The organism is Streptomyces sp. NPDC110618 (assembly GCF_055657065.1).
Genome location: NZ_JBVKBN010000011.1, coordinates 113,322 through 228,664 on the forward strand (window position 1 = coordinate 113,322; position 115,343 = coordinate 228,664).

The window sequence follows — 115,343 nt, forward strand, 5'->3', positions numbered from 1 at the left end:
CGACGCGGACCTGCGCCACACCGCCGCCGCGGCCGCCGAGCAGGCCCGCGCGGAGGGCATCCGCGTGGCCTTGATCCCGACCCGCTCCGCCGTCCAGGGCATCGCCGCGCTCGCCGTGCACGAACCGGACCGCCGCTTCGACGAGGACGTGGTCTCCATGACCTCGGCGGCCGGCGCCACCCGCTACGCCGAGGTCGCCGTCGCCGAACGCCAGTCCTGGACCATGGCCGGTATCTGCCAGGCCGGCGACGTCCTCGGCCTCATCGACGGCGACGTGGCCGTCATCGGCACGGACGTCACGACGGCGGCGGAAGCCGTCCTCGACCGCATGCTCGCCGCAGGCGGCGAACTCGTCACCCTCGTCCTCGGCGACGACGCCCCCGAAGGCATCGCCGACCGCCTCCAGGCCCGGGTGAGGGAGTCGTACCTGGCGGTGGACACGGTGGTGTACCGGGGCGGCCGCCAGGGGGCGTTGCTGCTCATCGGGGTGGAGTAGGGGCGCGGTCCCCGCACGCGCGGGGCGCGTCTGTGCCTCCGGCGGTGGCAGGAGGCAGGGTGCCGCTCCTTGTACGCCCCCCGCCCGAAGCCGGTCCTGCCGGGGCTCGGACCCCGGGGGGTGTCCTGCGCCGCACGCGTGTGGATCGGGGGCTCCTTCGCCAGGTGCGGCGCCTGTTGGCGTCGCGCGCGTGGGTGCCGCGTTTTCGGCCGGGTCGAGGGGTTCGCTGCCGGGTGGTGCGGGTCGGCGTGTGGGGTATGCCCTCGTTTGTCTCCCGGGGGCCGCGCGCTGTGCGTGGGTGTGTCGTGCGGTCCGGGGGCTTCGTGGTGGGGTGTGGCGCTCGTTGGCGTCGCATGCGTGGGTGCCGCCGACGCCGACGCCGACGCCGGGGCCGAGGGGCCGGCCCCCGCTCAGGTCTCCTCGTCCTCCCGCACCACGTCCAGGAGCTGTTCCGCCTCCGCCCGGCGGTCCTGGGCCGCGCCCTCGGTGTCGGGGAGGTCCGCGTAGGCCGCCAGGACCGCGCGGGCGCGGGCCGCCGCCTCTGTGGGGCGGCCCAGGTCGGCGGCGAGCCAGCCCGCCGCCAGTTCCGCGGAGGTGCGGGCGTCGCGGCCCTCCTCGCCGAGTTCGGCGAAGACGGTGACCGCCTCCGACATACGGGCCAGGGCCGCGTCCAGGGCGGAGCGGATCGATTCGTCGCCGTCGTCCTCGGCGGCGGAGCGGGCGAGGAGGTCACCGAACTGGCGGTGGGTGTGGCCCAGCTCGGCGGTGAGCCGGGCGCGCGCCTCCTCGTCGGGCGCCGCCTCCAGGGCCGCCGTGCACTCCCGTACCGCCGTCGACATCAGCTCCCGCGCCGGGTCCGCGCCGTCCTCGGCGCGCAGCGCGAGCCACGCGCGGGCGCGCAGGGAACGTACGAGCCCGTGGACGTTGCCCAGCCGGCGCCACAGATCGCCCGCCCGCGCGTAGGCCTTGTCCGCCTCGTCGTGCAGGCCCGCCTGTCCGAGCGACTCCGCGGCGAGGTGCGCGAGCGTGGCGTGGTCGTGCTGCTCGGGCCAGTGCCGGGCGATCTCCGCCGCCTGCAGCCGCCGCTCCGCCGCCTCCCGGTGTTCGCCCAGCTCGCTGAGGCAGTCCCCGAGCCACCACTGGGTCTGGACGACCGCCCCGTCCCCGTGCGTCTCCGCGCTCAGGTCGGGCAGCGCCGACTCCAGCACCTCCGCGGCCTCCGCCCAGCGCCCCTGCCGCAGCAGGAACCCGCCGAGCTGGTGCCGAGCCCAGGCGCCCAGCGTCGGCCCCTCGCCCGCCTCGTCGGCCCAGTGCGCCGCCTCCAGGGCGTGCTCGGCGGCCTCGTCGGACAGGCCCCGGCCGCCCAGCACCTCGGCGAGCTGGAGGTGCAGCTGTGCCCGGCCCGGCGCCTCCAGGTACGGCCCGCCGTGCTCCAGGGCCGCCCGCAGCGCCCGCTCCGCCTCCGCCGTGTCACCCAGATGGTGGGCGAGCCCCGCCAGCCGTGCCTCGTACTCCACCGCGAACCACGGCAGCCCGGCTTCGACGAACGCCGCCGACGCCCGCGCGAACAGCCGCGCCGCGCCCGCCACGTCCCCCGACAGCGCCGCCAGCTCGGCGAGCATCGCCTGCGCCTCCGCGGACCGCGCGGCGAGCCGTACGTCGTCCCCGGTCCGCCCGTCCACCAGCGCCAGCACCTCGCGGGCCGCCGCCTCCGCCGCCGACACGACCCCCGGGTCCACCGGCTCGTCCGCCTCGTGGACGTGCCGCATCAGCACCCGGGCCCGCCCCGTCAGCACCGCCGCCGTCTGCCGCAGCCCCGTGCCGTCCTCGGCGTACAGCGCGAGCACCTCGTCGTAGGGGCCGTTGACCCCGGCGAGCGCCTCCTCCAGGTGCCCGGTGAGCGCCCGTACGTACGCCGCACGCGTGCGTGCCGCCAGCGCCTCGCCCGGGTCGCCCGCCTCGGCGTACAGCTCCGCCGCCCGCTCGAACAGCTCCACGCCCTCGGGGCCCAGCTCCATCGCCCGGTGGTCGGCGATCTCCGCACGGTCCCGGGCGTCCAGCTCCATGCCCTCGGCCGCCCGCGCCACCGCCGCCCACGCCGCGACGGCGTCCGGCTGCAACGTGTCCGACAGCCGCCGGGCCTCGGCCAGCAAGGTCCGCAAGTCCGCCTCCACGGGCTCATCCTGCGCCGGAACCTCCGGCACCGGAACCGCCACGGGGGCCACGGCGGCCCGTGCCGACCGCACCCCGAGCGGCAACCGCTCCACCAGCGGCTCCTGCGCCATACGCGCGCGTGCCGACTCACTGACGTACGCGGTGCCGTTGCGCGCGTCGAACCGCGCGGCCAGCTCCAGCACCTCCGCACGCGCGTGTGCCGCCAGTTCGCGCGCCGTCCAGGTCCGCCCCGCGGGACCCGGCACCCGCTGCTCCCCGAACCCGAGCAGCGTCAGCCGCTCCATGAGCAGTGTCACCACCGACAGGAAGTCCAGCCGGCTGCGCGGATGCCCGCTGTCGGTGAAGTACGCGGGACGCTCCGCCAACAACTCAAGTCCACGCGCCTCGTTTCCGGTCAGGGCACAGAACTCGACATGATCCGCGTACGCCCCGCGCATGCTCTCCATCGGCCGCACCAGCCGGAACCCGCGCAAGTGGTGGGCGCGCGCCTCGTCCACCCGGCCCAGCCGCAGCAGCGGCAGCAGCGAGGAGGCGAGCACGGTGTGCGGCTCGTGCGCGCAGGCGAACTCGCCCTCCAGGACCGGCTCCCACAGTTCGAGCGCCGCCTCGTCCCGGCCCCGCTCCGCCTGCCACCAGCCCTGCCTGCGCAGCTCGCAGGCGTGGCAGTCGGCCATGGAGTCCCGGTCGGCGGCCAGCCACGCCGCGTACGCCCGCTCCGCCCGCTCCAGGTCCCCGATGTGCGCGGCCACGCTGAACTCACTGGAACGCACGGCGCGTTCGGAGTGACCGGCCAGCCGGTAGCGGTGCTCCATCTCGCCGAGCCACTTCTCTATGGACGCCAGCGGGATGTGCGGCTGGTCGAGCATGCCGGACGTCATCCACTTGAACACCCAGTGCAGGGAATGCGTCTCCTGCGCGTCGAAGTCCTCGGGCCGCTCGTCCCACATGCGCAGCAGCCGCGCGAACGGGACGAACATCTTGTCCTTCTCGGAGCTGTAGTTGTAGACCGACAGCTGATGCCCGAGCGCCTCGATCACGGCCAGCGGGATCCCCAGCTTCTCGGCCTCGGCGAGCAGTTGCTCCGCCCGCGCGTTGCGCGCCGGTCCCTCCGGCTGCTCGGCGTTCTCCGCCAGGGCCCGGCGCAGCGCGTCGAAGTCCGTGATCCCGCTCATCAGCGACCCTCCTCGCCGTTCGTGGCCCACTCCAGCAGACCCATGAAGGCCCGGTTCAGCAGCGCCGAGTCTGCGGGCCTGAGCGGCCGCTGCGCCATCAGCAGGGCCTGTCCGTACAGGGACTCCGTGGCGGTGCCGATCAGTTCCGGGTCGCCCAGCGAACTGATCCGCCGGATCAGCGGGTTGAGGTGGTTGAGCACCAGACGCGCGCGGGGCGCGCTGCCGCGCAGCGAGCCGAGAATGCCCGCCCACAGGTCGTCGGCCTGCTCCTCGGCCTCCGCGCGGGCCTGCTCGTGCCGGGCCGCCCGGTCGTCCAGGTGCAGCGCGGGCACGGACAGCGGGTGGAAGGCGCGCAGGACGACATCGCAGCCCAGCGGGTCCAGCTTCGCCCGTGCCGCCGCCAGGAACCCGGCCAGCGCCAGCTCCTCGGCCGGATCGACCGCGTCCAGGTGCGCGGTCACGGTGTCCGCGTCCAGCTCGGCGACCACGGTTCCGGGCCGCACCGAGGGCAGCGCCTCGATCAGTTCGCTGTCGTAGGTGTAACCGCCGTTGATCACCCCGACGCCCTGCGCGGACGCGATCGGCGCCACCTGCCGGTACTCCTCCACGGTCCGCGTGAAGTGCACCACCGGGTGCCGCTGCGCGAACTCCTCCAGCGACAGCCGCCCGTCGCTGGTCTCGAACGGCAGCCACGGCAGCATCGTGCGCAGCATCTCCCGATCGTGCCGCGCCAGCGACTTCACGCCCAGGTGGTGCACCGACAGGAACGCCGCCAGCCGTTCCGGATCACCGGCCGCGAGCCCGGTCAGCCAGGAGCGAATCCTTTCCCCGAGCGCCTCCCGTACGGCCGCCAGCGTCTCGTCCTCGTACAGCGATTCGCGCGAGGCGGTGGGCCGCAGGCTGTCCGTGTCCAGTACGCAGCGCACGAAGAACGCCCAGTCCGGCAGCAGCTGTTCGGCCCGCTCGGTCAGCAGCATGCCCTTCAGGTGCACCCGGTGCCCGGCGCGCTGGGCCGGACTGACCGCCGACGGCAGCACGTACGCCACGCCGCGGATCCCCGCCAGCGGAACGTTCAGCTCGATCGAGTCCAGCGGGGTGAACCCGAACAGCTCGTGACAGTGCCGGGCCAGCGCCACCCGCCGCCCGGCGGGGGAGGAGTGGGCGCGGTCCCAGGGCGCCGGCAGATCGGTGACCGCCTCCTCGCCCACGCGTACGTCGTACGGCAGCAGCGAACCGAAGTGCCGCGCCAGCGCCAGCACCCGCTCCGGCTCCAGCCACTCCCCGGCACCGGCCCGCGCCACCAGATGCACGGTCGTGCCGGGCTCCGGACGCTCGGCGTCCGGCAGCGTCCGCACGGTGTACGAGCCGTCGTCCGTCGCCGTCCACTCCACTGGCGGCGCCTCGGGCGTACGCGCGCTGCGGCTGACCACCCGGATCCGCTCGGCGACCACGAAACAGGCCAACAGGCCGATCCCGAACTGGCCGAGAAACTCCGAGCGCGCCGCCTGAATGCCCTCCGCCCGCTTGGAACTGCGCCCGATGGTCGCCAGCAGACTGTGCACATCGGACTCGGTCAGCCCGATGCCCGAGTCCTCCACCCGCAGCCCGCCGTCCCGCGCATACAGCCGTACCCGCGCCGGGGCGTCGGGCTGTTCGGCCCGCCGGGCGGTGATGGCGTCCACCGCGTTCTGCAGCAGCTCGCGCAGGTAGACCTTCGGACTGGAGTAGAGGTGGTGGGAGAGCAGGTCCACCAGGCCGCGCAGGTCGACCTGGAACGTATGAGGGGACTGGGGTGCCTGGGATGCCTGTGAGGTCTGGGAGTCCATCGTCGCTGCGCCGGTGGGGGTGTGTGGCGGCGCGGGGTCGGGCGGTCCGGTGAGGCGGTGACCGCGAAGGATGGCCGTAGGACGCGTCATCCTAGAGCCCAACCTGGCGTCTGACCAGGGCTTTCCTAGGACTTTACGGTGCTGCGGGGCAGGCACTCGGTGCCGTTGTCAGTGGTGTGGTGTGCAATGGATCTCGTGCCCGCACCGCAAGAACCGCTCCAGCAGCCACTGAAGTCGCAGCTCGGCCCCGCCACCGCGAAGGTCATGGCCGAGCACCTCGGGCTGCACACCGTCGGCGACCTCCTGCACCACTACCCGCGCAGATACGAGGAGCGCGGCCAGCTCACCCACCTCGCCGACCTCCCCATGGACGAGCACGTCACGGTGGTCGCCCAGGTCGCCGACGCCCGGCTGCACACCTTCGCCTCCGCCAAGGCCCCGCGCGGCAAGGGCCAGCGGCTGGAGGTCACCATCACCGACGGCAGCGGCCGGCTCCAACTGGTCTTCTTCGGCCACGGCGTTCACAAGCCCCACAAGGAACTCCTGCCGGGCACACGCGCGATGTTCGCGGGCAAGGTCTCCGTCTTCAACCGCCGCCTCCAGCTCGCCCACCCCGCCTACGAACTCCTGCGCGGCGACGGCGAGGAGACCGTGGAGACCTGGGCGGGCGCGCTGATTCCCCTCTACCCCGCCACCGCGAAACTGGAGTCCTGGAAGATCGGCAAGGCACTCCAGACGGTCCTCCCCGCCGCCAAGGACGCGGTCGACCCCCTCCCGGAGAGCCTGCGCGCCGGCCGCGGCCTGCTCCCGCTGTCCGAGGCGCTGGAGAAGATCCACCGCCCGCACACCAAGGCCGACATCGCCGACGCCCGCGCCCGCCTGAAGTGGGACGAGGCGTTCGTCCTCCAGGTCGCCCTCGCCCGCCGCCGCCACGCCGACGGCCAACTCCCCGCGGTGGCCCGCAAACCCAAGCCGGACGGCCTCCTCGCCGCCTTCGACGCCCGCCTGCCCTTCACCCTCACCGACGGCCAGCGCCGCGTCTCCGAGGAGATCTTCGGCGACCTGGCCACCGAGCACCCCATGCACCGGCTGCTGCAAGGCGAGGTCGGCTCGGGCAAGACCATGGTCGCCCTGCGCGCCATGCTCGCCGTCGTCGACGCGGGCGGCCAGGCCGCCATGCTCGCGCCCACCGAGGTGCTGGCCCAGCAGCACCACCGCTCGATCGTGGAGATGATGGGCGAACTGGCCGAGGGCGGCATGCTGGGCGGCGCCGAGCACGCCACCAAGGTCGTCCTGCTGACCGGCTCCATGGGGGCCGCCGCCCGCCGCCAGGCACTGCTCGACCTCGTCACCGGCGAGGCCGGCCTCGTCATCGGCACGCACGCGCTCATCGAGGACAAGGTCCAGTTCCACGACCTCGGCCTGGTCGTCGTCGACGAACAGCACCGCTTCGGCGTGGAGCAGCGCGACGCCCTGCGCGGCAAGGGCAAACAGCCCCCGCACCTGCTGGTCATGACGGCCACCCCCATCCCGCGCACGGTCGCGATGACCGTCTTCGGCGACCTGGAGACCTCCGTACTCGACCAGCTCCCGGCCGGCCGTTCCCCGATCGCCAGCCATGTCGTCCCGGCCGCCGACAAGCCCCACTTCCTCGCCCGCGCGTGGGAGCGCGTGCGCGAGGAGGTGGAGAACGGCCACCAGGCGTACGTCGTCTGCCCGCGCATCGGTGACGAGGAACCGGACCCGAAGAAGAAGTCCGCCGAGGACGAGGCGGAGAAGCGCCCGCCGCTGGCCGTCCTCGACGTCGCCGACCAGCTCACCAAGGGCCCGCTCAGCGGCCTGCGCGTGGAGGTGCTGCACGGCCGTATGCACCCCGACGACAAGGACGCCGTCATGCGCCGGTTCGCCGCCGGGGAGACCGATGTCCTGGTCGCCACCACCGTCATCGAGGTCGGCGTCAACGTCCCCAACGCCACCGTGATGGTGATCATGGACGCCGACCGCTTCGGCGTCTCCCAGCTGCACCAGCTGCGCGGCCGGGTCGGCCGCGGCTCCGCGCCCGGACTGTGCCTGCTGGTCACCGAGATGCCCGAGGCGAGCGCCGCCCGCCAGCGCCTGAACGCCGTCGCCGCCACCCTCGACGGCTTCGAACTCTCCCGTATCGACCTCGAACAGCGCCGCGAGGGCGACGTCCTCGGCCAGGCCCAGTCCGGCGCCCGCACCAGCCTGCGGATGCTGGCGGTCATCGAGGACGAGGAGATCATCGCCGAGGCCCGCGAGGAGGCCACGGCCGTGGTCGCGGCCGACCCGGAGCTGACCGGGCTCCCGGGCCTGCGCACGGCCCTGGACGCGCTCCTGGACGAGGAGAGGGAGCAGTACCTGGAGAAGGGGTGAAGGCGCCCCCCGAGGGGCGCGGAGAGCCGCCCGACCGGCCACACTGATACCAACCAGCCGCCCACCACCAAGGACCCAAGATGACCCGCGTGATCGCCGGCACCGCCGGCGGCCGTCGCCTCGCAGTGCCACCGGGCAACGGCACCCGCCCGACCTCCGACCGCGCACGCGAGGGTCTGATGTCCACCTGGCAGTCCCTGCTCGGCGGCCCCCTCGACGGCGAACGGGTCCTCGACCTGTACGCGGGATCGGGCGCCGTCGGCCTGGAGGCCCTCTCCCGGGGCGCGAGCCACGCCCTCCTGGTCGAGGCGGACGCCCGCGCGGCCCGCGTCGTGCGGGAGAACGTCAGGAGCCTCGGCCTCCCCGGCGCCGAGGTGCGCGCGGGCAAGGCCGAGCAGATCATCAAGGCGCCCGCGCCGGAGCCGTACGACATCGTCTTCCTCGACCCGCCGTACGCCGTCACGGACGACGATCTTCGGGAGATTCTCCTCACACTCCGCACGCAGGGGTGGCTCGCCAAGCAAGCGCTCGTCACCGTGGAGCGCAGCACCAGAGGCGGGGAATTCCACTGGCCGGACGGCTTCGAGGCCATCCGGGCCCGTCGCTACGGCGAGGGAACGTTTTGGTACGGTCGCGCCGCCTCTACGTGCGAAGACGCACGATGACCGGACCGGAGAGCGAGGGAACTCAAGTGCGCCGCTGCGTTTGTCCCGGGTCGTTCGACCCGATCACCAACGGACACCTCGACATCATCTCCCGCGCCTCCAGGCTGTACGACGAGGTCTATGTCGCGGTGATGATCAACAAGGCCAAGAAGGGCCTGTTCGAGGTCGAGGAGCGCCTCGACCTGATCCGCGCGGTCACCGCCGAGTACGCCAACGTGCGCGTGGAGGCCTTCCACGGACTCCTCGTCGACTTCTGCAAGCAGCGCGACATCCCCGCCATCGTCAAGGGCCTGCGCGCGGTCAGCGACTTCGACTACGAGCTGCAGATGGCCCAGATGAACAACGGCCTCTCGGGCGTCGAGACCCTCTTCGTGCCGACCAACCCGACCTACAGCTTCCTGTCCTCCTCGCTCGTCAAGGAGGTCGCGACCTGGGGCGGCGACGTCTCCCACCTCGTCCCGCCGATCGTGCTGGACGCCCTCAACGAGCGGCTGCGCAAGGACTGACGGGGCTACAGCGGGGGCCGAGGGGGCTACAGTCGTCCCGTCCGTCCCCGGAACAGCTGTAGAGAGTGGCGAGCACACGATGGACGTGCAGAAGAAGCTCGACGAGATCGTCGCGGCGGTCTCCAGTGCCCGGTCGATGCCGATGTCGGCCTCGTGCGTGGTCAACCGCGCCGAGCTGCTCTCGATGCTCGAAGAGGTCCGCCAGGCCCTGCCCGGCTCCCTCGCGCAGGCGCAGGAGCTGATCGGCGACCGTGAGCAGATGGTCGAGCAGGCCCGCCAGGAGGCCGAGCGGATCATCCAGGGCGCGCACGCCGAGCGCGGCTCGCTGATCTCCGACACCGAGGTCGCCCGCCGCTCCCAGGCCGAGGCCGACCGGATCCTCGCCGAGGCCCGCAAGGAGGCCGAGGAGATCCGCGCGGAGGCCGACGACTACGTCGACTCCAAACTCGCCAACTTCGAGGTCGTCCTCACCAAGACCCTCGGCTCCGTCGGCCGCGGCCGCGAGAAGCTGCTGGGCACCGGCCCCGGCCTCGACGAGCAGGGCTACGAGGACGAGGACGCCCCCGAGCGCAGCCACGACCCGGAGACCCTGCGCCGCAGTGCGGACGAATACGTCGATGTCAAACTCGGCGCCTTCGAGGCGGTGCTCGCCAAGACCCTGGAGGCGGTCGGCCGCGGCCGGCAGAAGCTGCACGGCCGGATCGCCACCGACGACCTCGGCGCCCTCGCCGACGACGGCACCACCGTCCAGCACTCCAGCGACGCCGACTACCTCGCCGACCTGGCCGCCCTCGCCGAACAGGACGCCGCCGCCCAGCCGGTCCAGCCGCAGCAGCCCGAGCAGCCCGCGTACGCCCCGCAACAGCCCTCGTACGACACCTACGGCGGCTACCAGCAGCCGGCCTACGCCCAGCAGGACCCCTACGGCTACCAGCAGGCCGACCCCTACGCCTACCAGGGCTACGACGCCCAGCAGCCGGCGTACGAGCCGCAGCAGCAGGCCCCGCAGCAGCAGCCCGGGTACGCCCTGGACGAGACCAGCCTCTTCGACACCAGCATGATCAGCGCGGAGCAGCTGCGCGCCTACGAACAGGGGCGCGGTCAGTAGCCCGCTCCGGCGGTCGCGGTCCGTAGGGGATCCACCGGATTGGGCTGTGAGCGAATGGTCCAGTATCCTGGCTCTTCGGTCGCGCGTACGTCCGCGATCAGCGCTGCCCGGGGACACCGGGGGCAGCGTCCCCTGAGCTGAGAAGATCGAAAGCAGGAATGGCCCTGAACGCCCGCCTCGACCACCGCAACCCCCTCGTGTTCGACACGCACGAGCTGGGTCGGCGTCCTGGCGCGCTCCAGCGCCTGAACCGCACGATCGACGCGCCCAAGGACCTCGGTCTGAAGGACGTCATCGGGGTGCCGGAAGGCGCTCCGGTGGAGCTCGAACTCCGCCTTGAGTCGGTCATGGAAGGGGTGCTTGTCACAGGCACCGCCCGTGCACAGGCCGAGGGGGAGTGCGTAAGGTGTCTGGAGCCGCTTCAGCTGGATCTCGAAGCGGACTTCCAGGAGATGTTCTCGTACCCCGAAGCCGACGAGCGGGGCCGCGCCAAGTCGCGGTCCGACGAAGACGCCGCCGACGACGAGGACGACGAGGACAGGCTCTTTGTCGAGGACGGCCTGTTCGACCTCGAATCCGTGCTGCGGGACGCGGTGGTGCTCGCACTGCCGATGCAGCCGGTGTGCCAGGAAGACTGCCCGGGGTTGTGCGCCGAGTGCGGCGTGCGCCTCGCGGACGACCCGGACCACCACCATGACGCCGTCGACATCCGTTGGGCGGCACTGCAGGGACTCGCCGGTTCACTCGAAGACGGCGAGAAGGACGAGATGAGCGGCGCCGAACCGGGCGTCGACGAGAAGCAGGAGAAGTAGCCGTGGCTGTTCCGAAGCGGAAGATGTCGCGCAGCAACACGCGCCACCGCCGGTCGCAGTGGAAGGCTGCGGTCCCCACCCTGGTTGCGTGCGAGCGCTGCCACGAGCCCAAGCAGCAGCACATCGCGTGCCCGTCTTGCGGCACCTACAACAAGCGCCAGGTCCTCGAGGTCTGAGCGGCTGGTGAGAGGCACTGTGTCCACGCCGAAGAAGAACTCTGCGGAGAACACGGCCTCGTCCCACACGCTGTTGGAAGGGCGGCTCGGCTACAAGGTCGAGTCCGCCCTTCTGGTGCGTGCGCTGACGCACCGCTCGTACGCGTACGAGAACGGCGGTCTGCCGACCAATGAGCGTCTGGAGTTCCTCGGGGACTCCGTGCTCGGCCTCGTGGTCACGGACACGCTGTACCGCACCCACCCGGACCTGCCCGAGGGCCAACTGGCCAAGCTGCGGGCCGCGGTGGTCAACTCTCGTGCGCTTGCGGAGGTCGGCCGCGGGCTGGACCTGGGTTCCTTCATCCGGCTCGGCCGCGGTGAAGAGGGCACGGGCGGCCGGGACAAGGCGTCCATCCTCGCCGACACCCTGGAAGCGGTGATCGGCGCGGTCTATCTCGACCAGGGCCTGGACTCGGCGGCGGAGCTGGTGCACCGCCTGTTCGATCCCCTGATCGAAAAGTCCTCGAATCTCGGAGCCGGCCTGGACTGGAAGACCAGTCTCCAGGAGCTCACCGCGACCGAAGGACTCGGCGTTCCCGAGTACCTGGTCACGGAGACCGGCCCCGACCATGAGAAGACCTTCACTGCTGCCGCCCGCGTCGGAGGCGTCTCGTACGGCACCGGCACCGGCCGCAGCAAGAAGGAGGCGGAGCAGCAGGCCGCCGAGTCCGCCTGGCGGTCCATCCGGGCCGCAGCGGACGAGCGCGCCAAGCAGGCGGCCGAAGCGGCGGAGAACGCCGCCGCGGACGCCGACGAGGCATCCGCCTCCGCCTGAGCGAAACAGGCCACGCCGAGCGCCCGCTCCCGCCACGGGACGGGCGCTCGGTCCTTGAACCGGTGTGTACGGGGGATGCGATGCCCGAGTTGCCCGAGGTCGAGGTCGTCCGGCGCGGACTGGAGCGCTGGGTCGCCCATCGCACGGTCGCCGACGCCGAGGTGCTGCACCCGCGCGCCGTGCGCCGCCACCTCGCCGGACCCGACGACTTCACGCACCGCCTCAAGGGTCACCGGTTCGGCGTGCCGAGCCGCCGCGGCAAGTACCTGTGGCTGCCGCTGGAGGACACGCACCAATCGGTCCTGGCCCACCTCGGCATGAGCGGCCAACTGCTGGTGCAGCCGCACGAGGCACCGGCCGAGAAGCACCTGCGCATCCGGGTCCGCTTCGCCGACGCCCTCGGCACCGAACTCCGCTTCGTCGACCAACGCACCTTCGGCGGACTGTCGTTGCACGACAACACCCCCGACGGACTGCCCGACGTCATCGCGCACATCGCCCGCGACCCGCTGGACCCGCTCTTCGACGACGAGGCCTTCCACCAGGCTCTGCGTCGCAAGCGGACCACGGTCAAACGGGCCCTGCTGGACCAGTCGTTGATCAGCGGCGTCGGCAACATCTACGCGGATGAGGCCCTTTGGCGCTCCCGCCTGCACTACGAGCGCCCGACGGCGACTTTCACCCGCCCACGCACCCTCGAACTCCTCGGCCATGTACGGGACGTGATGAACGCGGCCCTCGCGGTCGGCGGCACCAGCTTCGACAGCCTGTACGTCAACGTCAACGGCGAGTCGGGCTACTTCGACCGGTCCCTGGACGCGTACGGCCGTGAAGGGCTGCCCTGCAAGAGGTGCGGCACGCCGATGCGGCGGCGGCCGTGGATGAACCGGTCGAGCTACTTCTGCCCGAAGTGTCAGAGGCCGCCGCGGGCCGCGTCGTAGCGCTCGCGGGCTTCCAGCACATCGTCCATACGGCCCTCCACGAAGTGGATGAGGCCGAGCAGCCGGCCGGCCACCTCACGGCCCAGCGGCGTCAGTTCGTAGTCCACCCGCGGCGGATTGGTCGGCTGCGCCTCGCGCAGCACCAGCCCGTCGCGTTCCAGCGCGTGCAGCGTCTGGGACAGCATCTTCTCGCTCACGCCGTCGACGCGTCGGCGCAGCTCGTTGAAGCGCAGCGATCCGTCGTGCAGCGCGCCGAGGGTGAGCGCGCCCCAGCGTCCGGTGACGTGCTCCAGCGTGCCGCGCGAGGGGCAGGCCTTCGCGAACACGTTGTACGGCAGGTCCTGCTCCGCCGTGCGCTCCTGTGCGGTGTCCATATCACAAGCGTACTCGACCACAGCGCTAACCCGCAGATTGCACTAACTCATGGTTAGTGCTTTCATTTCCACACCGTAATTGACGTCGCTTGACCTGCCGACTCCAGGAGTACGCCCCGTGACCACCCCCGTCGTCTCCATCGCCTACCACTCCGGCTACGGCCACACCGCCGTGCTCGCCGAGGCCGTCCGCACCGGTGCTGCCCAGGCCGGTGCCGAGGTACATCTGATCAACGTCGCCGAGATCACCGATGAGGAGTGGGCCGTGCTCGACGGCTCCGACGCCATCGTCTTCGGCTCGCCCACCTACATGGGCACCGCCTCCGGCCCCTTCCACGTCTTCGCCGAGGCCAGCTCCAAGCGCTGGTTCGGCCAGGACTGGAAGGACAAGCTGGCGGCCGGCTTCACCAACTCCGGCTCCAAGAGCGGCGACAAGCTGCACACGCTGCAGTTCTTCCAGATCCTCGCCGCGCAGCACGGCATGCACTGGATCAACCTCGGCCTGCACCCCGGCTGGAACAACAGCGAGGGCTCCGAGCACGACCTCAACCGCCTCGGCGTCTTCGCCGGCGCCGCCGCCCAGACCAACGTCGACCAGGGCCCGGAAGCCGTCCACAAGGCGGACATCGCCACGGCGGAACACCTCGGCCGCCGCGTCGCGGAGGCGGCCCGCACCTTCGTGACGGGCCGCACGGCCGCGGCCGCCTAAGGCGTCCGCCGGGCACACGCACAAGGGCTCCCCGTCCGACAGCCGGACGGGGAGCCCTTGTGGATGCGTGCGTGCTACTAGTACCCGAAGTTCTGCGTCCACCAAGGCCCGCCCGGGGCCATGTGGACGCCCACGCCCAGGGTCTTGAAGTCGCAGTTCAGGATGTTGGCCTTGTGGCCGGGGCTGTTCATCCAGGCTTCCATGACCGCAGCGGCGTCGGCCTGGCCGCGGGCTATGTTCTCGCCGCCCAGGGTGGTGATGCCGGCCTCGGCCGCGCGGTCCCAGGGGCTCTCGCCGTCGGGGTTGGTGTGGTCGAAGAAGCCGCGGGCCGCCATGTCCTCGCTGAAGGCGGAGGCCAGGTCGGACAGGGCGCTGTTGGCGGCCACGGGGCTGCAGCCGACCTTCGCGCGCTCCTCGTTGACCAGCTTGAGCACCTCGGCCGCGGCGGCGGCCTCCTCCGAGAGGGTCACCGGTGCGCTGGGCTTCTTCTCCGGTGCCTTGGTCTCGGGCTTGGAGGGGGTCGTCTTCGGCTTCTTGCTCGGCGTGGTCTTCGGCTTCTTCTTCTCCGGGGCCTTCGTCGGCGCGGCCTCGGAGGTCGACGGCGACGGGGACGCCGCCGGCGAGGCCTCCCGCTCCTGGTCCCGGCTGGCCGGGGTGCTGTCGTCGCGGTTCTCCGCGCTGCCGGAGGTGCCGCCCTGCTCGCTCGGCGAGCTGGTCGGTGAGTCGGCGGTGCGCACCTTGTCGCTGCTGCCGCCGCCACCGAGCGTGTAGGTGTCCCCGCCGGGCAGCACGCCCGTGGCGACCGCGACGGTGCCGATGGCCACCGCCGCCGAGACCCCGAGCAGCCCGGTACGCACCGGAGTCGCGGCCTTCTTCTTCTTGCGGTGCCCCCGCGCGCGCCCGTCACCGTCGGCGGGGAAGAGGCCCTCACTCGCGAAGACGGTGGTCTCCGGCTCCCATGTGTAGTCCTCGCCGCGGCCGAAACCCTGACGGCCCTCGGAGGCGAACAGATAGGCCTCCGTCTGCGCGTAGGCACCGGCGTACGCGTCCTGGTGCAGATAGGGGGCTATGCCCACCGTCTCGTCCGAGTGCGGGTCCAGCGGGTCATGGCTCCACTGTGCGGAACCGTCGGTATGACTGACCCCCGTGGCGCGGCCTGTGGCGGCGCGGCCGGCGGCGGAGCGTCGGTGGCGTCCCATGTCCTGGCCTTCCCTCGTCCGTGCGGTCGACTCGTCCTCTGGCGATCAACCACTCACTCGATCGAGTGAGTTTCATATGAGATTCATTGGGTGGGGACGGTACCGCATGGCGCCGGATGCGGAAGTGCCCCGTGGGACTTTGGGCGGTTAGGTTGCAGTCATGAGCGAGGATGTTCGGCTGGTTGCCTGGGTGCGCGGACGTGTCCAAGGTGTGGGTTTCCGCTGGTTCACGCGTGCCAAGGCGCTGGAGATCGGCGGCCTGAGTGGTTTTGCTCTCAATCTGGACGACGGACGCGTCCAAGTGGTCGCCGAGGGTCCCCGCTCCGGTTGCGAAAGTCTGCTGGAGTGGCTCCAGGGTGACGACACGCCCGGGCGCGTGGACGGTGTCACAGAGATATGGGACACACCCCGCGGCGGCTACGACGGCTTCGCCATCCGGTGATCCGGGGGCACCGCCCGCCCCCGCCACGCCCGCGGACCATGCCGGTGGAACCTGCCCGAAACAGAAAGGTCCAGGTGGTTGCCGAGAAACGCTTGCGCTGGCATGCTCCGCACGCAAGGATGATCGCCACGCCCTCAGGGCCCCGCAGGAGTCGCAGCGCCGCCGAACAGGCCGCGCGCCCCCGGTGCGCCCGTCAATACGGGGCGTGATCGTGTTGACCGTCAAACTTTTTGGTGAGACGCTGAAAGCCCCGCGCACCTTAGCTGTTTGGCATGTAAGAACGGCAGCAAGAACTCAAGAGTGCCAAGCACCGTGGGTGCGAATCCCTCACGACCCACACCGCTTCGGTCGGTCACTCATTGTGGAGGACCATCCATCATGGCAAAGGCGCTTCTCGGTTACGTCGGCGGCTCCGACCCGCGACTCCTCGCCGAGATGCGACGGCTCCAGCAGCGCGTACAGGACCTGGAATCCGAGCTCGTACGGATCCAGGCGGAGAACGACGCGCTGACGGCTGCCGCTTCTCACGACAGGATCATGGAGAGCATCGACGCACACCAGGCGGAGCCTGCGCTCACCTGATCGCTGCACTGCTCCACGACAGCACACACGGCGGTCGGGCTGCCCGTATCAACCGCTGAGTTGTCAGAAACTGCAAGGGACGCCTCGGCGTCCCTTCTTTCTTTCCCCCACGCATCCTTTCAGCCTCTTCAACGTTTGGTGTGCCCTGCATGTTCAAGGGTGAAACCGCGCGTTCATGGAGTGAGACATCCGCGCCAGGTAGAGTCCAGCGGCGTGCACCTCAAGGCCCTGACCCTCCGCGGGTTCAAGTCGTTCGCCTCGGCGACCACACTCCGGTTCGAACCGGGCATCACGTGTGTCGTCGGACCGAACGGTTCGGGCAAGTCCAATGTCGTGGACGCGCTCAGCTGGGTCATGGGCGAGCAGGGCGCGAAGTCGCTGCGCGGCGGCAAGATGGAGGACGTCATCTTCGCGGGCACCACCGGGCGTCCGCCGCTCGGCCGCGCCGAGGTGTCGTTGACCATCGACAACTCCGACGGGGCGCTGCCCATCGAGTACTCCGAGGTCACCATCACGCGGATCATGTTCCGCAACGGCGGCAGCGAGTACCAGATCAATGGTGACACGTGCCGCCTGCTCGACATCCAGGAGTTGCTCTCCGACTCCGGCATCGGCCGCGAGATGCACGTCATCGTCGGCCAGGGCCAGCTCGACTCCGTGCTGCACGCCGACCCCATGGGCCGCCGCGCCTTCATCGAGGAGGCCGCCGGCGTCCTCAAGCACAGGAAGCGCAAGGAAAAGGCGCTGCGCAAGCTCGACGCGATGCAGGCCAACCTCGCGCGCGTGCAGGACCTCACCGACGAACTGCGCCGCCAGCTCAAGCCGCTCGGCCGCCAGGCCGCCGTCGCCCGCCGGGCCGCCGTCATCCAGGCCGACCTGCGCGACGCCCGCCTGCGCCTGCTCGCCGACGACCTCGTCCGGCTGCGCGAGGCCCTTCAGGCGGAGGTCGCCGACGAGGCCGCCCTGAAGGAGCGCAAGGAAGCCGCCGAACAGGAGCTGAAGAAGGCCCTCCAGCGCGAGGCCCTCCTGGAGGACGAGGTACGGCAGCTCACCCCGCGCCTCCAGCGGGCCCAGCAGACCTGGTACGAGCTCTCCCAGCTCGCCGAGCGGGTCCGCGGCACGATCTCCCTCGCCGACGCCCGTGTGAAGAGCGCCACTTCCGCACCGCCCGAGGAGCGGCGCGGCCGTGACCCCGAGGACATGGAGCGCGAGGCCGCCCGCATCCGCGAGCAGGAGGCCGAGCTGGAAGCGGCCCTGGAGGCGGCCCAGCGCGCGCTGGAGGACACCGTCGCCCACCGCGCCGAACTGGAGCGCGAACTCGCCCTGGAGGAGCGGCGTCTGAAGGACGCGGCCCGCGCCATCGCCGACCGCCGTGAGGGATTGGCCCGGCTGAACGGCCAGGTCAACGCGGCCCGTTCGCGCGCCGCCGCCGCCCAGGCCGAGATCGACCGGCTCGCCGCCGCCCGCGACGAGGCCCAGGAGCGGGCGGTCGCCGCCCAGGAGGAGTACGAGGCGCTCAAGGCCGAGGTCGACGGCCTCGACGCGGACGACTCGGAACTCGCCGAACAGCACGAGGCCGCGAAAACAGCCCTCGCCGAGGCGGAGACGGCCCTCTCGGCGGCTCGGGAGGCGGCCACCGCGGCGGAGCGCGCCCGCGCCGCCACCCAGGCCCGCCACGAGGCCCTGGCCCTGGGGCTGCGCCGCAAGGACGGCACCGGGGCACTGCTGGGCGCCCGGGACCGCCTGACCGGACTTCTCGGCCCGGCCGCGGAACTGCTCACCATCACCCCGGGCTACGAGGTCCCGCTGGCCTCCGCCCTCGGCGCTGCGGCCGACGCCCTCGCGGCCACGACACCGTCCGCTGCGGCCGAGGCGATCCGGCTGCTGCGCAAGCAGGACGCGGGCCGCGCCTCCCTGCTGCTCACCGGGGCGCCGGAGGCCCCGGCCGCGGAGGGCGCCGACACGCCCGCACCCCGCGCCGCCGACTTCGTGCGCGGCCCCGCCGAGCTGATGCCGGCCGTACGGCGCCTGCTCGCCGGGATCGTCGTCGTCGGCACCCTGGAGGACGCCGAGGACCTGGTCTACGCCCACCCCCACCTCACCGCGGTCACCGGCGAAGGGGACCTGTTGGGCGCCCACTTCGCGCAGGGCGGCTCCGCCGGGGCGCCGAGCCTGCTGGAGGTGCAGGCGTCGGTCGACGAGGCCGCCGCCGAGCTTGAGGAGCTGGCGGTCCGCTGCGAGGAGCTGGCCGAGGCCCAGCGCGCCGCCCAGGAGCGCCGCAAGGAGTGCGCGGCGCGCGTGGAGGAGCTGGCCGAGCGGCGGCGCGCCGCCGACCGCGAGAAGTCGGCCGTGGCCCAGCAGCTCGGCCGTCTCGCCGGGCAGGCCCGGGGCGCGGCCGGAGAGGCGGAACGTGCCGTGGCTGCCGCCGCGCGGGCCCAGGAGGCTCTGGACAAGGCGCTCGAAGAGGTCGAGATCCTCGCCGAACGGCTGGCGGTGGCCGAGGAGATGCCCGTCGAGGAGGAGCCCGACACCTCCGTGCGGGACCGGCTGAACGCCGACGGCGCCAACGCCCGCCAGACCGAGATGGAGGCCCGCCTCCAGGTCCGTACGCACGAGGAGCGCGTCAAGGGGCTGGCCGGACGCGCCGACTCGCTCGACCGGGCCGCCCGCGCGGAACGCGAGGCGCGCGCGCGTGCCGAGCAGCGGCGGGCGCGGCTGCGGCACGAGGCCGCGGTCGCCGAGGCCGTCGCCTCGGGAACACGGCAGCTGCTGGCGCACGTCGAGGTGTCCCTCGCGCGGGCCGCCGAGGAGCGCACCGCCGCCGAGGCGGCCAAGGCCAGGCGGGAGCAGGAGCTGGCCGCCGCCCGCGCCACCGGCCGCGACCTGAAGGCCGAGCTGGACAAGCTCACCGACTCGGTGCACCGCGGCGAGGTGCTCGGCGCCGAGAAGCGGCTGCGGATCGAGCAGCTGGAGACGAAGGCACTGGAGGAGCTGGGCGTCGAGCCGGCGGGGCTGGTCGAGGAGTACGGCCCTCACCAGCTCGTACCGCCCTCCCCGCCCGCCGAGGGCGAGGAGCTGCCCGAGGACCCCGAGCACCCGCGCAACAGGCCCCGGCCCTTCGTGCGCGCCGAGCAGGAGAAGCGGCTGAAGGCGGCCGAGCGGGCCTACCAGCAGCTCGGCAAGGTCAATCCGCTGGCGCTGGAGGAGTTCGCGGCGCTGGAGGAGCGGCACCAGTTCCTCAGCGAGCAGCTTGAGGACCTGAAGAAGACCCGCGCCGATCTGCTCCAGGTCGTCAAGGAGGTCGACGAGCGCGTCGAGCAGGTCTTCACCGAGGCCTACCGGGACACCGCCCGGGAGTTCGAGGGCGTCTTCAGCAGGCTGTTCCCCGGCGGTGAGGGCCGCCTGGTGCTGACCGACCCCGACAACATGCTGACCACCGGCGTGGACGTGGAGGCGCGTCCGCCGGGCAAGAAGGTCAAGCGGCTGAGCCTGCTCTCCGGCGGCGAGCGGTCACTGACCGCCGTCGCCATGCTGGTGTCGATCTTCAAGGCCCGGCCCAGCCCGTTCTACGTCATGGACGAGGTCGAGGCGGCCCTCGACGACACCAACCTCCAGCGGCTGATCCGCATCATGCAGGAGCTCCAGGAGGCCTCCCAGCTGATCGTGATCACCCATCAGAAGCGCACCATGGAGGTCGCCGACGCACTGTACGGCGTCTCCATGCAGGGCGACGGTGTGTCCAAGGTCATCTCACAGCGGCTGCGCTGAATCCCCACTGGCTTCCCCCTACATTCAAGTCGTGAACACAAGTGGACTCCACCTGCCCTCAATCTCACACCTGATTGCCTATTGACTTCGAAACTTGAAGACATAGGGTCTGCAACGTTGCTTTTACCTTCAGGTGGTGGCGCGCAGTCGTCGGGCCACAGGAAGGGCTACCCCCATCCGGCGATGCTGCCGGTGGCCCGAGGAGTACTACGTGACCAGCACTGCGCAGGCACCCCAGTCAGGAGCCAAGGCGACGCACCCCGAACATCTCGGGCACGTCGTCTTCATCACGGCCGCGGCCGCCCTCGGCGGTTTCCTGTTCGGCTACGACAGCTCCGTCATCAACGGCGCCAACGGCGGCATCCAGGACCGGTTCGACCTGAGCTCGGGCGCCACCGGAACCGTCGCCGCCTGCGCCCTGCTCGGCAGCGCCGTCGGTGCGGCCGTCGCCGGCCGGATCGCGGACCGCATCGGCCGTATCCGGGTCATGCAGATCGCGGCGGTGCTGTTCGCCGTGTCGGCCGTCGGCTCCGGTCTGCCCTTCGCCGCCTGGGACCTGGCCGCCTGGCGCGTGCTCGGCGGCATAGCCATCGGTATGGCCTCCGTCATCGGCCCCGCCTACATCGCCGAGGTCGCCCCGCCCGCCTACCGCGGCCGGCTCGCCTCCTTCCAGCAGGCCGCCATCGTCATCGGCATCGCCGTCTCCCAGCTGGTCAACTGGGCCATCCTCAACATGGCCGACGGCGACGAGCGCGGAACGGTCGCGGGGCTTGAGTCCTGGCAGTGGATGCTCGGCGTGATGGTCGTCCCGGCCCTGGTCTACGGCCTGCTGTCGTTCGCCATCCCCGAGTCCCCGCGCTTCCTGATCAGCGTCGGCCGGGTCGACGAGGCCAAGAAGGTGCTCGCCGACGTCGAGGGCGACATCGACCTCGACGCCCGGGTCGCCGAGATCGACGACGCAGTGCGCGGCGACCACAAGTCGACCTTCCGGGACCTGCTGGGCGGCCGCTTCGGGCTGCTGCCGATCGTCTGGATCGGTATCGGACTCTCCGTCTTCCAGCAGCTGGTCGGCATCAACGTCATCTTCTACTACTCGAACCTGCTCTGGCAGTCCGTCGGCGTGGACCCGTCGAGCTCGTTCTTCTACTCGTTCGAGACCTCGATCATCAACATCATCGGCACCGTGATCGCGATGATCTTCGTCGACCGGATCGGCCGCAAGCCGCTGGCCCTGATCGGCTCCGTCGGCATGGGCGTCTCGCTGGCGGCCGCCGCCTGGGCCTTCTCCTACCAGAACGGCAACGACCCGCTGCCCACCCTCCAGGGCGCCACGGCGCTGATCGCCGCCAACGCCTTCGTCCTCTTCTTCGCCCTGTCCTGGGGCGTGGTGGTCTGGGTCATGCTCGGCGAGGTCTTCCCGAACAAGATCCGCGCCGCCGCCCTCGGTGTCGCTGCCTCGGCCCAGTGGATCGCCAACTGGGTCATCACGATCACGTTCCCGGACCTGGCGGAGTGGAACCTGTCGCTCACCTACGTCATGTACGCGGTGTTCGCCTTCCTCTCCATCCCCTTCATCCTCAAGTTCGTGCCCGAGACCAAGGGCAAGAAGCTGGAGGACATGGGCTGAGTCCCGCACGGCTCCCCACGAGCCCGAGGGGACTCCCCACAAGCCCGAGGAGAAGGGCCAAGTCCCCGCTGCCCCTCTCCTCGTCCCTTTGAGGACGCGTACTGCCCCGGTTCAGGTCAGGTGAGCCGGGGCAGTACGTCTTCGCAGAACAGCCTGAGGCTGCGCCACCCCTCATTCTCGGGCATGCCGCCGGCGAGCGGATGCAGGACCAGGTTGTCCAGGCCCAGCGCCACGCACTCGTCCGGCGTCACGATCCGGTACACGCCCTCCGCGCGCAGCTCCTCCACCGTGCCCGCCGCCGACCGGACGGCCGAGCGGATGTCCCCGGACTGCCAGGAGGCGTACGTGCGCGCCTCGTGCAGGAAGTGCCCGCCGTACTCGGCCCACGCCCGGTCCGGGTCCTCGGTGACGTGCAGCAGCGGCGTCTCGGCGGCCGGCATCATCGTCCAGCCCTCGGTGCCGTACTCGGTCAGCCGTTCCTTGTAGTACGCCTCCAGCTGAGGCAGGTGCGCGCTCGGGAAGAACGGCAGGCCGAGCCGGGCGGCCCGGCGTGCGGCGGCCTTGGAGGAGCCGCCGACCAGCAGCAGCGGGTGCGGCTCGGTGAACGGGCGCGGAGTGATACGTACCGTACGGCCCCGGTACTCGAACGGCTCACCCGTCCACGCCCGCAGCAGGGTCTCCAGCAGCTCGTCCTGGAGCCTGCCGCGCCGCTTCCAGTCCACGTCGAACAGGGCGTACTCCTCGGGGCGGTACCCGATCCCGGCCACCGTCACCAGACGGCCGCCGCTGATCAGGTCCAGTACGGCGATCTCCTCGGCCAGCCGCAGCGGGTCGTGCAGCGGGCCGATCACCGCCGACACCGTGACCGCGATCCGCTCGGTGGCGCCGAAGACGGCCGCCGCGAAGGCGAACGGGGACGGCAGCCAGTTGTTGTCGACGCCGTGGTGCTCCTCCGTCTGGACCGTGGTCACGCCGTGCTCGTCGGCGTACGCGGCCATCGTGAGGGCGGCCCTGTAGCGCGCGGAGAGCTCGGCGGGGGTCGCGCCGGGCGCGACGAGGTTGAAGCGGACGACCGTGACGGGCATGGGGGTCCCCCTTCACCTGGCGGGTGTGGGGGAGGACGTTAGCTGACGGTGTGTCAGACATCCAGAGCGGTGTCGTCGTACTCCATGGCTGATACTGGACCCGTTATGGACATCGTCATCCTTGCTGTAGTCATCGCCGTGGTCGTGCTCGGCGTGCTCGGCGGGCTCGTCGTCGGCAGCCGGCGCAAGAAGCAGCTGCCCCCGCCGCCCCCCGCAGCCCCCGACATCACCGCCCCTCCGGCCGAGCCGCACGTCGGCGACGAGGCCGAGACGCCGCGCGACGAGCCGCGCCGGACGATAGAGGAGGTGGACCTACCGGACGGCTCGACCGGGGTCGCCGTCGAGGAACCACCGGTCGTCGAGGAGCTCCCGCCGACCGAGATCGAGGTCCCCGAGCCCACCGAGGGCCGTCTGGTGCGGCTCCGCGCCAGGCTCTCCCGCTCCCAGAACGCACTCGGCAAGGGCCTGCTCACGCTGCTCTCGCGCGAGCACCTGGACGAGGACACCTGGGAGGAGATCGAGGACACCCTGCTCACCGCCGACGTCGGTGTGCAGCCCACCCAGGAGCTGGTCGACGGCCTGCGCGAGCGGGTGAAGGTGCTCGGCACCCGCACCCCCGAGGAGCTGCGCGGCCTGTTGCGCGAGGAGCTGCTCAAGCTGGTCGGCACCGACATGGACCGCACCGTGCGGACCGAGCCGGAGGACCGCAAGCCCGGGATCGTGATGGTTGTCGGGGTCAACGGCACCGGCAAGACCACCACCACCGGCAAGCTCGCCCGGGTGCTGGTCGCCGACGGCAACAGCGTCGTCCTGGGCGCCGCCGACACCTTCCGGGCCGCCGCCGCCGACCAGCTCCAGACCTGGGGCGAGCGGGTCGGCGCCCACACCGTGCGCGGTCCGGAGGGCGGCGACCCGGCCTCCGTCGCGTTCGACGCGGTCAAGGAGGGCAAGGAGCTGGGCTCCGACGTCGTCCTCATCGACACCGCCGGCCGGCTGCACACCAAGACCGGCCTCATGGACGAGCTGGGCAAGGTCAAGCGGGTCGTGGAGAAGCACGCGCCGCTGGACGAGGTGCTCCTCGTGCTGGACGCCACGACCGGACAGAACGGCCTGGTGCAGGCGCGGGTCTTCGCCGAGGTCGTGGACATCACCGGCATCGTGCTGACCAAGCTGGACGGCACGGCCAAGGGCGGCATCGTGATCGCCGTGCAGCGCGAGCTGGGCGTGCCGGTCAAGCTGGTCGGCCTCGGCGAGGGCGCGGACGACCTGGCCCCGTTCGTGCCGGAGGCGTTCGTTGACGCCCTTATCGGGGAGTGACGCCCGGATACCCGCCCACGCGAAGCGCCCGCCTCCCAGTCCGGCTGGGGGCGGGCGCTTCGTCGTACGGACGGAACGCTACGCGCGCGACCGGTGCGCGACGTACGCCAGCGTGCCGAGCAGCAGGCGGGCAGCCGGGGGTTTCGTCGCCGCGTCCAGGGCGGGGGAGCGCAGCCAGCGGACCGGGCCGAGGCCGCCGCGGTCGGACGGCGGGGCCGTGATGTGCTCGCCGGGGCCGAGGCCCCGCAGGTCCAGGGCGGCCGGGTCGTCCCAGCCCATGCGGTAGAGCAGCTCGGGGAGTTCCGCGGCGGCGCCGGGGGCGACGAAGAAGTGGGCGCGGCCGTCGGGGGTGGCGGTGACCGGGCCGACCGGCAGGCCCATCCGCTCCAGCCGGGCCAGCGCGCGGCGCCCGGCCGGTTCGGCGACCTCGATCACGTCGAACGCGCGGCCGAGCGGCAGCATCACCGCGGCGCCGGGGAACTCCGCCCAGGCGCGGGTCACTTCGTCGAGGGTGGCGCCGGCCGGGATCACGGGGGCGAAGTCCAGGGGGTGGGCGCCCGGGGCCCGGCAGTCCGCGCGGCCGCAGGAGCAGGAGCCCGCCGCCGCCCGTGCGCCCGGCACCACGTCCCAGCCCCACAGTCCGGTGAACTCGGCGACGGCGGTGCACTCCGACGAACGGCCGCGTCGGCGCGTGCCGGAGCGGATGTCGCGGATGCCGGCGATCGTGAAGCCCATGCCCCCTCCAACGGGCCCGGCGCGTCAGTGGTTACGACGCGAATGCGGAACGTGACCCTCTGTGTTCACCCTGCGCTCTCCCGTGCCCGCCTCCACGCATTCCAGGCGGCGCTCGGAAGCATCCCGGGTCGTGCGCCGACGGTGCGCGCCCCTGAGTGCATCGCTCCGCCCACTCCCGGTCTGTCTATGTCAAGTGAATCGTGCGGAGCCGCCCGTGAGTTCATTCGAAGGGGTGGCGAATGGTGGCGTTTCCGCGAACGCCATGGCTGGACGGGTGATCGTAGGACTACTTTGAGTGCACGACTCCCGGGGGCACATGCACTCGTGGGTATGCCGGAGGCAACTCGGCTTTCCGTTCGAAGGGTGAGAACTCCCGGACGGGCGGCCGTATTTACCGGCATTCTGATAGGGCTTGGCGCACTCGGTGACAAGTGGTCCAAGGGATGGGGGCTTCCAGTGAGCGGCACCAGCGGAAGCGGCACGAACGCTATGAACGCTGACAAGCGCCCGAACGAACTGCTCACGTCCTGGTTCGTGCGCAGCGGCTGGTCGAAGGGCGAACTCGCCCGCCAAGTCAACCGCCGGGCCCGCCAGTTGGGTGCCAACCACATCTCCACCGACACCTCGCGGGTCCGCCGCTGGCTGGACGGCGAGAACCCGCGCGAGCCGATCCCGCGGATCCTGTCCGAGCTGTTCTCCGAGCGGTTCGGCTGTGTCGTCTCCGTCGAGGACCTCGGCCTGCGCGCCGCCCGCCAGTCACCCTCGGTGTCCGGCGTGGACCTGCCCTGGACGGGCCCGCAGACCGTGGCCCTGCTCAGCGAGTTCTCGCGCAGCGACCTGATGCTGGCGCGGCGCGGCTTCCTCGGGACCTCGCTGGGCCTGTCGGCGGGCCCGTCCCTCATCGAGCCCATGCAGCGCTGGCTGGTCCCGGCCCCGTCCGCCCCGCGCAGCGAACCCGAACCGGTCCTCCAGCCCCGCCGCGGCCGCCTCTCCAAGCCCGAGCTGGAGCTGCTGGAGTCCACCACGGTGATGTTCCGCCAGTGGGACGCCCAGTGCGGCGGCGGACTGCGCCGCAAGGCGGTCGTCGGCCAGCTGCACGAGGTCACCGACCTGCTCCAGGAACCCCACCCCGAGGCCACCGGCCGCAAGCTCTTCAAGGTCGCCGCCGAACTCGCCGAGCTGGCCGGCTGGATGTCCTACGACGTCGGCCTGCAGCCCACCGCCCAGAAGTACTTCGTCCTGGCGCTGCACGCCGCCAAGGAGGCCGGCGACCGCCCCCTCGGCTCGTATGTGCTGTCCAGCATGAGCCGCCAGATGATCCACCTCGGCCGCCCCGACGACGCCCTGGAACTGATCCACCTCGCCCAGTACGGCAGCCGCGACTGCGCGAGCCCGCGCACCCAGGCCATGCTGTATGCGATGGAGGCCCGCGCCTACGCCAACATGGGCCAGCCCGGCAAGTGCAAGCGCGCGGTACGGATGGCCGAGGACACCTTCACCGAGGCCGAGGAGTGGGACGAGCCCGACCCCGACTGGATCCGCTTCTTCTCCGAGGCCGAGCTGTACGCCGAGAACTCCCACTCCTACCGCGACCTCGCCTATGTCGCGGGCCGCAGCCCCAGCTACGCCTCCCTGGCCGAACCCCTGATGACCAAGGCCGTCGACCTCTTCGCCCAGGACGCCGAACACCAGCGCTCCTACGCGCTCAACCTCATCGGCATGGCCACCGTCCACCTCCTCCAGCGCGAGCCGGAGCACAGCGCGCGGTACGCCACCGACGCCATGCGCATCGCCAAGAAGGTCCGCTCCGAGCGCGTCAACACCCGTATCCGCAAGACGGTCGACACGGCCGTACGCGATTTCGGTGACGTGCACGAGATCGTCGACCTCACCGACCGGCTCGCCGTGGAACTCCCGGAGACCGCGGAAGCCGTCTGATCACCCCGTGAACCCCGGCCGCGGCCGGCCCTCCCGAACTGCCCGACTCGGCTCCCCCATGCCAGGTCATCGGAAGGCCGCCCGCGGCCGGCCCATACCTTCCTGCGAAGGTTGCGCCACGATAACGATCGAGACCGCCTCAATCCGGCAGTTCATCGACGCGTAACACACACGGTGCCTTCGTCACGGCGGCGAAACAACGAGGGGCTTCTACCGAAACCGCGCTGCGCCAATCTCATGGCGCATAACCGGCCCACCCCTCAATCCGCTCAGGCTTCGCCCGCACGGGGCCGTATCCAAGACGAGGAGATACCGGCATTGAACGGCACAGATACCGGATTCGTATTGATCAGTGCAGCGCTCGTCATGTTGATGACGCCTGGCCTGGCCCTGTTCTACGGCGGCATGGTGCGCTCCAAGAGCGTCCTCAACATGCTGATGATGTCCTTCATCTCGCTGGGCATCGTCAGCATCCTGTGGGTGCTGTACGGATACTCCCTCGCCTTCAGTGGTGACGTCGGTGGCTTCATCGGCAACTTCGACCTGATCGGGCTGAAGGGCATCAACGCCGACAGCACGATGGAGAGCTTCACCGGCAACGAGATCTCCGTCTTCGCCTTCATCCTCTTCCAGATGCTGTTCGCCGTGATCACCGCGGCTCTGATGAGCGGCGCCCTCGCCGACCGCGTCAAGTTCAGCTCCTGGATGGTCTTCATCGCCCTCTGGGTCACCGTGGTCTACTTCCCGGTCGCCCACTGGGTCTGGGGCGGTGGCTGGCTGGCCCAGCTCGACCCGGCCATCATCGACTTCGCCGGTGGTACGGCCGTCCACATCAACGCCGGCGTCGGCGCCCTCGCCGCGGTCCTCGTGGTCGGTAAGCGGGTCGGCTTCAAGAAGGACCCGATGCGGCCGCACAACCTGCCGCTCGTCCTGCTCGGCACCGCCCTGCTGTGGTTCGGCTGGTTCGGCTTCAACGCGGGCTCCGAGCTGGGTGTCGACGGCACCACCGCGATGATGGCGATCAACACCCAGATCGCGACCGCCGCCGCCGTCATCGGCTGGCTGATCTACGAGCGCATCCGGCACGGCGCCTTCACCACCCTCGGTGCCTGCTCCGGCGCCATCGCCGGTCTGGTCGCGATCACGCCCTCCGGCGGCAACGTCAACGCCTTCGGCGCCATGCTCATCGGTGTCGTCGCCGGCGCGGTCTGCTCCTGGGCCGTCAGCCTCAAGTACAAGCTGGGCTACGACGACTCCCTGGACGTCGTCGGCGTCCACATGGTCGGCGGCCTCATCGGCACCCTGATGGTCGGCTTCCTCGCCATCGGCGGGGTCGGCGGCGGGGACCAGTTCCTCTCGCAGGCCATCGGCGCCTTCGCGGTCATGGGCTACACCTTCGTGGTCACCTGGATCCTGGCCTTCCTGATCAAGAAGACCATAGGGTTCCGTGCCGCCGAGGACGACGAGATCGCGGGCATCGACCAGGCCGCCCACGCGGAGACTGCATACGACTTCAGCAGCGCGGCCGGATCCCACATCTCCTCCTCCGCCACGCCCGCGCCGAGTGCCCCGGCCGGTGACAACAAGAAGGTTGACGCATGAAGCTCATCACCGCCGTCGTCAAGCCCCACCGGCTCGACGAGATCAAGGAAGCCCTCCAGGCCTTCGGAGTGCACGGCCTGACGGTCACCGAGGCCAGCGGCTACGGCCGGCAGCGCGGCCACACCGAGGTCTACCGCGGTGCCGAGTACACCGTGGACCTGGTCCCGAAGATCCGCATCGAGGTCCTGGCCGAGGACGACGACGCCGAGCAGCTGATCGACGTCATCGTCAAGGCCGCCCGAACCGGCAAGATCGGTGACGGCAAGGTCTGGTCCCTGCCGGTCGAGACGGCCGTACGGGTCCGCACCGGCGAGCGCGGCCCCGACGCGCTCTGACGGAAGCAAGCAGAGAAGTAAAGACGGGAGTCGCTGGGTGACGAGTACGGACATGCGGAAAGAAGCAGATGACTCGGGACCCAGCGGCTACGCGGCGGCCCGGCTGCGCCTCCTCACCGAGGGGGCGCGGTCCGGGCCGCCGCGCCGTACAGCCCTCGCGGACCTGACCGACGAATGGCTCACCGGCCTCTTCGCCGCCGGGGCGGAGGGCATGCGCGGGGTCTCCCTGGTGGCCGTCGGCGGCTACGGCCGCGGCGAGCTGTCCCCGCGCAGCGACCTGGACCTGCTCCTGCTGCACGACGGCGGCGACGCGGACGCCGTCGCCGCCCTGGCCGACCGGATCTGGTACCCGGTCTGGGACCTGGGCCTCGCCCTCGACCACTCGGTACGCACCCCGGCCGAGGCCCGCAAGACGGCGGGGGAGGACCTCAAGGTCCAGCTCGGACTGCTGGACGCCCGCCACATCGCCGGCGACCTCGGACTGACCGCCTCACTGCGCACCGCCGTCCTCGCCGACTGGCGCAACCAGGCGCCCAAGCGCCTGCCCGAACTGCTGGAACTGTCCACCGAGCGCGCCCAGCGCCAGGGCGAACTGCAGTACCTCCTCGAACCCGACCTCAAGGAGGCCCGCGGCGGTCTGCGCGACGCCACCATCCTGCGCGCCGTCGCCGCCTCCTGGCTCGCCGACGCCCCCCGCGAGGGCCTCGACGACGCCCGGCGCCGACTGCTCGACGTACGCGACGCCCTGCACCTGGCGACCGGGCGCGCCACCGACCGGCTCGCGCTCCAGGAGCAGGACCAGGTCGCCGCCGAGATGGGCCTGCTCGACGCCGACACCCTGCTCCGCCAGGTGTACGAGGCGGCGCGGGTCATCTCCTACGCCAGCGATGTCACCTGGCGCGAAGTGGGGCGCGTACTGCGCTCGCGCGCCGTGCGGCCCCGGCTGCGCGCCATGCTGGGCGGGGGCAAGCAGACCGCGGAGCGCTCGCCGCTCGCCGAGGGCGTCGTGGAACAGGACGGCGAGGTCGTGCTCGCCCGTGCCGCGCGCCCCGAACGCGACCCCGTGCTCCCCCTGCGCGCCGCTGCCGCCGCCGCCCAGGCCGGACTGCCCCTGTCCCTGCACGCCGTACGGCGCCTCGCGGCCACCACCCGCCCGCTGCCCACGCCCTGGCCCGCCGAGGCCCGCGAACAGCTCGTCACCCTGCTCGGCTCCGGCCGCCCCACCATCGAGGTCTGGGAGGCGCTGGAGGCCGAGGGCCTGATCACCCGCCTGCTGCCGGACTGGGAGCGGGTGCGCTGCCGCCCCCAGCGCAACGCCGTGCACATCTGGACCGTCGACCGGCACCTGATCGAGACGGCCGTACGCGCCTCCGAGTTCACCCGCCGCGTCCACCGCCCCGACCTGCTCCTGGTCGCCGCGCTGCTGCACGACATCGGCAAGGGCTGGCCCGGCGACCACTCGGTGGCCGGCGAGATCATCGCCCGCGATGTCGCCGCCCGCATCGGCTTCGACCGCGAGGACGCCGCCGTACTGGCCACCCTCGTACGCCACCACCTGCTGCTCGTCGACACCGCCACCCGGCGCGACCTGGAGGACCCGGCCACCGTCCGCTCGGTCGCCGACGCCGTCCGCACCCAGGGCACCCTGGAGCTGCTGCACGCGCTGACCGAGGCCGACGCGCTGGCCACCGGGCCCGCCGCCTGGTCCTCCTGGCGCGGCTCCCTCGTCGCCGACCTCGTCAAACGCGTCTCCGCACTGCTCGCCGGGGACATCCCCGAGGAGGAGCCGGAGGCCGCCGCGCCCACCGCCGAGCAGGAACGGCTCGCCATCGAATCGGTCGCCACCGGCAGCCCCGTCCTGGCCCTGCGTGCCCAGACCGAGCCCCCGGCCGACGACCAGCCCTCCGGCGACCCCGAGCCGCTCGGCGTCGAACTGCTCATCGCCGTGCCCGACCAGCCCGGCGTGCTGCCCGCGGTGGCCGGCGTCCTCGCCATGCACCGCCTGACCGTCCGCACCGCCGAGCTGCGCGCCATGGACCTCCCCGACGGCGTCGAGGGCTCCGTCCTGCTGCTGAACTGGCGGGTCGCCGCCGAGTACGGCTCCCTGCCGCAGGCCGCCCGGCTGCGCGCCGACCTGGTCCGCGCCCTGGACGGCTCCCTGGACATCGCGGGGCGGCTGGCGGAGCGGGACGCGGCGTATCCGCGCCGCCGGGGCGTGGTGGCCCCGCCCGCTCGCGTCACCGTCCACCCGGCCGCCTCCCGCCTGGCCACGGTGATCGAGGTCCGCGCCCAGGACGCGCCCGGGATGCTGTTCCGCATCGGCCGCGCCCTGGAGGACGCCAAGGTCCGGGTCCGCAGCGCCCACGTCAGCACACTGGGCGCCAACGCCGTGGACGCGTTCTATGTCACAGGCGCCAAAGGCGAGCCCCTGCCCCGCGAGGAGGCGGCGGCCGTGGCCCGGAAGCTGGAGGAGACACTGCGTGGCTGAACGGGGATCCCGGCGAGTCCTGTCGCCGGGATACCCTTGAGGGCGATTCCCAGCTGCCACCGACCCCGAGGACCGCGAGCGCCGTGTTCGATACTCTCTCCGATCGCCTCTCAGCGACTTTCAAGAACCTGCGCGGCAAGGGACGGCTCTCCGAGGCGGACATCGACGCCACCGCGCGCGAAATCCGTATCGCGCTCCTCGAAGCCGACGTGGCCCTCCCCGTCGTGCGGACGTTCATCAAGAACGTCAAGGAGCGTGCGCTCGGTGCCGAGGTCTCCAAGGCGCTGAATCCCGCGCAACAGGTGCTCAAGATCGTCAATGACGAGCTGGTCACCATCCTCGGCGGCGAGACCCGCCGGCTGCGCTTCGCCAAGCAGCCGCCCACCGTGATCATGCTGGCCGGTCTGCAGGGTGCCGGTAAGACCACCCTCGCGGGCAAGCTCGGCCGGTGGCTGAAGGAGCAGGGCCACTCCCCGCTGCTGGTCGCCTGCGACCTCCAGCGGCCCAACGCCGTGAACCAGCTCAGCGTCGTCGCCGAGCGCGCCGGTGTCGCGGTGTACGCGCCGGAGCCGGGCAACGGCGTCGGTGACCCGGTGAAGGTCGCCAAGGACTCCATCGACTTCGCGAAGTCCCGCGTCCACGACATCGTGATCGTCGACACCGCCGGCCGCCTGGGCATCGACCAGGAGATGATGCAGCAGGCCGCGGACATCCGGGACGCGGTCAGCCCCGACGAGATCCTCTTCGTCGTCGACGCCATGATCGGTCAGGACGCCGTCAACACCGCCGAGGCGTTCCGCGACGGCGTCGGCTTCGACGGCGTGGTGCTCTCCAAGCTCGACGGTGACGCCCGCGGTGGTGCCGCCCTGTCGATCCGGCAGATCACCGGCAAGCCGATCATGTTCGCCTCCAACGGCGAGAAGCTGGACGACTTCGACGCCTTCCACCCGGACCGGATGGCCTCCCGCATCCTCGACATGGGTGACCTGCTCACCCTGATCGAGCAGGCGGAGAAGACGTTCAGCCAGGAAGAGGCCCAGAAGATGGCCTCCAAGCTGGCGTCCAAGAAGGGCCAGGACTTCACCCTGGACGACTTCCTGGCCCAGATGGAGCAGGTCCGGAAGATGGGCAGCATCAGCAAGCTGCTCGGCATGCTGCCCGGCATGGGGCAGATCAAGGACCAGATCAACAACCTCGACGAGCGGGACGTCGACCGCACCGCCGCGATCATCAAGTCGATGACCCCGGCCGAGCGCCAGGACCCGACGATCATCAACGGCTCGCGCCGCGCCCGTATCGCCAAGGGCTCCGGCGTCGAGGTCAGCGCCGTGAAGAACCTGGTCGAGCGGTTCTTCGAGGCCCGCAAGATGATGTCCCGCATGGCCCAGGGCGGCGGTATGCCGGGCATGCCGGGGATGCCGGGCATGGGCGGCGGCCCCGGCCGTTCGAAGAAGCAGCCGAAGAAGGCCAAGGGCAAGCAGCGCTCGGGCAACCCGATGAAGCGCAAGCAGCAGGAGGCCGAGGAGGCCGCCCGGCGCGCGGCCGCGGCCCAGGGCGGCAACGCCTTCGGGCTGCCGGGCCAGCAGGCCGGTCAGGACTTCGAGCTCCCGGACGAGTTCAAGAAGTTCATGGGCTGACATCCGGCCGTACGCGAGGGCGTCCCTGTTCCGGCAGGGGCGCCCTCGGTGCGTACCGGGGGCGTCGGGTCAGGGGACGCGGGCGATCAGGTACCGGAACACATTCGGCATCCACACGGTGCCGTCGGGGCGCTGGTGGGGGTGGAGTGCCTCGGTGAGTTCCTTCTCCACCTGCGCCGGGTCGCTCGCGGCGAGGGCCGGGTCGAACAGCCCGGTGGACAGCAGTCCGCGGACCGCGCTGTCGAGGTCGGCGTAGCCGAAGGGGCAGGCCACCCGTCCGGAGCCGTCGGGGCGCAGCCCGGCCTCCCGGACGACCTCCTCCAGGTCGTCGCGGCAGGAGGCGCGTACCGGCTCGGCCGGTCCCGTGGTGGCGTGCAGCACGGACGCCGTGGTGCAGCGTTCCGGCGGACCCCAGCCGGCCAGCACCACGGCCGCTCCGCGCTCGGCGAGCGGCTTCGCCCCTTGAAGCAGTTCGCCGAGTCCTTCCGCGTCGCCCGCGAGGCATCCGATCGGTTCGAAGGCGGTCACCAGGGTGTACGCGGGCGTCTCCGCGTCGGCCGCGTCCAGGGGGGTGCCGCGTACCAACCGGGCCTCACGCGCGCGTGCGTCCCAGGTGTCGGGGAGCAGGCGCTGCCGGGCTAGCGCGAACCGCTCGGGGGAGGAGGGTTCGACGCCGGTGATCGCGGCGCCTCTCGCGGCGGCCATCACCAGGGCCAGCCCGGAGCCGCAGCCCAGGCCCAACAGCCGGGTGCCGGGGCCCACTTCGAGCCGTTCGTAGACGGCCTCGTAGAGCGGGACGAGCATCCGCTCCTGGATCTCGGACCAGTCACGCGCGCGTGCCCACAGGTCCACACGGGCCGCGGGCCCCGCGTGGGACAGGTGGTGTCGCACGAGCGTAGGTGTCATCGAAAGCGCCCCAATCCGCCGAGAGTTGCTGATGTGCCCGTTTCCTTGGCCCCCGTGACGTGCGCTCGCTCTCCCCCCGTATGTCAGGTAACTCCGCGCTCGACCCGGCGTCCAGGGGTTGTCGGGCCCTGCTTGTGGCCGGGGAGCGTCTGTGGCGAGAATTCACATTCCGGCAACCTGGGCCCGTACGATCGCGCCATGGCAAAAGCACCCGTTCTCACCCCGCGGGCCGACGACTTCCCGCGCTGGTACCAGGATCTGATCAACAAGGCCGAGCTGGCCGACAACGGGCCGGTGCGCGGCACCATGGTGATCCGACCGTACGGGTACGGACTGTGGGAGCGGATGCAGGCGGAGATGGACGCCCGCATCAAGGAGACGGGCACCCAGAACGCGTACTTCCCACTGCTGATCCCGCAGTCGTACTTCGTCAGGGAGGCCGACCACGTCGAGGGTTTCGCGCCCGAGCTGGCGGTGGTGACGCACGGCGGCGGCAAGGAGCTGGAGGAGCCGGCGGTGGTCCGCCCCACCTCCGAGATGATCATCAATGACTACTTCGCGAAGTGGGTGCAGAGCTACCGCGATCTGCCGCTGCTGATCAACCAGTGGGCGAACGTGGTGCGTTGGGAGCTGCGGCCCCGGTTGTTCCTGCGCACCACGGAGTTCCTGTGGCAGGAGGGCCATACGGCTCACGCCACCTATGAGGACGCCCGGGACTTCGCGGCGCACATTCATCGCAAGGTGTACGAGGACTTCATGGTGAACGTCCTCGCCATGGACGTCGTCCCGGGCCGCAAGACGGTCAAGGAGCGGTTCGCGGGCGCCATCAACACCCTCACCCTGGAAGGGATGATGGGCGACGGCAAGGCGCTGCAGATGGCGACCAGCCATGAGCTGGGGCAGAACTTCGCCAAGGCGTTCAACACCTCGTACCTGTCGAAGGAGGGCCGCCAGGAACTGGTCTGGCAGACCTCCTGGGGTTCGACCACCCGGATGATCGGCGCCCTGGTGATGACTCACGGGGATGACAACGGTCTGCGGGTCCCGCCGCGGTTGGCGCAGATCCAGGTCGTCGTGCTGGCGATCAAGGGCGACGAGGCGGTTCTGGCCAAGGTCCGCGAGATCGGCGACCGGCTGAAGGCGGCGGGCATCCGCGTCCAGGTCGACGACCGCACGGACACGCCGTTCGGGCGGCGCGCGGTGGACTGGGAGCTCAAGGGCGTGCCGCTGCGCGTCGAGGTCGGTCCGCGGGACCTGGAGAACGGCACCGCGATGGTGGCGCGCCGCATCCCGGGCGGCAAGGAGCCGGTGGCGGTGGACGCCCTCGTGGAACTGGTTCCGGGGTTCCTGGACGAGGACCAGGCGCTGCTGCTGCGGCAGTCCCGGGAGCGCCGCGAGTCGCGCACCGCCGAGGTCTCCACGATCGAGGAGGCGGTGGAGGCGGCCGCCACCGGCTGGGCCCGCATTCCCTGGGCCGACCTCGGCGAAGAGGGCGAGGCGCGGCTCGCCGAGCACGCGGTGACCGTACGGTGTCTGGTCGCCGAGGACGGGTCGGTGCCGGACGACGACAAGGCGCCCGGTAACGTCGCGATCGTCGCGCGCGCTTACTGATACGGGACGGTAGACGCGAGAGCGACCGAAAGGGCTCTTGCGTTCCGGCGTGACACTCGCACCCCGGCGCACGGAGACGGCCTACGCGCCGGTGCGTACGTCAGACTACGCACCGGCTTGGCCTGAGCTGCGAGGGTTATCCGCAGATCAGCGCACCCGCCCTCGTCGGGACGCATCAGTGCCAACTGACGGGTACGTGCAAATTATTTGGGATGGCCCGGAATCGGAACACACGGGCACCCCGGCTCGTTGTCATTACGTGAGCACGACACAGACACCACCTGTTCTCGCCGCAGAGCTGGCACAGGCGTGGGCCGACATTCAGCGGCACCACCCCGAGCTGCCCGATCTTGCCGCGCCAGAGTCCCTGATCGGGGAGTCGTCGTCCGCGTGCGGGCACGAGCTCTCCTTCGAGCGCCTCCTCCACGAGGCGGTGCACGGCATCGCCGCCGCCCGCGGAGTGCGCGACACCTCCCGGGCCGGCCGCTACCACAACCGCAGATTCCTCGCGATCGCCGAGGAGCTGGGCCTGGACCACCCCGACGAGCCGCATCCCAGCAGCGGGTTCTCGCTGGTGACGCTCAACGCCGAGGCCAAGCGCCGCTACCGGCCGACGATCGAGCGCCTCCAGCGGGCCCTGAAGGCGCACACGGCGGCCACCTCGGCGGACACCGCCCGCACCTTCCGCGGTCCCGCGGCCCGGCACGGCTCGTCCGGCGGCGGCGTACGCGTCAAGGCGGTCTGCGACTGCGGCCGCAATGTCCGCGTCGTCCCCTCGGTCCTGGCCCAGGCCCCGATCGTGTGCGGCGGCTGCGGCAAGCCGTTCCGGATCCCGGAGGTCGCGGGCGCCGCGTAACCCGTCGTACCGGCAACTCGTGGCTGCCGGTGCGGTGGGCGACGCCGGGGTGTCGTGAGCGCGGCACCCCGACGCGCTGTGCCGCGCACCCGTCGTCGGTCACCTCCACGCCGGGTGCCGCTCAGCCATGCCCGCCGCACCCCTCGGTCCGAGGCCGTGCCCGGGGTGTGGCACAATGGCTAGCTGTACTCGACAGCCGCACAGGACCCCTCTCTCCTCCGGCTGACGCGTCCATCGGGCACTCGGGTACCGCAACCCCACGCGGCTCTCTCGCCGTGCCCAACCACGTCAAATCCAGGAGATTCCACTCCCGTGGCAGTCAAGATCAAGCTGAAGCGTCTGGGCAAGATCCGTTCGCCTCACTACCGCATCGTCGTCGCCGACTCCCGTACCCGTCGTGACGGTCGTGCGATCGAGGAGATCGGCAAGTACCACCCGACCTACAACCCGTCGGTCATCGAGGTGGACGCCGAGCGCGTGGCGTACTGGCTGGGTGTCGGCGCGCAGCCGACCGAGCCCGTCCTCGCCATTCTGAAGAAGACCGGTGACTGGCAGAAGTTCAAGGGCGAGCCCGCCCCGGCTCCGCTGCTCGTCGCCGAGCCGAAGAAGGCGCGCCCGTCGTTCGAGTCCCTCGGGGGCGACGACGAGGGCAAGGGTGAGGCCATCACCCAGAAGAAGAAGGCTGAGAAGAAGGACGAGGCGGCCGCCGAGTCCGAGTCGACCGAGGCCTGAGCAGCATGCTCGAAGAGGCGCTTGAGCACCTCGTGAAGGGCATCGTCGACAACCCTGACGATGTGCAGGTGGCCTCGCGCAACCTGCGCCGCGGACGCGTGCTGGAGGTCCGGGTCCACCCCGACGACCTCGGCAAGGTGATCGGCCGCAACGGCCGTACCGCCCGCGCTCTGCGCACCGTCGTGGGCGCCATCGGCGGCCGCGGTGTCCGTGTCGACCTCGTCGACGTGGACCACGTCCGCTGACGCCGAACGCAACACCGGCTCGGGCCGGGGAGGGCCACTGTGCCGTCCCCGGCCCGCAGTCGTACGTCCGACAGGAGATCTTCGAAAAGTGCAGCTCGTAGTCGCCCGGATCGGCCGCGCCCACGGCATCAAGGGCGAGGTCACCGTCGAGGTACGCACCGACGAGCCGGAACTCAGGCTCGGCCCCGGCGCCGTACTGGCCACCGACCCCGCGTCGGTGGGTCCCCTTACCATCGAGAGCGGCCGGGTGCACAGCGGCAGGCTGCTGCTGCGCTTCGAGGGCGTGCGCGACCGCACCGCCGCCGAGGCACTGCGCAACACTCTCCTCATCGCCGACGTCGACCCCGACGAACTGCCCGAGGAGGAGGACGAGTACTACGACCACCAGCTGATGGACCTCGACGTGGTCACCAAGGACGGCACGGAGGTCGGCCGGATCACCGAGATCTCGCACCTGCCCTCGCAGGACCTGTTCATCGTGGAGCGGCCCGACGGCAGCGAGGTGATGATCCCGTTCGTGCAGGAGATCGTCACCGAGATCGACCTCGCCGAGCAGAAGGCCGTCATCGACCCGCCGCCCGGACTGATCGACGACCGGGCCGAGGTCGCCTCCACGCGGGATGCCGAGGCCTCGTCCGCGCCGGAGACCGCGTCCGTGCCGGAGGCCGAGTCCGCGCCTGAGTCCGGGGACGAGTCCTGATGCGCCTCGACGTCGTCACGATCTTCCCCGAGTACCTCGAACCGCTGAATGTCTCCCTGGTGGGCAAGGCACGCGCGCGTGGCCGGATCGACGTCCAGGTGCACGACCTGCGGGACTGGACCTACGACCGGCACAACACCGTCGACGACACGCCCTACGGCGGCGGGCCCGGCATGGTCATGAAGACCGAGCCCTGGGGCGACGCGCTGGACTCCGTCCTCGCCGACGGCTACGAGACGGGCTCCCACGAACCCGCGCTGATCGTCCCGACGCCGAGCGGACGCTGCTTCACCCAGGAACTCGCCGTGGAGCTCTCCGAGCGCCCCTGGCTGATCTTCACCCCGGCCCGCTACGAGGGCATCGACCGGCGGGTCATCGACGAGTACGCCACCCGGATGCCGGTCTACGAGGTCTCCATCGGCGACTACGTCCTGGCCGGCGGCGAGGCGGCCGTCCTGGTCATCACGGAGGCCGTGGCCCGGCTGCTGCCCGGCGTCCTCGGCAACGCCGAGTCCCACCGCGACGACTCCTTCGCGCCCGGCGCCATGGCCAACCTGCTGGAGGGGCCCGTCTACACCAAGCCGCCCGAGTGGCGCGGTAGGGGCATCCCCGAGGTGCTGCTCAGCGGGCACCACGGCAAGATCGCCCGCTGGCGGCGCGACGAGGCGCTGCGGCGCACCACCGCCCACCGCCCCGACCTGATCGAGCACTGCGACCCGAAGGCCTTCGACAAGAAGGACCGCGAGATGCTCTCCATCCTGGGCTGGGCACCCGATCCCGAGGGCGAACCGTACGGCCGATTTTGGCGTCGGCTCGACCCCGTGGAAGAATAGGTCGCTGTTGTGCGCTGTCCGGCGTGCGCCCCTGCCACAGGGGGACACGACGCCCGCCCCGACACGCACGGCATCCTCTGGAAACCTCCTCCCGCCTATGACCTGTGGCATGGGCGAAGAAAGCAGACGAAATGTCTCACCTGCTCGACTCCGTCGACGCCGCGTCGCTGCGCAGCGACATCCCGGCCTTCCGTCCGGGCGACACCGTCAACGTCCACGTCCGCGTCATCGAGGGCAACCGCTCCCGTGTGCAGCAGTTCAAGGGCGTGGTGATCCGTCGCCAGGGCGCCGGTGTCCGCGAGACCTTCACGGTCCGCAAGGTCTCCTTCTCGGTCGGCGTCGAGCGCACCTTCCCGGTGCACACCCCGATCGTCGAGAAGATCGAGCTCGTCACCAAGGGTGACGTGCGCCGCGCCAAGCTCTACTACCTCCGTGAGCTGCGCGGCAAGGCCGCGAAGATCAAGGAGAAGCGCGAGAGCTGAGCGTTTTCGGTACGTCACGCCGGGGCCGGATAGCATCTGGCCCCGATGGACACCGAAGCACAGCACACGGAGCGCGACCGCTCCTCCGACCCTTCCGCAACCGAGCACGCCTCGGCACCGCGGGGGCCGGAGGGACGGTCGCGTTTCGCGTTGGTGGGTCGGGTCGCGGCCTGGCTGCCCGGCGGGCGGATCACCCTCACCCTGCTGCTGTGCCTGCTCTTCCTGCTGCTCCTGAGCCAATTCGTGGTCCAGCCGTTCCAGATCCCGAGCGGATCAATGGAGCGTGGATTGAGGATCGGGGACCGCGTTCTCGTAAATAAGTTGGCGTACCGTTTCGGTGCCCAGCCCCGGCGCGGAGATGTCGTCGTCTTCGACGGAACGGGGTATTTCGGGGACGGGGACTACATCAAACGCGTTGTCGGTACGGGGGGAGACCATGTGGTCTGCTGTGACACAGAGGGGAGGATTCAGGTGAACGGCCGGTCGGTGGACGAGTCGGCGTTCCTGTACCCCGGGGACGTACCGTCCAGCGTGTCCTTCGACGTCGTCGTACCCGACGGCACCCTCTTCGTCCTCGGCGACCACCGCGGCGCCTCCAGCGACTCGCGCGACCACCTGGGCTCCCCGGGCGGCGGCATGATCCCCGTCGACGACGTCATCGGCCGCGCCGACTGGATCGCGTGGCCCACCGACCACTGGACGCGCCTGGAGCGCCCGGACGCCTACGCGCGCGTGCCCGAGCCGGACGGTGCGCATGGGTAACCGCGGAAAGCCGCGCGGGGTCGCCGCCAGCCCCGCCGAGAACCTCCTGCCCACCGGCTCCCGGCGCGCCTCCGCGCCGGGCGCGGGCCGTACCCGCGCGGAGCGCCGCAAGCTCCAGCGCAAGGTCAAGCGCCGCCGCAGGCGCAGCGCGGTCAAGGAGATCCCGCTCCTGGTCGGTGTCGCGGTGCTCATCGCGCTGGTCCTGAAGACCTTCCTCGTCCAGGCGTTCGTCATCCCGTCCGGCTCGATGGAGCAGACGATCCAGATCGGCGACCGGGTGCTGGTCGACAAACTCACCCCGTGGTTCGGTTCCAAGCCGCAGCGCGGGGACGTGGTGGTCTTCAAGGACCCGGGCGGCTGGCTGCAGGACGAGCAGACCACGCCCAAGAAGGAGGACCCGGTCGTCATCAAGCAGATCAAGCAAGGTCTCACCTTCATCGGTCTGCTGCCCTCCGAGGACGAGAAGGACCTCATCAAGCGGGTCGTCGGGGTCGGCGGCGACCGCGTCAGATGCTGCGACGCCCAGGGCCGGGTCACCGTCAACGGCGTCCCTCTCCAGGAGGACTACCTCTTCCCCGGCAACGCCCCCTCGCAGACCCAGTTCGACATCACGGTGCCCGAGGGGCGCCTGTGGGTGATGGGCGACCACCGGGCCGACTCCGCCGACTCCCGCGCCCACCAGGACCAGAACGGCGGCACCGTCTCCGAGGACGAGGTGGTGGGCCGCGCCATGGTCATCGCCTGGCCCTTCGGCCGCTGGGGCACCCTGGACGAACCGAAAACCTATGCATCCGTCACCGACTCGGTGCCCGGGTCGACCGCGGCTCCCGAGCTGTCGCATAGGGTTGCCCAGGACGATTCGATCGGAACCGTCCGACTCCCGAGCCCTGCGGAACTCCCGCTCGTTATGGGAGTGGTGGGCCTGCGTCGACTCTGGGGCAGGCAGCGGCACAGAGTAAGGAGTTGGCGTGGGGGATGTGGCGGTAGGCGCACGATCCGGGCAGGACGGCGAGGACCACGGACGCCCCGTGGAAGCGGCCGCCCCTGGCGCGGACGGCGCCGGGTCCTCCGGGAGTGAATCCGGCCGGACCGACGAGGGCACGGCGGAGCAGAACCGCACGGACGGGCAGGGGCCGGGCGACTCGACCCCCACGGCGAAGAAGCAGCGCTCCTTCTGGAAGGAGCTGCCCATCCTGATCGGTATCGCGCTGGTGCTGGCGCTGCTGATCAAGACGTTCCTGGTGCAGGCGTTCTCCATCCCGTCCGACTCGATGCAGAACACCCTCCAGCAGGGCGACCGGGTGCTGGTCGACAAGCTCACCCCCTGGTTCGGCTCCGAGCCCGAGCGCGGCGAGGTCGTCGTCTTCCACGACCCGGACAACTGGCTGGCCGGCGAGCCCACGCCGGACCCCAACGCCCTGCAGACCTTCCTCAGCTGGATCGGCCTGATGCCGTCCTCCGAGGAGAAGGACCTGATCAAGCGGGTCATCGGGGTCGGCGGTGACACGGTCGAGTGCAAGGGCACCGGTCCGCTGAAGGTCAACGGCAAGGCGCTGAACGAGGCGTCGTACATCTACCCCGGCAACACGCCGTGCAGCAATGACGACCAGGGCGGCCAGTTCAAGGTGAAGGTCCCCGAGGGCTTCATCTGGGTCATGGGCGACCACCGGCAGAACTCCCGGGACTCCCGCTACAACCAGCAGGACGCCCACAAGGGCATGGTCCCGGTCGATGAGGTCGTCGGGCGCGCCGTCGTCGTCGCCTGGCCGATCAACCGCTGGGACACCCTGCCGGTGCCGGACACCTTCGACCAGAACCTCAGCGCGCAGGCGGCGGTCGCCGCGCCCTCCGGCCTCGCCCTCGTCGGTGCGGTGCCGTTCGTGCTGTGGCGTCGGCAGCGGTCCCGTCAGGGCGCGGAGTGATCCCGGCCAAGGGCTGACCCGGGGGCCTACCCCCGGGTAGGGTGCGGACCCATGAGCGGTCAGAGCACCACACGTACGGCCCCGCCGAGCGGCGGGGGCAACGGCCCGGCGGGCAGCAAGGCAGGACAGCGACTGTCCGGCGTCGCGGTCGCGCTGGGCCTGCTGCTGTTCCTGGGCGGCTTCGCCTGGGCGGCGGTGGTCTACCGGCCGTACACCGTGCCCACCAGCTCCATGACGCCGACCATCGACGCCGGTCAGCGGGTGCTGGCCGAGCGGATCGACGGGGCGGACGTGCGCCGCGGGGACGTCGTGGTCTTCAAGGACCCGAACTGGGCGAACTCGCCCGTGGTCAAGCGGGTGGTGGCCGTGGGCGGGGACACCGTCGCCTGCTGCACGGACGGCAAGCTCACGGTCAACGGCAAGAAGATCGACGAACCGTATCTGCCCGAGGGCAGCCTCGCCGAGATCACCGACTTCCCCACGGTGGACGTGCCCAAGGGGCGGCTGTTCCTGCTCGGTGACGAGCGGCAGGGCTCGCTGGACTCCACCGCGCATCTGACGGACGCCGCGGGCGGCACGGTGTCGCAGAACACGGTCACCGGCCGGGTGGACGCCGTCGTCTGGCCGATGGACGGCATGCTGGAGCGCCCCACCGGGTTCGAGAAGCTGGGCGCGCTCTCCTCGCCGGGCCCGCTGCGCACGATGGTCACGCTGATCGTGGTGGGCGCGGTGCTGGTGCTCGGCGGTGGCGCCTACGGCCCGGTGGCGAAGGTACTGGGCCGCCGCTCCCGCGCCAGGACGGAGTCCGCGGGTGTCCGCTGAAAACCTGGACACGGGCGGGGTGCGCAAGGTCGCCCGGGTCGTCCTGCTGGACCCCGAGGACCGGATCCTGCTGCTGCACGGGCACGAGCCGGAGGACGTGACCGACGACTGGTGGTTCACCCCGGGCGGCGGGGTCGAGGGCGACGAGACTCGTGAAGAGGCCGCTCTGCGGGAACTCGCCGAGGAGACCGGCATCACCGAGGTCGACCTCGGCCCGGTGCTCTGGCGGCGCACGTGCTCCTTCCCGTTCGCCGGGCGGCGCTGGGACCAGGACGAGTGGTACTACCTGGCGCGTACGACGCAGACGGAGATCGCGGCCGCCGGGCTGACCGAGCTGGAGCGGCGCAGTGTCGCCGGAGCGCGCTGGTGGACGTGCCAGGAACTGACCCGGGCACATGAGACGGTGTATCCGACCAGACTCGCCGAGCTGCTGCGCAGGCTGCTCGCGGAAGGTCCCCCGGCCGGGCCCGTGACCCTGGACACCGAAATCGTCTAGGGGCTCGCGGGACTGGCGCACAATGGTGGGATCGCACGCCTGAAGGGGAACATGCCATGAGCGCCGAGGACCTCGAAAAGTACGAGACCGAGATGGAGCTCAAGCTCTACCGGGAGTACCGCGATGTCGTCGGCCTGTTCAAATACGTGATCGAGACCGAGCGGCGCTTCTACCTGACCAACGACTACGAGATGCAGGTGCACTCGGTCCAGGGCGAGGTGTTCTTCGAGGTGTCCATGGCGGATGCCTGGGTCTGGGACATGTACCGGCCGGCCCGCTTCGTGAAGCAGGTGCGCGTACTCACGTTCAAGGACGTGAACATCGAGGAGCTGAACAAGAGCGATCTGGAGCTTCCGAGCGGGTGAGCCGGTCTCGGGTCCCGATTGGGTGTCCTGGGTTCCCGAGCGGGCTCCCTGGGTTTTCGAGTGGGCGTCCTGGATTCCCGAGTGGGTGACGGAGTTATCCACAAGCAGTGAGCGATCCACCAAGATCCTTTTCTTGGCGGAGAGTGCGTGATCGTCGGTGCCGGAGGTGGTGCCGACATGAACGCACGCAGTGCACTCGGCAAGTACGGAGAGGGGCTGGCCGCCCGCCGGCTGGCCGAGGCCGGGATGACGGTCCTGGAGCGCAACTGGCGCTGCGGCCGGACCGGCGAGATCGACATCGTGGCCCGGGACGGGACCGCGCTGGTCGTCTGCGAGGTCAAGACCCGCAGGGGCGACCGGTTCGAGCACCCGATGGCCGCGGTGACCCCGGAGAAGGCGCGACGCCTGCGCGACCTGGCCGAACGCTGGATCCAGACGCACGGCGGAGCCCCGCCCGGCGATGTGCGCATCGACGTCGTAGGCGTCCTGCTCCCCGAGCGCGGCGCGCCCCTCGTCGAGCATGTGCGGGGGGTGGCGTGATGGGTTTCGCCCGTACATGCTCGGTCGCCCTGGTCGGTGTGGAGGGCGTGGTCGTCGAGGTCCAGGCCGACCTGGAACCCGGCGTCGCGGCCTTCACCCTGGTGGGGCTGCCGGACAAGAGCCTCACGGAGAGCCGGGACCGGGTCCGGGCCGCCGTGGTGAACTCGGGTGCCGAGTGGCCGCAGCGCAAGCTGACCGTGGGGCTCAGCCCGGCCTCGGTGCCCAAGGCCGGCAGCGGCTTCGACCTCGCCGTCGCCTGTGCGGTGCTGGGCGCGGCGGAGCGGATCGATCCGCGGGTGCTCGCCGACATCGTGATGATCGGGGAGCTGGGCCTGGACGGCCGGGTGCGGCCCGTCCGCGGCATCCTCCCGGCCGTCCTCGCCGCGGCGAGCGCCGGGTACGAGCAGGTCGTCGTGCCGGAGTGCGCCGCCCCCGAGGCGTCCCTCGTGCCGGGGGTCTCCGTGCTGGGCGTGCGCAGCCTGCGCCAGCTGATCGCCGTACTGGCCGACGAACCCGTCCCCGACGAGACACCCGAGGAGCCGGGCCGCCCCGATCCGCTGCTGGCCGGACTGCGGGTGCCCGGAACCGGCGCGGCCGCGGCGATGCACAGCACCGGAGCGGCCCAGCAGGACGGCGGACACGACCTCGCCGATGTCGTGGGCCAGCACTCGGCCCGCACGGCCGTGGAGGTCGCCGCGGCGGGCGGCCACCACCTGTTCCTGGAGGGCCCGCCCGGTGCCGGGAAGACCATGCTCGCCGAGCGGCTGCCCGCTATCCTGCCCCGGCTGGTCAGGGAGGAGTCCCTGGAGGTCACCGCGGTGCACTCGGTGGCGGGACTGCTCCCGCCGGGCAAGCCCCTGATCGACCTCCCGCCCTACTGTGCCCCGCACCACTCGGCGACCATGCAGTCCCTGGTCGGCGGCGGACCCGGCGTCGCCCGCCCCGGTGCCGTCTCGCTCTCCCATCGGGGCGTGTTGTTCCTGGACGAGACCCCCGAGTTCAGCAGCCATGCCCTGGACGCGCTCCGGCAGCCCTTGGAGTCCGGGCACGTGGTGATCGCGCGCAGCGTGGGCGTCGTCCGGTTCCCGGCGAAGTTCCTGATGGTGCTCGCGGCCAACCCCTGCCCCTGCGGCCGATTCTCCCGCACCGACGACATGTGCGAGTGCCCGCCCGCCGCGATCCGCCGTTACCAGGCCAAGCTCTCCGGGCCGCTGCTCGACCGGGTCGACCTGCGGGTCGAGGTCGACCGGGTCACCCGCGCCGAACTGACCGAACGCGGCGCCCGCGGCGAGTCCACGGCGACCGTGGCCGCCCGGGTGCTGCGGGCCAGGGAACGCGCCGCCGCCCGCCTGGCCGACACACCGTGGCGGACCAACAGCGAGATCCCGGGCCGGGAGCTGCGCAGCCGTTGGTACGCCGCGCCCGGTGCGATGGACGAGGCCGAGCGCCACCTGGAGCGGGGCGTGCTGACCGCCCGCGGACTCGACCGGGTACTGCGGGTCGCCTGGACGGTCGCGGACCTCCTCGGCCACGACCGCCCCGACGCGACGGACGTCGCCCTGGCGCTCCAACTGCGCACCGGGGTGCCCCGCGGGGTGCCCATGGCGATCGGGGCGTTGACGTGAGGCGGAGTGGTGAGGTGCGGGGCCGGGTCGTTCCGCTCCGGGTGGCTGAGGGCGCCGTGGAGCGGGGCCTGGACTTCCCTGGGCGGATTGCCGAGGGCGCCGTGGAGCGGGGCGGGCTGACCGGCTGCGGGTTCGGTCAGCCCGGTGCGGCGGGCGGTGCGTTGGCTCGGCTGCGGTATTCCGGGGTGCTCCCTGCGGCATCCACGGCGATCGGGGCCTTGACGTGAGCCCCGGCGGTGAGCTGCACGAGCGGGTCTTTCTCGCGCGGGTGCTCGAACCCGGGGACGAGGTGGCCGGGCGGTGGCTGCGGGAGGCCGGGGTGCGGGAGGTCGTCGGGCGGCTGCGGGGGAAGGGGCGCCGGTTCGAGGGGATCAGCGAGCGGCGCTGGGCCGGGCTGCTGGCCCGGGCGGAGAAGGCCGATCCGGAGCGGGACCTGGCGGACGCCCGCGAGGCGGGGGTGCGGTTCGTGTGCCCGGGGGACGGGGAGTGGCCCCGGCAGCTGGACGACCTGGGGGACGCCCGGCCGCTGGGGCTGTGGGTGCGCGGAAGCCCGAACCTGCGGATGTGGGCCCTCAGGTCCGTCGGGGTCGTGGGAGCGCGGGCCTGCACGGAGTACGGGGCGCACACGGCGACCACGGTCGCGGCGGGGCTCGCCGAGCGGGGCTGGGTGGTGGTGTCCGGGGGTGCCTACGGCATCGACGGCGCCGCCCACCGCGGCGCCCTCGCCGCCGGCGGGGCCACCGTCGCCGTGCTGGCCTGCGGGGTCGACCGGCCCTACCCGCGCGGGCACACCCAGCTGATCACCCGAATCGCGGAACAGGGGCTGGTCATCGGGGAGTTGCCGCCCGGTGACCACCCCACCCCCAGCAGATTCATCGTCCGCAACCGGGTGATCGCCGCCCTGACCAGGGGGACCGTCGTGGTCGAGGCCGCGCACCGCAGCGGCTCGCTGGCCACGGCACGGGCGGCACAGCGGCTGGGGCGGCACACGATAGGTGTACCGGGGCCGGTGACCAGCGGGCTGTCCGCCGGGGTGCACGAGCTGCTGCGCGGGGACGCCGTGCTGGTCAGCGACGCCGCCGACGTCGTAGAACTCGTCGGGGACATGGGGGAGCTGGCGCCCGACCGGCGCGGGCCCGTCCTGCCCCGGGACCTGCTGGCCGCGGACACCCGCCGGGTGCTGAACGCACTGCCTGCACAGGGCGCGGCCCGGCCCGACGAGATCGCCCGCGGCGCGCAGACCACCCGCGACGACGCCATCGCCCGGCTGTACGAACTCCGAGCACTTGGTTACGTCGAACGACACGGCGACGGCTGGAAGTTGACACGCCAGGCGGTGATGCCGGTCCGTGACGATCGAGGCCGATGCTGACCGAGCGTGTTCGGCCGTCCGGGGGAACCGCGATGCCCTTGGGAATTCCCGGAGTTGATACCCGGGGCCGATCACGCAGAGCGATCGGGATGCCTCGGGGGGACGTCCAGCGGAACGTATCTGCGCACGCCCCGAGCCCTGTACTTCGCACACTGCAACACTCCAGTCACGCTACGCTCACGGGGATTCCGGTGCAGACCGGCACCACGGCACCAGACGCGTACCAGACCGACAGCTCACCCAGGCACCCGCACTTCACGGCAGAACGGCACAAGGCGACGAATGCCCCAGCACACCTCCGGGTCCGACCGGGCGGCGATCCCCCCAGCCGCCCGCGACGGTGGCAGCGTGCGGCCGCCCGCTCCCTCGACGCTCGACGAGTTGTGGCGGTCGTACAAGGCGACGGGGGACGAGCGACTGCGCGAGCAGCTGATCCTGCACTACTCGCCGCTCGTGAAATACGTGGCGGGACGGGTGAGCGTCGGCCTGCCGCCCAATGTGGAGCAGGCCGACTTCGTCTCCTCGGGAGTCTTCGGGCTGATCGACGCCATCGAGAAGTTCGACATCGACCGGGAGATCAAGTTCGAGACGTACGCGATCACCCGGATCCGCGGCGCGATGATCGACGAACTGCGCGCCCTGGACTGGATCCCGCGCTCGGTGCGGACCAAGGCCCGGAACGTGGAGCGGGCGTACGCGACGCTGGAGGCACGCCTCAGGCGCACCCCGACCGAGGTGGAGGTCGCCGCCGAGATGGGGATCGCGGTGGACGAACTCCACTCGGTCTTCAGCCAGTTGTCGCTGGCCAACGTGGTGGCGCTGGAGGAGCTGCTCCATGTGGGCGGCGAGAGCGGCGACGGACTCAGCGTCATGGACACGCTGGAGGACACCGCCGCGGACAACCCCGTCGAGGTGGCCGAGGACCGGGAGCTGCGCCGCTTCCTCGCCCGGGCGATCAACACCCTCCCCGAGCGCGAGAAGACCGTCGTCACGCTCTACTACTACGAAGGACTCACCCTCGCCGAGATCGGCAACGTGCTGGGCGTGACCGAGAGCCGGGTCAGCCAGATCCACACCAAGTCGGTCCTGCAGCTCCGGGCGAAGCTGGCCAGTTTCGGCCGTTGACCGGGCGGCGGACCTTGGGGAGCTACTCCCGTACCGCGCGGTGCGTCCGTACAGTGGACGACGTGCCAAGGATTCGAGCGGCCTCCGTGGCCGAGCACAGGTCGATGCAGCGAGCCGCCCTGCTGGACGCGGCTCGCTCCCTGCTTTCCGAGGGCGGTACGGAGGCGCTGACGTTCCCGGCGCTGGCCGAGCGGACGGGCCTCGCGCGGTCGTCCGTGTACGAGTACTTCCGGTCACGGGCCGCCGTGGTCGAGGAGCTGTGCGCGGTCGACTTCCCGGTCTGGGCGGCCGAGGTCGAGGCGGCGATGGCCGCCGCGGACGGGGCCGAGGCCACGATCGAGGCGTATGTGCGCACCCAGCTCGCGCTGGTCGGTGACCGGCGGCACCGGGCCGTGGTCGCCATCTCCGCGAGCGAGCTGGACGCCGGCGCCCGGGAGAAGATCCGCGCCGCGCACGGCGGGCTCGTCACGATGATCGCCGAAGCCCTGCGGGAGATGGGCCACGCCGAGCCCCGGCTGGCGGCGATGCTGCTCCAGGGCGTCGTGGACGCGGCGGTGCGCCGGATCGAGCTGGGCGCGGCGGAGGAGCCGGAGGCCATCACGGAGGCGGCGGTCTCCATGGCACTGCGGGGAGTGCGGGGCTGAGCCCCGCTCGGTACCGAGCCCCTACGACACGAGCCCCGCTCGGGGCCAAGCCCCTACGGCAGCGGCACCCCAAGGACGGGCAGCAGCCTCGACGGGCCCCTGTACAGCAAGGTCAGCGGGTTCAGGTAGGTCTCTCCGCGTCGTAGGCCCCAGTGAAGACAGGACACCGCGCAGTGCGGCGGCCCGGTGCCGACCGTGCCGATCACCTCACCGGCCCTGACCTCCGCCCCCTTCTCCACCCGCGGATCCATCGGCGTGTACGTCGTCCGCAGTGGTGGGCTCCCCGTCCCCGGGTGCTCCACGGAGACCACGCCCCGCCCCGCCACCCGCCCCGCGAAGAAGACCCGGCCCGCCCGCACCGCCCGTACCGGCGTGCCCACCAGTGCCGCGAGATCCACCCCCCGGTGGCCCCGGGCGTACGGCGTCGGCGGGGGCTCCCAGCCGCGCAGCACCGTGGCCCCGGGCACCGGCCAGGGCGCGGCGGACACCGCCGCCGCGGGGGACAGAGGAGGTTCGGCACGGGGGCAGAACAGGGCCACTACGGCCAGTACCAGCAGCACCGCGCATCGTTTCGCTCGCATCCGCCCAGGCTCCCCGCGCCCCGCCGATCTTGGCGCGATCTGTGGACGACCGGCGGCTTGTGGACAGCGGCGTCACCCGGGACCTTCCCGGTCCCGTACACTTCTCATGGCGATCCGGGTCACCGGGTCGACTTCGCACGCCCCGACTCAGGTCGACAAAACGACCCGGGTCAGCGCTCCTCGGTCCTTCGTGGCACGGCGCATTCGGGGCGTCAGGCGCGGGAGCCGTCCGGCACCCGCGGCACAACCGAGAAATTCAAGGAGATACGGCCATGGCCGTCGTCACGATGCGGGAGCTGCTGGAGAGCGGCGTCCACTTCGGTCACCAGACCCGTCGTTGGAACCCGAAGATGAAGCGCTTCATCTTCACCGAGCGCAACGGCATCTACATCATCGACCTGCTCCAGTCGCTGTCGTACATCGACCGCGCCTACGAGTTCGTCAAGGAGACCGTCGCCCACGGCGGCACGGTCATGTTCGTCGGCACGAAGAAGCAGGCGCAGGAGGCCATCGCCGAGCAGGCCACCCGCGTCGGCATGCCCTACGTCAACCAGCGCTGGCTGGGCGGCATGCTCACCAACTTCTCGACCGTCTACAAGCGTCTGCAGCGCCTGAAGGAGCTTGAGCAGATCGACTTCGAGGACGTCGCGGCCTCCGGTCTGACCAAGAAGGAGCTCCTGGTCCTCTCCCGCGAGAAGGCCAAGCTGGAGAAGACCCTCGGCGGTATCCGCGAGATGCAGAAGGTGCCCAGCGCCGTCTGGATCGTGGACACCAAGAAGGAGCACATCGCCGTTGGTGAGGCCCGGAAGCTGAACATCCCGGTCGTCGCGATCCTCGACACCAACTGCGACCCCGACGAGGTCGACTACAAGATCCCGGGCAACGACGACGCGATCCGCTCCGTCACCCTGCTCACCCGTGTGATCGCTGACGCCGTCGCCGAGGGCCTCATCGCCCGTTCCGGCGTCGCCACCGGCGAGAAGGGCGAGAAGGCCGCGGGCGAGCCGCTCGCCGAGTGGGAGCGCGACCTGCTGGAGGGCGAGAAGAAGGCCGACGAGGCCCCCGCCGCCGAGCAGGCCCCTGCCGCCGAGGCGCCGGCCGCCGAGGCCCCCGCGGCCGAGGCTCCGGCCACCGACGCCTGATCAGTCAGCGTTGACGGCGGGGGCGGCGACATCCTGAACGCCCCCGCCGTTCACCCGTAGGTCCGAGATCCGCATCTACGTGTGGGGCTCGGACCGGGTAGATCTCCCGACTTCGAGAAAGACTCAACGACTCATGGCGAACTACACCGCCGCCGACGTCAAGAAGCTCCGTGAGCTCACCGGCGCCGGCATGATGGACTGCAAGAAGGCGCTGGACGAGGCCGACGGCAACGTTGACAAGGCCGTCGAGGCGCTGCGCATCAAGGGCCAGAAGGGCGTCGCCAAGCGCGAGGGCCGCTCCGCCGAGAACGGCGCCGTGGTCTCCCTCATCGCCGACGACAACACCTCCGGTGTCCTGGTCGAGCTGAAGTGCGAGACGGACTTCGTCGCCAAGGGCGAGAAGTTCCAGGCCGTCGCCGCCGCCATCGCCGAGCACGTCGCCAAGACCTCCCCGGCCGACATCGACGCCCTGCTCGCCTCCGAGATCGAGGCCGGCAAGACCGTCCAGGCGTTCGTGGACGAGGCCAACGCCAACCTCGGCGAGAAGATCGTCCTGGACCGCTTCGCGCAGTTCGCCGACGGTTTCGTCTACGCCTACATGCACCGCACCATGCCCGACCTGCCCCCACAGATCGGTGTCCTGGTCGAGCTGGACAAGGCCGACGCCGACCTGGCCAAGGGCGTTGCCCAGCACATTGCCGCGTTCGCGCCGAAGTACCTCTCCAAGGACGACGTCCCGGCCGAGGTCGTCGAGTCCGAGCGCCGCGTCGCCGAGGAGACCACCCGCGCCGAGGGCAAGCCCGAGGCCGCCCTGCCGAAGATCGTCGAGGGTCGCCTCAACGGCTTCTTCAAGGACGCCACGCTGCTGGGCCAGCCCTACGCCCTCGACAACAAGAAGTCGGTCGAGAAGGTCCTGCAGGAGGCCGGTGTCACCCTGAAGCGCTTCACGCGCATCAAGGTCGGCATCTGAGTCCGTACCGCGATCGACGCGCGACCCCGATAGGGTCGACAGCAGTCGTCCCGGTACGCCGTCACCGGCGTGACGGACGACAGCAGATCTGACGAGGAGGCCATTGCCGCGCATGGGATGCCAACACCCCACCGGCAATGGCCTTCTTCGTATGTGCAACACGTGAAAGAGGCGGGATCTCCATGACCACCAAGGCCCAGAAGAGCGACGACGGCAAAGTACACGGCCGGTTTCTGCTGAAGCTGTCCGGAGAGGCCTTCTCCGGCGGTGGGGGCCTGGGCGTGGACCCTGACGTGGTGCACAAGATCGCCCGCGAGATCGCGGCCGTCGTCCGGGACGGCGCGCAGATCGCGGTCGTCATCGGCGGCGGCAACTTCTTCCGCGGCGCCGAACTCCAGCAGCGCGGCATGGACCGCGCCCGCTCCGACTACATGGGCATGCTCGGCACCGTGATGAACTGCCTCGCCCTCCAGGACTTCCTGGAGAAGGAGGGCATCGACAGCCGGGTCCAGACCGCCATCACCATGGGCCAGGTCGCCGAGCCGTACATCCCGCTGCGCGCCGTGCGCCACCTGGAGAAGGGCCGTGTGGTCATCTTCGGCGCCGGTATGGGCATGCCGTACTTCTCCACCGACACGACCGCGGCCCAGCGCGCCCTGGAGATCGACGCCGAGGCGCTGCTGATGGGCAAGAACGGCGTGGACGGCGTCTACGACTCCGACCCCAAGGCCAACCCGGACGCGGTCAAGTTCGACTCCCTCGGCTACGGCGAGGTCATCACCCGGGACCTCAAGGTCGCCGACGCCACCGCCATCACGCTGTGCCGTGACAACAAGCTCCCGATCCTGGTGTTCGAGCTTCTGGCGGAGGGCAATATCGCCCGCGCCGTCAAGGGTGAGAAGATCGGCACGCTTGTGGGTGACCAGGGCAGCAGGGACTGACAGGCAACACCTTCGGACCCTGACCGGGGGATGGACAATGGTCCAACGGTCGGGAACCGTGCAGGAAGAAGACGCGACGCAGCCGGCCGCCGCCCCCTCGCAAGGAACCGCAGCCGGGCCTACTCAAGACACGCAGGAGCAAGTGGTGATCGAAGAGACCCTCCTCGAAGCCGAGGAGAAGATGGAGAAGGCCGTCGTGGTCGCCAAGGAGGACTTCGCCGCGATCCGCACCGGCCGTGCGCACCCGGCGATGTTCAACAAGATCGTGGCCGACTACTACGGCGCGCCGACGCCGATCAACCAGTTGGCCTCGTTCTCCGTGCCGGAGCCGCGCATGGCCGTCGTGACCCCGTTCGACAAGAGCGCGCTGCGCAACATCGAGCAGGCGATCCGCGACTCCGACCTGGGCGTCAACCCCAGCAACGACGGCAACATCATCCGTGTGGTGTTCCCCGAGCTGACCGAGGAGCGCCGCCGCGAGTACATCAAGGTCGCCAAGGGCAAGGGCGAGGACGCCAAGGTGTCCATCCGCTCCGTCCGCCGCAAGGCCAAGGACGCCATCGACAAGCTGATCAAGGACGGCGAGGTCGGCGAGGACGAGGGCCGCCGTGCGGAGAAGGAGCTCGACGACACCACCGCGAAGTACGTCGCGCAGGTGGACGAGCTCCTGAAGCACAAGGAAGCGGAGCTGCTCGAGGTCTGATGAACGACTCTTCCTGGGGCGCTCCGCCACACTCCGGGCCACATCCCGGGTACTGGGGACCGTCCGACCAGGGGCCTGTCCAGGGGGCTGCCCCGGCGGGTCCCGCGTACGATGCGCCTGAGGCGCAGCACACTCGCCCCATGCCCATCGTGCCCGACGTACCCGCGTATGGCGGAGACCAGGATGACGACCGGGGGGCTGCTCGGCTGAGCGGCCCCTTGTTCCGCGACGAGACGCCGCAGGCGCAGGCCCCTCGGACCGCGCCGCAGAATCCGGAGCCCATGCCCGACGCCCCGCAGCCGGCGCCGCGCCCGCAGAAGAAGAGCGCGGGACGTGACCTGGGCGCGGCCATAGGGGTCGGCGTCGGTCTCGGCGCGGTGATCGTGGCCTCGCTGTTCGTGGTGAAGGCCGTGTTCGTCGGTGTGGTCGTGGTCGCCGTCGTCGTGGGCCTGTGGGAGCTGACCACACGCCTTCAGGAACGCAAGGCGATCAAGGCACCCCTCGTCCCGCTCGCCCTCGGCGGCGCCGCCATGGTGATCGCCGGGTACGTCCGGGGCGCCGAGGGAGCCTGGGTGGCGATGGCGCTCACCGCGCTGGCCGTCCTGGTCTGGCGCATGGCCGAGCCGCCGGAGGGCTACCTCAAGGACGTCACGGCGGGTGTCTTCGCGGCGTTCTACGTCCCGTTCCTGGCGACGTTCGTCGTGATGATGCTGGCGGCGGACGACGGCGCCTGGCGCGTCCTGACCTTCCTGGTGCTGACGGTCGTCAGCGACACGGGCGCGTACGCCGTCGGCTGGCGCTTCGGCAAGCACAAGCTCGCCCCGCGCATCAGCCCCGGCAAGACCCGCGAGGGCCTGCTGGGAGCGGTCTCCTTCGCCATGGTCGCGGGCGCCCTGTGCATGCAGTTCCTGATCGACGACGGCTCCTGGTGGCAAGGCCTGCTCCTGGGCCTCGCGGTCGCGGCGAGCGCCACGCTCGGCGACCTCGGCGAGTCCATGATCAAACGCGACCTGGGCATCAAGGACATGGGCACCCTCCTCCCCGGCCACGGCGGCATCATGGACCGCCTGGACTCCCTCCTGCCGACGGCACCGGTGGTGTGGCTCCTGCTGGTGCTGTTCGTGGGGTCGGGCTGACGGGCTTGTGATCCCGAACGGGCCTCCGCTTCGGCGGGGGCCCGTTCGTGTTCGGGGGCGGGAAATCCGGCGGGACCGGCTACCCGGAACGATCTGCGACACTGGATGGGTTATGCCGAAGCCCGGAGAACTCACATTCGTAGCGCCGCGCGGAGCCAAGAAGCCGCCGCGGCATCTTGCCGATCTGTCGCCTGCTGAGCGCAAGGACGCTGTCGCGGCGGTCGGGGAGAAGCCGTTTCGTGCCAAGCAGCTGTCGCAGCACTACTTCGCGCGGTACACGCACGACCCCGAGCAGTGGACGGACATCCCTGCCGGGGCGCGTGGGAAGTTGCGGGAGGAGTTGTTTCCCGAGCTGATGACGGTCGTGCGGCATCTGTCGACCGACCAGGGGACCACCCGTAAGACGCTGTGGCGGCTGTTCGACGGGACGCTCGTGGAGTCGGTGCTGATGCGGTACCCGGACCGGGTGACCATGTGCATCAGCTCGCAGGCCGGGTGTGGGATGAACTGTCCCTTCTGTGCCACTGGGCAGGCGGGGCTTGATCGGAATCTGTCCACCGCTGAGATCGTGCATCAGATCGTGGATGGGATGCGGGCGCTCCGGGACGGGGAGGTGCCTGGGGGGCCTGCTCGGCTTTCCAACATCGTTTTCATGGGGATGGGCGAGCCGCTCGCCAACTACAACCGCGTTGTCGGGGCCATTCGGCGGCTCACCGATCCCGAGCCCGATGGGCTGGGGCTTTCGCAGCGCGGGATCACCGTCTCCACTGTCGGGCTTGTGCCCGCTATTCACCGGTTCGCCGATGAAGGGTTCAAGTGCCGGCTGGCCATCTCGCTGCACGCCCCCGACGACGAGCTGCGCGACACCCTCGTGCCCGTCAATACGCGGTGGAAGGTGCGCGAGGTGCTGGACGCCGGGTTCGAGTACGTGGCCAAGTCGGGGCGGCGGCTGTCGATCGAGTACGCGCTGATCCGGGACATCAATGACCAGGCCTGGCGAGGTGACCGGCTCGGGCGGCTGCTCAAGGGCAAGCCTGTGCATGTCAACCTCATTCCGCTCAACCCGACCCCGGGGTCGAAGTGGACCGCCTCGCGGCCCGAGGACGAGAAGGCGTTCGTGGAGGCCATCGCCGCCCATGGTGTGCCGGTGACGGTCCGGGACACCCGTGGTCAGGAGATCGACGGGGCGTGTGGTCAGCTCGCGGCCACCGAGCGGTAGTCTGAGCCCGTACATCCGTACGTACATCTTCATATTCCGACAGGGGAGCGCCACAGCGCTGAGAGTGCGGGAGAGTCCGCAGACCCTCTGAACCTCGCCCAGGTCATTCTGGGTAGGGAGATCGGTCGTCACTCAAGCTGTTGCGCCCTGCTCCGGAACCCACTCGGTCCGGAGCAGGGCCGCGTCTCTTCCTGGTCACTCCAGGAGGAATCAGTGCATAGCAAGAAGAAGGTCCTTGCCTTGGCCGTGGGGCTGGGGCTCGTCGCCCTGCCCGCCCTCGCCGCCTGCGGGTCCGAGGACGGCGGCAGCGGCGGCGGCACGTCCAAGAACGTCACCCTGGTCAGCCATGGCTCCTGGGCCGCCTCCAAGGACGTCATCGCCGCGTTCGAGAAGCAGTCCGGGTACAAGGTGAAGGTCCTGGAGGACGGCGACGCCGGGCAGGCCGTCAACAAGGCCATCCTCACCAAGGACAACCCGCAGGGCGACGTCTTCTTCGGCGTCGACAACACCCTTCTCTCCCGCGCCCTCGACAACGGGCTCTTCCAGCCGTACGAGGTCAAGGGGGCCGAGCGGATTCTGCCTCAGTACCGGGTGGACGGCGGTAAGCACCGGGTTACGCCCATCGACACCGGCGACATCTGCGTCAACTACGACAAGAAGTACTTCGCCGATCACAAGCTCACGCCGCCCTCCAGCTTCGACGACCTGATCAAGCCCGAGTACAAGAACCTCCTCGTCACCGAGAACGCCTCCACCTCCTCGCCGGGCCTCGGCTTCCTGCTCGGTACCGCCGCGCAGTACGGCGACGACGGCTGGCAGGACTACTGGGAGAAGCTCAAGGCCAACGGCGTGAAGGTGGTCGACGGCTGGGACCAGGCCTACAACGAGGAGTTCTCCGGCTCCGCCGGCGGAAAGGCCGCGAAGGCGGACCGGCCGCTGGTCGTCTCCTACGCCTCCTCGCCGCCCGCCGAGGTGATCTTCGGTGACCCGAAGCCGAAGACCGCGCCCACCGGCGTCGCCGAGGGCACCTGCTTCCGGCAGATCGAGTACGCCGGACTGCTGAGCAACGCCAAGAACCCCGAGGGCGGCAAGGCGCTGCTGGACTTCCTGGTCGGCAAGACCTTCCAGGAGGACATGCCGCTCAACATGTTCGTCTACCCGGTGACCGAGGGCGCCGAGGTGCCCGAGGAGTTCGTGAAGTACGGGCCCCAGGCGAAGGACCCGCGGACCATGGCCCCCGAGAAGATCGCCGACAACCGCGACGACTGGGTCAAGTCGTGGACCTCGCTCGTACTGAAGTAGGCCGCCCGGCGCGGAGGCACGCGGCGCGGCTGGGTCTGCTGGCCCTGCCCGTCGCGTTCTTCGGCGTCTTCTTCGCCTACCCGGTCGCCGCGATCCTCGCGCGCGGCCTCAAGGTGGACGGGGTCTGGCAGTTCGGCCGGATCCTGGATGTGCTCGGGCAGAGCGACATCCGGCACGTGCTGTGGTTCACCACCTGGCAGGCCCTCGCCTCCACCGCGCTCACCCTGCTGGTCGCGCTGCCCGGCGCGTATGTCTTCGCCCGCTACGAGTTCCCGGGCAAGCAGGTGCTGCGGGCCGTCGTGACAGTGCCGTTCGTGCTGCCGACCGTCGTGGTCGGTACGGCCTTCATGGCGCTGGTCGGGCGGCGCGGGCTGCTCGACGAGCTGTGGGGGCTGCGGCTGGACACCACCGTGTGGGCGATCCTGCTGGCGCACGTCTTCTTCAACTACGCCGTCGTCGTACGCACCGTCGGCGGCCTGTGGGCGCAACTCGACCCGCGGCAGGAGGAGGCGGCCCGGATGCTCGGGGCGTCCCGCTGGACGGCCTGGCGGAAGGTGACTCTGCCCGCCCTCGGTCCGGCCGTGGCCGCCGCCACCCTGATGGTCTTCCTGTTCACCTTCACCTCTTTCGGTGTCGTGCAGATCCTCGGCGGGCCCACCTTCTCCACGCTCGAAGTGGAGATCTACCGCCAGACCTCGGAGATCTTCGACCTCTCCACGGCCGCGGTCCTCACCCTCATCCAGTTCGCGGCCGTCGGCGCCATCCTCGCCCTGCACGCCTGGACGGTACGGCGCCGGGAGGCGGCGCTGCGGCTCGTGGACCCGGCACAGACCGCCCGCCGTCCGCGCGGCGCCGGACAGTGGGCCCTGCTGGCCGGGGTCCTCACCACCATCGCCGTACTGCTCGTCCTGCCGCTCGCGGTGCTGGTGCAGCGCTCCTTCGGCGCCCCCGACTTCGCCTACTACCGCGAGCTGACCAGCGACGACAGCGGAATCTTCCTGGTCCCGCCGATCGACGCGATCGGCAACTCCCTGTCCTACGCGGTCGTCGCCACCGCCATCGCCGTACTCGTCGGAGGACTGGCCGCCGCCGCGCTCACCCGGCGCGACGCCGGACGGTTCGTACGCGGCTTCGACGCGCTGCTGATGCTGCCGCTCGGGGTGTCCGCGGTGACCGTCGGGTTCGGGTTCCTGATCGCCCTGGACGAGCCGCCGCTGGATCTGCGGGCCAGCTGGATTCTGGTGCCGCTGGCCCAGGCGCTGGTCGGGGTCCCTTTCGTCGTACGGACCATGCTGCCCGTGCTGCGGGCCGTCGACCAGCGGCTGCGGGAGGCGGCGGCGGTGCTGGGAGCCTCGCCGTGGCGGGTGTGGCGGGAGGTGGATCTGCCGCTGGTGCGGCGGGCGCTGCTGATCGCGGCTGGGTTCGCCTTCGCGGTGTCGCTCGGGGAGTTCGGGGCGACGGTGTTCATCGCGCGGCCGGACAATCCGACGCTGCCGGTCGCGGTGGCCCGGCTGCTGGGGCGGCCCGGCGAGCTCAACTACGGCCAGGCGATGGCCCTTTCGACGATTCTGATGGTGGTGTGCGCGGTGGCGCTGCTGGTGCTGGAGCGGCTGCGGACCGACCGGACGGGGGAGTTCTGATGCTGCTGAGCCTGGAGAACGCCACCGTGCGGTTCGGTGGCCGGGCCGTCCTCGACGCGGTCGATCTGTCGGTGGCCGAGCACGAGGTGGTGTGCGTCCTCGGGCCGAGCGGCAGCGGCAAGTCGACCCTGCTCAGGGCGGTCGCCGGGCTCCAGCCGCTGGACGCCGGGCGGGTGTCGCTCGACGGGTGCGACCAGCGCGGCATCCCCGCGCACCGGCGCGGCGTGGGGCTGATGTTCCAGGACCACCAGCTCTTCCCGCAGCGGGATGTCGGCGGCAACGTCGCCTTCGGGCTGCGCATGCACGGCGCGGGGAAGGCGGAACAGGCCGCCAGAGTCCAGGAGTTGCTGGATCTCGTCGGGCTGCCCGGGGCCGCTCGCCGGGCCGTGGGCGCGCTCTCCGGCGGGGAGCAGCAGCGGGTGGCGCTCGCGCGGGCGCTGGCGCCCCGGCCCCGGCTGCTGATGCTCGACGAGCCGCTCGGCCAGCTCGACCGCTCGCTGCGGGAGCGGCTCGTGGTGGAACTGCGGGAGCTGTTCAGCGAGTTGGGCACGACTGTGCTGGCGGTGACGCATGACCAGGGGGAAGCGTTCGCGCTGGCCGACCGGGTCGTGGTGATGCGGGACGGGCGGATCGCCCAGACCGGGACGCCCCTGGAGGTGTGGCAGCGCCCGGCGGACGAGTTCGTGGCCCGCTTCCTCGGCTTCGACAACGTCATCGCCGCGACGGTCGCCGGCGAAGCCGCCGCCACCCGCTGGGGCAAGCTTCCCGTACCGGAGGGCACCCCCGAGGGCCCCCGCACCCTCCTCGTCCGGCCCGCCGGGGTCCGCCTGGTCGCCGCCGACCAGGGCCTGCGCTGCACGGTGGCCGCCCGCACCTTCAAGGGCACCCATGTCGCCGTACACCTCCAGCCCGAGGACGCGCCCCGGCTGGAGGCCGCGTGTGCGCTCAGGGAGGCGCCGGAGGTCGGGGACGAGGTCGGAGTGGAGTTCGACGCGACGGAAATCGTGGTGCTCGATCGCGCGGAGTGATCTTAAGGTGTGCGAATGACGCTTCTCGCGCACGATCGCTACTGCGATGAAATCGACCGCCAGGTCCAGCAGTTGAGGGCCGTGGTGACCTCCGGCACCGACCTCTCCCGCACCGTCCCGACCTGCCCGGACTGGTCCCTGGAGGACCTGGTACGGCACAACGGCGGCGCCTTCCGCTGGTCGGAGCTGCTGGTGCGCACCCGGGCCGGGGACGACATCCCCGAGGACAAGGTGCCGCACATCGGCGGGCCCGACACGAAGGGGGACGCCGCCGCGCTGGACGCCTGGCTCGCCGAGACCGGCCGGATGCTCGTCGACACCCTGCGCGCCGCAGGCCCGGACGCGAAGGCCTGGAGCTGGGCCGAGACCCACACCGCCGGGTTCTGGGCCCGCCGTATGACCCACGAGATCACCATCCACCGCGCGGACGCCACGCTCGCCGCCGGGCTGCCGTACGAGGTCGCGCCGGAAGTGGCCGCCGACGCGATCGACGAATGGCTGGAAATCGTGGAGTTCGTGCAGCGGAGCCAACCGGAGGACTCGGCACGGGAGTTGCGCGGCACCGGCCGTACCATCCATCTGCACGCCACCGACGGCGCGCCGGAGTTGAACGCGGAGTGGGTGATCGAGCTCGCCGAGGACGGGGTGCGGTGGCGCCGGGGCCATGAGAAGGCGGACGTCGCGCTGCGCGGACCGCTGACCGCCGTACTGCTCGCCTTCTACCGTCGTCTGCCGCTGGACAGCGCCGAGTTGGAGATCCTGGGCGAGCGGGAGCTGCTGGAGTTCTGGCTGGAGCGGGCCACCTTCGGGTAACCCCGTGCGATGGCCCGCTCCGGGCGTCAGCGGGTGCTGCTGCGCTTGCGCAGGCCGAAGAAGACCGCGCCGCCGCCGGCCGCGACCAGGGCGATGGCGATGCCCGCGATCAGACCGGTGTTGGAGTTGGCACCGGTCTCGGCGAGGTTGGACTCACCGGCCGGGGACGGGGCGTTGCTGGAGGTGTCCGCGGGGGTGGTGCTGGTCTCCTCGGACGGCTCCGGAGCCGGGGAGGACTCCTCCTCGGCCGGGGTGGACTCCGACGGCGTCGGGGTCGCGCTGTCCGACGGGGTCGGGGTCTCCTCCTTCTTGCACGCGGTCGACGGGGTCGTCAGGTTCGGCTTGATGTCCTCGTCGACCAGGTCCGCGGCCTTGACGTGGATGCGGTACTCGGCGTTGGGCTTCCAGTCCTCCTCGAAGGTGATGGTCACGCCCTCGGCGGAGCCCTTCACCACCTGCTCGCCGACCTTCTTCAGGTCGGCGCCGTTGTTCTGGAGGAAGACGGTGACCGTGGCCGGGACACCGCCCGGGTCCACGTCGGTGACGGTGATGACGCCCTTGTCGCCGTCACACTTGGCCTCGGCGGAGAAATCCTTGATGTCGCACGCGAACGCGCTGCCGGTCGCGCTGAGCACGAGCGCCGCCGAGGCGGAGGCGAGGCCGAGCGCACGTGCGGAGCGGGCGACGGTACGGCGGGATATGGACAGGACTGCCACGTTGGTCCTTCACATGTTGCGCAGATGAGGGGGGTTTGAGGAGTGGAGCCGCGGGGCAACTCCACTCCCAGGAGTCTCACAGGTTTATAAGTGCCGCGTAAGTAGTGTCAACGCATATGCGCGTCAACCTTCTTGGCTTTGCCACCTTATTAACCGCCGAGGCGTTTCAACGCCTCCGGGACCTCATCGATTCGGTCAACCAGGGCGATACGGGACTCCATTGAGCGCTCCCGTGCCAGCGACCGCAGCAGCGGCCAGGCGGGCAGCCGCTCCGTCCAGTGCTCCTTGTTGACCAGCACCATCGGCGTGGGTTCGCCCCGCGACTCGTAGTAGTTGGGCGTCGCGTTGTCGAAGATCTCCTGTACGGTCCCGGCGGCGCCCGGCAGGAAGACCACGCCCGCGGTGGAGCGGGCCAGCAGGCCGTCCTCGCGCAGGGCGTTGGCGAAGTACTTGGCGATGTGCGCGGCGAAGGCGTTCGGCGGCTCGTGGCCGTAGAACCAGGTCGGGATGCCGATGGAGCCGCCGCCCCGGGGCCAGCGGGTGCGGACCTCGAAGGCGGCCGTCGCCCAGGCGGTGACGGACGGGGTGTACGACGGTTCCTTGGCGAGGATGTCGAGGGCCTCGGCGAGCATCTCGTCGCCGTAAGGGGCGGCGTACGCACCGAGGTTGGCGGCCTCCATCGCGCCGGGGCCGCCGCCGGTGGCCACCGTGAAGCCCTCGCGGGTCAGTTCACGGCCGAGCCGGGCGGCGCCTGCGTAGGCGTCCGAGCCGCGGGCCATCGCGTGGCCGCCCATCACGCCCACCACGCGTGCGCCGCGCACCAGTTCGTCCAGCGCGTCGGAGACGGAGTCGTCGTGGACGGAGCGGAGCATCGAGGCGAGTATGTCGCCGTCGGACTTGGTCTGCTGGAACCAGGCGTAGGTGAGCGCGTCCGGCGTGCGGTCGTAGCCCTGGTCCAGGTCGGTGAACAGTTCGTCCGGGGTGTAGAGGAGACCCCGGTACGGGTCGAAGGACAGTTCCGGGACCGGTGGGAAGACCATGGCGCCGTCGGCGCGGACCTTCGCGGCGGCGTTGTCCCGCATCCGGCAGCCGAGGAAGACGGCGCCCGCGGTGTCCGTGGCGAGCAGTTCGCGCGTACGGTCCGTCAGATCGACGGCCTGGATCCTGTATCCGGAGAGCGTGCCGCGCGCGGAGACAGTGGCGTCGAACTCCTGGAGTGTCTCGATCTCACGGTCGTTGTGGTTCGCCGCATGGGCGGGCATCGTCTGCACCCGCCCATGCTAGACAGAGTGGTTGCTCAGCCCTCGACCGCGGCGGGGTCCATCCACACGACCTCCCAGGTGTGGCCGTCGAGGTCGTCGAAGGCGCGGCCGTACATGAAGCCCATGTCCTGGATCTTGTCGGAGGCCTTGCCGCCGGCCGCGATCGCCTTCTCCACCAGCTCGTCGACCTTGTCGCGGCTCTCGGCGCTCAGACAGATCAGCACCTCGCTGGTCTTCGTGGCGTCCGCGATCTCCTTGTCGGTGAACGTCGAGTAGAACGGCTTGGTGAGGAGCATGGCCACGATGGTGTCGCTGATGACGACGCTCGCCGCGTTCTCGTCGCTGAACTGGGGGTTGATCGAGTAGCCCAGCTCCGTGAAGAACTTCTTGGCGGCGTCGAGGTCCGCGACGGGCAGGTTCACGAAGATCATCTGCTGGTACATGCGAGGTTTCTCCCAACGGGGTCGGTCTGTTCGATGGGGTAGACCGGCGGGCGGGGCGGAACTCATCGCGGTGCGTCGAACTTTTCCGTACGGCTTTCGCGGGTGCCGGGTGCCGGGTGCCGGGTGCCGGGGCCGGTTCGCGGGCGTGGTTGGCGGGCTGGAGGGTTGGCGGGCTAGCGGGCCAGTGGCAGCGCGGCGAGTTCGGCGACCGCCAGGGTCAGCGGGCCGAACACGAGGAGCAGCGCGCCCGCTCGCAGGGCGGCGGCGCCGCGCAGTACGGCGGCCGGGGCGCCCAGGCGGAGCAGGGCGGCCGTGGTGTCAGCCCTGGCCTGGCGTGCCTCCACCGCGGCGGTGAGCAGGGTGGCGACCGCGCAGGTGGCGACCACGGTCGCGCCGAGCGTGGTCAGCGGGCCCGGAGTGCGGCCGTCGGCGGCCGGGTCGTGGAGTACGGCCATGGCGTACGCGGCGGAGGCCACGGCGCAGACGATGCCGAGGGGGCGGCCGATGCGGGTGGACTCCGCCATGAGGATGCGGCCGGAGAGGAGGCGGAGGGCGCCGGGGCGGACGGACTGGAGGAGGCGGCCGCAGAGGTGGGTGAGGCCGGGGCCGGCGAGGGCGAGGCCCGCGGCGGTGAGGGCCCAGCCGACGAGCACTGCCGTGGGGGCGGTGGGGAGGCCGGTTGGGAGAGTGGCGGGGCCGGTCTTTGCCGTACTGGTGTACGCCTCTACGGTCAGGCCTGCGGCGAGGATGGCGATGCCCCAGGGGAGGCCGGTGGGGGCCGGAGTTGGGGGCCTGTCCTGTGGGGACTGTGCCGGGGGGTGGGTGTCGCTTGCCGGCGCTTGCCGGGTGCCTCCCCCAGAGGGGGGACCCCCAGCGCCCACCCGTGCCGCCCCAGCGGCACGACTGCCCGCGGGCTGGGTGGGGCTGGTGCCCGCGGGCTGGGTGGGAGGGGTGCTCGCAGGCTGCGTAGGGCTGGTGCCTGCGGGCCGGGTGGGACTCGTGGTCGCGGGCCGGGTGGGGCCGGTGCGTGCGGGCTGGGTGGGTGGGGTGGTGAGACGGCCGAGGTGCCGGGCTGGGCGGATCGTTGTCTGTGGGCGGTGGTTGAAGGCCACTGCCAGGGACGCTGCTGCTGGGACCAGGGCCAGCAGGGTCAGGGCTGCTGGTAGGGGTAGTGGCTCCGAGGCGGCCAGGAAGTCTGTTGCCGCGCCGTCGAAGGGCATGCCTGTCAGGTCGCCTCGGAGGTGGAGGAAGAAGAGCAGGGCCAGCATCGAGCCCAAGGTCGTCGACAGGGCGGTGATCGTTGCCGCCACCGCCATCAGGCGGATCGGGCCCAGGCCGATCGCCGCGAGGCCGGGGCGGGGGCGGGTGCCCGGGTCCGTGCGGGCCACCGCCACCGCGAAGTGGACCGTCGCCGCCAGCGGTGCCGCGCACCACGTCAGGCGCAGGGCGGACGCGCCCGGGGTGTCGGGGTGCGTCATCGCGTGGCCCAGGGTGCACAGGAGCAGGAACCCCGTGCCCGCCGAGGCCGACGCGACCAGCAGGCGGCGCAGCTGTACGGCGGGACGGGCGCGGTGGGTCAGGCGGAGAGCGAGCACGCGGTGCGGCCTTCCTCCGACTCGGCCATCGGCGGCAGGTGGACGGTGTTCACGCGGCGGCCGTCCAGCAGGGACACCGTGCGGTCGGCCAGGGAGGCGGTCTCGGCGTCATGGGTGGCGAGGATGACCGTGATGCCGTGGGACCGGGCCGCGGTGGTCAGGGTGCGCAGGACGTGGGCGCGGTCGGCGCGGTGCAGCGGGGCCGTGGGCTCGTCCGCGAACAGGACCGTGGGCGCCGGGGCCAGGGAGCGGGTGATGCAGACGCGCTGGCGCTGGGCCTGGGTCAGTTCGTGGGGCCGCTTGCGGGCGCAGTCGCCGATGTCGAGGCGCTCCAGCCACTCCAGCGCGGCGGTCTTGGCGCGGCGGCGTCCGGTGCCGCGCAGCATCAGGGGGAGGGCCGCGTTCTCCCAGACGTTCAGCTCGGGGACGAGCACCGGCTCCGGGTCGATCCAGCCGAAGCGGTCGCGGCGCAGCCGTTCGCGGTGGACGGGGCCCATGGTGTGCACGGGGACGCTGTTGAACCAGACCTCGCCCTGTTGGGCGGGCAGCTGGCCGGACAGACAGCGCAGCAAGGTGGTCTTGCCGCTGCCCCTCGGGCCGCTGACGGCGAGGATCTCGCCCTCGCGGACGCCGATGGAGACACCGGCGAGCGCGGGCGAGCCGTCGGGGTGGGTGAAGTGCAGGGCACGCGCCCAGAGCACATCGTTGTCGGGCGGGGCCTCCATGCGCGTCACACCTCGTTCTGGTCCGTAGTGCCAAGCAGTCCCCCGTGCGGGGGAACGAAAGCAGGGCCGATCGGTTACCAGGAACGCTAAGGATGACGGGCAGAAACGCCGGACAGCACGCGGCCCGGGTGCACCCTTCCCACTCGTTCGGGTGCACCCGGGCCGTCGTGCCACGGGCGTTACAGCTTGGTCCACGCCTCCGTGAGCGTGGCGCGCAGGATCTGCTCGATCTCGTCGAACGTCTCCTGGTTGGAGATCAGCGGCGGGGCCAGCTGGACGACCGGGTCGCCGCGGTCGTCGGCCCGGCAGTACAGGCCGTTGTCGAAGAGGGCCTTGGAGAGGAAGCCGTACAGGACGCGCTCGGTCTCCTCCTCGTTGAAGGACTCCTTGGTGTTCTTGTCCTTCACCAGCTCGATGCCGTAGAAGTAGCCGTTTCCGCGGACGTCGCCGACGATCGGCAGGTCGTGCAGCTTCTCCAGCGTGGCGCGGAAGGCGCCCTCGTTGTCCAGCACGTGCTGGTTCAGGCCCTCGCGCTCGAACAGGTCGAGGTTGGCGAGGCCGACCGCGGCGGAGACCGGGTGGCCGCCGAAGGTGTAGCCGTGCAGGAAGGTGTTGTCGCCCTTGTAGAACGGCTCGGCCAGGCGGTCGGAGACGATGCACGCGCCGATCGGGGAGTAGCCCGAGGTCATGCCCTTGGCGCAGGTGATCATGTCCGGGACGTAGCCGAACTTGTCGCAGGCGAAGGTGGTGCCCAGGCGGCCGAAGGCGCAGATGACCTCGTCCGAGACGAGCAGCACGTCGTACTGGTCGCAGATCTCGCGGACCCGCTGGAAGTAGCCGGGCGGGGGCGGGAAGCAGCCGCCCGCGTTCTGCACCGGCTCCAGGAAGACCGCGGCGACCGTGTCCGGGCCCTCGAAGAGGATCTGCTGCTCGATCTGGTCGGCGGCCCAGCGGCCGAACGCCTCCGGGTCGTCGCCGAAGATCGGGGCGCGGTAGATGTTGGTGTTCGGCACCTTGTGCGCGCCGGGGACCAGCGGCTCGAACGGGGCCTTCAGGCCCGGCAGGCCGGTGATGGACAGGGCGCCCTGCGGGGTGCCGTGGTAGGCGACCGCGCGGGAGATGACCTTGTACTTGGTCGGCTTGCCGGTCAGCTTGAAGTACTGCTTGGCCAGCTTCCAGGCGGTCTCGACCGCCTCGCCGCCGCCGGTGGTGAAGAAGACCTTGTTCAGGTCGCCCGGGGCCTCGTGCGCGAGGCGCTCGGCCAGCTCGACGGCCTTGGGGTGGGCGTAGGACCAGACCGGGAAGAAGGCCAGCTCCTGCGCCTGCTTGGCGGCGGTCTCGGCCAGCTCGGAGCGGCCGTGGCCCGCCTGGACCACGAACAGGCCCGCGAGTCCGTCGAGGTAGCGCTTGCCCTTGTCGTCGTAGATGTAGGTGCCCTCACCCCGGACGATGGTGGGGACGGGGGAGTTCTCGTACGAGGACATGCGGGTGAAGTGCATCCACAGGTGGTCGTACGCGGTCTGGCTGAGGTCCTTGGAGCTCACGGTTATCGGGTCCTCACGGCTATCGGGTTCCCCACATGTAGGTCTGCTTCTTGAGCTTCAGGTAAACGAAACTCTCGGTGCTCCGCACTCCGGGGATGGCGCGGATGCGGCGGTTGATGACCTCCAGCAGGTGGTCGTCGTCCTCGCAGACGATCTCCACCATCAGGTCGAAGGAGCCGGCGGTCATCACCACGTACTCGCATTCGGCCATGCCGGTCAGGGCGTCGGCGACCGACTCCACGTCGCCCTCCACATGGATGCCGACCATCGCCTGGCGCCGGAAGCCCACGGTCAGCGGGTCCGTCACGGCGACGATCTGCATCACGCCCTGGTCGAGCAGCTTCTGGACGCGCTGGCGCACGGCCGCCTCGGACAGGCCCACGGCCTTGCCGATGGCGGCGTACGGCCGGCGGCCGTCCTCCTGCAGCTGTTCGATGATGGCGAGGGAGACGGCGTCCAGGTGCGGCGTGCTGCCGTTCCTGGATTCGCGGGAGGACTCCCGGCTGTCCCGGGAGTCCCTTGGGTCTGCGCTTCGACTGGCCACGACGTCACTGTGCACGAGGTCTCGACAGTTTCGCAAGGTCCGGGCGATGAAATTCGTTGTTTACATGAGCAAGACGTGCGGATTTCGCAGCAACGGCCGGATCGGGGGTGTTGAAAACGTGGGGCTGACGATTAGGGTGGGTGTCTCAGCTATTGGACAGTTCGACCCTGACACAGGAGGCCGGCAGTGAGCACCGAGCTGCGTCGTCTGCGCAACTACATCGACGGTGAGTTCCGGGACGCCGCCGACGGACGGACCACGGAGGTGGTCAACCCCGCGACCGGCGAGGCGTACGCGACCGCCCCGCTGTCCGGGCAGGCGGACGTCGACGCCGCCATGGAGGCCGCCGCCCGCGCCTTCCCCGGCTGGCGCGACACCACTCCCGCCGAGCGCCAGAAGGCCCTCCTGAAGATCGCGGACGCGTTCGAGGAGCGCGCCGAGGACTTGATCGCTGCCGAGGTGGAGAACACCGGCAAGCCGATCGGGCTCACCCGGTCCGAGGAGATCCCGCCGATGGTGGACCAGATCCGGTTCTTCGCCGGTGCGGCCCGCATGCTGGAGGGCCGCTCGGCCGGCGAGTACATGGAGGGCATGACCTCCATCGTCCGCCGCGAGCCGGTCGGTGTCTGCGCCCAGGTCGCGCCGTGGAACTACCCGATGATGATGGCCGTGTGGAAGTTCGCCCCGGCCCTCGCCGCGGGCAACACCGTCGTGCTCAAGCCGTCGGACACCACCCCGGCCTCCACCGTGCTGATCGCCGAGATCCTCGGCTCGATCCTGCCCAAGGGCGTCTTCAACGTCATCACCGGTGACCGCGAGACCGGCCGCATGATGGTCGAGCACCCCATCCCGGCGATGGCCTCCATCACCGGCTCGGTGCGCGCCGGTATGCAGGTCGCCGAGTCCGCGTCCAAGGACCTCAAGCGGGTCCACCTGGAGCTGGGCGGCAAGGCGCCGGTCGTCGTCTTCGAGGACACCGACATCGCCAAGGCCGTCGAGGACATCTCGGTCGCGGGCTTCTTCAACGCCGGCCAGGACTGCACGGCCGCCACGCGCGTGCTGGTCCAGGAGTCCATCCACGACGAGTTCGTCGCCGCGCTCGCCAAGGCCGCCGCCGAGACCAAGACCGGTCAGCCGGACGACGAGGACGTGCTCTTCGGCCCGCTGAACAACCCCAACCAGCTCCAGCAGGTCTCCGGCTTCATCGAGCGCCTCCCCGCGCACGCCAAGGTCGAGGCGGGCGGCCAGCGCGTCGGCGACAAGGGCTACTTCTACGCGCCGACCGTCGTCTCCGGCCTCAAGCAGGACGACGAGATCATCCAGAAGGAGGTCTTCGGCCCGGTCATCACCGTCCAGTCCTTCTCCGACGAGGAGCAGGCGGTGGAGTGGGCCAACGGCGTCGAGTACGCCCTCGCCTCCTCGGTGTGGACCAAGGACCACGCCCGCGCGATGCGCATGTCCAAGGCGCTGGACTTCGGCTGCGTGTGGATCAACACGCACATCCCGCTGGTCGCCGAGATGCCGCACGGCGGCTTCAAGAAGTCCGGCTACGGCAAGGACCTGTCGGGCTACGGCTTCGAGGACTACACCCGCATCAAGCACGTGATGACGTCGCTGGACGGCTGACGCCCGGTTTTCCCGCCGTGGGCACCCGACACACTGTCGGGTGCCCGCGGTTTCGTTTGACGAGGCGTCCATTGCCCGGCCCCGGGGCCTGGCGGCATGCTGCGCAGATGCAGCCGACCTCGCCGAACGCCTTCCGTCCCACCCGGAACGCCTTCCGTCCCACCCGCCGTTCCGTGCTGCTCGCCCTCGGCGGCGCCGCGCTCGCCGGATGCGGGGTACCCGCCGCCTACGTCGAGCCCGGCGACCGCGCCGGAGCCGATCTGTCCGCCTCGGACCACCGGCTGACCTGGGCGAACTGGCCGCTGTACATCGACGTCGACGACGAGGACGAGACGAAGCGGCCCACGCTGGACGCCTTCGAGGAGCGCACCGGCATCTCCGTCGAGTACGTCGAGGAGATCAACGACAACGACGAGTTCTTCGGGAAGATCAGCCCCGCGCTGATGAACCACCAGCGCACCGACCGCGACCTCGTCGTTATCAGCGACTGGATGTGCGCGCGGTTCGTCCGGCTGGGCTGGGTGCAGGAGATGGACCGCTCCCGCCAGCCCCATGTCACCCGGTACCTCGACCCGCTGCTGCGCGAGCCCGCCTTCGACCCCGGCCGCAAGTTCACGGTGCCCTGGCAGTCCGGCATCACCGGCATCGCCTACGACAAGCGCCGCCTCGGCCGGGAGATCCGCCAGGTCTCCGACCTGTGGGCGGACGACCTCAAGGGCCGGGTCACCCTGCTGTCCGGGCTCGACGAGGCCTTCGCGCTGCTGATGCAGGGCAACGGCGTCGACATCACCCGCTGGACCGCGGACGACTTCCACACCGTCTGCGAGCAGGTCGAAGGGCATGTGAAGAGCGGCCACATCCGCCGCTTCACCGGCAACGACTACATCAAGGACCTCTCCACCGGCGATGTGCTCGCCTGCCAGGCGTACTCCGGCGACGTCATCCAGCTCCAGGCCGACAACCCGGACATCGAGTTCGTCGTCCCCGAGGAGGGCGCCGAGCTGTGGTCGGAGTCCCTGATGATCCCCAACCTCGCCCGTCACAAGACCAACGCCGAGCGGTTGATCGACTACTACTACGAGCCCGAGGTCGCGGCGGAGCTGGCCGCCTGGGTCAACTACGTCTGCCCGGTCCCGGCCGCGCAGGACGTCCTCGCCTCCTCCAAGGACGAGGAGACGGCGGCGCTGGCCGAGGACCCGCTGATCTTCCCGGACGCGGCCATGCGCAAGCGGCTGGCCATCGCGCGGGACATCACGGCGGAGGAGCGGGTGGAGTTCGCGAAGAAGTGGAACGGGATCGTGGGGCTGTAGGGCGGATCCGGGTACGCGGGGGTGGTTTTTGAACGCGTTCAACAGGGGCGTAGTCTGCTGCCATGAGCGACAGAGCCGCCCTGTTGAGGGGCATTCGCGGCTGGCTGGTCTTCTTCGTCGTGTGCCTGGTGCTGAGCGGCGCCACGGCCTTCCCGCTGGTGCACGAACTGCGCTGGACCGAGAGCGTGCTGCGGTCGCTGTCGGTGCCGGAGTACCTGCCCGGACTCATGGAGTGGATCGAACGGGTGCGGCTCGGCCTCGACACCGCCGACGCCGACTACCCCTTCCTGCTGTACGGCACCGACTGGCTGGCCTTCGCCCACCTCGTCATCGCCGTCGCCTTCTACGGGCCCTACCGGGACCCGGTCCGCAACATCTGGGTGATCGAGTTCGGGATGATCGCCTGCGCGGGCATCATCCCGCTCGCCCTGATCTGCGGACCGATCCGCGGCATCCCCTTCTGGTGGAGCGTGATCGACATGGCGTTCGGGGTGTTCGGGGTGATCCCGCTCTACGTCGTCCGGCGCCGGATCAAGCGGCTTGAGGCGCTGACGGAGGGGGCGGTCGTCGGGGTCACCCCCGCTCCCGCTGCCCAGATGTGAGCGAGCGGAGTACGTCGATGCGGTTCGTGGTGATCGAGTCGACACCCATTCTGATCAGCCGGCGCATCGAGCGGCGGGTGTCCGGGGTCCAGACCGACAGCAGATAGCCGTCCCGGTGGACCCGGTCGGCGAGGGCCCGGTCGACCAGCCCGAAACGGTAGTTGAGCCAGCGCGGCCGGACCGCCGCCAGCAGTGCCGGGCGCGGGGGCGCCAGCGTGGTCCAGGTCAGCGCGATCTCGGCGTCCGGGTCGGCGGCGCGTACGGAGAGCATGGCGGGGGCGCCGGCGCAGTAGTACACGCGGTCCGCCGCCCCCGACTCCCGTACGACGTCCACGATCCGGCGCGTGCTGCGCGGGTCGGGGGCGCCGGGCAGGTCCAGCATCACGCGGTGCCCGTCGGTCGCGGCCAGTGCCTCGGCCAGGGTGGGCACACCGCCGTCCGTGACCCCGCGCACCTCGTCCGCCGACAGCTCGCGCAGCGGGCGGTCCAGTTCCCACAGCCGCTTCAGCGTCGCGTCGTGCAGGAGGACGGGGACGCCGTCCTTGGTGAGGCGTACGTCGATCTCCACGGCGTCGGCGCCGCGCGCGATGGCCGAGCGCAGGGAGGCGAGGGTGTTCTCGCGGTGGAGGTAGGGGTCGCCGCGGTGGGCGACAGCCGTCAGTTCGTCGGTCACGGGGCGAGCCAGGTGGTCGTGTAGGTGTCGATCTCCTCCTTGATACGGGCCTTCGCGGGCCCGTCGAGGAAGGAGGCGTCGACGGCGTTGTGGGCGAGGCCGGCGAGGCCCCGCTCGTCCAGGCGCAGCAGGCGGGCGGCGACCGCGTACTCCTTGTTCAGGTCGGTGCCGAACATCGGCGGGTCGTCGGAGTTGACCGTGACCAGGACGCCGGCCTCGACGAACTCCTTGATCGGGTGCTCCTCCAGGGTGCGCACGGCGCGGGTGGCGATGTTGGAGGTGGGGCACACCTCCAGCGGGATGCGGTTCTCCGCGAGGTGCGCGAGGAGCTTGGGGTCCTGCGCGGAGCTGGTGCCGTGGCCGATGCGCTCGGCGCCGAGGTGGGTGAGGGCGTCCCAGACCGTCTCCGGGCCGGTGGTCTCGCCCGCGTGCGGCACGGAGCGCAGGCCCGCGGCGATCGCCCGGTCGAAGTACGGCTTGAACTGCGGGCGCGGTACGCCGATCTCGGGGCCGCCGAGGCCGAACGAGACCAGGCCCTCCGGGCGCAGCCGGTCGTCGGTGGCGAGCCGTACCGTCTCCTCCGCCGACTCCAGGCCCGCCTCGCCCGGGATGTCGAAGCACCAGCGCAGCACCGTGCCGAACTCGGCCTCCGCCGCCTTGCGGGCGTCCTCGATCGCCTCCATGAAGCCGCGCTCGTCGATGCCGCGGCGGGTGGAGGAGAACGGGGTGATCGTCAGCTCGGCGTAGCGGACCTGCTGGCGGGCCAGGTCGCGGGCCACCTCGTAGGTGAGCAGACGGACGTCCTCCGGGGTGCGGATCAGATCCACGACGGAGAGGTACACCTCGATGAAGTGCGCGAAGTCCGTGAAGGTGAAGTAGTCGGCCAGGGCCTCGGGGTCGGAGGGCACCTTGGAGTCGGGGTGGCGGGCGGCCAGTTCCGAGACGATGCGCGGGGAGGCGGAGCCGACGTGGTGGACGTGCAGTTCGGCCTTGGGCAGTCCGGCGACGAACGCGTGCAGGTCGCGGTTCGCGTCGGCGTGCGTGCGGCCTGTGGTGGTGTGGTCGGGCAAGGTTCCTCCCCGGGAACGGCGGCCCGGTCGCGACCGCGGCCTGGCGGTTGCGGTGCGGTGCGGCGGGGCGCGGGTGATCGGCTGATCGGTGACTCCGGGATCATCGTAGGACGGGAGATGGGGTGCGGGTCGGCGGCTTAGCATGGCGGGACGTAGACAGAGGGGGGCCGCGCATGTCCGACGACGCGCAGACGCCGGGGGCGGCGGAGAGTGGCGGGGCCGGGGTTGGCGGGGCCGCGGATCCCTGGGCGCCTCCTGCGGGGGGTACGGACGGGCCCGGCTCCACGGCGCTGTCCGGGTCGGATGTGTGGTCGGTGCCGTCCTCGTCCGCGCCGCCTGTGCCGTCCGTGCATGATCAGCCGACCATGACCTCGATGGAGGGGCTGGGGGTGCCGGTGCCTACGGGGCCGTGCTTTCCGGCGCCGCCTGGGCAGGGGGAGCCTGTGCCGCCGCCTCCTGTCGCGCCGGACGGGCCCGGGCAGGTGCCGTACGGGTATCCCGGTGGGGGGTACGGGTATCCGGGGGCTGGGGGTGCGGGGACCGGTGGGGGTTATGGGTATCCGGGAACCGTGGGTGCGGGGACCGGGGGGTACGGGTGGCCGGGGATGGCGGCCGTGCCTGCGCCCAGTAACGGGCTGGGGACTTCGGCCCTTGTGCTCGGGATCATCTCGGCCGTGGTGTTCTGTGCGTGGCCGGTGTCCATCCTGCTGGGGGTGCTTGCGCTGATCTTCGGGGTGATCGGGCAGGGGAAGGCTCGGCGGGGGGTGGCCACGAATGCGGGGCAGGCGTTGGCCGGGACGATCTGTGGGGCGGTGGGGGTTGTGCTGGGGTTCGCGACGTTGGCCTTTGTGATCGCGACGCGGTAGGGGTTTTCGGGGGTTTTCGCCCCCGCCGCCCCTTCCCGTCCCGTCCTCCAGGGGCTTCGCCCCTTCGACCCCACCAGGGGGCTTTGCCCCCTGGACCCCCATCGGCCCTGAAGGGGCCTCGTCCTCAAGCGTCGGACGGGCTGGTGATGGCCGGGCTGGGTGGTTGCCTGTGGGTGGGTGGGGGTCGGTTCTGAAGGGGCCTTGCCCTCGGGCGCTGGATGGGCTGGAGGTGGCCGGGCTGGGTGGTTGCCTGTGGGTGGGTGGGGGTTGGTCCTGGAGGGGCCTCGTCCTCAAGCGTCGGATGGGCTGGAGGTGGCCGGGCTGGGTGGTTGCCTGTGGGTGGGTGGGGGTTGGTCCTGGAGGGGCCTCGTCCTCAAGCGTCGGACGGGCTGGTATTGCCGGGCTGCGTTTGGTGCCTAGCCCTGCCCCCGTAGCCTCTCCCGTGCCTCCATCAACGCGAAGCCCAGGAGGTTGGGGCCCTTCCAGTGTTCCGGGTTCCAGGCGCCGGGGTCCTTGGCCGAGAGGCCGATGCCCCAGATGCGGTCCACCGGGCTGGCCTCCACAAGGACACGCGTGCCTGTGCTCAGGAGGTAGCTGCGCAGGGAGTCGTTCGAGGCGAACTTGTGGACGCTGCCTTCCACGACTATGCGGAAGCGTTCGCGGGTCCAGAGCTCCTCGGTGAAGTTCTTGACCAGGCGGCCCGCGTTCTTGGCTTCCGAGGGATGGGGCGCGGACAGGACGGCCTGTTCCGCCTCCTTGTCGGCGAACAGGCGGGCCTTCTCCGCCATCATCCAGTGCTCCGCCGTCGGGTAGGTCACGCCGGACACCGTGAAGGGCGACGGCCACCACTGGCTCAGGCAACTCGCGGTGATGCGGCCGTCGGGATGGGGACGATGGCCCCAAAAGTGCAGATACTTAACTTCTGTACCTTTACGGACCTCCCTGATCAGGGCATCCCGAGAGTCGATCTTTTCCATGCACGCGAGTGTGGCACGCACCACTGACACTCCGTACTTGCTTTTTCGCGTTCACTCGACACCTGGTCGACAGATTCCGTCGCGTAACCAAAAGGCAACAACGGAATCACTTGTTGGAGTCTCATTGCTCTGTCAGGATCGGCAGTCAAATCGAGCTGGAGCTACGCCACCCGCCCCCGTCGACGGCGGGGCGAAGGCGGAGGAGAGCGACATGCACAACCCGGGCAGCACCCCGGAACGATTCCCCGCGCGCGAGCGCTTCGCCGCCGGCGCGCAGTACATCGCGGGCCGCTACACCAAGGGCACCTCCGGCCGCACCCACGCGGTCGTCGACCCGGCCACGGGGGAGGAGGTCCTGACCTACGAGCTGGCCGGTGCGGCGGATGTCGATGCCGCCGTGGCCGCGGCCAAGGCCGCCTTCCCGGGCTGGTCCGGTGCCACCCCCGGTGAGCGCTCCGACGCGCTGCACAAGCTCGCCGCCGTGCTCGCCGAGCGCGCCGAGGACTTCGCCCGCGCGGAGTCCCTGCAGTGCGGCAAGCCGCTGAAGCTCACCCGTGAGTTCGACGTGCCGGGGACCCTGGACAACACGTCGTTCTTCGCGGGTGCCGCCCGGCATCTGCAGGGGCAGTCGGCGGGGGAGTACTCCGGCGACCACACCTCGTACGTACGCCGGGAACCCATCGGCGTCGTCGGCTCCATCGCGCCCTGGAACTACCCCCTCCAGATGGCCGCCTGGAAGATCCTCCCGGCGATCGCCGCGGGCAACACCATCGTGCTCAAGCCCGCCGAGCTGACCCCGCTCACCTCGCTGATGTTCGCCGAGGCCTGCACCGAGGCCGGTATCCCCGACGGTGTCGTCAACATCGTCACCGGGACGGGCCTGGAGGCGGGGGAACACCTCGTCGGGCACCCGGACGTCGTCATGACCTCCTTCACCGGGTCCACCGCCGTCGGCAAGCGGGTCGCCGAGATCGCCACCGCCACCGTCAAGCGGATCCACCTGGAGCTCGGCGGCAAGGCCCCCTTCGTGGTCTTCGACGACGCGGACCTGGAGGCCGCCGCCAACGGCGCCGTCGCGGGCGCCCTCATCAACACCGGGCAGGACTGCACCGCCGCCACGCGCGCGTACGTGCAGCGGCCGCTGTACGAGGCGTTCGTGGAGCGGACCGCCGCGCTCATGGAGAGCGTCCGGCTCGGTGACCCCTTCGCCGGAGGGACCGACCTCGGCCCGCTGATCTCGCATGTGCAGCGGGACAGGGTCGCCGGGTTCGTCGACCGGGCGCGAGGCTACGCGCGCGTGGTGACCGGAGGGGAGGCGCCGCAGGGGGAACTGAAGAACGGCGCCTACTACCTGCCCACCCTCATCGCCGACGCCGCCCAGGACAGCGAGGTCGTGCAGTCCGAGATCTTCGGGCCCGTCCTCGTGGTGCTGCCCTTCGACACCGACGACGAGGGGATCGCGCTGGCCAACGGCACGCCGTACGGTCTCGCCGCCTCCGCCTGGAGCCGGGACGTCTACCGGGCCAACCGTGCCACCCGGGAGATCAAGGCCGGCTGCGTGTGGGTGAACGACCACATCCCGATCATCAGCGAGATGCCGCACGGCGGGTACAAGGCGTCCGGCTTCGGCAAGGACATGTCAGCGTACTCGTTCGAGGAGTACACCCAGATCAAGCACGTTATGTTCGATAACACGGCGGTGGCCAGAAAGGACTGGCACCGCACCATCTTCGGGGACCGTTAGCAGCCAGGCCGCCCGACCCGCGGCCGCCCACCCGAAAGGGCACCAAGCGCATGGAGCAGTACGAGCCCGACCGCCTGTCCCCGGCCCAAGTGGCCGCCATGCGGCGCAGTCTCCGTAACGGCAGGGCCTCCCTCAGCCGCCGTTCGATGCTGCGCGCCTCCGCCGGCGGGGCTCTCGCGGTCGGCGGTCTGGGGACGCTGAGCGCCTGCGGCATCCCGGCCGCGGGCCGGACCGAGGGCGGGGAGTCCACCGACGACCGCTCGGACAAGGAGAAGTCCGTCAACTTCTCCAACTGGACCGAGTACATGGACGTCGACGACAGCGGCAAGCGCCACCCCACCCTCGACACGTTCACCGAGCGGACCGGTATCAAGGTCAAATACACCGAGGACATCAACGACAACGTCGAGTTCTTCGGGAAGATCAAGCCGCAGCTCGCCGCCGGTCAGGACACCGGACGTGACCTGATCTGCGTCACCGACTGGCTCGCCGCCCGGATGATCCGCCTCGGCTGGGTCCAGAAACTGGACCCGGCCAACCTGCCGAACGCCTACGCCAACCTCTCCCCCCAGTTCCGCTCCCCGGACTGGGACCCGGGACGGGCGTACTCCTACGTCTGGCAGGGCATCTCCACCGTCATCGCCTACAACAAGAAGGCGCTCGACGGGGTCGAGGTCAAGACGCTCTCCGACCTGCTGGACAACCCCAAGCTCAAGGGCCGGGTCGGGGCCCTGTCCGAGATGCGCGACACCGTCGGTATGACCCTGCTGGACATGGGCAAGGACCCGGGCGACTTCACCGACGACGACTTCGACGCGGCCATCGCCCGCCTGCAGAAGGCCGTCGACAAGGGGCAGATCCGCCGCTTCACCGGCAACGACTACACCTCCGACCTGAGCAGCGGCGACTTCGCCGCCTGCATCGCCTGGGCCGGTGACGTGGTCCAGCTCAAGGCCGACAGCCCGGACATCGACTTCGTCATCCCGGACAGCGGCTACATGACGTCCACCGACAACCTGCTGATCCCCAACAAGGCCCGGCACAAGAAGAACGCCGAACGGCTCATCGACTACTACTACGAGCCCAAGGCGGCCGCCCAGCTCGCCGCGTACATCAACTTCGTCTGTCCCGTCGAGGGCGCCAAGGCGGAGCTGGCGAAGATCGACGAGGACGCGGCGAACAACCCGCTGATCATCCCGGACAAGGCCATGGCCGCCAAGTCCCGCGCCTTCCGCTCGCTGAGCTCGAAGGAAGAGACCGCATTTGAAGAGAAGTTCGCGAAGCTGACGGGGGCGTGACCGACGTGACGAACAAGAACGACAACACCGGCGACGTCCGCCTCAGCGGCATCAGCAAGACGTACGGCAGCTTCACCGCCGTGCACCCGCTGGACCTGACCGTGCCCCAGGGCTCCTTCTTCGCCCTGCTCGGCGCCTCCGGCTGCGGCAAGACCACCACCCTGCGCATGATCGCGGGCCTGGAGGAGCCGACCTCCGGCACCGTCCACCTCGGCGACCAGGACGTCACCCGGCTGCCCCCCTACAAGCGGCCGGTCAACACCGTCTTCCAGTCCTACGCCCTCTTCCCGCACCTCGACATCTTCGAGAACGTCGCCTTCGGCCTGCGCCGGCGCGGCATCAAGAGCGTGAAGAAGCAGGTCGAGGACATGCTGGAGCTGGTCCAGCTCGGCGAGCAGGCCCGCAAGAAGCCGCACCAGCTCTCCGGCGGCCAGCAGCAGCGCGTCGCCGTCGCCCGCGCGCTGATCAACCACCCCAAGGTGCTCCTCCTCGACGAGCCGCTCGGCGCCCTCGACCTCAAGCTGCGCCGCCAGATGCAGCTGGAGCTCAAGCGGATCCAGACCGAGGTCGGCATCACCTTCGTGCACGTCACGCACGACCAGGAGGAGGCCATGACCATGGCCGACACGGTCGCCGTGATGAACGCGGGCCGCGTCGAACAGCTCGGCGCCCCCGCCGACCTCTACGAGAACCCGAAGACCACCTTCGTCGCCAACTTCCTCGGCACCTCCAACCTCATCGAGGCCGAGGTCGACACCAAGAGCGGCGACGACATCGTCCTCAAGGCGGGCGGCGGCAAGCTCGTCCTGCCCGCCGCACGCTGCTCCGCGCCCACCACGACCGGCGGCAAGGTGCTGGTCGGGGTGCGCCCGGAGAAGATCTCCCTCGCCCACGCCGACGACGCCGGCGAGATCCCCGAGGGCCGCAACCGGATCACCGGCACCATCGCCGACGCCTCGTTCATCGGCGTCTCCACGCAGTACGTCATCGACAGCCCGGTCTGCCCGGAGCTCGCGGTCTACGCCCAGAACGTCGACCGCGACGCCCGGCTCGTCCCCGGCGCCGAGGTCGTCCTGCACTGGGCCCCGGCCCACACCTTCGGTCTGGACGCCGCCCAGGACATCGACGCCGGCATCCAGGAAGAGGCGGTCTGATGGCGACGGTCACCGAGGCGCCGCCGCTGGCGCCAGCCCCCGAGAAGAAGCCCCCGCGCAAGCGGGGCCGCTGGACGCCGTACCTGCTGCTGCTGCCCGGTCTGGCCTGGCTGTTCGTGTTCTTCGCGCTGCCGATGGTCTACCAGGCGTCGACCTCGATCCAGACCGGCTCGCTGGAAGAGGGCTACGAGGTCACCTGGCACTTCGCCACCTACTGGGACGCGCTCACCGAGTACTACCCGCAGTTCCTGCGGTCGGTGCTGTACGCCGGGTCCGCGACGATCCTGTGTCTGCTGCTGGGCTATCCGCTGGCGTACCTGATCGCCTTCCGCGCGGGACGCTGGCGCAATCTGATCATGATCCTGGTGATCGCGCCGTTCTTCACCAGCTTCCTGATCCGCACCCTGGCCTGGAAGACGATCCTCGCGGACAACGGCCCGGTCGTGGAGGCGCTCAACACGCTGCACGTCCTGGACGTCACCAGCTGGCTCGGCATGACGGTCGGCGACCGGGTACTGGCCACGCCGCTCGCGGTCGTGTGCGGTCTGACGTACAACTTCCTGCCGTTCATGATCCTTCCGCTGTACACCTCGCTGGAGCGGATCGACCCCCGGCTGCACGAGGCCGCCGGCGATCTGTACGCCAAGCCCAGCACGACCTTCCGCAAGGTCACCTTCCCGCTGTCGATGCCCGGCGTGGTCTCCGGCACGCTCCTCACCTTCATCCCGGCCGCCGGTGACTACGTCAACGCCGATCTGCTCGGCTCCACCGACACCCGGATGATCGGCAATGTCATCCAGTCGCAGTTCCTGAGGATTCTCGACTACCCGACAGCCGCCGCCCTTTCCTTCATCCTGATGTTCGCGATCCTCATCATGGTCACGCTCTACATCCGCAAGTCGGGGACGGAGGATCTGGTTTAAATGGCCTTCGTCAACTGGCTCAAGCGCAATTTCGTCGTCATCGCGGGCCTGATCACGCTCGGATACCTGCTGCTGCCCAATGTGATCGTGACGATCTTCTCGTTCAACGACCCCAAGGGCCGCTTCAACTACGAGTGGCAGAAATTCTCCACCGACGCCTGGACCGACCCGTGCGGCGTCTCGGGGCTGTGCGACTCGCTCGGCCTCAGCCTCCAGATCGCCCTGTGGGCGACGCTGGCCGCCACTCTGCTCGGCGCGATGATCGCCTTCGCCCTGGTCCGCTACCGGTTCCGGGCGCGTGGCGCGGTCAACTCGCTGATCTTCATGCCGATGGCGATGCCCGAGGTCGTCATGGCCGCCTCGCTGCTCACCCTGTTCCTCAACATGGGCATCCAGCTGGGCTTCTGGACGATCCTCATCGCCCACATCATGTTCTGCCTCAGTTTCGTCGTGACCGCCGTCAAGGCGCGCGTGATGTCGATGGACCCGAGGCTGGAGCAGGCCGCGCAGGACCTGTACGCGGGACCGTTCCAGACCTTCGTCCGGGTCACCCTGCCGATCGCGGCACCCGGCATCGCCGCGGGCGCGCTGCTCGCCTTCGCGCTCTCCTTCGACGACTTCATCATCACCAACTTCAACGCGGGCTCCACCGTCACCTTCCCCATGTTCGTCTGGGGCTCGGCCCAGCGCGGAACGCCCGTTCAGATCAATGTCATCGGCACCGCGATGTTCATCATCGCCGTCCTGCTGGTGCTGGTCTCCATGGTGATCAGCAACCGCCGCAACAAGCAGAAGGCATAACGCCTTTCCGCCCATTCCCGTACGCCCATTCCCGTAGGGAGTTGAAATCATGGCCCCAAGCGCCATGAGCCGTTGGACAAAGGCACTTTCCGAAGCGCAGCCGGTTCCGTACTGGCTGGACGACCCCGGCAGGCCCCGCCCCGAGCCCGCCCTGACCGGCGCCGAGACCTGCGACCTGCTGGTCGTCGGCGGCGGGTACAGCGGACTGTGGACCGCGCTCCTGGCCAAGGAGCGCGACCCCGCACGGGACGTCGTCCTGCTGGAGGGCCGCGAGGTGGGCTGGGCCGCCTCCGGCCGCAACGGCGGCTTCTGCGCCGCCTCCCTCACCCACGGGCTGCCCAACGGGCTGACCCGCTGGCCCGACGAGATCCACAAGCTGGAGGAGCTGGGCGCCCGCAACCTCGACGAGATCGAGGCGGCGGTCGCCCGCCACTCCATCGACTGCGACTTCGAGCGCACCGGCGAGATCGATGTCGCCACCGAGCCCTACCAGGCGTCGGAACTGCGCGACTGGCACGAGGAGATCCAGCGCCGGGGCCTCGCCGAGGGCATCGAGTACCTGGACGCCGACGCTGTGCGCGAACAGGTCGACTCACCGACCTTCCAGGCGGGCCTGTACGACCGCCGCGGCGTCGCCATGCTCAACCCCGCCAAGCTGGTCTGGGGGCTGAAGGCGGCCTGCGTCCGGCTCGGCGTCCGCGTCTACGAGCACACCCCGGCCCTCACCCTGAAGCAGTACGGCGCCGGCATGGCCGTCCGCACACCGTACGGACAGGTCCGGGCCCGCCGGGTCGCCCTCGGCACCAACATCTTCCCGAACCTGGTCAAGCGGGTGCGCCCCTACACGGTGCCGGTCTACGACTACGCCCTGATGACCGAGCCGCTCACCGACGACCAGCTCAAGGAGATCGGCTGGCAGGGCAGGCAGGGCCTCGGTGACAGCGCCAACCAGTTCCACTACTTCCGGCTCTCCGCCGACAACCGGATCCTGTGGGGCGGCTACGACGCCATCTACCCCTACGGTGGCCGGGTGCGCGCCGAGTACGACGACCGGCCCGAGACGTACGCCAAGCTCGCCGGGCACTTCTTCACCTGTTTCCCGCAGTTGGAGGGGCTGCGCTTCACCCACGCCTGGGGCGGCGCGATCGACACCTGCTCGCGGTTCTCGGCGTTCTTCGGCACCGCCCACCAGGGCCGGGTCGCCTACGCGGCGGGCTTCACCGGGCTCGGCGTTGGTGCCACCCGCTTCGGCGCCGATGTGATGCTGGACCTGCTGGCCGGGGAGCGCACCGAGCGCACCGAACTGGAGATGGTCCGCAAGAAGCCGCTGCCGTTCCCGCCCGAGCCGTTCGCCTGGACGGGGATCGCGCTCACCAAGTGGTCGCTGGCCCGCGCCGACGCGCACGGGGGACGGCGCAATCTGTGGCTGAAGACGATGGACCGGCTGGGGCTGGGCTTCGACAGCTGAGCCCGATGACATGTGACTGTGACTCACTTCACTCCTACGGGGGAGGAGAAGTCGCGTAATGGCAGGCGGGGACCTCGCTCTCCCTCGTGACGCACAAGGCGTCCACGAAGGAAAGGGAGGTCCCCGTCATGACAGGGGCGAAGACGGCGCTCGAATGGCTCGCGTCCGTGGCACCGGACCCCGAGGCCTGCCGCTGGGAGTGGGAGCGCAACGCCCAGGGCGTGGCCCTGCTGCCCGCAGGGCGGGCCTGGGACGTACTGATCCTGCCCGCCGAACTGGGCTATCCGACGCTCGACGTACTGACCCGCATCCTCGACCAACCCGGGCCGGTGCTGGTCGACTTCGGCGACTCGCGCATGGGGTTCTTCGTACCGCCGGGCACCGCGGCCCGCTGGCTCGGCACCGGGATCCGCACCGCGGGCGCCGGCACCTGGATCGTGGTGCCCTACCCCGGGCGCTCGACCGGCGGGGTGCGCTGGCTGGTCGCGCCGGACGGCTCCGGGACGCTGACCGATCCGGCACTGCTCGAACTGGCCATGCACGAGGCGGCGGCGGGTCTGGCGAGCGAGGAGGACGGCAGGTCTTGACAAGCTGATTGGTCTGGACCAAGTTGGGTGCGATCCACCCTCCAATTCCCCCATGTCCGGAGGCACTTGTGGACCGCACCAGACCATCTCGCCCCAGATCCGCCGTCGCCGTGCTCACGGCCACCCTGCTGGCCGCAGCCGGCGTCACCGCGCTGTCGTCGGCCGCCCGTGCGGCCGACGCCGACCTCGTCCGCAACGGCGGCTTCGAATCCGGCCTCGGCGACTGGAGCTGTACGGCGGGTACGACCGTCAACTCGCCCGTTCACAGCGGCAGTTCGGCGCTCCAGGCGACCCCGGCCGGGAGCGACAACGCCCGGTGCGCGCAGACGGTGACGGTGAAACCGGACGCCCAGTACACGCTCTCCGGCTATGTCCGGGGCTCCTACGTCTACCTCGGCGCGAGCGGCACCGGCACCACCGACGTCTCCACCTGGACCCAGTCGGCGCCCAACTGGCAGCAGCTCACGACGACTTTCCGCACCGGCCCGTCGACCACCAAGGTCACGATCTACACCCACGGCTGGTACGGCACCGGCGCCTATCACGCCGACGACGTCTCCCTGGTCGGCCCGTCCGTCGACCCGGGTCAGCCCCCGGCCCCGCCGACCGGCCTGAAGACCGGCACCGTCACCTCCACGAGCGTGGCCCTGTCCTGGACCGCCTCACCCGGCGCCACCTCCTACGCCGTCTACCGCGACGGCACCAAGGTCCGTACCGTCAGCGGCACTTCGGCCACCGTGACCGGCCTCGCCCCGCAGACGGCGTACGCCTTCCAGGTCACCGCGGTCAACGACGCCGGGGAGTCCGCGAAGTCGGCCACGGTCACCGCGACCACCACGGCGGGCGGAGGCGGGAACACCGACCTCCCGCCGCACGCCCTCGTCGGCTATCTGCACGCCAGTTTCGCCAACGGCTCGGGCTATACCCGGCTCGCCGACGTCCCCGACAGCTGGGACGTCATCGACCTGGCCTTCGGCGAGCCCACCTCGGTCACCTCCGGGGACATCCGCTTCGACCGCTGCCCGGCCACCGAATGCCCCGGCGTCGAGAGCGAGGCCGAGTTCAAGGCCGCCATCAGGGACAAGCAGGCGGCGGGCAAGAAGGTGCTGATCTCCATCGGCGGCCAGAACGGGCAGGTCCAGCTGACCACGGCCCAGGCCCGCGACACCTTCGTCTCCTCGGTCTCGCGGATTATCGACGAGTACGGACTGGACGGCCTCGACATCGACTTCGAGGGCCACTCGCTGTCCCTGAACGCCGACGACACCGATTTCAAGAACCCGAAGACCCCGGTGATCGTCAACCTGATCTCGGCGCTGAAGACCCTGAAGGCCCGCTACGGCGACGACTTCGTCCTCACCATGGCCCCGGAGACGTTCTTCGTGCAGCTCGGCTACCAGTACTACGGCACCGGCAAGTGGGGCGGCCAGGACCCGAGGGCCGGGGCCTATCTCCCGGTCATCCACGCCCTGCGCGACGACCTGACCCTGCTGCACGTCCAGGACTACAACTCCGGGCCGATCATGGGCCTGGACAACCAGTACCACTCGATGGGCGGCGCCGACTTCCACATCGCCATGACCGACATGCTGCTCACCGGCTTCCCGGTCGCGGGCGACGCGAACAACGTCTTCCCGCCGCTGCGGGCGGACCAGGTGGCGATCGGCATGCCGGCCTCGACCAACGCCGGGAACGGCCATGTGCCGCCCGCCGAGGTGGTGAAGACCCTGGACTGCCTGACGAGGAAGGCGAACTGCGGCTCGTACGCCACCCATGGCACCTGGCCCGAACTGCGCGGTCTGATGACCTGGTCGATCAACTGGGACCGGTACTCGAACTGGGAGTTCCAGCGGACGTTCGACGGCTACTTCGGCTGACGAGCAGGACGTACGACGTCAGCAGCACCGCGCCGAGGCACCAACTGGCCACCACGTCCAGTGGCCAGTGGTAGCCGCGCCGGACGAGTCCGTAGGAGACGCCGAGCACGAGGGCGGCGCAGACGGTGACCAGGGCGCGGCGGGCCGCCGTGGACCGCAGTCGGGGGAGGAGGAGTAGGGCGGTGGCGCCGTAGGCGATGACGGCGGTCGCGGTGTGGCCGGAGGGGAAGTAGCCGGTGGCCGGTGGCACGGCCGGGGTGCCGGGGCGGTCGGTCAGCGCCTTGAGCGGGACGACCAGCGCCGGGACCAGGGCCATCAGCAGCAGGGCGGCCGTGGGCGGCCACCACCAGCGGTCTGTACCGGTGCGCCGGGCGCGCAGGGCGGCGTAGAGCGCGGCGAGGGCCAGGACCGGTACGGCGACCGGGATGTCGCCCAGGTCGGAGAGGAGTTCGGAGAGGCGGTCGGGGTGGACGAGTGCCCTGCTCAGGCGCTCGTCCAGCCGCACCAGCGGGCCGTCGGCCACGACCTGCCAGGTGATCACCGCGAAGAGAAGAAGAGGGACTGCCAGAAGTCCGAGGAGGGAGGTCGGCCGCCCCGGAACAGGGGGGGTAGTTCCGAGGCAGCCGTCCGGACCGGGTCGTCGCGCGCCCCGGGGGGTTTGGGGCGGGCGACTGTCCGATCGGTGAGGAGATCCGGGACCGGAGGCCCCGGTTGTGTGCGCGAGGGCACGACCAGGCCGAAGCTGGGGAGGCCCCGTCCTGAAGTCGCCCACAGTCCCCTGTGGGCGGGGTGTATCTCTCATCTGGGTAGAACCTACGACAGGGGGTGTGCCCGTGACAGCCGGAATCGAGACCTGACAGACACCCCGCACACGTTCTTCACACCCTCTGCCACCGAGCGGTAGCGGTTCGCAGGCGGTCAGATGTGGGAGAACGCCTGCTCGATGATGTCGAGGCCCTCGTTCAGCAGGTCCTCGCCGATCACCAGCGGGGGCAGGAAGCGCAGCACGTTGCCGTAGGTGCCACAGGTCAGGACCAGCAGGCCCTCCGCGTGGCAGGCCTTGGCGAGCGCGGCGGTGGCCTCCGGGTTGGGCTCCTTGGTGGCGCGGTCCTTGACCAGCTCGATGGCGATCATGGCGCCGCGGCCGCGGACGTCGCCGATGATGTCGAACTTCTCGGCCATGGCGGTGAGACGGGCCTTCATGACCGCCTCGATGTTCTTCGCCTTGGCGTTGAGGTCCAGCTCCTTCATCGTCTCGATCGCGCCCAGCGCGCCCGCGCAGGCGACCGGGTTACCGCCGTAGGTGCCGCCGAGGCCGCCGGCGTGGGCGGCGTCCATGATCTCCGCGCGGCCGGTGACGGCGGCGAGCGGCAGACCGCCCGCGATGCCCTTGGCGGTGGTGATCAGGTCCGGGACGATGCCCTCGTCCTCGCAGGCGAACCACTGGCCGGTACGGCAGAAGCCGGACTGGATCTCGTCGGCGACGAAGACGATGCCGTTGTCGTTGGCGAACTTCACGATCGCCGGCAGGAAGCCCTTGGCGGGCTCGATGAAGCCGCCCTCGCCGAGCACCGGCTCGATGATGATCGCGGCGACGTTCTCCGGGCCGATCTGCTTGGTGATCTGGTCGATGGCCTGCGCGGCGGCCTCGGGTCCGGCGTTCTCCGGGCCGGTCGGCCAGCGGTAGCCGTAGGCCACCGGGACGCGGTAGACCTCGGGCGCGAAGGGACCGAAGCCGTGCTTGTACGGCATGTTCTTCGCGGTCAGCGCCATCGTGAGGTTCGTACGGCCGTGGTAGCCGTGGTCGAAGACCACGACGGCCTGGCGCTTGGTGTACGCACGGGCGATCTTGACGGCGTTCTCGACGGCCTCGGCGCCGGAGTTGAACAGCGCGGACTTCTTGGCGTGGTCACCCGGGGTCAGCTCGGCGAGCGCCTCGGCGACCTCGACGTAGCCCTCGTAGGGCGTGACCATGAAACAGGTGTGGGTGAAGTCGGCGAGCTGGGCGGAGGCGCGCCGGACGACGGCCTCGGCGGAGGCGCCGACGGAGGTCACGGCGATACCGGAGCCGAAGTCGATCAGACGGTTGCCGTCGACGTCCTCGATGATGCCGCCGCCCGCACGCGCGGTGAACACCGGCAGCACGGAGCCCACACCCTGCGCCACCGCGGCGAGGCGGCGGGACTGCAGCTCCTGCGACTTCGGGCCGGGAATGGCGGTGACGACGCGGCGCTCCTGCGGAAGGTCGGTCATGGGGGGCTCCTGGGTGTTTCGCGGACGCTTGTTTTCTCTTTTCTCGCAGGCTAGGACGGCGAGCGGGGGGTGGGCATGCTCCATGTGGGCGTTGTCGGGGGAGTGGGTTGTCCGTGGTGGACATAGCGGGGTTCCGGCCCCGTCCAGCGCGCCGGGGCGCCAAACGGTGAACTCCCTTTGCCGGGGCGTTAGATTGACTCGCTGACGTACGTACGGAACGGCTGGTCAGGGGGAAAGGGCACATGGACAGCGACGGGACGCAGGAGGCTCGGGGTACTCATGCGAACCCGGTGCCGCGATCACGCTCCGCTGTACCGCCGATGCCCACGACACCGCCCAGGCCGGACGGCTCGGCCTTCCTGTCCTGGCTGCGCACCCCCCGCCCGGAGGCCGCGCCCGGGGTCTGGCGGTTCGGCCATGTGCCCCGGCCCGAGCAGGAGCCGGAGGTCATTCCCGCACGTCAGCTCTTCAGCGGGGCGCTGATCGCGTTCCTGGTGGGCTGGCTGGTGTGGTCGCTGCTGTGGAACGGCTACCTGGGCGGCTGGTGGGTGCTGCCGCTCACCGCCATGACGGACTCGTGGACCGACCCCCACTCGATGAGCCGGGTCGTCCTCAGCTACGCCTGGTACGTGATCGTCGCCCTGACGATCATGATCAGCGTCGGCCGCCTCGGCCGCTGGTCCGAGATCTGGCGCCGCTACCTCGCCCCCGGCCTGCGCCGCCTCACCACCCCGCAGCCCGGCCAGGCGCCCCCGCCGCCGCAGGAGGACCCCGCTCAGTGGCCCCAGCTCCGCGCCGCCGGTGCCGTCGACGCCGCCGAGCGGCTGGCGCAGGAGGCCAGGGCCGGGCTGATGCGGGACGTCGATCATGCCCGGATCAGCCGGGCCTGGCAGGGCGTGAAGAGCGGGCGGCACAGTCTGGCGACGTTCACCGGGGCCGTGCTGAAGGACGGGGCCGCCGCCTGTCTGCACCCCTCCGGGGAGCGGGATCTGCCCACCCGGCTGGCGCGGCACGATCTGCTCACCGGGCAGGTGCGGCTCGGCACCACCGCCGACGACGCCCGCAACCCGTACGCCTACCGCGGCACCGGCCTCGCCCTCGGCCCCGAGCTGCTCGGCACCTCACTGCTGGCCGTCGGCCCGGCGGGGTCCGGGAAGACCGGGACCGTCGTACGGCCGCTCACGGAGTCGCTGTGCCTGCACGCGCTCGCCGGACGGGCCGCTGTCGTGGTGGTCGGCGCAGCGGGCGCCGGGATCGGCCCGGCGGACGCCTACGACGTGGTCGTCCGCATCGGCAACCCCGAGTCCGTGTACGACCTCGACCTGTACGGCGGCACCACCGACCCCGACGAGGCCGCCGCCGTCCTCGCCGAGGCGCTGGTCGGGGACCTCGCCGACCCGCACCCCGGCAACGACAGCCGCCGCTCCACCACCGTGCTGGCCCAGCTGCTCGGCCCGTTCCGGGCGGTGCACGGACGCTTCCCGTCCGTCCCGGAGCTGCGCCAGCTCCTCGACGGAGCCCCCGCCCCCCTGGCCGCCCTGCGCACCGCCCTCGAAGGCTCCGGACAGGAATCGCTGCTGCGCGAACTGGACGCACGGGAGCGGCAGTTGGCGCACCCGGGTGACGTGGCCGGAGTGCTCGCCGACCGGGTGGCGCTGCTGGACCGGCCCGCCTTCGCCGGGTTCTTCGACACCTCCGGGCAGTCCCGGCCGTTCTCGCTCAAGGCCCTCGACCACCCGGTGCGGGTCCGTATCGACCTGCCCGCGCGCGGGCACGCGGACGCCTCCCGGATCCTGGCCCGGCTGGTGCTCGCCCAGTTCTCGGCGAGCGTCGCCGTCCGCGAGGACCGGTCCCTGTTCGCCTGCCTGGTCCTCGACGACGCGACCGGCGTCATCACGCCCGAGGCCGTCCGCGGCATCCAGCGTCTGCGCTCCGGCAACGCCGGCGCCGTCCTCACCCTGCGCACCCTGGACGACGTGCCCAGGCCCCTGCGCGGACCGCTGCTCGGCGCGACGGGGTGCCGGATGGCGCTGTCCGGGCTCACTCCGTGGGACGGGCAGGACTTCGCCGAGGTGTGGGGCAAGGAGTGGACCGAGGCCCGCGACGTCACCGACCGGCAGATCATCGCCGAGACCCCGGCCGGGAAGGCCCTGCACGCGGTGCGCCGGGTCATCACCGGCCATGCTCCGACCGCCCGCGCCGTTACCGTCCGCCAGGTCGAGCGGGAGCGCTGGTCCGCCTCCGAGCTTGCGCACGCGCTGCCGCCGGGACACGCGGTGCTGTCGCTCACCACCGTGCGCGGGGAGCACGCGCCGCCGCTCCTGGTCGATCTGCGGGAGTGATCCCACTACCGTACGGTGAGGCAGAATCGGCACAGGCCGTTCATACGCGGCGGCCAAAAGATCAGCACGATCGCACCGACGTCACCGACCTGAAGGCCCCATGCCTCCCACGCTCGCCTCGCTCGTCCACCACTCCGCGCTCAAGCTGACCGTGCGCGCGGGCGAGGACCGGCTGGACGTGCCCGTCCGCTGGGCCCACGTCAGCGAGCTGGCCGACCCCGTCCCCTACATGGAGGGCGGCGAGCTGCTGCTGATCACCGCGTTGAAGCTGGACGCCGAGGACCCCGAGGCGATGCGCCGCTACGTGAAGCGGCTGGTGGGCGCCGGAGTGGTCGGGCTCGGCTTCGCCGTCGGCGTGAACTACGACGACATCCCCGAGGCCCTGGTCGACGCCGCCCGCAAGGAAGGGCTGCCACTGCTGGAGGTGCCGCGCCGCACCCCCTTCCTCGCCATCAGCAAGGCCGTCTCGGCGGCCATCGCGGCCGACCAGTACCGGGCGGTCACGGCCGGGTTCGCCGCCCAGCGCGAGCTGACCAAGCAGGCCCTCACCCACGGCCCCGAGGGCCTGCTGGCGGCGCTCGCCGCGCAGGTCGACGGCTGGGCCGCGCTCTACGACGCCTCCGGCGCCGTCGTCGCCACCGCCCCCGAGTGGGCGGGCCGCAGGGCCGCCCGGCTCACCCCGGACGTGGAGCGGCTGCGCGAACGCCCGGCGCCGGCCTCCTCCGTCGTCGGCGGACCGGACAACGAGGACCGCGTCGAACTGCACACCCTCGGCACCGGCCGCAGACCCCGCGCCGCCCTCGCCGTCGGCACGGCCGCCGCCCTCGGCACCGCCGAGCGCTACGCCGTCCACTCCGCGATCGCCCTGCTCACCCTGACCACGGAACGCTCCCGCTCCCTGCACGCGGCCGAGCAGCGCGTCGGCACCGCCGTCCTGCGCATGCTGCTCGCCGGGGAGCCGGACCACGCCCGCGCGGTCGCCGGGGACCTGTACGGCGGACTGCTCGACGCGCCCTTCCGGATGATCGTCGCGGAGACGGTCGCCGTGTCCGGCTCGGCCACCGCCGCCCTCGCCGCCGTGGAGAACCCGCCCAAGGCGGCTCCGGCGGCCAAGCCCTCGGCCGCCGTTCTCGCCGCCGCCTCCGACCCGGACGGCGACCCGCTCGGCGCCCTCGCCGAGATCGTCGAGTCCGCCGCCGCGCGCGCCGGGGAGGCCGTGCTGGTCGTTCCGGACGGCGAGCGCCTGGTGGTGCTGGCCGCGGACGGCGGCGCCGCTGTCACCGCCTGCGCCGACTACGCCACCGCGCTGGAGGCGGCCCGCTCGGGCGGCGCCGTACGCGAGAAAGCGCCCGGTGAGGAGGACGAACTCGTCGTCGGGCTCTCCGCCCCGGCCGGTCCGATCGCCGCAGCCGCCGCCTACAAGCAGGCCGAGCAGGCGCTGTCGGTGGCCCGGCGGCGCGGCAGGGTCTTCGTGGAGCACGAGCGGCTGGCGTCCGGCTCGGTGCTGCCGCTGCTCGCCGACGACGCCGTACGGGCGTTCGCGGACGGGCTGCTGCGGCCCCTGTACGAGCACGACGCCACCGGCCGCGGTGACCTGGTCGCCTCGCTGCGGGCCTGGCTGTCCCGGCACGGCCAGTGGGACGCGGCCGCCGCCGACCTCGGCGTCCACCGGCACACCCTGCGCTACCGGATGCGGCGCGTGGAGGAGATCCTCGGCCGCTCCCTGGACGACCCGGACGTACGGATGGAGCTGTGGCTGGCGCTGAAGGCGACCTCCGCCGAATAGCCCACCGCGCCAATCCGTAGCACGGCCCCTCCGCACTACTACGGCTCGGACAAACGCCACCGCGCCCCCGCGCCCCTACCGTGGACCTCGAACCAAGAACTCCACCCCCAACGCGGAAGGGCCGGGACTCCACAATGACTTCCACCCACGCCTTCTGGCTCGCCGGCCGCCAGGTCTCCGGCGAGGACACCTTCGACGTCACCTCCCCCTGGGACGGCCGGGTCGTCGGCAAGGTGAGCGTGCCGACCGACGCCCAGGTCGAGGAGGCCGTGGCCGCCGCGTACGCCGTGCGGGACGAGTTCGCCGCCACCCCGGCGCACGTCCGGGCCGCCGCCCTGGACCACGTCAGCCGCCGGCTCGTGGAGCGCACCGAGGAGATCGCCCAGCTGATCTCCGCCGAGAACGGCAAGCCCATCAAGTGGGCGCGCGGCGAGGTCGGCCGCGCCGTCTCCGTGTTCCGCTTCGCCGCCGAGGAGGCCCGCCGCTTCAACGGGGGCGAGGCCCAGCGCCTGGACACCGACCTCGGCGGCCAGGGGCGGCTCGCGCTGACCCGGCGCTTCCCGAAGGGTGTCGTGCTCGGTATCGCGCCGTTCAACTTCCCGCTGAACCTGTGCGCCCACAAGATCGCCCCCGCGATCGCCGCCGGCGCGCCGATCATCCTCAAGCCGGCCCCGGCCACCCCGCTCTCCGGCCTGATCATCGGTGAGCTGCTGGCCGAGACCGAGCTGCCCGCCGGTTCCTGGTCGATCCTGCCGGTCGCCAACGACCGCATGCCCGCCCTCGTCCAGGACGAGCGGCTGCCGGTGATCTCCTTCACCGGCTCCGAGAAGGTCGGCTACGCGATCATGGAGTCGGTGCCGACCAAGCACTGCACGCTGGAGCTGGGCGGCAACGGCGCGGCCGTCGTGCTCGCCGACTGGGCGAGCGACGAGGACCTGGACTGGGCCGCGACCCGCATCGCGACCTTCTCCAACTACCAGGGCGGCCAGTCCTGCATCTCCGTGCAGCGCGTGATCGTGGACGCCGCCGTCTACGACCGGCTGCTGCCGCGCATCGTCTCCGCCGTCGAGGCCCAGGTCACCGGTGACCCTTCCGACGACAAGACCGACGTCGGCCCGCTGGTCAGCGAGGACGCCGCCAAGCGCGTCGAGGCCTGGGTCAACGAGGCCGTCGAGGCGGGCGCCACGCTGCTCACCGGCGGCAAGCGCGACGGCGCCTCCTACGCGCCGACCGTCGTGACCGACCTGCCCGCCGGCACCACGCTGGCCTGCGAGGAGGTTTTCGGCCCGGTGCTGTCGGTGCAGAAGGTGGAAGGCGAGGCCGAGGCCTTCGCGGCCGTCAACGACTCCAAGTACGGCCTCCAGGCGGGCGTGTTCACCCACGACCTGCAGACCGCCTTCCGCGCGCACCGGGCGCTGGAGGTCGGCGGTGTCGTCATCGGCGACGTGCCCTCCTACCGCGCCGACCAGATGCCTTACGGCGGCGCCAAGCGGTCCGGTGTGGGCCGCGAGGGCGTGAAGTTCGCGATGGACGACTACACCTACGAGCGGGTGCTGGTCCTGACCGGCCTCGCCCTCTGAGCCGACCTGACCCCGGCTCGACGGCCGGAGCCCACTGTGCGGGGGCTCCGGCCGTCATCCATGGGGGGAGTACGTCTCCCGCAGGGTCGAAGGGGCCCGGCACCGTTGCCTTCCGGTGCCGGGCCCCTTCCTGTGCGCCGGCTCGCTCCGGACCCTCAACCGGAGAAGCCGACGTGCGCGAGCCGCAGCGGGCCGCGCAGCCCGATCCGGACGTCGTGGACGCCGGTGGCGGTGAAGTCGGCGGTGAGTTCGGCGTACTCGTACGGGCCTGACGGGGCGTCGGTCGCCAAGGCGGCGAGCACAGGGCCGCCGTCGAGCGCCACCTCCACCGCGCCCTCCCCGGTCACCGTCACCGATACCTCCGCGACTCCTGGTCCGAAGTCACAGGCCCGGTAGAGGAGTTCGCCCGCCCGGTCCCCGGCCGGGGTCACCGCGTCGCCCGCCGTCCTGGTGCGGTCCACGATCGCCGTGCCGCTCTGCTCGTCGAAGTCGGCTGCGTCCAGGCCGCGTTCGCGCACCGGGCGCGGAGACACGCGCGAACCGTCCAACACCACCGTCGTCCGCAGCCGCACGTCCTCACTGGAACCGCCCGCCATCAGGTCGTACGGCCCCGGCTCCCGGTGCCACCGGCCGTGCGCCACGTCCCAGAACGCGAAGGCCGACAGCGGCAGCTCGAAGACCAACTCGGCGCGCTCGCCCGGGGCGAGGGTGACCCGGCGGTGGTCCAGCAGCTCGCGGCGCGGACGCGGCACCGAGGGGTTCATGGCCCGTACATACAGCTGGGCGACCTCGTCGGCCGTCATCCGCCCGGTGTTGGTCACCGAGAAGGTCACGCGGACCGTCTCCCCGCTCACTTCCGTGGTCAGGTCGTCGTAGGCGAAGGACGTGTACGACAGGCCGTGGCCGAAGGGGTAGAGCGGGGTGCCCTCGAAGTACAGGTAGGTCTGGCGGCCGCCGATCACGTCGTAGTCCAGCAGGTCCGGCAGGTCGGCGTCGCTCGCGTACCAGGTCTGCGGGAGGCGTCCGGCGGGGGAGATGTCACCGGCCAGGACACGGGCCAGCGCGGTACCGGCCGCCTGTCCGCCGTGCGCCGTCCAGAGCACGGCGGACAGGGCGCCCGGTTCGAAGGCGTAGGGGTAGGCGGAGACCAGGGCCAGCACCGTGCGGGGGTTGGCGGCGCGGGCGGCGTGCAGCAGCCGCTCCTGGTGCGCGGGCAGGCGCAGGGTCGTACGGTCCTCGGTCTCCCGGCCGTGGATGTGCGGGTCGTTCCCGGCGACCACCAGCACCACGTCGGCGCCCGCCGCCGCGCGGGCCACCGCGTCCTCGCCGCGCTCGACGAGGACCAGCTCGAAGACTTCCCCGTCCTCCTCGGCAACCCGCAGGCCGTCGGCGGCGACACAGACGTGGTGACCCGTGCCGATGTGCCTGAGGAGGTGTCCCGCGCCGTGCGGTTCCAGCCGGAAGGTCTCCTGCACGACCCAGCCGCCCGGCTGGTCGGCGGAGGCGCGCACGTGCCCGTCCTCGGCGACCGACAGATAACGGCCGTCCGGCGCCCGCAGCGTCAGCACGCCCTCGCCCCAGTCCACCAGCGCCAGTTCGGTACCCACCGGGTCCGTGGTGAGCGGCGGCAGATCGGTACGGCCCGCCAGCAGCGCCGGGTCCAGGGCGCCCTCGGCGCCGGGCGCCTCGTCGTCGGCGCCGCCCTCGGGGACGTACAGGAAGGCCCCGGTGGAGGTGCGCAGCCGTACCCGGTCCACGCCCTCCGCGAAGGTGACGTTCTCGGCGCCGAACCGCTCGTACAGGCCCTCCAGCGGGGTGGAGCGGTGGATGAGGCTGCCGCTGTACCAATCGAGCTTGCACTCGTCGGCGAGCAGGCCGACCACGGCGACGCGGGTGCCGGGGATCAGCGGCAGGACGCCGTCGTTGCGCAGCAGGACCACGGCCTGCTCGGCGGCCTCCTGGGCCAGCGCCCGGTGTTCGGGGGTGTCGAAGGCGCCCGGGTCGTCGTGGTCGTCGAACTCGCCGAGCCGGAACCGGACCGAGAGCTGGCGGCGGACCGCGGCGTCGATGTCGGCCTCGGTCAACAGGCCCCGCTCATAAGCCCTCCGCACGCGCTCCACGATCTTCGAGCTGTCCGTGCCGTGGTCCGTGAAGCTGTCCACGCCCGCCCGCAGGGCCGCCGCCGTCGCCTCCTCGTGGGTGTCGAAGTACTGCTCGGAGTCGACCAGGTTGGAGGGCGCGCCCGCGTCCGAGCAGACCAGCAGCTCCTCGTCGGTCCAGGTGCGCAACTGCTCGCGCAGGTACGGAGATACGTGGTTGGGGCGGCCGTTGACCAGGTTGTACGCCGGCATCACCCCGGCCACGGCGCCCGCCTCGACCGCGCCGCGGAAGGCGCGCAGGTCGTACTCGTGCAGGACGCGGGGGCGGACCGAGGAGGACGTGGTGTCGCGGTTGGTCTCGTTGTTGTGGGCCAGCCAGTGCTTCAGGACCGGCGCGGTGCGCCAGTACACCGGGTGGTCGCCGCGCAGGCCCCGCGTGTAGGCGGTGGCGAGGGCGGAGGTCAGCCGCGGGTCCTCCGAGTAGCCCTCCTCGTTGCGGCCCCACAAGGGGTGGCGCAGCAGGTTGACCGTGGGGGACCAGACGTTCAGGCCCACCCGGTCGTCCTTGGCGCGCATCGCGCGGGCCTCCCGGGAGACGGCCTCGCCGATCCGGCGCAGGAGGTCGGGGTTCCAGGTGGCGCCGAGGCCCACCGCCTGCGGGAAGACGGTCGCCGGGCCCATCCAGGCCACACCGTGCAGGGCCTCCTGGCCGGTGCGGAACGCCGCGACGCCGAGCCGCTCCACGGCGGGGGCGAACTGGTGCAGCCAGCCGATCTTCTCGGAGAGGGTCAGCCGCGCGAGAAGGTCGTCGACGCGCTTCGCGAACGGCAGCCGCGGATCGCGAAACGGCGGAACGGATGGCGGGTGTGCGGTCACGTGGGGATCCCCTTGCGATGGATCGACTCAATGCTTTCGAAGCGCTTCGATGCTCATTCGAGGCGGGGTGAGGTGTCAAGAGACGTGCCCGGTCAGTTCAAGCAGCACATAGAAAAGGTCGAGTCCCCCCGGCACGAGGAATCTTGCGAACGACCCTTGTGCGCCCCTGGGTGTTCACTTAACCTCGCAGCAACATCGAAGCGCTTCGACTGCGATCCGCGCCCCATCGGTCGGAGCACTGCTTTCAGCTCGGCCAGTTACTCAAGCTCGGCCAGTTCTCAAGACACCGCAGCCGACGGCCCACCGCCGGGTGTCCAGGTGCGCCATGAAGGGTTGACGCAATGACGCCGAACGCCTCCTCCGCCCCGTCCGCGCCCAGCCGGAGAAGCTTCCTCGCCTCCTCGGCGGTCGCCGCCGCGGCGGTGGCCGGAGGGATGCCGCTGCTCGCCGCGTGCGGCGACTCGGACAACAGCTCGCGCGAGGGGACCACGTCGGCGAAGGACGCGAAGAAGATCCTCCCGGCGTTCGTCGCCAGCAACGTCGTCAAGCCGGACATCCCCGCGAGGAACGGCTCCGCGATCGGCTTCACCGGCAAGCTGGACCTGGCCGGCCTGAAGACCTCGGTGCCCGAGAAGCTCGGCAAGGGCGGCAAGGTCACGATCATGTCGCCGTTCTGGGGCTCCCCGCCCAAGAGCGACAACGACTACTACACGGCGATGAACGAGCTGATCGGCGTCGACGTCCAGTGGCAGAACCAGGACGGCAACACCTACGAGCAGAAGCTCGGCGCGGTACTGGCCTCCAGCGACGTCCCGGACGTGGTGGTCGTCCCCGGCTGGAACATGAACGGCAAGATACCCAGCGCCATCATCGGCAAGTTCGCCGACCTCGGCCCCTACCTCTCCGGCGACAAGGTCAAGGAGTACCCCAACCTCGCCGCGATCCCCACCGACGCCTGGCGCCGCTCCATCTTCGGCGGCAAGCTGCGCGGACTGCCCATGCCCGCGCCCTGGGCGCCCAGCATGGTGCCGCTGTACCGGCGGGACATCTTCGAGAAGGAGGGCTACGAAGTCCCCACGTCCTGCGACGAGTTCATGGAGCTCGCCAAGGACATCACCAACGCGAGGGCCAAGCGCTGGGCCTGCCTGGACATGAAGTGGACCGCCTTCCAGGCCTTCGGTGTCCTCTCCGGCAGCGAGAAGCCGCTCGGCTGGAACCTGGTCGACGGCAAGCTGATCTACCGCGTGGAGACCGAGGAGTACCTCGAAGCCCTGGAGTGGTCCCGCAAGCTCTTCGAGGCGGGCGTCGTCCACCCCGACTCCAAGATGGGCAAGAACGCCCCCGACGCAGGCCCCAAGTTCGCCAAGGGCGAGTTCCTGATCTACCCCAACAACATCTCCCAGTGGTGGGGCCGCACCGCCGAACAGGCCGCGACCAACCCGGAGTTCAGGATCTGGGGGATGGACGTGTGGGGCCACGACGGGGGCGAACCGACCCTGTGGGCCGAACAGCCCGCCGGCATCTTCGCCTTCGTCAACAAGAAGGCCTCCGAGTCGGTGATCCGCGAGGTCCTCGCCGTCGCCAACACCACCGCGGCGCCGTACGGCACCAAGGAATACATGATGACCAACTACGGTGTGGAGGGCACCCACTACACCGTCAAGGACGGCGTCCCCACCAAGACCGACCAGGGCAACCTGGAGGTCAGCAACGCCTACGTCATGGTGGCGAGCCCCGCCGCGACCATCGCCCACCCCGACTTCCCCGAGGTCGCCAAGGGGCAGGTGGAGTGGCAGCAGCGGATGGGCGCCTTCACCAAGAAGTCCTCCTTCTACGGCATGCAGATCACCGAGCCGAGCCGCTGGACCAACCTCTCCAACGACTTCGAGCAGCTGGAGGACGACATCGTCCGCGGCCGCAAGAAGATCAGCGACATGCAGCAGGCCGTCTCCGACTGGAAGAGCAAGGGCGGCGACAAGCTGCGCGACTGGTACAAGCAGATCCTCGACGAGAACGGCTCCGCCGCCAACTGATCGGGCACCGAGGCAAGGAGAACGGCCGTGTCGCACAGCACGGTGCCTCGGAGCAGGGCCGAGGCCGAAACGACGGCGAAGTCCCCGGCGGCGTCCGACGACGCCGTCGGGCCAGGTGGCACACCCCCGAAGGGGAGGCTCGGCCTGCGGCACAGGTTCAGGCGCGACCGCGTCCTGCTCCTGATGACCCTGCCCGCCCTCATCCTGGTCCTGCTCTTCAACTACGTGCCGATCCTCGGCAACGTGGTCGCCTTCCAGGAGTACGACCCCTACATCAGCGACAACGGGGTCGTCTCCATCTGGCACAGCCCCTGGGTGGGCCTGGAGAACTTCCGGCGGATCTTCGAGGACTCCGCCTTCTGGCAGGCCGTCCAGAACACGCTGGTCCTCTTCTTCCTCCAGCTCGTGCTGTTCTTCCCGATCCCGGTCGCCCTCGCGCTGCTGATCAACAGCGTGATCCGGCCCCGGGTACGGGCGGTGGCACAGGCCGTGCTGTATCTGCCGCACTTCTTCTCGTGGGTGCTGGTGATCTCGGTCTTCCAGCAACTGCTGGGCGGCGCCGGGCTGTTGTCGCAGCTGCTGCGGGACCACGGGTACGACGGGCTGGACATCATGACCGACCCGAGCACCTTCAAGTTCCTGGTCACCGCGCAGGCCGTGTGGAAGGACGCGGGCTGGGGGATCATCGTCTTCCTCGCCGCGCTGGCCGCCGTCAGCCCCGACCTGTACGAGGCCGCCGCGATGGACGGCGCGGGCCGCTGGCGCCGGATGTGGCACGTCACCCTGCCCGCGCTGCGCCCGGTGATCGCGCTGCTGCTGGTGCTGCGCGTCGGTGACGCCCTGACCGTGGGCTTCGAGCAGATCCTGCTGCAACGCGACGCGGTGGGACCGGGCGCGGCGGAAGTGCTGGACACCTTCGTGTGGTGGAACGGCGTCCGCAACCAGGACTTCGGCTACGCGGCCGCCGCCGGCCTCGTCAAGGGCGTCATCAGCATCGGACTCGTCCTGGCCGCGAACAAGGTGGCCCATCTGATGGGCGAGCAGGGGGTGTACAAGAAATGACCACGGTCGTCGACAAGCCGGTACGGCGCCGCTTCGCCGCCCCGCCCCGCCCGGTCTGGGAGGAAGCCCCGACCAAGGCGGGCCTCGCGAGCAAGGCCCTGGTCCTGGGCTTCGCCTGCCTCGCCATCCTCTTCCCGCTGTGGATCGTCGTCGTCACCAGCCTGTCCAGCCGTCAGACCATCGACGAGGCCGGCGGTCTGGTGATGGTGCCGAAGGACATCACCTTCGTCGCCTACCAGGAACTGCTCAGCGGCGGCCAGGTGACCCGGGCGACGATCGTCAGCGTGCTGGTCACGCTGGTCGGTACGGCGTTCTCGATGACGGTGTCCGTGCTGTGCGCCTACGGCCTCTCGCGCGGCGGCTCGCTCGGCCACCGGTGGATCCTGATGACCCTGCTGGCCACGATGTTCTTCAGCGCCGGCCTGATCCCGACCTACCTGCTGGTGCAGACGCTCGGCCTGACCGACAGCTATCTCGCGCTGATCCTGCCGAGCGCGATCAGCGTCTTCAACATCCTGGTACTGCGCGGCTTCTTCATGGGGATCTCCCCGGAGCTGACCGACAGCGCCCGGATCGACGGCGCCGGCGACTTCCGCATCCTGTGGCAGATCGTCCTGCCGCTGTCCCGGGCGGTCGTCGCGGTGATCACCCTGTTCTACGCGGTCGGGTACTGGAGCGCCTGGTTCAACGCCTCGCTGTACCTCAACGACCAGGACATGATGCCGCTGCAGAACGTGATGATCCAGCTGGTGCAGAAACAGGAGGCACCGGTGGGTCTCGGCCAGGCGATCAAGACGGGGCAACTGTCCGGGCTCGCCGTGCAGATGGCCGTGATGGTGATGGCGCTGCTCCCCGTGGCCGTTCTCTCGCCCTTCGTCCAGCGGCACTTCAAGAAGGGGATGCTGACCGGCGCGGTCAAGGGCTGACCGCGCCCCTCGGACGAGCGATCCCCCATTCCCCCTCAGCGAGGTGTGTGTCATGCCCCTGCCCCCGTCCCCATCGCCCCTGCCCCCATCGTCCCCGTCCCCATCCCCTCTGCCCCGTCCACGTCGTCGCACCGTGCTGGCCGGAGCCGCCGCGCTCACCGCCCTGTCCGTGGGCACGGGCACCGCGCGGGCGGCAGCGCCCACCCCGGCCTCCGCGCCCACCCCGGCCTCCGCGCCCGCCCCGGCCTCCGCGCCCGTCTACCGCTGGCGCAACGCCGTCATCGGCGGCACCGGATTCATCACCGGCGTCCTCTTCCATCCCTCCGTCCGCGGCCTCGCCTACGCCCGCACCGACATCGGCGGCGCCTACCGCTGGGACGACCGCACCGCCCGCTGGACACCGCTCCTGGACCACACGGGCTGGGACGACTGGAACCTCCTCGGCGTGGAGGCCCTAGCCGTCGACCCCGCCCACCCGGACCGTCTCTACGCGGCCGTCGGCACCTACGCCCAGCCCTGGGCCTCCAACGGCGCCGTCCTGCGCTCCGAGGACCGGGGCGCGACCTGGACCCGCACCGACCTGCCCGCGAAGCTCGGCGCCAACGAGGACGGCCGGGGCACGGGCGAGCGCCTCCTGGTCGACCCGCGCGACAGTGACACCCTGTGGCTCGGCACCCGGCACGACGGCCTGCTGAAGTCGACGGACCGGGGCGCGACCTGGGCCGCCGCGCAGGGCTTCCCGCCCGCACCCGGCGCCTCCGGCCAGGGCGTCACCGTCCTCGTCGCCGCCGGACGCACCGTGTACGCCGGCTGGGGCGACTCCGACGGCACCGCCCCGAACCTGTACCGCACCACCGACGGCACCACCTGGGAGGCGGTACCGGGACAGCCCTCCGGCACCGCCGCTAAGGTCCCGGTCCGCGCCGCGTACGACCGCACCGCCCGCCACCTGTACGTGACGTACGCCAACGCCCCCGGCCCCAACGGGCAGTCCGACGGCAGCGTGCACCGCCTGTCCACGCTCGACGGCGAGTGGACCGAGGTCACGCCGGTGAAGCCGGGCGGCGACGACACCTTCGGCTACGGCGGGGTCGCCGTCGACGCCCGCCGCCCCGGCACCGTCGTGGTCTCCACCAACAACCGCTGGGCGGCCGTCGACACCCTCTTCCGCAGCACCGACGGCGGCCGGACCTGGACCTCCCTGAAGGACTCCGCTGTTCTCGACGTGTCCGAGACCCCCTATCTCAAGTGGGGCGGCGACGCCCCCAAGTTCGGCTGGTGGATCCAGGCGCTCGCGCTGGACCCCTTCGACTCCCGCCACCTTGTCTTCGGCACCGGCGCCACCCTCTACGGCACCCGGGACCTGAAGCACTGGGCGCCGCGGATCCGCGGTCTGGAGGAGGCGTCGGTGGTGCAACTGGTGTCGCCTCCGGTCGGGAAGGCGCACCTGCTCAGCGGGGCGCGGGACATCGGCGTGATGTACCACGACTCGCTCACCGCGTCCCCCTCGCGCGGCATGGCCACGAACCCCGTGTTCGGGTCGGCGACGGGGCTCGCCCAGGCCGCGCTGAGGCCGGCGTACGTCGTCCGCACGGGCTGGGGCGACCACGGCAACGGCGCGTACTCCCGCGACGGCGGGCGGACCTGGGCGCCCTTCACGGCCCAGCCCGACCTCGCGGCCGGCGCACCGGGACCGATCGCCGTCAACGCCGACGGCAGCGTGCTGCTGTGGGTCTTCGTGCACTGGGACGGCACCAGGCACCCCGCCTACCGCTCCGCGGACAACGGCTCCACGTGGACCGAGGTCCCCTCCTTCCCGAAGGGCGCCACGCCGGTCGCCGACCCGGCCGACCCGACGCTCTTCTACGCGTACGACACCGATACAGGAACGCTACTCGCCAGCACTGACAGTGGCCGTTCCTTCACGGCGCGTGCGACCGGACTGCCCTCCGGGGACAGCCAGTTCAAGGTGGCCGCGGCGCCCGGCAGATCCGGCGACCTGTGGCTCAGCGCCAAGTGGAATGGCCTGTACCGGTCTACTGACGGCGGGGGACGCTTCACGAAGGTGGAGAGCTGCTGGGCGTCGTACACGCTCGGCTTCGGCAAGGCCGCCGAGGGCGCCGACTACCCGGCGATCTACCAGGTCGGCTCCACGGGGGCGATCACCGCCGTGTACCGCTCCGACGACGGGGCGCGCAGCTGGGTGCGGATCAACGACGACCGGCACCAGTGGGGCTGGATCGGCGAGACCATCACCGGCGACCCGAGGGTGTACGGCCGGGTGTACCTGGCCACCAACGGCCGGGGCATCCAGTACGGGGAGCCCGCGTGATGCCGACCCTCGCCGACGCCACCCGGGGCCGCATCCTCTTCGGCGGCGACTACAACCCCGAGCAGTGGCCCGAGGAGACCTGGCCCGACGACGTTCGCCTGATGCGGGCCGCCGGGGTCAACTCCGTCACCGTCGGCGTCTTCTCCTGGGCGAAGCTGGAGCCCCGGCCGGGGGAGCGGGAGTTCGGCTGGCTGGACCGCCTGCTGGACCTGCTGCACGGCAACGGCATAGGCGTGGTCCTCGCCACCCCCACCGCCTCACCCCCGCCCTGGCTCGGCCGCCTCCACCCCGACACCCTCCCCGTCGACGAGGACGGCCGCACCGAATGGTGGGGCGGCCGCCAGCACTTCTCGCACTCCAGCGACACCTACCGCCACCACGCCGCCGCCATCACCGAGGACCTCGCCGCCCGCTACGGCACCCACCCCGCCCTCACGATGTGGCACATCAACAACGAGTACTGCACCTACGACCACAGCGACCGCGCCGCCGCCCGCTTCCGCGCCTGGCTGAAGCAGCGGTACGGCACCCTCGACGCCCTCAACACCGCCTGGGGCACCGCTTTCTGGAGCCAGGGCTACGGCGACTGGGCGGAGATCCACACTCCGCGCCGGGCCCACTACCTGAAGAACCCCTCCCAGGTGCTCGACTTCAAGCGGTTCACCTCCGACATGCTGCTGGAGTGCTACCGCGCCGAGCGCGACATCGTCCGCCGGTACAGCCCCCACCTCCCCGTGACCACCAACTTCATGCCGCTGTGGGAGGGCGTGGACGCCTGGCGGTGGGCGGACGAGGAGGACGTGGTCTCCGTCGACCTGTACCCCGACCCCCGCGACCCGCTCGGCGCCCAGCACGGCGCCCTCGTCCAGGACCTCACCCGCTCCCAGGCCCGCGGCCCCTGGATGCTGATGGAGCAGGCGGCGGGCCCGGTCAACTGGCGGGGCGTCAACCACCCCAAGCCCCGCGGCCTCAACCGGCTCTGGTCGCTGCAGGCCGTGGCCCGTGGCGCCGACGCGGTCTGCTACTTCCAGTGGCGCCAGTCCCGGCAGGGCGCCGAGAAGTTCCACTCCGGGATGGTCGGCCACGCGGGGGAGGAGGGCCGTACGTACCGGGAGGTGCGGCGGATCGGCGCCGAACTCGCCCGTATCGCACCCGAGGTGACCGGCACCCACACCGTCAACGACCTCGCGATCCTGCACGACTGGCACTCCTGGTGGGCCGGCGCCCACGAAGGGCGGCTGTCCGGCGAGGTCGACTACGCACAGGTCCTCACGGCCTGGCACCGGGCCCTGTGGGAGTCCCACCTCACCGCCGACTTCGCCCACCCCGAGCACGACCTGACCCGGTACCGCATGGTCGTCGTCCCGCAGTTGTACGCGCTCACCGACACCGCGATCGACAGTCTCGTCGCCTACGTCCGCCGGGGCGGCACTCTCGTCTCCGGCTTCCTCACCGGCATCGCCGACCAGGACGACCGGGTGCGCCCCGGAGGCATGGACGCCCGGCTGCGCGAGCTGTTCGGGATCGGCACCCTGCACGAGTGGTGGCCGCTGGAGGCGGGGGAGACCGTCCGGTGCGGCGGGTTCGGCGGGACGCTGTGGTCGGAGGAGATCGAGAGCGTGGAGGGCGCCGAGGTCGTGGCCGCCTACGAGGGCGGCGAACTCGACGGCCTGCCCGCCGTGCTCCGCAACGGCCGCGCCTGGTACCTCTCGACTCTCCCCGAGCCGTCCCACCTGCGCGAACTGCTCGCCGGGATCGCCGCACGGGCGGGCGTGCGGCCACCGCTGGACGGTCTGCCCGCCCAGGTCGAGGCCGTCCGCCGAGGAGAGGCCCTCTTCCTGCTCAACCACGCCCGCGAACCGGTCACCGTACCCGTCCCCGGCACCCACCACGACCTGCTGACCGGCGCGAAGGTCACCGACGGGGTCACCCTCGACCGCTACGGAGCGGCGGTGCTCACACCATGACCGACGCCCCCGTCCACGGCACCTGGGAACCCGCACCGGCCGCCCGCTGGGAGGACGCCTTCCTCAGCGGCAACGGCCACCACGGCGTCCTTGTGTTCGGTGATCCGAACGACGACCGGGTCATCGTTACCCATCACACCCTCGTCCGCCCGAACGGCAGCGAGAACGCCCGCCCGCCCGAACTCGCCGCCCGCCTCCCCGAACTCCAGGACCGGCTCCTCGCCGGTGACACCACAGCCGCTGAGGAATTCACCGACGGCCGCCCCCTCCAGTGGGTGCAGCCCTTCCATCCGGCCTTCCAGATCCGGCTCCGTGGGACGCCGGGCGGCGACCACGGCTACCGGCGCTCCGTCGACTTCACCACTGGTGAGGTCACCGCCGTCCGCGAGAACTGGTCCAGCCAGGTCTTCGTCTCCCGCGCCGACGACGTGATCGTCCAGTACGTCACCACCCCCGGCCCCCGCCTCGACATCGCCCTCGACCACCGCCTCCCCGGCGCCCCCGACGGACTCGGCATCGGCGAGAGCGCCGTCCTCACCGGCGACGGCGCCCTGCTCAGCCTGCGCGCCCGCTACCCAGGCAGCGACCGCGCGTACACCGGGGTCACCCTCGCCGTCGTCACCGGCGGCGCCCGCTCCCTCGTCCCGCCCGGCCTGCGCGTCGAGGGCGCCGCCACGGTCCTGCTGCTCACCCGCGTCCGCCGCCACACCGGCGAGGCCGACGTGCTCGCCGAGGGGCGCGCACTGCGCGCACTCCTCCCCGGCACCGAGCAGCCGTACGACACCCTCCTCGCCCGCCACCTCCCCCTGCACCGCACCGCCTACGAGCGCGTCGCCCTCGACCTCGACGCCGACCCGGACGAACGCGCCCTGCCGGGCTCGGAGTTGCTGAAGCGGCCCCGCAGCGCGGCCCTGCTGGAACGGCTCTTCGCGGCCGGGCGCTACCACCTGCTGTCCAGCAGCGGCCTGTTCCCGCCCCGCCTCACCGGCCTGTGGACCGGCGACTGGGACACCGCCTGGTCCGGCGCCTTCACCACCGACGCCAACCTCAACCTCCAGATCGCCTCGGCCGCCGCCGCTGCCCTCCCCGAGGTCACCGAGGCCCACGCCGCCCTGGTCCACGCCCAGGTGGAGCATTGGCGCGACAACGCCCGCGCGATCTTCGGCACCCGGGGCGTGGTGGCCCCCGCCCACACCGACGGCGAGTCCGGGCACCTGTACCACTTCAGCCGCGAGTACCCGCTGCACCTGTGGACCGCGGGCGCCGACTGGCTGCTCACCCCGCTCGTCGAGCACGACGAGACCCAGGGCACCCGCGACCCGCGCACCGCCGCCCTGCTCGCCGAAGTCGCCCAGTTCTACGAGGACTTCCTCACCCGCACCGACGCCGACGGCAAACTCGTCGTCGTCCCCTCCTACTCACCGGAGAACCGCCCCGCCAACGCGAGCTGGGGCACCCTCAACGCGGCCATGGACCTCTCGGCAGCCCGGCACGCCCTGACCACGGCCGCCGACTACCACCCCGAGCACGCCCAGCGCTGGCGCGCCCTGGCCGACCGGCTCCCCCCGCACCGCACCAACGACGAGGGCGCGCTGGCCGAATGGGCGAGCCCCGGCCTGCGCGACACCTACGACCACCGCCACCTCAGCCACCTCTACGGCGTCTGGCCCCTGCACGGGATCAACCCCTACGACACCCCCGGCCTCGCCCGAGCCGCCCACCGCGCCCTCGAACTGCGCGGCGCCGAGAACGACTCCGCGCACGGCCACCTCCACCACGCCCTCGTCGCCGCCCGCCTGCGCGACGCCGACCGCGTCGCCCACGCCCTCGGCCAGGTCCTGGACGGCGACTGCTTCCACGCCTCCCTGATGAGCGCCCACTACCCGAACCGGCACGTCTACAACGCCGACGCCGCCCACGCCCTGCCCGCGGTGCTCATCGAGGCACTCGTCCAGTCCACGCCGGGCCGCCTGGTCCTGATCCCCGCCCTCCCACGGGCGTACCCGAGGGGCCGGCTGCGCGGCATCCGCACCCGCTTCGGCGCCGAGCTGGACCTCACCTGGACCCCCGACACCGTGACCGCCCACATCCGCCCCACCCGCACGGTCCGCGTCGAACTCAGGACTTCCACCGGCACGAGCGCACTCGACCTCGTCGCCGGAGAAGACCACGTCCTCACCGAGAGGACGCGGTAACTCCCCCCATTTCCCCCCACCCATGGAAGGGACACCATGGCAGCAACCCGCACACTCGGCCGCCTCACCAAGGCCCTGCTTGCCCCGGCGCTCGCGCTCGGCGCCACCGTCGGCCTCGCCTCCGCCCCGGCGCACGCCGCCGTCTGGAGTTCCTGCGACCAGTGGGGCAACACCAGCCTCAACGGCTACACGCTCTACAACAACATCTGGGGCTCCGGCGCGGGCGCCCAGTGCGTCTGGGCCAACTCCGGCACGAACTGGGGCGTCTGGGCCGACCACCCCAACACCGGCGGCATCAAGTCGTACCCGAACGCCAAGAAGGTGGTCAACAAGTCGATCACCTCCCTCGCCTCGCTGACCAGCAGCTACAACGTCACCGTCCCGTCGTCCGGCGCGTACAACACCTCGTACGACATCTGGGACACGGACTACGACTACGAGATCATGCTGTGGGTCAACTACAACGGAGCCGTCGGCCCGCTCGGCACCTCCCAGGGCTCGGTCACGCTCGGCGGGCACACCTGGAACGTGTACAAGGGCAACAACGGCTCCAAGGAAGTGTTCTCGTTCCTGCGCACCTCGGACTCCAGCTCCGGGACCGTCAACATCCTGCCGATCCTCAAGTGGATCAAGGACACCAAGGGCTGGATGGGGAACGAGACCATCGGGGACGTCCAGTTCGGCTACGAGATCACCTCGTCCGCCGGCGGTCTGGACTTCTACACCAACAACCTGACGGTCAGCAGCAGCTGACCGGGTAGGAAGTGTGTGGCCGATCCTCCCCTACGGGACCGGCCGCACACGTCATTCCGCGATCGGCAGCTCGGCGCCGTCGCGCAGGAACAGCGGGATGCGGTCCAGCGGCGCGTCCACCGTCACGGCCCGACCGCCCTCGTACGTCCGTCCCGTCCACGCGTCGGTCCAGCGGGCGCCCGCCGGGAGGTACGTGGTGCGGGCGGTGGCGCCCGCCGTCAGCACCGGGGCCACCAGCAGGTCGGGGCCGAAGAGGTAGGCGTCGTCGACGCCCCAGCACGCCTGGTCGGCGGGGAATTCCAGGAACAGCGGCCGCATCACCGGCAGCCCTTCCTCGTGCGCCGCCCGCATGACCTCCATGACGTACGGCCGCAGCCGCCCGCGCAGACGCAGGTACCGCTCCAGGATCGCGCCGGCCTCCTCGCCGTACGACCAGACCTCGTTGGGGCCGCCCGTCATGTCCGGGCCGAGCGGCATACCGGGGTCGCGGAAGCCGTGCAGGCGCATCAGCGGCGAGAACGCGCCGAACTGGAACCAGCGGACCATCACCTCGCGGTACGCGGGGTCCTCCGGGTCGCCGCCGTGGAAGCCGCCGATGTCGGTGTTCCACCAGGGGATGCCGGACAGCGCGGTGTTCAGGCCCGCCGCGATCTGGCGGCGCAGGGTCGGGAAGTCGGTGCCGATGTCGCCGGACCACAGGGCGGCGCCGTAGCGCTGGCTGCCCGCCCACGCCGACCGGTTCAGCGTGACCACCTCGGTCTCCCCGGCGGCGGTCAGCCCCTCGTGGAAGGTGCGGGAGTTCTCCGCCGGGTAGAGGTTGCCGACCTCCAGACCGGGGCCCGCCCAGTAGCGCAGGTTCTCCTGGAAGCCGGGCTTCAGCTCCGGCTCGCAGGCGTCCAGCCAGAAGGCCGTGATGCCGTACGGCTCCAGGTAGTTGGCCCTGATCCTGGACCACACGAAGTCGCGTGCCTCGGGATGGGTGGCGTCGTAGAAGGCGATCTGGACGGTGGAGGCGACCTCCTTGTCCGGCCAGTCGGCGTGCGCGGTCGGGCCGTACTGGGTGCCGATGAACCAGCCGCGCTGCTCCAGCACCGGGTGGTTCTCGGAGAGCGGGGAGACCGACGGCCAGACGCTGACGACCAGCTTCACGCCCATCTCGTCCAGTTCCCGGACCATCGCGGCCGGGTCCGGCCACTCCTTCGGGTCGAACTTCCAGTCGCCCAGGTGCGTCCAGTGGAAGAAGTCGCAGACGATCGCCGACAGCGGCAGGCCCCGGCGCCTGTACTCCCGGGCCACGGCGAGGAGTTCGTCCTGGGTGCGGTAGCGCAGCTTGCACTGCCAGAACCCGGCCGCCCACTCCGGCAGCATCGGCGTGCGTCCGGTCACCGCGCTGTAGCGGCGCTGACCGTCGGCCGGGTCGCCCGCGCAGATCCAGTAGTCGATCTGGCGGGCCGAGTCGGCCACCCAGCGCGTGCCGTTGTGGGCCAGCTCCACGCGGCCGATCGCCGGGTTGTTCCACAGCAGGGTGTAGCCGCGGCTGGAGACCAGCACGGGGACGGAGACCTCGGCGTTGCGCTGGATGAGGTCCAGGACCAGGCCCTTCTGGTCCAGCCGCCCGTGCTGGTGCTGGCCCAGGCCGTACAGCTTCTCGTCGTCGTAGGCGGCGAAGCGCTGCTCCAGGCGGTGGTAGCCGTTGCCGACCGCCGTGTAGAGGCGGGGTCCCGGCCACCAGAAGTGGGCGCGTTCCTCGGCGAGCAGTTCCCCGCCGTCCGCGGTGCGCACGAAGCGGATCATGCCCTCGGCGTCGAGGTGGACGGTGAGCGCGCCGACGGTGAGCTGCCCGCGGCCGTCCTCGATCTTGACGGTCGACGAGGTCGCCGGGGCCTCGTCCAGCAGCGCCCCGGGCAGGTCCTCCAGCACCGGCCCGCCGAGCCGGGTCCGTACCCGCACCGCGTCCGGGCCCCACGGTTCCACGCGCACGGTCTCCTGGCGGCCGCTCCACTCCAGCGCGCCGTCGCGCTCGCGGAACGTGCCGACGGTGGGGGAGGACTGCGCCAGGCTGACCTTCACAGGGGGTTCGGCAGGCAGATTCACGAGGCGTACTCCTGAACGATGGCAGGGGGAAGCAGCCCCCTCGGGGACAGGGGGCGCCAGGGCAGGTGCGGGTCAGGAAGCGGCCGGTCCCGAACTCGCCCGGACCGTCAGTTCGGGGGCGAGGAGCACGACTTCGTCCTCGCCCCGGCCGTCCAGCTTGGCCACCAGGTGCTCCACGGCGCGCCGGCCCATCTCCTGGGCCGGGATGGAGACGGAGGTCAGCCGCACGGAGGCCTGCACGGCGACCTGGTCGGGGCAGATCGCGACCACGGAGACGTCCTCCGGCACCGCGCGGCCCTGCTGGCGCAGCAGGGCGAGCAGGGGCTCCACGGCCGACTCGTTCTGCACCACGAACCCGGTGGTGCCGGGGCGCTCGTCGAAGACCCGCGCGAGGGTCACGGCCATGGCGTCGTAGCCGCCCTCGCAGGGCCGGTGCAGCAGCCGTACGCCCGTCTCCCGGGCGCGCGAGCGCAGCCCGTCGAGGGTCCGCTCGGCGAAACCGGTGTGCCGCTCGTAGACCGCGGGCGCCTCGCCGATGACCGCGATATCCCGGTGACCGAGCCCCGCCAGATGCTCCACGCACAGCGCGCCGGTCGCCCGGAAGTCCAGATCGACGCAGGTCAGCCCGGTGGTGTCGGCGGGCAGTCCGATCAGTACGGAGGGCTGGGCGGCCTCCCTGAGCAGCGGCAGGCGTTCGTCGTCGAGTTCGACGTCCATCAGGATCATGGCGTCCGCGAGCCCGCTGCCGGTGACCCGGCGTACCGCGTCCGGGCCCTCCTCGCCGGTGAGCAGCAGGACGTCGTGGCCGTGGGTGCGCGCGGTGGTGGCCACCGCGATGGCGATCTCCATCATCACCGGCACGTACATGTCGGTGCGCAGCGGGACCATCAGCGCGATGATGTTGGACCGGCTGCTGGCCAGCGCCCGCGCGCCCGCGTTCGGGTGGTAGCCCAGCTCGCGGATGGACTGCTCGACCCGCTGCCGGGTGGTCGCGGAGATGGACCGCTTGCCGCTGAGGACATAGCTCACCGTGCTCGCCGAGACTCCGGCGTGCTGGGCGACCTCGGCGAGGGTGACCATCCGGCTTCTCCCAGTTTTGTGAAGCGCTTCGACAGTGCGCACGATGAATAGGGGCGGGTGAGGGTGGTTCGACAGTAGCCGCACGAAGGGTGGGTGTCCATAGGCCGTCGAAGCGCTTCGACAATCAAATCAAGGCCGACATCGGCCGAACGGCCGCACGCGGGGTGGCCACCTCGCCGGTAATCGGGTACATACGATCGAGTAGCACCGGTCAGTAACTCTACGTCCGCACGACCGGTCCTCACGATCTGTCAGAGATCCCTATTCGCGGCGAGGTGAGCCTCATGTCCGCACCAACGACCAAGCCCACAGTGACTGAGCGTGAAGCGCGCCAAGTGGCCGAGGCGGCCCGCGAGCAGGACTGGCGCAAGCCGAGCTTCGCCAAGGAACTGTTCCTCGGGCGCTTCCGGCTCGACCTCATCCACCCGCACCCCATGCCGACCGACGAGGCCACCCAGCGCGGCGAGGAGTTCCTCGCCAAACTGCGCGACTTCCTGGAGACCAAGGTCGACGGCGCCCAGATCGAACGCGAGGCCCGCATCCCCGACGAGGTCATCACCGGCCTCAAGGAGATCGGCGCCCTCGGCATGAAGATCGACACCAAGTACGGCGGCCTCGGCCTCGGCCAGGTGTACTACAACAAGGCCCTCGCCCTGGCCGGCTCCGCCTCGCCCGCCATCGGCGTGCTGCTCTCCGCCCACCAGTCGATCGGCGTGCCCCAGCCGCTGAAGCTGTTCGGCACCCCCGAGCAGAAGGAACGGTTCCTGCCGCGCTGCGCCCGGACCGACATCTCCGCCTTCCTGCTCACCGAGCCGGACGTGGGCTCCGACCCGGCCCGGCTCGCCGCCTCCGCCGTACCGGACGGGGACGACTACATCCTCGACGGCGTGAAGCTGTGGACCACCAACGGCGTGGTCGCCGACCTCCTCGTCGTCATGGCGCGGGTGCCGAAGTCCGAAGGACACAAGGGCGGCATCACGGCCTTCGTCGTCGAGACCAACTCGCCCGGCATCACCGTCGAGAACCGCAACGCCTTCATGGGCCTGCGCGGCATCGAGAACGGCGTCACCCGCTTCCACCAGGTCCGGGTCCCCGCCGCCAACCGCATCGGCCCCGAGGGCGCCGGCCTGAAGATCGCGCTGACCACGCTGAACACCGGGCGGCTGTCCCTGCCCGCCTCCTGCGTCGCGGCCGGCAAGTGGTGCCTGAAGATCGCCCGCGAGTGGTCGGCCGCCCGTGAGCAGTGGGGCAAGCCGGTCGCCCACCACGAGGCGGTTGGCGCCAAGATCTCCTTCATCGCGGCCACCACCTTCGCCCTGGAGGCCGTCACCGACCTCGCCTCCCAGATGGCCGACGAGGACCGCAACGACATCCGGATCGAAGGCGCCCTCGCCAAGCTCTACGCCTCCGAGATGGGCTGGCTGATGGCCGACGAGCTGGTCCAGATCCGCGGCGGCCGCGGCTTCGAGACCGCCGACTCGCTCCGGGCCCGCGGCGAGCGCGGGGTCCCCGCCGAGCAGATGCTGCGCGACCTGCGCATCAACCGGATCTTCGAGGGCTCCACGGAGATCATGCACCTGCTCATCGCACGCGAGGCCGTCGACGCCCACCTCTCCGTCGCCGGGGACCTCATCGACCCCGACAAGTCCCTCCAGCAGAAGGCGAAGGCGGGCGCCGGGGCGGGCGTCTTCTACGCCAAGTGGCTGCCGAAGCTGGTCGCGGGCCAGGGCCAGCTGCCCTACGCGTACGGCGACTTCAAGCACGACGTCGACCTGGCCACCCACCTGCGCTACGTCGAACGCACCTCCCGCAAGCTCGCCCGCTCCACCTTCTACGCCATGTCCCGCTGGCAGGGCCGGATGGAGACCAAGCAGGGCTTCCTGGGCCGGATCGTCGACATCGGCGCCGAACTGTTCGCCATGAGCGCCGTCTGCGTCCGCGCCGAGCACCTGCGCGCCCAGGGCGAGCACGGCCGCGAGGCGTACCAGCTCGCCGACGCCTTCTGCCGCCAGTCCCGGCTGCGGATCGAGGAGCTCTTCGGCCGCCTGTGGCACAACACCGACGACGTCGACCGCACGGTCGTCAAGGGCGTGATGTCGGGCACGTACGAGTGGCTGGAGGAAGGCATCGTCGACCCCTCCACCGACGGCCCGTGGATCGCGGACGCGACCCCCGGCCCCAGCGAACGGGAGAACGTCCACCGCCCGATCCGCTGACGGCGCACGAACGGGGCGCTCCCCCCTTTGCCCCCGTAAGGGGGGAGCGCCTGTCCTACGAGCAGGATGTCCGCGCCCAGCGGGATGTCCGCACCCACGCACCCCCGTGAGAGGGACCGCCCTGTCCTTTGCACGCCCCGTTCCGGCCACAATGGGGGAATGAGTGACTCTCCAGCCGCACGAGGGCGCGGGCCGGAAGCCCCGTCTGCCCCGCGACGCCATGCACGCACTCTCGACGCACCGGGCGCTGACCCAAGTACATCCAGTACGAGGGCCAACGCCCGGCACGCCGAGAGCACGCGCCTGACGCCGCAGGGCCCGCCCTCCGGGCGGACCACGGGGCTTTTGGCCCGCGCCCTCGCCGACCCGCACCTGGTCTTCGACCCCGTAGCGGGCGACGGCCCGAAGGACGTGGTGATCCTCGGCTCCACCGGGTCGATCGGCACCCAGGCCATCGACCTCGTGCTGCGCAACCCCGACCGGTTCCGGGTCACCGCGCTCTCCGCCCACGGCGGGCGCGTCGCCCTCCTCGCCGAGCAGGCCCACCGCCTGCGGGTGAACACGGTCGCGGTCGCCCGCGAGGACGTCGTACCGGAGCTGCGCGAAGCGCTGCGCGAGCGCTACGGCGCGGGCGAGCCGCTCCCCGAGATCCTCGCCGGGCCCGAGGCGGCCACCCACGCCGCCGCCTCCGACTGCCACACCGTCCTCAACGGCATCACCGGCTCCATCGGCCTCGCCCCCACCCTCGCCGCCCTGGAGGCGGGCCGCACCCTCGCGCTCGCCAACAAGGAGTCGCTCATCGTCGGCGGCCCGCTGGTCAAGGCGCTCGCCAAGCCCGGCCAGATCATCCCGGTCGACTCCGAGCACGCCGCCCTCTTCCAGGCGCTGGCCTCCGGTACCCGCGCGGACGTGCGCAAGCTCGTCGTCACCGCCTCCGGCGGCCCCTTCCGCGGCCGTACGAAGGAGGAGCTGGCGCACGTCACCGTCGAGGACGCCCTCGCGCACCCCACCTGGGCCATGGGCCCGGTGATCACGATCAACTCCGCGACCCTCGTCAACAAGGGCCTGGAGGTCATCGAGGCGCACCTCCTCTACGACATGCCCTTCGACCGCATTGAGGTCGTCGTGCATCCCCAGTCGTATGTTCACTCGATGGTGGAGTTCACGGACGGATCGACGATCGCGCAGGCGACGCCCCCCGACATGCGCGGGCCGATCGCCATCGGCCTCGGCTGGCCGGAGCGCGTCCCGGACGCGGCGCCCGCGTTCGACTGGAGCAAGGCCTCGACATGGGAGTTCTTCCCGCTCGACAACGAGGCGTTCCCGTCGGTGAACCTCGCCCGCCACGTCGGTGAGCTCGCGGGTACGGCCCCGGCGGTGTTCAATGCCGCCAACGAGGAGTGCGTGGAGGCCTTCCGGTCCGGCGCGCTGCCCTTCAACGGGATCATGGATACCGTCACACGGGTGGTCCAGGAGCACGGAACCCCGGCCACGGGAACCTCTCTCACCGTCGCGGACGTCCTCGAAGCGGAGACCTGGGCACGGACCCGGGCCCGGGAACTGGCGGCACAGACGGCGGAGGCCCGTGCATGACGACCCTGATGTTCATCCTCGGCATAGTGGTCTTCGCTGTCGGGCTGCTGTTCTCGATCGCGTGGCACGAGCTGGGGCACCTGTCCACCGCCAAGCTCTTCGGCATCCGCGTGCCGCAGTACATGGTCGGCTTCGGCCCGACCCTGTGGTCGCGCAAGAAGGGCGAGACGGAGTACGGCATCAAGGCCGTCCCGTTCGGTGGCTACATCCGGATGATCGGCATGTTCCCGCCCGGTCCCGACGGACGCCTGGAGGCCCGCTCCACCTCGCCCTGGCGCGGCATGATCGAGGACGCCCGCGAGGCCGCGTTCGAGGAGCTCAAGCCGGGTGACGAGACCCGCCTCTTCTACACGCGCAAGCCGTGGAAGCGGGTCATCGTGATGTTCGCGGGCCCGTTCATGAACCTGGTGCTGGCCATCGGCCTGTTCCTCACCGTGCTCATGGGCTTCGGCATCTCCCAGCAGACCACCACGGTCAGCTCGGTCTCCAAGTGCGTCATCGCCCAGAGCGAGAACCGCGACACGTGCGAGAAGTCCGACCCGTCCTCCCCGGCCGCCGCCGCGGGCCTGAAGGCCGGCGACCGGATCGTCGCCTTCGACGGCGTGCGCACCGACGACTGGAACCAGCTCTCCGACCTGATCCGCGCCAACCCCGGCGAGAAGGTCGACATCATCGTCGAACGGGACGGCAAGGAGGTCCCGCTCACCGCGACGATCGCCACCAACCAGGTCGCCAAGAAGGACTCCAGCGGGCAGATCGTCCAGGGCGAGTACGTCGAGGCCGGCTTCCTCGGCTTCAGCGCCGCCACCGGCATCGTCAAGCAGGACTTCGGCGATTCGGTGACGTGGATGGGCGACCGGGTGGGCGACGCCGTCGACTCCCTCGCCGCGCTGCCCGGCAAGATCCCCGCCCTGTGGGACGCGACCTTCGGCGACGGCGAGCGCGAGGCCGACTCCCCGATGGGCGTGGTCGGCGCGGCCCGGGTGGGCGGCGAGATCTTCACCCTGGACATCCCGGCCAGCCAGCAGCTCGCCATGGCGGTCATGCTGGTCGCGGGCTTCAACCTCTCCCTGTTCCTGTTCAACATGCTCCCGCTGCTGCCGCTGGACGGCGGCCACATCGCGGGCGCCCTGTGGGAGTCGCTGCGCCGCAACACCGCCAAGGTGCTGCGCCGCCCGGACCCGGGTCCGTTCGACGTGGCGAAGCTGATGCCGGTGGCGTACGTGGTGGCCGGGATCTTCGTCTGCTTCACGCTGCTGGTGCTGATCGCGGACGTGGTCAACCCGGTCCGTATCTCGTAGCGGTGAACGGCCGGGAACGCCGCGGTTCCCGGCCGTCCACCATTGAGTGGGTTTGCCGCCGGGATGTGCTGGCAGCAAGGCCCGTACCGTAATCTCGAACCCTGGAGCCCGCCGCTGACGGGACCGGACCTTGATCCACGACTTGGGGTTGCACAGCAGATGACTGCGATTTCTCTCGGCATGCCGTCCGTTCCGACCAGGGTTGCCGAGCGCCGGAAGAGCCGGCAGATCCAGGTGGGCACGGTCGCGGTGGGCGGCGACGCCCCGGTCTCCGTGCAGTCGATGACCACGACCCGTACATCCGACATCGGCGCGACGCTCCAGCAGATCGCCGAGCTGACCGCGTCCGGCTGCCAGATCGTCCGCGTGGCCTGCCCCACCCAGGACGACGCCGACGCCCTCGCGACCATCGCCAAGAAGTCCCAGATCCCGGTCATCGCCGACATCCACTTCCAGCCGAAGTACGTCTTCGCCGCGATCGAGGCGGGCTGCGCGGCGGTCCGCGTGAACCCGGGCAACATCAAGCAGTTCGACGACAAGGTCAAGGAGATCGCGCGGGCCGCGAAGGACCACGGCACCCCGATCCGCATCGGCGTCAACGCGGGCTCCCTCGA

96 protein-coding genes and 1 pseudogene (2 of these 97 cut by a window edge) are annotated in these 115,343 nt (G+C 71.0%); 74 read left to right on the forward strand and 23 right to left on the reverse strand.

Features of this window, described 5'->3' with window-relative positions:
- A protein-coding gene (locus tag ACZ7L7_RS20270) for a DAK2 domain-containing protein (protein ID WP_285513641.1) crosses the window boundary here: on the forward strand, nt 1–496 show its end. It extends 1,160 nt beyond the left edge of the window; the window shows 496 of its 1,656 coding nt (coding positions 1,161–1,656); its start codon lies off the left edge, out of view; it ends in the stop codon at nt 494–496.
- 410 nt (nt 497–906) lie between these two features.
- Here ACZ7L7_RS20270 and ACZ7L7_RS20275 read toward each other — a convergent pair whose 3' ends face one another.
- Both ACZ7L7_RS20275 and ACZ7L7_RS20280 read right to left on the reverse strand, forming a co-directional pair.
- Nucleotides 907–3,843 carry a tetratricopeptide repeat protein gene (locus tag ACZ7L7_RS20275; protein WP_472076723.1) on the reverse strand — a complete coding sequence of 979 codons (2,937 nt, stop codon included), beginning with the start codon at nt 3,841–3,843 and terminating at the stop codon, nt 907–909.
- Nucleotides 3,843–5,669, reverse strand: a complete 1,827-nt coding sequence (locus ACZ7L7_RS20280) for an HSP90 family protein (RefSeq protein WP_472076725.1) — start codon at nt 5,667–5,669, stop codon at nt 3,843–3,845. Before ACZ7L7_RS20280 ends, ACZ7L7_RS20275 begins: the two co-directional genes overlap by 1 nt.
- Before the next feature lie 186 nt (nt 5,670–5,855).
- On the opposite strand from ACZ7L7_RS20280, the gene recG reads away from it, so the two are divergent.
- The 8 genes and pseudogenes from recG (at nt 5,856) to mutM (ending at nt 13,085) form a co-directional block, all read left to right on the forward strand.
- Nucleotides 5,856–8,063, forward strand: coding sequence for an ATP-dependent DNA helicase RecG (recG, locus tag ACZ7L7_RS20285; RefSeq protein ID WP_285513644.1), 2,208 nt, complete (start codon nt 5,856–5,858; stop codon nt 8,061–8,063).
- A 77-nt stretch (nt 8,064–8,140) separates the two neighbouring features.
- Nucleotides 8,141–8,728, forward strand: a pseudogene (rsmD, locus tag ACZ7L7_RS20290) (16S rRNA (guanine(966)-N(2))-methyltransferase RsmD); the annotation flags it as partial.
- Between the two features lie 26 nt (nt 8,729–8,754).
- Nucleotides 8,755–9,234, forward strand: a complete 480-nt coding sequence (coaD, locus tag ACZ7L7_RS20295) for a pantetheine-phosphate adenylyltransferase (protein WP_453604304.1) — start codon at nt 8,755–8,757, stop codon at nt 9,232–9,234.
- Nucleotides 9,235–9,313: 79 nt separating this feature from the next.
- Entirely contained in the window at nt 9,314–10,342 is a 1,029-nt protein-coding gene (locus ACZ7L7_RS20300; protein ID WP_285513645.1) for an ATP synthase F0 subunit B, read from the forward strand.
- A gap of 158 nt (nt 10,343–10,500) precedes the next feature.
- Entirely contained in the window at nt 10,501–11,154 is a 654-nt protein-coding gene (locus ACZ7L7_RS20305) for a YceD family protein (RefSeq protein WP_285513646.1), read from the forward strand.
- Nucleotides 11,155–11,156: 2 nt separating this feature from the next.
- Complete coding sequence (gene rpmF / locus ACZ7L7_RS20310) at nt 11,157–11,330, forward strand: 50S ribosomal protein L32 (RefSeq protein WP_003951102.1); 174 nt, start codon at nt 11,157–11,159, stop codon at nt 11,328–11,330.
- A gap of 7 nt (nt 11,331–11,337) precedes the next feature.
- The gene (gene rnc, locus ACZ7L7_RS20315; RefSeq protein ID WP_453604267.1) at nt 11,338–12,144 is read left to right on the forward strand and encodes a ribonuclease III; all 807 of its coding nucleotides are present in this window, start codon (nt 11,338–11,340) and stop codon (nt 12,142–12,144) included.
- An 80-nt stretch (nt 12,145–12,224) separates the two neighbouring features.
- On the forward strand, nt 12,225–13,085 hold the full coding sequence (gene mutM / locus ACZ7L7_RS20320; RefSeq protein WP_471592960.1) for a bifunctional DNA-formamidopyrimidine glycosylase/DNA-(apurinic or apyrimidinic site) lyase: 861 nt from the start codon (nt 12,225–12,227) through the stop codon (nt 13,083–13,085).
- Here mutM and ACZ7L7_RS20325 read toward each other — a convergent pair.
- Nucleotides 13,058–13,459 (reverse strand): winged helix-turn-helix transcriptional regulator, encoded by a 402-nt coding sequence (locus ACZ7L7_RS20325; RefSeq protein WP_285513648.1) that lies wholly within the window; start codon nt 13,457–13,459, stop codon nt 13,058–13,060. The genes mutM and ACZ7L7_RS20325 overlap by 28 nt on opposite strands.
- 118 nt (nt 13,460–13,577) lie before the next feature.
- On the opposite strand from ACZ7L7_RS20325, the gene ACZ7L7_RS20330 reads away from it, so the two are divergent.
- Nucleotides 13,578–14,168: a flavodoxin family protein gene (locus ACZ7L7_RS20330; protein ID WP_285513649.1), complete on the forward strand. Its 591-nt coding sequence runs from the start codon at nt 13,578–13,580 to the stop codon at nt 14,166–14,168.
- Between the two features lie 77 nt (nt 14,169–14,245).
- Here ACZ7L7_RS20330 and ACZ7L7_RS20335 read toward each other — a convergent pair whose 3' ends face one another.
- A complete protein-coding gene (locus ACZ7L7_RS20335; RefSeq protein ID WP_285513650.1) occupies nt 14,246–15,367 on the reverse strand; it encodes a CAP domain-containing protein in 1,122 nt (373 codons plus the stop codon).
- A 160-nt stretch (nt 15,368–15,527) separates the two neighbouring features.
- Here ACZ7L7_RS20335 and ACZ7L7_RS20340 point away from each other — a divergent pair, with 160 nt between their 5' ends.
- The 4 genes from ACZ7L7_RS20340 to ACZ7L7_RS20355 all read left to right on the forward strand — a co-directional run bounded on the left by ACZ7L7_RS20340 (nt 15,528) and on the right by ACZ7L7_RS20355 (nt 21,786).
- Entirely contained in the window at nt 15,528–15,809 is a 282-nt protein-coding gene (locus ACZ7L7_RS20340) for an acylphosphatase (RefSeq protein ID WP_093722155.1), read from the forward strand.
- Between the two features lie 378 nt (nt 15,810–16,187).
- On the forward strand, nt 16,188–16,391 hold the full coding sequence (locus ACZ7L7_RS20345; RefSeq protein ID WP_058922942.1) for a hypothetical protein: 204 nt from the start codon (nt 16,188–16,190) through the stop codon (nt 16,389–16,391).
- 213 nt (nt 16,392–16,604) lie between these two features.
- Entirely contained in the window at nt 16,605–20,159 is a 3,555-nt protein-coding gene (smc, locus tag ACZ7L7_RS20350) for a chromosome segregation protein SMC (RefSeq protein WP_472076729.1), read from the forward strand.
- A gap of 211 nt (nt 20,160–20,370) precedes the next feature.
- A complete protein-coding gene (locus ACZ7L7_RS20355; protein WP_472076731.1) occupies nt 20,371–21,786 on the forward strand; it encodes a sugar porter family MFS transporter in 1,416 nt (471 codons plus the stop codon).
- Nucleotides 21,787–21,902: 116 nt separating this feature from the next.
- Here ACZ7L7_RS20355 and ACZ7L7_RS20360 read toward each other — a convergent pair whose 3' ends face one another.
- Nucleotides 21,903–22,871 (reverse strand): LLM class flavin-dependent oxidoreductase, encoded by a 969-nt coding sequence (locus ACZ7L7_RS20360; protein WP_472076733.1) that lies wholly within the window; start codon nt 22,869–22,871, stop codon nt 21,903–21,905.
- Between the two features lie 105 nt (nt 22,872–22,976).
- On the opposite strand from ACZ7L7_RS20360, the gene ftsY reads away from it, so the two are divergent.
- Nucleotides 22,977–24,188 (forward strand): signal recognition particle-docking protein FtsY, encoded by a 1,212-nt coding sequence (gene ftsY / locus ACZ7L7_RS20365; protein ID WP_471431356.1) that lies wholly within the window; start codon nt 22,977–22,979, stop codon nt 24,186–24,188.
- A gap of 78 nt (nt 24,189–24,266) precedes the next feature.
- On the opposite strand, the gene ACZ7L7_RS20370 is transcribed toward ftsY, so the two are convergent.
- On the reverse strand, nt 24,267–24,923 hold the full coding sequence (locus ACZ7L7_RS20370) for a bifunctional DNA primase/polymerase (protein WP_471431358.1): 657 nt from the start codon (nt 24,921–24,923) through the stop codon (nt 24,267–24,269).
- Nucleotides 24,924–25,379: 456 nt separating this feature from the next.
- Here ACZ7L7_RS20370 and nsdA point away from each other — a divergent pair, with 456 nt between their 5' ends.
- From nsdA to ffh, 5 genes are all read left to right on the forward strand, one after another.
- On the forward strand, nt 25,380–26,861 hold the full coding sequence (gene nsdA, locus ACZ7L7_RS20375) for a transcriptional repressor NsdA (protein WP_472076735.1): 1,482 nt from the start codon (nt 25,380–25,382) through the stop codon (nt 26,859–26,861).
- A 318-nt stretch (nt 26,862–27,179) separates the two neighbouring features.
- Nucleotides 27,180–28,463 carry an ammonium transporter gene (locus ACZ7L7_RS20380; RefSeq protein WP_285513657.1) on the forward strand — a complete coding sequence of 428 codons (1,284 nt, stop codon included), beginning with the start codon at nt 27,180–27,182 and terminating at the stop codon, nt 28,461–28,463.
- Entirely contained in the window at nt 28,460–28,798 is a 339-nt protein-coding gene (locus tag ACZ7L7_RS20385) for a P-II family nitrogen regulator (protein WP_003997576.1), read from the forward strand. Before ACZ7L7_RS20380 ends, ACZ7L7_RS20385 begins: the two co-directional genes overlap by 4 nt.
- A 37-nt stretch (nt 28,799–28,835) precedes the next feature.
- Nucleotides 28,836–31,286, forward strand: a complete 2,451-nt coding sequence (locus ACZ7L7_RS20390; RefSeq protein ID WP_285513658.1) for a [protein-PII] uridylyltransferase — start codon at nt 28,836–28,838, stop codon at nt 31,284–31,286.
- An 83-nt stretch (nt 31,287–31,369) separates the two neighbouring features.
- On the forward strand, nt 31,370–32,923 hold the full coding sequence (ffh, locus tag ACZ7L7_RS20395) for a signal recognition particle protein (protein WP_285513659.1): 1,554 nt from the start codon (nt 31,370–31,372) through the stop codon (nt 32,921–32,923).
- Nucleotides 32,924–32,992: 69 nt separating this feature from the next.
- On the opposite strand, the gene ACZ7L7_RS20400 is transcribed toward ffh, so the two are convergent.
- Entirely contained in the window at nt 32,993–33,829 is an 837-nt protein-coding gene (locus ACZ7L7_RS20400) for a class I SAM-dependent methyltransferase (protein WP_285513660.1), read from the reverse strand.
- A gap of 198 nt (nt 33,830–34,027) precedes the next feature.
- On the opposite strand from ACZ7L7_RS20400, the gene proS reads away from it, so the two are divergent.
- The 18 genes from proS to ACZ7L7_RS20490 all read left to right on the forward strand — a co-directional run bounded on the left by proS (nt 34,028) and on the right by ACZ7L7_RS20490 (nt 48,961).
- Nucleotides 34,028–35,440 (forward strand): proline--tRNA ligase, encoded by a 1,413-nt coding sequence (proS, locus tag ACZ7L7_RS20405; RefSeq protein WP_472076737.1) that lies wholly within the window; start codon nt 34,028–34,030, stop codon nt 35,438–35,440.
- Nucleotides 35,441–35,699: 259 nt separating this feature from the next.
- Entirely contained in the window at nt 35,700–36,296 is a 597-nt protein-coding gene (locus ACZ7L7_RS20410) for a hypothetical protein (RefSeq protein ID WP_093722143.1), read from the forward strand.
- A 312-nt stretch (nt 36,297–36,608) separates the two neighbouring features.
- A complete protein-coding gene (rpsP, locus tag ACZ7L7_RS20415) occupies nt 36,609–37,028 on the forward strand; it encodes a 30S ribosomal protein S16 (RefSeq protein ID WP_093722142.1) in 420 nt (139 codons plus the stop codon).
- A 5-nt stretch (nt 37,029–37,033) separates the two neighbouring features.
- A complete protein-coding gene (locus ACZ7L7_RS20420) occupies nt 37,034–37,273 on the forward strand; it encodes an RNA-binding protein (RefSeq protein WP_003973401.1) in 240 nt (79 codons plus the stop codon).
- An 88-nt stretch (nt 37,274–37,361) separates the two neighbouring features.
- A complete protein-coding gene (rimM, locus tag ACZ7L7_RS20425) occupies nt 37,362–37,973 on the forward strand; it encodes a ribosome maturation factor RimM (RefSeq protein ID WP_471431361.1) in 612 nt (203 codons plus the stop codon).
- Complete coding sequence (trmD, locus tag ACZ7L7_RS20430) at nt 37,973–38,806, forward strand: tRNA (guanosine(37)-N1)-methyltransferase TrmD (RefSeq protein WP_285513663.1); 834 nt, start codon at nt 37,973–37,975, stop codon at nt 38,804–38,806. Before rimM ends, trmD begins: the two co-directional genes overlap by 1 nt.
- A gap of 131 nt (nt 38,807–38,937) precedes the next feature.
- The gene (rplS, locus tag ACZ7L7_RS20435; RefSeq protein WP_093722139.1) at nt 38,938–39,288 is read left to right on the forward strand and encodes a 50S ribosomal protein L19; all 351 of its coding nucleotides are present in this window, start codon (nt 38,938–38,940) and stop codon (nt 39,286–39,288) included.
- A 45-nt stretch (nt 39,289–39,333) separates the two neighbouring features.
- Entirely contained in the window at nt 39,334–40,050 is a 717-nt protein-coding gene (gene lepB, locus ACZ7L7_RS20440; protein ID WP_285513664.1) for a signal peptidase I, read from the forward strand.
- Nucleotides 40,043–41,128, forward strand: a complete 1,086-nt coding sequence (gene lepB / locus ACZ7L7_RS20445) for a signal peptidase I (RefSeq protein ID WP_285513665.1) — start codon at nt 40,043–40,045, stop codon at nt 41,126–41,128. The genes lepB (ACZ7L7_RS20440) and lepB (ACZ7L7_RS20445) overlap by 8 nt, the downstream gene beginning before the upstream one ends.
- Complete coding sequence (gene lepB / locus ACZ7L7_RS20450) at nt 41,019–41,972, forward strand: signal peptidase I (protein ID WP_285513666.1); 954 nt, start codon at nt 41,019–41,021, stop codon at nt 41,970–41,972. The genes lepB (ACZ7L7_RS20445) and lepB (ACZ7L7_RS20450) overlap by 110 nt, the downstream gene beginning before the upstream one ends.
- 51 nt (nt 41,973–42,023) lie before the next feature.
- The gene (gene lepB, locus ACZ7L7_RS20455) at nt 42,024–42,794 is read left to right on the forward strand and encodes a signal peptidase I (RefSeq protein WP_453604403.1); all 771 of its coding nucleotides are present in this window, start codon (nt 42,024–42,026) and stop codon (nt 42,792–42,794) included.
- The gene (locus ACZ7L7_RS20460; RefSeq protein ID WP_453604401.1) at nt 42,784–43,290 is read left to right on the forward strand and encodes an NUDIX hydrolase; all 507 of its coding nucleotides are present in this window, start codon (nt 42,784–42,786) and stop codon (nt 43,288–43,290) included. Before lepB (ACZ7L7_RS20455) ends, ACZ7L7_RS20460 begins: the two co-directional genes overlap by 11 nt.
- A 56-nt stretch (nt 43,291–43,346) precedes the next feature.
- Entirely contained in the window at nt 43,347–43,655 is a 309-nt protein-coding gene (locus tag ACZ7L7_RS20465) for a DUF2469 domain-containing protein (protein ID WP_003993268.1), read from the forward strand.
- A 177-nt stretch (nt 43,656–43,832) separates the two neighbouring features.
- Nucleotides 43,833–44,195 carry a YraN family protein gene (locus ACZ7L7_RS20470; RefSeq protein WP_285513668.1) on the forward strand — a complete coding sequence of 121 codons (363 nt, stop codon included), beginning with the start codon at nt 43,833–43,835 and terminating at the stop codon, nt 44,193–44,195.
- Nucleotides 44,195–45,820, forward strand: a complete 1,626-nt coding sequence (locus tag ACZ7L7_RS20475; RefSeq protein ID WP_471592918.1) for a YifB family Mg chelatase-like AAA ATPase — start codon at nt 44,195–44,197, stop codon at nt 45,818–45,820. Before ACZ7L7_RS20470 ends, ACZ7L7_RS20475 begins: the two co-directional genes overlap by 1 nt.
- A gap of 223 nt (nt 45,821–46,043) precedes the next feature.
- Complete coding sequence (dprA, locus tag ACZ7L7_RS20480) at nt 46,044–47,192, forward strand: DNA-processing protein DprA (RefSeq protein ID WP_285513670.1); 1,149 nt, start codon at nt 46,044–46,046, stop codon at nt 47,190–47,192.
- A 282-nt stretch (nt 47,193–47,474) separates the two neighbouring features.
- Nucleotides 47,475–48,317, forward strand: coding sequence for an RNA polymerase sigma factor WhiG (gene whiG / locus ACZ7L7_RS20485; RefSeq protein WP_093719089.1), 843 nt, complete (start codon nt 47,475–47,477; stop codon nt 48,315–48,317).
- An 86-nt stretch (nt 48,318–48,403) separates the two neighbouring features.
- Nucleotides 48,404–48,961 (forward strand): TetR/AcrR family transcriptional regulator, encoded by a 558-nt coding sequence (locus ACZ7L7_RS20490; protein WP_285513749.1) that lies wholly within the window; start codon nt 48,404–48,406, stop codon nt 48,959–48,961.
- A 53-nt stretch (nt 48,962–49,014) separates the two neighbouring features.
- Here the strand turns inward: ACZ7L7_RS20490 and ACZ7L7_RS20495 are convergent, their stop codons facing one another.
- Nucleotides 49,015–49,542, reverse strand: a complete 528-nt coding sequence (locus ACZ7L7_RS20495) for a M23 family metallopeptidase (RefSeq protein ID WP_285513671.1) — start codon at nt 49,540–49,542, stop codon at nt 49,015–49,017.
- Between the two features lie 272 nt (nt 49,543–49,814).
- Between ACZ7L7_RS20495 and rpsB the strand changes: the two genes are divergently transcribed.
- From rpsB to ACZ7L7_RS20545, 10 genes are all read left to right on the forward strand, one after another.
- Nucleotides 49,815–50,684, forward strand: a complete 870-nt coding sequence (gene rpsB, locus ACZ7L7_RS20500; RefSeq protein ID WP_093719086.1) for a 30S ribosomal protein S2 — start codon at nt 49,815–49,817, stop codon at nt 50,682–50,684.
- 133 nt (nt 50,685–50,817) lie between these two features.
- Nucleotides 50,818–51,654 carry a translation elongation factor Ts gene (gene tsf, locus ACZ7L7_RS20505; protein ID WP_285513672.1) on the forward strand — a complete coding sequence of 279 codons (837 nt, stop codon included), beginning with the start codon at nt 50,818–50,820 and terminating at the stop codon, nt 51,652–51,654.
- Nucleotides 51,655–51,836: 182 nt separating this feature from the next.
- The gene (gene pyrH / locus ACZ7L7_RS20510; protein ID WP_093719084.1) at nt 51,837–52,595 is read left to right on the forward strand and encodes a UMP kinase; all 759 of its coding nucleotides are present in this window, start codon (nt 51,837–51,839) and stop codon (nt 52,593–52,595) included.
- 145 nt (nt 52,596–52,740) lie between these two features.
- The gene (gene frr / locus ACZ7L7_RS20515; RefSeq protein WP_014675285.1) at nt 52,741–53,298 is read left to right on the forward strand and encodes a ribosome recycling factor; all 558 of its coding nucleotides are present in this window, start codon (nt 52,741–52,743) and stop codon (nt 53,296–53,298) included.
- Complete coding sequence (locus tag ACZ7L7_RS20520) at nt 53,298–54,434, forward strand: phosphatidate cytidylyltransferase (protein WP_285513673.1); 1,137 nt, start codon at nt 53,298–53,300, stop codon at nt 54,432–54,434. The genes frr and ACZ7L7_RS20520 overlap by 1 nt, the downstream gene beginning before the upstream one ends.
- 112 nt (nt 54,435–54,546) lie before the next feature.
- Complete coding sequence (gene rlmN / locus ACZ7L7_RS20525; protein ID WP_285513674.1) at nt 54,547–55,653, forward strand: dual-specificity RNA methyltransferase RlmN; 1,107 nt, start codon at nt 54,547–54,549, stop codon at nt 55,651–55,653.
- Between the two features lie 213 nt (nt 55,654–55,866).
- Nucleotides 55,867–56,955, forward strand: coding sequence for a thiamine ABC transporter substrate-binding protein (locus tag ACZ7L7_RS20530; protein ID WP_285513675.1), 1,089 nt, complete (start codon nt 55,867–55,869; stop codon nt 56,953–56,955).
- A complete protein-coding gene (locus tag ACZ7L7_RS20535; protein WP_453604388.1) occupies nt 56,931–58,595 on the forward strand; it encodes an ABC transporter permease in 1,665 nt (554 codons plus the stop codon). Before ACZ7L7_RS20530 ends, ACZ7L7_RS20535 begins: the two co-directional genes overlap by 25 nt.
- Nucleotides 58,595–59,623, forward strand: coding sequence for an ABC transporter ATP-binding protein (locus ACZ7L7_RS20540; RefSeq protein ID WP_472076742.1), 1,029 nt, complete (start codon nt 58,595–58,597; stop codon nt 59,621–59,623). Before ACZ7L7_RS20535 ends, ACZ7L7_RS20540 begins: the two co-directional genes overlap by 1 nt.
- Before the next feature lie 15 nt (nt 59,624–59,638).
- A complete protein-coding gene (locus ACZ7L7_RS20545; RefSeq protein ID WP_285513678.1) occupies nt 59,639–60,436 on the forward strand; it encodes a maleylpyruvate isomerase family mycothiol-dependent enzyme in 798 nt (265 codons plus the stop codon).
- Between the two features lie 26 nt (nt 60,437–60,462).
- On the opposite strand, the gene ACZ7L7_RS20550 is transcribed toward ACZ7L7_RS20545, so the two are convergent.
- From ACZ7L7_RS20550 to ACZ7L7_RS20580, 7 genes are all read right to left on the reverse strand, one after another.
- Nucleotides 60,463–61,152 (reverse strand): LAETG motif-containing sortase-dependent surface protein, encoded by a 690-nt coding sequence (locus tag ACZ7L7_RS20550; RefSeq protein WP_472076744.1) that lies wholly within the window; start codon nt 61,150–61,152, stop codon nt 60,463–60,465.
- A gap of 149 nt (nt 61,153–61,301) precedes the next feature.
- Nucleotides 61,302–62,423, reverse strand: a complete 1,122-nt coding sequence (locus ACZ7L7_RS20555; RefSeq protein WP_285513680.1) for an LOG family protein — start codon at nt 62,421–62,423, stop codon at nt 61,302–61,304.
- A gap of 26 nt (nt 62,424–62,449) precedes the next feature.
- Complete coding sequence (locus ACZ7L7_RS20560) at nt 62,450–62,857, reverse strand: VOC family protein (RefSeq protein ID WP_285513681.1); 408 nt, start codon at nt 62,855–62,857, stop codon at nt 62,450–62,452.
- Nucleotides 62,858–63,030: 173 nt separating this feature from the next.
- Nucleotides 63,031–64,452, reverse strand: coding sequence for a hypothetical protein (locus ACZ7L7_RS20565; protein WP_472076746.1), 1,422 nt, complete (start codon nt 64,450–64,452; stop codon nt 63,031–63,033).
- Complete coding sequence (locus ACZ7L7_RS20570; RefSeq protein ID WP_471431373.1) at nt 64,434–65,177, reverse strand: ABC transporter ATP-binding protein; 744 nt, start codon at nt 65,175–65,177, stop codon at nt 64,434–64,436. The genes ACZ7L7_RS20565 and ACZ7L7_RS20570 overlap by 19 nt, the downstream gene beginning before the upstream one ends.
- 179 nt (nt 65,178–65,356) lie before the next feature.
- Nucleotides 65,357–66,721, reverse strand: coding sequence for an aspartate aminotransferase family protein (locus ACZ7L7_RS20575; RefSeq protein ID WP_285513684.1), 1,365 nt, complete (start codon nt 66,719–66,721; stop codon nt 65,357–65,359).
- Between the two features lie 19 nt (nt 66,722–66,740).
- A complete protein-coding gene (locus ACZ7L7_RS20580) occupies nt 66,741–67,280 on the reverse strand; it encodes an Lrp/AsnC family transcriptional regulator (RefSeq protein ID WP_472076748.1) in 540 nt (179 codons plus the stop codon).
- A 171-nt stretch (nt 67,281–67,451) separates the two neighbouring features.
- Here ACZ7L7_RS20580 and ACZ7L7_RS20585 point away from each other — a divergent pair, with 171 nt between their 5' ends.
- The 3 genes from ACZ7L7_RS20585 to ACZ7L7_RS20595 all read left to right on the forward strand — a co-directional run bounded on the left by ACZ7L7_RS20585 (nt 67,452) and on the right by ACZ7L7_RS20595 (nt 70,803).
- A complete protein-coding gene (locus tag ACZ7L7_RS20585) occupies nt 67,452–68,891 on the forward strand; it encodes a gamma-aminobutyraldehyde dehydrogenase (RefSeq protein ID WP_453604380.1) in 1,440 nt (479 codons plus the stop codon).
- A gap of 107 nt (nt 68,892–68,998) precedes the next feature.
- Complete coding sequence (locus tag ACZ7L7_RS20590; RefSeq protein WP_453604378.1) at nt 68,999–70,201, forward strand: polyamine ABC transporter substrate-binding protein; 1,203 nt, start codon at nt 68,999–69,001, stop codon at nt 70,199–70,201.
- A 62-nt stretch (nt 70,202–70,263) separates the two neighbouring features.
- Nucleotides 70,264–70,803, forward strand: coding sequence for a hypothetical protein (locus tag ACZ7L7_RS20595; protein WP_285513688.1), 540 nt, complete (start codon nt 70,264–70,266; stop codon nt 70,801–70,803).
- Here the strand turns inward: ACZ7L7_RS20595 and ACZ7L7_RS20600 are convergent.
- Nucleotides 70,775–71,476: a glycerophosphodiester phosphodiesterase gene (locus ACZ7L7_RS20600; RefSeq protein WP_472076750.1), complete on the reverse strand. Its 702-nt coding sequence runs from the start codon at nt 71,474–71,476 to the stop codon at nt 70,775–70,777. The genes ACZ7L7_RS20595 and ACZ7L7_RS20600 overlap by 29 nt on opposite strands.
- Nucleotides 71,473–72,690, reverse strand: coding sequence for an adenosine deaminase (locus tag ACZ7L7_RS20605; RefSeq protein WP_471592938.1), 1,218 nt, complete (start codon nt 72,688–72,690; stop codon nt 71,473–71,475). Before ACZ7L7_RS20605 ends, ACZ7L7_RS20600 begins: the two co-directional genes overlap by 4 nt.
- Nucleotides 72,691–73,199: 509 nt before the next feature.
- Between ACZ7L7_RS20605 and ACZ7L7_RS20610 the strand changes: the two genes are divergently transcribed.
- Nucleotides 73,200–73,412, forward strand: a complete 213-nt coding sequence (locus ACZ7L7_RS20610) for a DUF4190 domain-containing protein (RefSeq protein WP_285513691.1) — start codon at nt 73,200–73,202, stop codon at nt 73,410–73,412.
- 416 nt (nt 73,413–73,828) lie between these two features.
- Here ACZ7L7_RS20610 and ACZ7L7_RS20615 read toward each other — a convergent pair whose 3' ends face one another.
- Complete coding sequence (locus tag ACZ7L7_RS20615; protein ID WP_472076752.1) at nt 73,829–74,389, reverse strand: NADAR family protein; 561 nt, start codon at nt 74,387–74,389, stop codon at nt 73,829–73,831.
- Between the two features lie 211 nt (nt 74,390–74,600).
- Between ACZ7L7_RS20615 and ACZ7L7_RS20620 the strand changes: the two genes are divergently transcribed.
- The 8 genes from ACZ7L7_RS20620 (at nt 74,601) to ACZ7L7_RS20655 (ending at nt 84,241) form a co-directional block, all read left to right on the forward strand.
- On the forward strand, nt 74,601–76,133 hold the full coding sequence (locus tag ACZ7L7_RS20620; RefSeq protein WP_472076754.1) for a gamma-aminobutyraldehyde dehydrogenase: 1,533 nt from the start codon (nt 74,601–74,603) through the stop codon (nt 76,131–76,133).
- A 50-nt stretch (nt 76,134–76,183) separates the two neighbouring features.
- Entirely contained in the window at nt 76,184–77,431 is a 1,248-nt protein-coding gene (locus tag ACZ7L7_RS20625) for a polyamine ABC transporter substrate-binding protein (protein ID WP_285513694.1), read from the forward strand.
- Nucleotides 77,428–78,585 carry an ABC transporter ATP-binding protein gene (locus ACZ7L7_RS20630; RefSeq protein WP_471431379.1) on the forward strand — a complete coding sequence of 386 codons (1,158 nt, stop codon included), beginning with the start codon at nt 77,428–77,430 and terminating at the stop codon, nt 78,583–78,585. The genes ACZ7L7_RS20625 and ACZ7L7_RS20630 overlap by 4 nt, the downstream gene beginning before the upstream one ends.
- On the forward strand, nt 78,585–79,508 hold the full coding sequence (locus ACZ7L7_RS20635) for an ABC transporter permease (protein ID WP_285513696.1): 924 nt from the start codon (nt 78,585–78,587) through the stop codon (nt 79,506–79,508). Before ACZ7L7_RS20630 ends, ACZ7L7_RS20635 begins: the two co-directional genes overlap by 1 nt.
- Nucleotides 79,509–80,309, forward strand: a complete 801-nt coding sequence (locus ACZ7L7_RS20640) for an ABC transporter permease (protein WP_285513697.1) — start codon at nt 79,509–79,511, stop codon at nt 80,307–80,309.
- Nucleotides 80,310–80,358: 49 nt separating this feature from the next.
- On the forward strand, nt 80,359–81,777 hold the full coding sequence (locus tag ACZ7L7_RS20645; protein WP_285513698.1) for an NAD(P)/FAD-dependent oxidoreductase: 1,419 nt from the start codon (nt 80,359–80,361) through the stop codon (nt 81,775–81,777).
- Between the two features lie 128 nt (nt 81,778–81,905).
- Complete coding sequence (locus ACZ7L7_RS20650) at nt 81,906–82,364, forward strand: hypothetical protein (protein WP_285513699.1); 459 nt, start codon at nt 81,906–81,908, stop codon at nt 82,362–82,364.
- 68 nt (nt 82,365–82,432) lie between these two features.
- Nucleotides 82,433–84,241: a chitinase gene (locus ACZ7L7_RS20655; protein ID WP_285513700.1), complete on the forward strand. Its 1,809-nt coding sequence runs from the start codon at nt 82,433–82,435 to the stop codon at nt 84,239–84,241.
- Here ACZ7L7_RS20655 and ACZ7L7_RS20660 read toward each other — a convergent pair.
- Nucleotides 84,180–84,782, reverse strand: coding sequence for a phosphatase PAP2 family protein (locus tag ACZ7L7_RS20660; protein ID WP_472076756.1), 603 nt, complete (start codon nt 84,780–84,782; stop codon nt 84,180–84,182). The genes ACZ7L7_RS20655 and ACZ7L7_RS20660 overlap by 62 nt on opposite strands.
- A gap of 377 nt (nt 84,783–85,159) precedes the next feature.
- Nucleotides 85,160–86,494 (reverse strand): 4-aminobutyrate--2-oxoglutarate transaminase, encoded by a 1,335-nt coding sequence (gene gabT / locus ACZ7L7_RS20665; protein ID WP_471431387.1) that lies wholly within the window; start codon nt 86,492–86,494, stop codon nt 85,160–85,162.
- Between the two features lie 242 nt (nt 86,495–86,736).
- Between gabT and ACZ7L7_RS20670 the strand changes: the two genes are divergently transcribed.
- The 3 genes from ACZ7L7_RS20670 (at nt 86,737) to ACZ7L7_RS20680 (ending at nt 92,202) form a co-directional block, all read left to right on the forward strand.
- Nucleotides 86,737–88,836, forward strand: a complete 2,100-nt coding sequence (locus ACZ7L7_RS20670) for an ATP-binding protein (protein WP_285513703.1) — start codon at nt 86,737–86,739, stop codon at nt 88,834–88,836.
- A 100-nt stretch (nt 88,837–88,936) separates the two neighbouring features.
- The gene (locus ACZ7L7_RS20675; RefSeq protein ID WP_471592944.1) at nt 88,937–90,622 is read left to right on the forward strand and encodes a PucR family transcriptional regulator; all 1,686 of its coding nucleotides are present in this window, start codon (nt 88,937–88,939) and stop codon (nt 90,620–90,622) included.
- A 134-nt stretch (nt 90,623–90,756) separates the two neighbouring features.
- On the forward strand, nt 90,757–92,202 hold the full coding sequence (locus ACZ7L7_RS20680; protein WP_471592945.1) for an aldehyde dehydrogenase family protein: 1,446 nt from the start codon (nt 90,757–90,759) through the stop codon (nt 92,200–92,202).
- Between the two features lie 155 nt (nt 92,203–92,357).
- On the opposite strand, the gene ACZ7L7_RS20685 is transcribed toward ACZ7L7_RS20680, so the two are convergent.
- The gene (locus tag ACZ7L7_RS20685) at nt 92,358–95,177 is read right to left on the reverse strand and encodes a glycoside hydrolase family 3 C-terminal domain-containing protein (RefSeq protein ID WP_471592946.1); all 2,820 of its coding nucleotides are present in this window, start codon (nt 95,175–95,177) and stop codon (nt 92,358–92,360) included.
- Between the two features lie 341 nt (nt 95,178–95,518).
- Between ACZ7L7_RS20685 and ACZ7L7_RS20690 the strand changes: the two genes are divergently transcribed.
- Genes ACZ7L7_RS20690 through ACZ7L7_RS20720 form a run of 7 tightly spaced genes read left to right on the forward strand, consistent with a single transcriptional unit; the run spans nt 95,519 to nt 106,445 of the window.
- Nucleotides 95,519–97,210 (forward strand): extracellular solute-binding protein, encoded by a 1,692-nt coding sequence (locus ACZ7L7_RS20690; protein ID WP_285513707.1) that lies wholly within the window; start codon nt 95,519–95,521, stop codon nt 97,208–97,210.
- A gap of 27 nt (nt 97,211–97,237) precedes the next feature.
- A complete protein-coding gene (locus tag ACZ7L7_RS20695; protein WP_472076758.1) occupies nt 97,238–98,272 on the forward strand; it encodes an ABC transporter permease in 1,035 nt (344 codons plus the stop codon).
- Nucleotides 98,269–99,198, forward strand: coding sequence for a carbohydrate ABC transporter permease (locus ACZ7L7_RS20700; RefSeq protein ID WP_285513709.1), 930 nt, complete (start codon nt 98,269–98,271; stop codon nt 99,196–99,198). The genes ACZ7L7_RS20695 and ACZ7L7_RS20700 overlap by 4 nt, the downstream gene beginning before the upstream one ends.
- Nucleotides 99,199–99,250: 52 nt before the next feature.
- Complete coding sequence (locus ACZ7L7_RS20705) at nt 99,251–101,530, forward strand: exo-alpha-sialidase (protein ID WP_285513710.1); 2,280 nt, start codon at nt 99,251–99,253, stop codon at nt 101,528–101,530.
- The gene (locus ACZ7L7_RS20710) at nt 101,530–103,497 is read left to right on the forward strand and encodes a beta-galactosidase (RefSeq protein WP_472076760.1); all 1,968 of its coding nucleotides are present in this window, start codon (nt 101,530–101,532) and stop codon (nt 103,495–103,497) included. Before ACZ7L7_RS20705 ends, ACZ7L7_RS20710 begins: the two co-directional genes overlap by 1 nt.
- Nucleotides 103,494–105,692: a glycosyl hydrolase family 95 catalytic domain-containing protein gene (locus ACZ7L7_RS20715; RefSeq protein WP_472076762.1), complete on the forward strand. Its 2,199-nt coding sequence runs from the start codon at nt 103,494–103,496 to the stop codon at nt 105,690–105,692. The genes ACZ7L7_RS20710 and ACZ7L7_RS20715 overlap by 4 nt, the downstream gene beginning before the upstream one ends.
- A 36-nt stretch (nt 105,693–105,728) precedes the next feature.
- Entirely contained in the window at nt 105,729–106,445 is a 717-nt protein-coding gene (locus ACZ7L7_RS20720) for a glycoside hydrolase family 12 protein (RefSeq protein WP_472076764.1), read from the forward strand.
- Between the two features lie 51 nt (nt 106,446–106,496).
- Here the strand turns inward: ACZ7L7_RS20720 and ACZ7L7_RS20725 are convergent, their stop codons facing one another.
- Complete coding sequence (locus ACZ7L7_RS20725) at nt 106,497–108,539, reverse strand: glycoside hydrolase family 31 protein (protein ID WP_471592950.1); 2,043 nt, start codon at nt 108,537–108,539, stop codon at nt 106,497–106,499.
- A 72-nt stretch (nt 108,540–108,611) separates the two neighbouring features.
- Nucleotides 108,612–109,619, reverse strand: coding sequence for a LacI family DNA-binding transcriptional regulator (locus ACZ7L7_RS20730; RefSeq protein WP_453605793.1), 1,008 nt, complete (start codon nt 109,617–109,619; stop codon nt 108,612–108,614).
- 284 nt (nt 109,620–109,903) lie between these two features.
- Here ACZ7L7_RS20730 and ACZ7L7_RS20735 point away from each other — a divergent pair, with 284 nt between their 5' ends.
- The 4 genes from ACZ7L7_RS20735 to ispG form a co-directional block, all read left to right on the forward strand.
- Complete coding sequence (locus tag ACZ7L7_RS20735) at nt 109,904–111,835, forward strand: acyl-CoA dehydrogenase family protein (protein ID WP_285513716.1); 1,932 nt, start codon at nt 109,904–109,906, stop codon at nt 111,833–111,835.
- A 345-nt stretch (nt 111,836–112,180) separates the two neighbouring features.
- The gene (gene dxr, locus ACZ7L7_RS20740; RefSeq protein ID WP_453605789.1) at nt 112,181–113,428 is read left to right on the forward strand and encodes a 1-deoxy-D-xylulose-5-phosphate reductoisomerase; all 1,248 of its coding nucleotides are present in this window, start codon (nt 112,181–112,183) and stop codon (nt 113,426–113,428) included.
- Nucleotides 113,429–113,436: 8 nt separating this feature from the next.
- Nucleotides 113,437–114,729 (forward strand): M50 family metallopeptidase, encoded by a 1,293-nt coding sequence (locus ACZ7L7_RS20745; protein ID WP_285513750.1) that lies wholly within the window; start codon nt 113,437–113,439, stop codon nt 114,727–114,729.
- Nucleotides 114,730–114,888: 159 nt separating this feature from the next.
- Nucleotides 114,889–115,343 carry the 5' portion of a flavodoxin-dependent (E)-4-hydroxy-3-methylbut-2-enyl-diphosphate synthase gene (gene ispG / locus ACZ7L7_RS20750; protein WP_093719024.1) on the forward strand. The gene runs 703 nt beyond the window's last position, so 455 of the gene's 1,158 nt are visible here — the first part of the coding sequence; it begins with the start codon at nt 114,889–114,891; the stop codon falls past the right edge of the window.

Bases quoted from the DNA above. Each gene is read 5' to 3' on its own strand.
- ACZ7L7_RS20275 (WP_472076723.1), bottom strand. From the start codon at position 3,843: ATGAGCGGGATCACGGACTTCGACGCGCTGCGCCGGGCCCTGGCGGAG.
- ACZ7L7_RS20280 (WP_472076725.1), bottom strand. From the start codon at position 5,669: ATGGACTCCCAGACCTCACAGGCATCCCAGGCACCCCAGTCCCCTCAT.
- recG (WP_285513644.1), top strand. From the start codon at position 5,856: ATGGATCTCGTGCCCGCACCGCAAGAACCGCTCCAGCAGCCACTGAAG.
- ACZ7L7_RS20300 (WP_285513645.1), top strand. From the start codon at position 9,314: ATGGACGTGCAGAAGAAGCTCGACGAGATCGTCGCGGCGGTCTCCAGT.
- ACZ7L7_RS20305 (WP_285513646.1), top strand. From the start codon at position 10,501: ATGGCCCTGAACGCCCGCCTCGACCACCGCAACCCCCTCGTGTTCGAC.
- mutM (WP_471592960.1), top strand. From the start codon at position 12,225: ATGCCCGAGTTGCCCGAGGTCGAGGTCGTCCGGCGCGGACTGGAGCGC.
- ACZ7L7_RS20325 (WP_285513648.1), bottom strand. From the start codon at position 13,459: ATGGACACCGCACAGGAGCGCACGGCGGAGCAGGACCTGCCGTACAAC.
- ACZ7L7_RS20335 (WP_285513650.1), bottom strand. From the start codon at position 15,367: ATGGGACGCCACCGACGCTCCGCCGCCGGCCGCGCCGCCACAGGCCGC.
- ACZ7L7_RS20340 (WP_093722155.1), top strand. From the start codon at position 15,528: ATGAGCGAGGATGTTCGGCTGGTTGCCTGGGTGCGCGGACGTGTCCAA.
- ACZ7L7_RS20345 (WP_058922942.1), top strand. From the start codon at position 16,188: ATGGCAAAGGCGCTTCTCGGTTACGTCGGCGGCTCCGACCCGCGACTC.
- ACZ7L7_RS20360 (WP_472076733.1), bottom strand. From the start codon at position 22,871: ATGCCCGTCACGGTCGTCCGCTTCAACCTCGTCGCGCCCGGCGCGACC.
- ftsY (WP_471431356.1), top strand. From the start codon at position 22,977: ATGGACATCGTCATCCTTGCTGTAGTCATCGCCGTGGTCGTGCTCGGC.
- ACZ7L7_RS20370 (WP_471431358.1), bottom strand. From the start codon at position 24,923: ATGGGCTTCACGATCGCCGGCATCCGCGACATCCGCTCCGGCACGCGC.
- ACZ7L7_RS20385 (WP_003997576.1), top strand. From the start codon at position 28,460: ATGAAGCTCATCACCGCCGTCGTCAAGCCCCACCGGCTCGACGAGATC.
- ACZ7L7_RS20400 (WP_285513660.1), bottom strand. From the start codon at position 33,829: ATGACACCTACGCTCGTGCGACACCACCTGTCCCACGCGGGGCCCGCG.
- proS (WP_472076737.1), top strand. From the start codon at position 34,028: ATGGCAAAAGCACCCGTTCTCACCCCGCGGGCCGACGACTTCCCGCGC.
- ACZ7L7_RS20420 (WP_003973401.1), top strand. From the start codon at position 37,034: ATGCTCGAAGAGGCGCTTGAGCACCTCGTGAAGGGCATCGTCGACAAC.
- trmD (WP_285513663.1), top strand. From the start codon at position 37,973: ATGCGCCTCGACGTCGTCACGATCTTCCCCGAGTACCTCGAACCGCTG.
- rplS (WP_093722139.1), top strand. From the start codon at position 38,938: ATGTCTCACCTGCTCGACTCCGTCGACGCCGCGTCGCTGCGCAGCGAC.
- lepB (WP_285513664.1), top strand. From the start codon at position 39,334: ATGGACACCGAAGCACAGCACACGGAGCGCGACCGCTCCTCCGACCCT.
- lepB (WP_285513665.1), top strand. From the start codon at position 40,043: ATGGGTAACCGCGGAAAGCCGCGCGGGGTCGCCGCCAGCCCCGCCGAG.
- lepB (WP_453604403.1), top strand. From the start codon at position 42,024: ATGAGCGGTCAGAGCACCACACGTACGGCCCCGCCGAGCGGCGGGGGC.
- ACZ7L7_RS20465 (WP_003993268.1), top strand. From the start codon at position 43,347: ATGAGCGCCGAGGACCTCGAAAAGTACGAGACCGAGATGGAGCTCAAG.
- ACZ7L7_RS20470 (WP_285513668.1), top strand. From the start codon at position 43,833: ATGAACGCACGCAGTGCACTCGGCAAGTACGGAGAGGGGCTGGCCGCC.
- ACZ7L7_RS20475 (WP_471592918.1), top strand. From the start codon at position 44,195: ATGGGTTTCGCCCGTACATGCTCGGTCGCCCTGGTCGGTGTGGAGGGC.
- whiG (WP_093719089.1), top strand. From the start codon at position 47,475: ATGCCCCAGCACACCTCCGGGTCCGACCGGGCGGCGATCCCCCCAGCC.
- ACZ7L7_RS20495 (WP_285513671.1), bottom strand. From the start codon at position 49,542: ATGCGAGCGAAACGATGCGCGGTGCTGCTGGTACTGGCCGTAGTGGCC.
- rpsB (WP_093719086.1), top strand. From the start codon at position 49,815: ATGGCCGTCGTCACGATGCGGGAGCTGCTGGAGAGCGGCGTCCACTTC.
- tsf (WP_285513672.1), top strand. From the start codon at position 50,818: ATGGCGAACTACACCGCCGCCGACGTCAAGAAGCTCCGTGAGCTCACC.
- pyrH (WP_093719084.1), top strand. From the start codon at position 51,837: ATGACCACCAAGGCCCAGAAGAGCGACGACGGCAAAGTACACGGCCGG.
- ACZ7L7_RS20520 (WP_285513673.1), top strand. From the start codon at position 53,298: ATGAACGACTCTTCCTGGGGCGCTCCGCCACACTCCGGGCCACATCCC.
- rlmN (WP_285513674.1), top strand. From the start codon at position 54,547: ATGCCGAAGCCCGGAGAACTCACATTCGTAGCGCCGCGCGGAGCCAAG.
- ACZ7L7_RS20540 (WP_472076742.1), top strand. From the start codon at position 58,595: ATGCTGCTGAGCCTGGAGAACGCCACCGTGCGGTTCGGTGGCCGGGCC.
- ACZ7L7_RS20545 (WP_285513678.1), top strand. From the start codon at position 59,639: ATGACGCTTCTCGCGCACGATCGCTACTGCGATGAAATCGACCGCCAG.
- ACZ7L7_RS20560 (WP_285513681.1), bottom strand. From the start codon at position 62,857: ATGTACCAGCAGATGATCTTCGTGAACCTGCCCGTCGCGGACCTCGAC.
- ACZ7L7_RS20570 (WP_471431373.1), bottom strand. From the start codon at position 65,177: ATGGAGGCCCCGCCCGACAACGATGTGCTCTGGGCGCGTGCCCTGCAC.
- ACZ7L7_RS20590 (WP_453604378.1), top strand. From the start codon at position 68,999: ATGCAGCCGACCTCGCCGAACGCCTTCCGTCCCACCCGGAACGCCTTC.
- ACZ7L7_RS20595 (WP_285513688.1), top strand. From the start codon at position 70,264: ATGAGCGACAGAGCCGCCCTGTTGAGGGGCATTCGCGGCTGGCTGGTC.
- ACZ7L7_RS20605 (WP_471592938.1), bottom strand. From the start codon at position 72,690: ATGCTAAGCCGCCGACCCGCACCCCATCTCCCGTCCTACGATGATCCC.
- ACZ7L7_RS20615 (WP_472076752.1), bottom strand. From the start codon at position 74,389: ATGGAAAAGATCGACTCTCGGGATGCCCTGATCAGGGAGGTCCGTAAA.
- ACZ7L7_RS20620 (WP_472076754.1), top strand. From the start codon at position 74,601: ATGCACAACCCGGGCAGCACCCCGGAACGATTCCCCGCGCGCGAGCGC.
- ACZ7L7_RS20625 (WP_285513694.1), top strand. From the start codon at position 76,184: ATGGAGCAGTACGAGCCCGACCGCCTGTCCCCGGCCCAAGTGGCCGCC.
- ACZ7L7_RS20635 (WP_285513696.1), top strand. From the start codon at position 78,585: ATGGCGACGGTCACCGAGGCGCCGCCGCTGGCGCCAGCCCCCGAGAAG.
- ACZ7L7_RS20640 (WP_285513697.1), top strand. From the start codon at position 79,509: ATGGCCTTCGTCAACTGGCTCAAGCGCAATTTCGTCGTCATCGCGGGC.
- ACZ7L7_RS20645 (WP_285513698.1), top strand. From the start codon at position 80,359: ATGGCCCCAAGCGCCATGAGCCGTTGGACAAAGGCACTTTCCGAAGCG.
- ACZ7L7_RS20650 (WP_285513699.1), top strand. From the start codon at position 81,906: ATGACAGGGGCGAAGACGGCGCTCGAATGGCTCGCGTCCGTGGCACCG.
- gabT (WP_471431387.1), bottom strand. From the start codon at position 86,494: ATGACCGACCTTCCGCAGGAGCGCCGCGTCGTCACCGCCATTCCCGGC.
- ACZ7L7_RS20670 (WP_285513703.1), top strand. From the start codon at position 86,737: ATGGACAGCGACGGGACGCAGGAGGCTCGGGGTACTCATGCGAACCCG.
- ACZ7L7_RS20675 (WP_471592944.1), top strand. From the start codon at position 88,937: ATGCCTCCCACGCTCGCCTCGCTCGTCCACCACTCCGCGCTCAAGCTG.
- ACZ7L7_RS20680 (WP_471592945.1), top strand. From the start codon at position 90,757: ATGACTTCCACCCACGCCTTCTGGCTCGCCGGCCGCCAGGTCTCCGGC.
- ACZ7L7_RS20690 (WP_285513707.1), top strand. From the start codon at position 95,519: ATGACGCCGAACGCCTCCTCCGCCCCGTCCGCGCCCAGCCGGAGAAGC.
- ACZ7L7_RS20700 (WP_285513709.1), top strand. From the start codon at position 98,269: ATGACCACGGTCGTCGACAAGCCGGTACGGCGCCGCTTCGCCGCCCCG.
- ACZ7L7_RS20705 (WP_285513710.1), top strand. From the start codon at position 99,251: ATGCCCCTGCCCCCGTCCCCATCGCCCCTGCCCCCATCGTCCCCGTCC.
- ACZ7L7_RS20710 (WP_472076760.1), top strand. From the start codon at position 101,530: ATGCCGACCCTCGCCGACGCCACCCGGGGCCGCATCCTCTTCGGCGGC.
- ACZ7L7_RS20715 (WP_472076762.1), top strand. From the start codon at position 103,494: ATGACCGACGCCCCCGTCCACGGCACCTGGGAACCCGCACCGGCCGCC.
- ACZ7L7_RS20720 (WP_472076764.1), top strand. From the start codon at position 105,729: ATGGCAGCAACCCGCACACTCGGCCGCCTCACCAAGGCCCTGCTTGCC.
- ACZ7L7_RS20730 (WP_453605793.1), bottom strand. From the start codon at position 109,619: ATGGTCACCCTCGCCGAGGTCGCCCAGCACGCCGGAGTCTCGGCGAGC.
- ACZ7L7_RS20735 (WP_285513716.1), top strand. From the start codon at position 109,904: ATGTCCGCACCAACGACCAAGCCCACAGTGACTGAGCGTGAAGCGCGC.
- ACZ7L7_RS20745 (WP_285513750.1), top strand. From the start codon at position 113,437: ATGTTCATCCTCGGCATAGTGGTCTTCGCTGTCGGGCTGCTGTTCTCG.